Here is a 112,426-nt window from a genome sequence, read left to right as displayed (position 1 = left end):
AGGTGTATGGCGATCAGTTGTTTGTGCGCACCGGCCGAGGTCTTGCGCCGACGCTCAAGGCCAATCAGTTGAAACCGGTGGTCAGCGACGCGCTGAACAAATGCCGACAAAGCCTGGCGATGGTCGATCCAGCCGCCCATCACTACGAAGGCCGTTCGGTCACGGTGGGCATGTCGGATGATTTCGAAATTGCCTACGGCCGCCGCTTGATCGAAGAGATCGACCGTTGCGCGCCGAAGTTACGGCTGATCTTCCGCCAGACCCACAGCCAGATCGTCGCCCACGCGTTGATGGAGCGCAGCATCGACCTGGCGATCACGGCCGGCGGGTTTGCCGAACGGTTGCTGAGTCGTCAGGTATTGGGGGAAGGCGATTATCTGTGTCTGGTTGACCCGACAAGTCTGGCCGCGGGACAGCAAACCATCGACCTTGAGGAATTCGTCACCCGTGAACATATTCTGGTGTCATCGGGTGGTTTTATCGGGATCACCGACGAAGGGTTGGCCGCGTTGGGCCTGAGCCGGCGGGTATGCGCTTCGACCACGCATTTCGCAGCGTTGCCGCATCTGCTCAAGGGCAGTAAGGCGGTGGCGACCATCCCGGCACATGCCGCCCGAAGCATCGCCGCACTCAGCGGGTTGACGCTGCTGCCCTGCCCGTTGGCATTGCCGCGTTACCCGATCGAGCTGGGCTGGCGTACCAGCACGCAGCTCGATCCGGTGGTGTTGAAAGTGCGTGAGGCAATTGTCGCGATTTTTGCGTGAAGCCGGCCTTATTTGGCCGCCATCAACCGATTGACTTCACTGCGCACCATGTTGGCGAATTCCGGAGGCGACATGCCGTCGAGTTCGGAACGGACCCACTCGGCCCATTTGCCTTTGCGCTTGGCGCGTTCGCCAAACAAGCGTGCGGCCTCGCCTTTGGCTTTGCCCAGGTTGTTCTGCCAGAGTTCGAACAGACGGGATTTCTCGTCTTCAAGCGCTGCGCGCTCGGCAAGGGGTTTGTCGGCCAGATTGAAGCTCATGGGGAGTTACCTGCTGCGTAAATAGGCGACATCTTACACTGTAGGAAGAAATGTCCTGCGCAGGATTTTTCTACTGGAGGGCCTGCGCAGGTAAAATCGCTGCAACTTTTTCAATCGCCGCAGACTCCATTGTTCACTGCCCACTCACCTGCAAGGAGTATCCCAATGGCTCGGAAAACCGCCGCACAAGCCGCCGAAGACCAAATCAAGGATCAAGCGTTCAGCGAGCTTCAGGCGCTGATCGAAGAGTCGGAAAAATTGCTGAAAAGCAGTGCCTCGCTGGTCGGTGAGGAAGCGGACACGCTCCGTGGGCAAATCGCCCAGAAACTCCAGCAGGCGCGGGACTCGGTAACCCGCGTTCGTGACCGGACCCTGCCTGCGGTCGAAGCGACAGAAATCTATATCGGCGGTCATCCGTGGCAAACCGTGGCGATTTCCGCTGGTTTCGGTTTGGTTGTCGGGTTGTTGCTGGGCCGACGCTAACCGGCCGCGCCTTTGTCACGCGGACGTTGGCTAAATGCAATTTAATGTGGGAGCCGGCTTGCTGCGGGCGGCGTTCCGACGATAGCGATCTCAAGGACGCCATCGCCAGCAAGCCGGCGCCTACACAGTCCGTGTTTCGACGTTAGAGTTCGGCCAACTCTGTTCCTGCTTTAGAGACCGGCTAGTTCGCGTAGATTCGCCAGCGTATCCGCATCCAGCTGAATACCATCAGCGTTGGACTTGGCGCGCTGATGATGGCGGCGATCACCCGGCAACCGTTTGAGCCCCACACCGTGCATCTGCCGCACCAGTTCCTGACTGCGCTCGGCAAAGCTCTGCCCGGCGGCCTTGCTCGGATCGATCACGATCAACAGTTGGCCGGTCCATGGCGTCTTGGCACCAGGGTGGTTTTTCCAGTCGAATTCGAAGGAGAAATTGCCGCCGGTCAACGCCGCCGCCAACAGCTCCACCATCATCGACAACGCCGAACCTTTATGCCCGCCAAACGGCAGCAACGCCCCACCTTCCAGAATCGCTTTCGGGTCCTGGGTCGGCTGACCGAGACCGTCCACGCCCATGCCCGCGGGCAAGCGCTCACCCTTGCGTGCGGCGATCTGCACATCGCCATGGGCGATGGCGCTGGTGGCCAGGTCGAAGACAATTGGATCGCCGTCCGCGCGCGGGGCGGCGAAGGCAATCGGGTTGGTACCGAACAGCGGGCGATCGGCACCGTGCGGCACCACGCAGGTCATGCTGTTGACCACGCTCAACGCCACCAGCCCTTCATAGGCGAACGGCTCGACGTCCGGCCACAACGCCGCGAAGTGATGGGAATTGCGAATCGCCAACACCGCGATCCCGGCGCTGCGGGCCTTCTCTACCAGCAAGGCGCGTGCGGCGGCGAGCGCCGGTTGGGCGAAGCCATTGCCGGCGTCGACCCGGACAAAACCCGACGCCACGTCTTCAACCACCGGCACGGCCAGGCCATTGACCCAGCCGCTTTTCAGCGTCGACACGTAACCGGGAATGCGGAACACGCCATGACTGTGGGCGCCATCACGTTCGGCACCGGCGCAGTTGAGGGCCAGTGCCCTGGCGACTTCGGCGGAGGTGCCGTGACGAACGAAAATGCGTTCGAGCAAAAGGACGAGAGAATCAAAATCCAGGGTTGAGTTGGCCGAACTGACTGCCATTTCAGGCGAAGCGGTCATCTGAAGCTCCAGTGTTATTTTTAGAGGCGGGCGACAGGTCGATTAAGCGCTTTTTTACCGGCTTCCTGTCAAGTCTCTCGCGCAAGCAATATGTACCGCACCCCGCCTTTTCCCGCCCCCTATTGTTGCCCCTCGACCCAACGAGCTGCGCTGAACGCCGCCGCAGCCCATCGAGGAAACATCATGACGACACCTGCACTGCCGTATTTTTTTGACGAAGCCTTGGCTGCATCCACTGCCGGGTTACTCGGCGAACGGGAAACCGCGCTGGGCTTTACCCTGGACGATCTGAACTGGTTGAACACGGTTTACAAGCCGACCCAGGCAGCCCGCAAAACCCATGAAAAACCGATGCAGGCCTTCCAGCTGCTGCTGTCTTTGCCCGGCAAGGCCGGCATTCCTTTGGCCGGCGCCTTTGCCATGAGCCGACCCGATAATGGCGCGGTCACGCTCTTCACACCGTGCAAAGGCTTGATCAAATTCGCGGGCATGGCCGACCTCAAAAACAAACTCAAAGAATGGCTGGCACAGGCCACTGAAAAAAGTGAGCTGTTGCGCTTCCACTCCATCGAACAACGCCTGCCCTTGGCCGCCGCCGCTGCACTCGATATCTCCACTCACGAAATCGAAGGTGCAGTATTCGAAGACCAGGAACTCACGCTCAAGCAACAGCAGGAACAAAACCTCAAGGCGATGGCGGACGAGTTGGTCAAGATGCCCACCTTGCAATCAATGCTGGACGAGGTCCTCAAGCACGCGTTGTCCAAGCCATTCCCCGAGCTGGACCAGCGTCTGACGCGGCTGAACAGTTTTGTCAGTACGGGTTCTGCGTTTGATCAACGTGGAACGCCCCATGGGATTGCAACGATGTCACTGAGCGAGGCCCTCCTGCATTTTTACCTGACGAATCAGTGGCCGACGGGCGCCTCCAGGGTGTTTACCCATCCCGAGCACGCCACCGGCAGCAATGCCGACAACCAGACCTGGGAAAGCGCGGTAAAAAAAATCGCGCAAGGTTTTACACCTCACCTGCACAGCCTGCTCGAGACCTTCTGGGACTCGCTCATGAGCAATGGCTTGTCGCGCCGGGCTTTTTTCACCGAGGGCCTGCAAGACACTTTTCACGCAAGGCTGTTAAACCAGCACCAGCAGGGCACTTTGACGACAGAGCAATACCTGCGACTGATGAATGTCAGCCTCCCCCCGGCCACGGTCGATCCCCTTCGCATCGAAAAAGTGCGGTTCACCGCCCCCTTCAAACAATTCGCAGAGCTTGCCTCGACCTTGATGATCGGCGGCGCGAACACGCTGGGTTTCCTGTACAGCCCGTCCCGCGGCATCGAGGCCACAAGCAACCTGCCAGCAGTGAAAAAAATCGCCCTGCAAATGCTCAACAGCGCAGAGCATGAAGACACGCTGCTCAAGTTCATGTCATTGAACGAACGCTGCACGTTTCTTGGACTGGTACTGAACGATCGGGTGATCGTCGGTGAACCCATCGTCGGCCCGGTGTTTGCAAGCGTGATGACTGACATCATTGATAAACAACGGCAAAACCTCAGCCATGCCTTGAGCCGTTACCGTGAAAGCGAAGGCACGCTGGACCCTCACGCCTTGCTCGACAATGCCCTGGACGTCCGGGCATTGATCGATCCCCGCTTGCTGCTGCCTGAAGCCGTGGGACGCTGGAGCACTCGACCGGACCATGGCGTGAATGCGCGGCCGGCCACCGTGCGCGCCGAGTCGGCCAAACAGGAACTGTCGCTGCTGAGCTCGGTCGAACAGGCGCTTGATCAAGTCCTTGAAAAACACCCGGTCATTCCCACAACAACCCGCACGTTCGCCGCGGCGCAAAGCCTCGTCAGTTCATCATTGGCAGGTTTGAAATCGAGTTTTACCCACACACTGTCAACGGCACTGCGCAGTGAATTGAAGCTTCGCGCCGTCTCACGCACCCTGGGTGCGGCGGAACAGGCGATCATCAAAACCGTGCTCGATACGCCTACAAGCGCGGACCGAGCGGCATTAAACGGCTTTTTACCGGAGGTCTTTTCCCTGGCGTTGAAGGCCGGCACCGCGGCAACCCCACTGAAACTGGCCAGCTGTTTTGTCCTGACTGAACGGGGCGGCCTGGATCCGCTGCACTCAGGCAAGGCCATTCTGTGGACGCCGGCACTGGGATTTGAAGCCTTCAAGGCACTGACGCCGCTAAAGGAAGAGCTCGAACGACGCCTTAAAGACAAGAATCATCGTTCCATGCTTCTGGAAAACCTTGGCCGTAGCGAGCGATTGCCAGACAGGGCCTACACACTGGCGCCACTGCAACAGGTCCATGGGCATTTTCTCGACAGTGTGCAAAGGCCCTTTGTTGATCTGGACCAGAGCTCCATTACCCGCGCGCTGACCACCCCGCGCTCCCCCGCGCCGCGGGCCAGTCTGCTGAATCTGGTGGCCCTGCGTGAGCCGATGACCGGGCTAAGTCGTGCGACCGACATCGCCCAGTCCCTGATCACCCAGCAAAAACTGCCGGCCTGGCTGGCCAAGGCGCCGATCAAAGAGCTGATCCTGCATGGCGAACTGCTTCAGCAATACCTGAACAACGTCAAAGATGACGAGGATTACCTCACCGGCATCCGATCATTGAAGCAAACCACCCACCATGAACTGGAAAAACAACTCAAGGCCGACACGTTCAACATCAATCCGGACAAGGTCCAGGTCGAGATCAGCGCCAGCCCCTGGTCTGCGTCCAGCAAACAGACCCTGACCGATTTTGCGCTGGCGCACCTCAAGGATCTGGACACTGTCTCGCTCAAACTGACGTCGCTGGACACCACGGTCATTCCGGAGGGCATGGACGAACGCTACATCAAAGACCTGATACGCAACCTGAAACCGGGTGAGCATCAGCAAAAAATACTCAGCGCGGCCCTTGCAGACACCGTGGCAAACGCGGATCGCAGGCAGCGCTTTTACACGCAACTGCCCTGGCAACTGATGCACCACGCCCACGCGGAAAAACTGCAGGAGCGCCTGAGCGAAACCGGGTTCGATCTGATCCGCCAGGTCATGGACATGCCAGACGCCATCGCCCGTGCAGCCGTCGATGGCGCCCACGCGATCATCCGGCCCCTGGAGTTCCTCGGTGTCAGGATCGGACAAACCGTCAAAGTGCCGGGCGTCTATCTGATCGGCTCATCGGCCGACAGCACGGCGCCGCAGGTGCTTGTCGCCCCTCACAGTCCACGGCACGGGATCAAGGAATACCAAAGCAAAACCCAGCTGCTGGCAGAACTGAAGACCCGCGGCGCACTGTTCGATTGGGTGCTCATGAACCTGGAGAATTCTGAGCGGATAATGCTGGAAACCCGAATGGCAACGCGCAGCAACCGGGCTACAAGAGCCGCACCCGTGGCAACGGACAATACCGATGCCGACGTCAAGCTGGCGTCCAACCCGATCAAGGGGCACCTGTTCGGGCACTTGTTCAATGACAATGCCGCGTTGTTGAGCCGGTTGCTCGGTTTTCAGTCCGATGACAAAAAGCAGAGTGCATGGGCAACAATCAAGCACGTTCTGGGCGAGGACCTGTACGAGGCGTATTCATTTTTCATGGGCAAGCTCGCCTACCCTGTCACGGTGTACCACAGCTACCTTGACATCAAAAAATCCGCCGAACACCTGCAAACGCACAAATGGGGTGCGGCTATCAGGGAATTCATCAGCGGCATTGCTCAACTCGCTTCGTTGCGCCAATCGCTGGACACTCACGCACCGCCGACTTCCACGCCAGCCGCACCGACACCGGAAAAAACCGATGCCCGCTGCAAATGGCAGGACATCAAGGTCACCGCCCCCGAGCGCACAGGCTTGAAGCGTCATGAAAGCCTCCACGTCGACCTGGGTTCGCTCAAGCCTGACTCAACACCCGGGCTCTACGCGCACCCGACGACCAAGCAACTTTACGGGCCGGTGGAAGGCAAAGTGTTTCCGGTGACCAAACGCGGCACCCACTGGCGCATCGCCGACACAAAGACGCTTGGCCCTTATCTACGGCAAAACGAATCGAAACAATGGGTGCTCGACCGGGATACACCGACGCCGCAGTTCGGCCTTCTCCGTCGGCTGGATACTCTGGCAGCGGCTTGGGACGGCATGAACATCGACGCCCATGGAATGCGACAGATACGACGTTTTTACCCGCACAAGGCTCGGCAGATCGACCAGGCGCTTGACCAGGCAACGAGCTATGCCTGGAACAGCTTTCGAAACCTGCAGTTGCTGAAGAACACCAACGACACGGACACCCCCGTGCATCAACTCATCAAGCGTTTCATTGAAGTGCCTGAGGTGTTGCCGGCGCATGTCGAGAAACTTGAAAAGGTCGTGGGCGACATGTTTACCGCGTTGTTGGACCCTACGCTCAGAAAAGCCAAGTCCGATCGTTTTGTCGTCGGCCGGGTAAACGATGGCGCCGACAGTACATTCGGCCTCACCGTCCCGAATGACACCGAGAAGAAAATCTATCTGGCGGAAAAATTCTTCGATCCCGGTTTCGAGCATTATCGCCAATATCTTACCGACACGGCCTTCCCGATCCACACGCATGCCCAGGCGATAACGCTCCTGCATGAGCTATCACACCTTGTTTGTAATACCGAGGACATTTCCTACCTTGACCCTGGCAGACCTTTCACCGACCTGATCGGCACGGCCAGCGCGACCGCCACTGATCTCAAGAATGCATTGACCGATGCTCAGGACACCGCACTGTCGATCAAGACACCTTACACACAATTGTTCATGACCCAGGATGCCGACACCGGCGTGTGGGAAGACCCGGGAAGTACGACTTATGAAAACACTGACCGGGTAAAAGCCCAACTTTTGACGTTGACCGGTGCAGACAACCTGAGCGGTGCTCGCGAGACCTTCAAAAGGAACTCACTGACCCGGCTGGCGGTACAACTTGGAAATGCCGACAGCGTGGCCTGGTTAATCAGTCATCTCGGCCGCGAGTTACACGTCAATACACCTTGAGTCCAGAAAATAAACAGCCGTTTGATGGGTAAATGCCATGACGGCTGTTCTCGCAGACTGCCCTCAAGGTTAGAATGCAGGAAATCAGGATGAGTCAATGACCGACACCCCTCTCTCGCAAGCCCAATATGACGCCATCACCGATGCCGCTGCGCACTGGTGCATGCGTCTGCACGCCACCGACTGCACGGCCGAGGAGCGGCAAGCATTCGAGCAGTGGCTTGACGCTGATCCACTGCATGCGTTCGAGTACGAGGCCATGCTGGAGATTTGGGATGTCGCGGGAGATTTACCTCGTCCCGAAGCCGTCATGCCCGTCGCTCGCCTCCAACCCACAACGCCCTGGCGCACGTTCGGCATCGCTGCCGCCGTGTGTGCCCTAGCGTTACCGCTGGCGGCTTTTAGCGGGTGGAGCCTGGGCTGGATTCCCAACTCGTACCAGCATTTCGAAGCCAGCAATACGGTCCGCCAGGTCACACTGAGCGATGGCAGCCAGGTCGAACTGAACCTTGGCACCGAGCTGACCTACAGCAATTACAAGGATCAGCGCCGCGTCAGTCTGGAAAAAGGCGAAGCCTTCTTCAAAGTCAGCCACGACACGAACCACCCGTTTATCGTTCGGGCGGCAGAAGGCAGAATCCGGGTCACCGGCACCCAGTTCAATGTCTGGATGTACGAGGATCAGGTGCGCGTCAACCTGATCGAAGGTTCGGTTCTGGTCAGCAGCAACAATGACCTGCCAGGTGATGGCCTGCGGCTTGAGCCATCGATGCAGGCGCGCTACAAACACGGCGACTTCACGCCGCAAATCAGCCAGACCTACGCTAACGACAGCTCGCTGGCCTGGCGTCACGGCAAACTGGTGCTCGATAACCTGGCGTTGTCCGAAGCCCTGCCATTGATCAATCGCTACCTGAACACCCCGGTGATGGTAGCCGACAGCAGCACCGGCTCAATCCGCCTCGGTGGCATCTACAACATCAAGGAACTCAACAGCCTTGTGGCGACGCTGCCCAAGGTGCTGCCGGTCTACCTGACCCGCAACAAGGACGGCAATCCGGTCCTCAACTCCATGCCGCAGCAACCGCCTAAAAGCTGAAGGCCGCAACCCTTGCGGGGTGCGGCCTTCTTTCTGAACGCAAACACTGTTCGATTTACTGTTTGGCCACCTTCGCGGCTTTTTCATCCTGCTCGCGAATTGTCTGTGCCTGGTATTGCGGGTCCGAAGTGATCTGCTGTTCGGTGAACGGCAACACACTCAACTGTTTCTTCGAGAAGGCCAACGTCTGGTCATTGGCGTGCTTTGAGGCCGGGTCGCTGGACAACGAAAACGCCAACAGCCCTTTGGCCTGCGGTCCCTTGTCGTCGAACGTCACCACTTGCAAATAGCTGGTGCCACTGACCACTTCGCGTTTGCCGTCGGTTCTCGGCACGCTCTGAATCGCGTTATACACGCCCAGGGTGCCCGGTCCGCCGTGAATCGGCGTCTGCTGGCCACCGCTGCTGACCACCTGGATATCGCCCCAGCGGCTGTCCGTCTTGAGCCCCGACGCGTTGACCGATTCCACCGACGCCAGCATCGCCTCGCGCACAGCCTTGGCAACGTCCACCCGCTCGACCGCCAGGCCGCGAGGCGTGTGTTGCGGGTCTTTCGGATCAAACACCACACGCCAGACATCGGGTGCTTCCTGCAGCGCTTCCATGACATTCTGGAAATGTACGAATCCCACGCCGCTGTCCAGATTCGCGCTGCGGTCCCAGGCTTTCAGACTGGCACACAGCGGTGTGAGCGTCTGCGCGTCGGCGCCCAGGTCTTCAGCGCAGAATTTCAACAAATCAGGCATCACTTGAGTCGCCTGGTACACCTGATCGTCCATCACCATCTGTTGCAGATCGGCCGCGGCAATCGGGCCAGTCTTGTTCAGTGTGGCCAGGCGATCCAGGGCAAAACGTGAGCGCAGGCCCAACGGCTGGCTGTCCTGGCTGATCAGTGGCGAGAAACCGGTGAGCGGTTGTGCCGGGTTGGCCATCCACGCCGAATCGTTGGAGTGCTGCACAAAGTCCTTGCGCAACAGCTGCGGTAATGTGTCCGAGGCATAAATGCCTTTTTGCGCCGCCGCCGGGTCGATGTCCCAGGCACAGGCGCTGTTGGAACCGTCGAGCACGATCATCTGCAACCCGGCCCGTGGATCGCTGCACGCGGCCAGTTTGTCGACACTGACGTTCGGCACCACCGACAGGTTCATGTACAGCGTCTGCCCCTGATCGTCCGCCGCCAGGGTGTTGACCCACGGGATGCCCTGGATCTTGTGAACCGATGCCTGCAACTCCTTGAGGCTGACCGCACGATTCATCGCGTACCACTGCTGCAACACCCGGTCGTTATCGAGGTTGGCATCGCGCAGGCTGTAGGCGAACTGGTTATCCCAATCCAGTTTTCCCGGCCATTGCACGATCGGGCCGAATTGCGAGCTGTAGACCACGCGAGAGACCGACCGGGTCTGCCCGTCAGGCTGTTTCACCTTCACGGTCACGGTCTGCTGCTTCATCGGCAGCGACTTGCCGTCGAGCAAATAGCGGGTCGGGTCCTTCGGATCGAGTTGCAGGCGATACAGGGTGAAATGCTTGGACGAGTCCACGGTGTGGGTCCAGGCCAGGTGTTGATTGAAGCCGATGTTGATCATCGGCAGACCGGGCAGCGCGGCGCCCATCACATCGAGTTTACCGGGGATGGTCAGGTGCATCTGATAGAAGCGCATCCCGCCGACCCATGGAAAATGCGGATTGGCCAACAACATGCCACGGCCATTGAAGGAACGCTCACTGCCCACCGCGACTGCGTTGCTGCCGCGATCCAGCGCGAAGCGTTGAATGCGCGCAGCGGCTAGCTGGAACTGCACCGAGGCCTGCGTATTCTGCGCGACCGCTTTGGGCGGCGTGGCACCGGCCAGCGCTTCGGCAAACTGCCCGACGCCGCCTTCGACCAACAGGCGCCGCGTCAACTTGACCAGGTCCTGCGCGGTGATGTCCCGCACCCATTCGCCCTGGCATTGCTGCGGCAAACCTTGCGCGCGACGTTCCGCCAGCGAGCGGTTGTAACCGGCCACATACCCTTCAATGAGGTCGCGGACTTCCGGCGTTTGCGCCTGCCAGAACGCAGCGACGGCTTGCGGCGTATTCAACCAGTTGAAAAACACGTCGCTGACCTGATTTTCGCGCTCTTCGACCGTGAACTGCTCCGGGCCGAAATAACGTGAACGCTCGCCGTTCACCGTGGTGATCTCATTGGCCAGCAGGCACAGATTGTCCTGCGCGTACGCGTAGCCGATGCCATAGCCGAGGCCACGTTCGTTGTCGGCACGAATGTGCGGCACGCCGAAGCTGGTCCGGCGGATATCGGCCGTCGCCGAAGCATCCGGCTGGCTGCGCGCGTGTGCCGCAAGACTCAAGCCCACCAACACGGCGGCAAGGCTCAATCGGGTTAACTGCCTGGTAATAATCACACTCGCTCCTGATCCAAATGCACGCAAATAGCCCTTGTAGGAGCGAGGCTTGCCCGCGAAGAAGGAGTCCTGGCCAACATAAGTGTTGACTGATCCCCCCTCTTCGCGGGCAAGCCTCGCTCCTACAGGAACGAAATCCATGACAAAAATTTAGGCCACTGGAGGGCGTTTCTGCGGGGGTTTACAAGCTTCTGACGTGATGGCAACAAAATTTCTACATCTGATCCTTCATGATTTGGGTGGCTCGTACGTCTTATTGAGTAAGAGCACCCAACACATCTTTCCGGTTCAGGCTCTGAAAAGGAGATTTTGCATGTACAACTCGCAACTGCCAACGGACGGTAGCACTGCGCCAATGGGCACTTCCATGGGCTCGGGCCTGTTCAATCCGCGTACTGAACGACACAGCAACGAACGGATCCGGGTACTGCTCAAGAGCTTCGGCCTGCGCACCAGCCTGATCCGCCTGAAAGTCATCGACGCCTTGCTGACCGCCGCCGAAAGCGATCGCAGCCTGGGTGTGCGCGGCGTCCACAGTCACCTGCTGGACCTGGATATTCCGCTGTCCTTTCTCAGTGTGCGCGAAGTGTTGAAACGCTTGTGCAGCGAAGGCGTGATCACCCTGAACCCGGACAAAAGCTACAGCTTGCACCCGCAGGCGTTCGCCGCATTGCACGGCGAATAACCTGCTCGTGGTGCGTCGCTCAGGGCTTGACCTTGCGACGCATCACGCCATTGATCACCACCACGATCACCGCCACGCCAATAGCGATGTACTGGAACAGTTTTTCGCTGATGACCCCGGCATTCTGCAAATACGAAAGGCCAAACATGATCCCCAGCACCACCAGGGAGATCAGAATCGAGTATTTCAAACGTTGCGACTGGGTCATTGCCCTTTTCCTTAAACAAAAAGCTAAAACGTAAGGCGAACCTGAAAATGTATCGGGTTTGTATCCGAATGCATGCCAAGCCACTACCGTTTTCCGGGGATGGGGCGCTGCAAACGGGGTCTCATGTTACAGCCGATGAAGCCTTTTGGCTGCATAGCGGCGATAACCATGAGGATTTTGAAATGTTCCGTCGAATCACACTGCTGATTCCCCTGCTGGCCATACTTTCCCTGAGCGGCTGCATTATTTTCCCCCACGGCGGATGGCACGGCGGCCACCATTACGACGGCCGTGGCGGACCGGGTTACTACCAACACCGTTAGGATTTTTCAGCGGCCTGAATGCTCTTTGACAAAGCCATTTCCCGGCTGCGCGCAAAGCTCAACCATCCAGTCGACAAACACCCGTACCCGCCGCGACAGCTGACGGTGAGGAGGATAGAGCGCCGCCAACGGCATCCCCGGTGGCGGCACCTCCCTCAGCACCTCGACCAGATTGCCCTCCTTCAATTGCCTGGCTACGTGATAGTACGGGGTCTGGACCAATCCATACCCCGCCTCACACGCCGCCAGATAACCGTCGGCGCTGTTGACTGCCACATGCTTGGGCAGATTGATCGGTTGTATCTGGCCATCGACCACAAACTCCAGCCCGAAACGTTTGCCGCTGTGACTGGAAACGTACTCCACCATTTCATGCCCCTCCAGATCGGCCAGGCACTGCGGCGTTCCGTGGCGTTGCAGATAACCGGGGCTGGCGCAGGTGACCTGATCCAGCATGACCAGCGGTCGCGCCACTAGAGAGTCGTCCAGTGACGAGCCGCCCCGGAGCACGCAATCGACGCCCTCGCGAATCAGGTCCACGGGCCGGTCATTCAAACCGATTTCCAGCTCGATCAAGGGATAGCGGGCCGTGAACTGCGGCAAGGCCGGGATCACGATCAGGCGCCCCACCCCCGCCGGCATGTCCACGCGCAACAAACCCTTGGGGTTGTGACGCGCGGCGGAGAACACCGCTTCGGTTTCCTCCAGATCCGCCAGCAAACGCACGCAACGCGGGTAGTAGGCCGCGCCGTCGAGCGTCAGGCTGATCTGCCGCGTGGTGCGTTGCAGCAACTGCACGCCCAGATGCGCCTCCAGCTGTTTGATCAGAATGGTCACCGAGGCGCGGGGCAATTGCAGGCTGTCTGCCGCTTTGGCAAAGCCTCCCAGCTCGACGATCCGGGTGAATACGCGCATGGCGTTGAATCGATCCATTGTGCTGTCGTACCGGCTGATTATTTAGAAATTACTAATAGTGATAGCAGTTTTAGCTGGTTTATCTGGATTCTGTCGAGGTTAACAATGGGATCCACATTCACAGGGAGCTGATTTCATGCAAACACGTCAATTGGGTAAAAACGGTCCGCAGGTCAGCGCGATCGGTCTGGGCTGCATGGGCATGACCGATTTCTACACCACCGGCACGGACACCCGGGAAGCCACGGCCACCCTGCATCGCGCGCTGGAGCTGGGCATCAACCTGCTCGACACCGCCGACATGTACGGCCCGCACACCAACGAAGAACTGATCGGCAAAGCCATCGCCGGCAAGCGTGATCAAGTGTTCCTGGCGAGCAAGTTCGGCATCGTCCGCGATCCGGCGAACCCGACCGCCCGAGGGGTCGACGGACGCCCGGAATACATCCGCGCCTCTATCGACGGCACCCTCAAGCGGCTCGGCGTCGAAACCCTCGACTTGTACTACCAGCACCGCATCGACCCGCAAGTGGCCATCGAGGAAACCGTCGGCGCCATGGCCGAACTGGTCAAGGCCGGCAAGGTGCGTTACCTGGGCTTGAGCGAAGCCTCGGCCGCAACGCTGGAGCGGGCGCACCAGGTTCATCCGATCAGCGCGCTGCAAAGCGAGTATTCGTTATGGAGCCGGGATCAGGAAGACAACGGCTGCCTGGCCGCGTGCCAGCGACTGGGCATTGCCTTTGTCCCTTACAGCCCGCTGGGTCGGGGCTTTCTGACGGGCGCACTGAAAAGCCCGGACGATTTTGCGGCGGACGACTACCGTCGGTTCAGCCCGCGTTTTCAGGGTGACAACTTCGCGAAAAACCTGCTGCTGGTGCGGCAAGTGCAGGACCTGGCGGCGGAAAAAGGCGTGACGGCGGGTCAACTCGCATTGGCGTGGGTGCTGGCCCAGGGTGATTACGTGATCCCGATCCCCGGGACCAAACAGCGTAAATACCTGGAAGAAAACGTGGCAGCGCTGGAAATCAAACTTGGCCGCGAAGAGTTGCACGCGCTGGAAGCGATCTTCCCGGCGAATGCCACCGCCGGCTTGCGTTACCCGGAAGAAATCCTGAAGTTGCTCGACCGTTAACCTGCGTCCGGCCCGTTCAATTGCCTGAACGGGCCGGCGCAATCCCGCCGTCCGTCACCTCCCTCCGTTCTTGCACGATCGTACCTAAAGCTCAACTTGAGCCAGCCGATAGCCCTTTGAAGCGTCCAGTTTCATACCGATACCCACAATAAGATCGCTGCTCAAAAGGACCCGGCCCCATGCCCGCATTCCGCACTATTCAGGCTCGCTACACGCTGTTTCTGGTCCTGTTCATTCTGCTGCTGTCCATTCTCACCGTGGTTGGCATCAGCCAACTGGTCGCGCCAAAGCTGCGCCACACTGAAGAACAAGTCGCGCTCAATCGCATCGCCGAAGTCGCCGAACAAATCCAGGGCGAACTGAACAAGGTTCAGTCGCAACAGCGCAGCATCACCCAGACCATCCCCCTGCTCGACAGCGCCGCCATCGACACGGTCCTGCCGGGCCTGGTCGATCAGTACGGCGAACTGAAAGTCTTCGGTGGCGGCATCTGGCCCCTGCCCGGCCAGCGTGAAGCGGGGCGCAACAAGTTCAGCACGTTCTGGCATCGCGATGCCTCGGGCAAACTGGCGGTCAATACCTTCTGGAACAGCGACGCCGCACCCAACTATTACGACCAGAGTTGGTACAAGGGCGGCATGCAAACCCCACGCGGGCAATGCGCCTGGGCAGCGGCCTATAAAGATGACGCCAGCGCCGAGCCGCGCACCAACTGCGCCATGGCGATCCAGAAAAACGGCGCAGCCTACGGCGTGTCGACCATCGACGTGACCCTGGGCTTCTTCAACGACCTGGTGGCGCGCAAGGAAAAAGACCTCGGTGCCGAAATGCTCATCGTCGAGGCCGACGGCAAGATCATCAGCAACAGCTCGCGCATCAGCGGACCGATCGTACTGAAGAACATCAGCGAACTGGCCGGCAACTCACCTTTCGCCAACCAAGTGAAGGCCAGCCTGCAAAACCGTGATCAGGCGCAGCGCGTCGAGTTCGACAACAAAGGCGAAGCCAGCACCTTCTTCATGCGCCCTATCGAAGGCACGCCGTGGTTCCTCGCCACCGCCCTGCCGACCAAGCTGATCACCGCGCAGCGCGACGATGTGCTCAGCACACTGAGCCTGCTGCAAATCCCGATGGTGATCCTGCTGGTGCTGCTGCAAATCTATGCGATCCGCCAACTGATCCAGCGCATGAAAGCCCTGAAGGCCAATATCGACGCGCTGTCCGCCGGTGACGCCGACCTGACCAAACGCATCACCATTCGTGCCGAAGACGAGCTGGGCGCCATTGGCCACTCGGTCAACGCGTTCATCGCTTACCTGCAAAACATGATCGGCGAAGTCACCCAGGCCACGGGCGCCATGGCCTCCAGCCTCGACAACCTGCAACGCACCTCTGCGCATACCAGCCAGATTCTGGTGCGCCACGCTTCGGAAACCGACCAGACCGTCACCGCCATTACCGAAATGAGCTCGACCGCCGAAAGCGTGGCGCAGAACGCGGCTGAAACCGCCGCGTTCACTCAACGCGCCAACGAAAACGCCGACCGTTCGCGGGTCGTGGTGGGTGAAGCGTCCAGCAGTGTGATTGCGTTGATCGACGAAGTGGCCAGCGCCACCCATAAAGTCGAAAGCATGCAGCAGGACGCCCAGCGCATTACCGAAATCCTCGGGGTGATCGGCGCCATCGCCGGCCAGACCAACCTGCTGGCCCTTAACGCGGCCATTGAAGCGGCGCGTGCCGGCGAGCAAGGTCGCGGTTTTGCGGTGGTGGCCGACGAAGTCCGCGCCCTCGCCGCCCGCACCCAGGCCAGCACCTCGGAAATCAACGAGATGCTCACGCGCCTGACCCAAGGCGTCAGTTCGTCGGTCAGCGCCATGGAAAACACCCAGGCCAGCTGCCAGTCAGCGGCCGATGCCACGGCGCGGGTCAACACCGGGCTGGACGAAATGGCCGGTTCCGTCAGCCACATCAATAGCCTCAGCACTCAGATCGCCACCGCCGCCGAACAGCAAAGTGCGGTGACGGAGGAGATCAACCGCAGCATGGTGCAGATCCGCCACATGGTGGATGAACTGGTGAAGAGCGGTCAGGCCAGTGAGCTCAATACCCGGCAGTTGCTGGAAGCCAACTCACGTGTCAGCGCGATCATGGGGCGGTTCAAGGTCCGCTGATTAGCTGTAAGGCTTTTGTGTACATATCCATTGTTTTGGTGATGGCTGATATGGGTTTCGCCCTTACGGCGAGTCACTTGGAAAAGCCCCAAGTAACCAAGGGCTCTTGCCCCTTTCGTTCGGTGCCTCGCCTAGGCTCGGCATGCCCTCGCTCCGGTCCTGCTCCGTGGGCCCGCCGCCATCGGCCATCCATGGCCGGGGGCGGCTAACCCGGCATCCATGCCGGGTTGCCCACTACGCAGAACCTCCACTCGGCCTCTCGAGGGGGCGCTCAGATCAAAAGCGGAAGGCGAGCTAACGCTCGGCCTGATGAGTGGTGGAAATCAAAAGCACACACGATTCCCTGTAGGAGCGAGGCTTGCCCGCGAAAAACGACCGGACAACGCGTTCATTCAGACAGCCCGCGTTATCGTTGACGTCCATCGCCAGCAAGCTGGCTCCTACAAGGGAAATGCATATGCATTTGGATAAATACGATCAACTGTAGGAGCCGGCTTGCTGGCGATGGCATCCGTCCAGTCAACAAATATGCTGGATGACCCACCGCCATCGCCAGCAAGCCGGCTCCTACAAGGATTGGCGTTTGCTTTTGATCTTCACCACTCATCAGGCCGAGCGTTAGCTCGCCTTCAGCTTTTGATCTGGCTTTTGAGGTGCACGCCCCCTCGAGAGGCCGAGCGCAGGTTCTGCGCAGTGGGCAACCCGGCATGGATGCCGGGTTAGCCGCGCACGGCCAGGGATGGCCGATCGCGGCGGGCCCACGGAGCAGGACCGGAGCGAGGGCATGCCGAGCCACAGCGAGGCACCGAACGAAAGGGGCAAAAGCGCTTGGTTACTTGGCGCTTCTCCAAGTGACTCGCCGTAAGGGCGAAACCCATATCAGCCATCACCAATCCAATGGATATGTACACCAACCAAAACCCGTGCAACCCAGAATCCCCCACAACCCCAGCATTAATTCGAAACAATCTCGTCGCTCTTAACCGGCTAAAGTAGTCAAAATGCCTCTTTTTTGACCGCCATCCGAGTCGAGATCCCTCCATGCGAACCCATCTGCGTCTGGTCGCCCTGAGCGCCCTGTTCATTTCGTCCCTGGCCCAGGCCGCCGACCTCATCCCCATCGAGGTCCACCGCGACGCCAACTGCGGCTGCTGCAAAAAGTGGATCAGCCACCTGGAGGCCAATGGCTTCAAGGTCGAGGATCACGTCGAAGCCAACATGAGCGAATTCAAGCAACAGCACGGCGTGCCGCCACGCCTGGCGTCCTGCCACACCGGTTTGATCAATGGCAAATTCGTCGAAGGCCATGTCCCGGCCGATCAGGTGCTGGCCTTGACCAAGCGTGACGATCTATTGGGCGTGGCCGCGCCCGGCATGCCGATGGGTTCGCCCGGCATGGAAATGGACGGCATGAGCGACGCCTATCAGGTGATCGGCCTGAAAAAGGACGGCGCTGACGTGGTGGTGGCGGACTACCCCGCCGCCCATTGATGTCTGCGGCGTACATCGGGCTGTTTTTCGCCGCATTCGGTGCGGCGACCCTGCTGCCGTTGCAGTCCGAAGCGGTCCTGGTGGGGCTGTTGCTCAGCGAGCAGTACTGGCTCTGGTCGCTGCTGGCAGTTGCGACGCTGGGCAACGTGCTCGGCTCGCTGCTGAACTGGTGGTTGGGTCGCGGTATCGAGCGGTTTCGCGACCGGCGCTGGTTTCCGGTCAGCCCACGCCATCTGGACAAGGCCCGCATTCATTATCAGCGCTACGGTCATTGGTCGTTGCTGTTGAGTTGGGTGCCTGTCATCGGTGATCCCCTGACGCTGGTCGCCGGCGTCATGCGCGAACCGCTGGGGCGCTTCCTGCTGATCGTGACGCTCGCCAAAGGCGCCCGTTACGGCGTGCTGGCCCTGGCGACTCTGGGCTGGATCGGTTGAACCATCACCCGCCGCGATGGCCTGTGCTTAATGCCGCCCTAATCATGCCGATCCAGCATCGCCGATTTCCTCTGGAGTTCCCCATGCCCCTCGCACGCTCCCGCTGGCTACCGAGCCTGCTGCTGACCGCCGCACTGCCGGCCATCGCGGCCGACGGCCCGGAATATGGCCCCGAACTGCAAGGCTTCGAATACCCCTATACGCTCAAGCATTTCGCCTTTGAATCCCAGGGCCAATCCCTGCAAATGGGCTACATGGACGTCGCCGCGCACGGCAAGGCGAACGGGCGCAGCATCGTGCTGATGCATGGCAAGAATTTCTGCGGCGCAACCTGGGACACGTCGATCAAGGCCTTGAGCGACGCCGGTTACCGGGTCATCGCGCCGGACCAGATCGGTTTCTGCACCTCCAGCAAGCCGGACAATTATCAGTACAGCTTCCAGCAACTGGCGGCCAACACCCAACAACTGCTCAAAGCCCTCGGCATCCAGAAAGCCAGCCTGCTCGGGCATTCCACGGGCGGCATGCTCGCCACCCGCTATGCGCTGCAATATCCCGAGCAGGTCGAACAACTGGCGATGGTCAACCCAATCGGTCTTGAAGACTGGAAAGCCCTCGGCGTGCCGTATCGCACGGTGGATCAATGGTACGAGCGTGAGCTCAAGGTGACGGCGCAAGGCATTCACGACTATCAGCGCAACACTTATTACGACGGCCGCTGGAAACCCGAATTCGACCGCTGGGTAGACATGTACGCAGGTATGGCCAAAGGCCCGGGCAAAACCCGGGTGGCGTGGAACTCGGCACTGATTTACGACATGATCTTCACCCAGCCGGTGTACTACGAATTCAAGGACCTGAAGGTGCCGACGCTGTTGCTGATCGGCACTGCCGACTCCACGGCCATCAACAAGGACATCGCCTCACCCGAGGTCAAAGCGAAAATCGGTCACTACGACGTACTCGGCAAACAGGTGGCGAAACTGATTCCTCACTCGACGCTGGTTGAATTCCCCGGCATGGGCCACGCGCCGCAAATGGAAGAACCGGCAAAATTCCACCAGGCCCTGCTCGCCTGGCTGAACAATTCCAACCCCGTTCATTGATGAGGTAAGGCGGATGGCTGTGCAGATTGCGGTACTCGATGACTGGCAGGATGTGGCGCGGCAGGTGGTTGACTGGTCGGCACTGGACGCCATCGGCCAGGTGAGTTTCATCCATGACTACCCGGCGGATAACGAAACGCTGGCAGCACGGCTGGCCGGGTTTGAAGTGATCTGCGTAATGCGCGAGCGCACACGGTTCGATGAAGACCTGTTGCGTCGGCTACCGACCCTCAAACTGCTGGTCACCGGCGGCATGCGCAACGCTGCCCTCGACCTGAAAGCCGCTGCCGCGCTTGGCATTCAGGTCAGCGGCACCGACAGTTACAAACACGCCGCGCCGGAACTGACCTGGGCGCTGATCATGGCCGCCACCCGCAACCTGGTCGTGGAAGCCAACGCCCTGCGTGCAGGTAAATGGCAACAAGGGCTGGGTGGCGACCTGCACGGCAAGACCCTGGCGATTCTCGGTTTGGGCAGCATTGGCCAGCGAGTCGCCCAGTTCGGCCAGGTGTTCGGCATGCGGGTGATCGCCTGGAGCGAAAACCTCACAGCCGAACGCGCCGCCGAAGTGGGCGTGACCTACGTCAGCAAGCAGGCGTTGTTCGAACAGGCCGACGTGTTGTCGGTGCATCTGGTGCTCAGCGACCGCAGTCGCGGCTTGGTCGACGCGCAGGCGCTGGACTGGATGAAACCCACCGCACTGCTGGTCAACACGGCTCGCGGGCCGATTGTCGATGAGGCGGCGCTGATCAAGGCGTTGCAAAAACGACGGCTGGCCGGTGCGGCGCTGGACGTGTTCGAGCAGGAACCCTTGCCGGCTCATCACCCGTTCAGGACGCTGGAGAATGTGCTGGCGACGCCGCATGTCGGGTACGTCAGCCAGCAGAACTACCATCAGTTCTTTTCGCAAATGATCGAGGACATTCAGGCCTGGTCAGCTGGAGAGCCGATCCGGTTGCTCAGCTGATACCCGGTCATCGTTCATCGCCGGCCAACCGGCGATGAACGCACTACAAATCTAACTGGCCCTCACCGCGACAAACGCCGCCGTCACATAAGGCACCGTCACCACATCCTTGCCCCGCAATTCGGGCTCTGCGGCGATCAGCCCGCGAATTTGCCCATCCACCTTCACCCGCTCCTGCGCGGATAAAGCCGCGACAAAACTAGTGGACACCCAGATCCACCACGAACCTGTGCGCGCGTGCCTCGAAAAGACCGCCAGAAAGAAATGAATAATTGTTCACCCTGCGGTGTTCATGACAGCGAAGACTCATCATTTCGGCCTGCGGGATAACACCTTGCGTGCATGTTGCCGGGGCGTGGTTGAACTGAAACGAATAAACCAGTGGAGATCATCCATGAATACCCGTCTTACTGTTTTTACCGTTCAGCTACTGCTCGCCTTTGCGTTGTCCGCTACCCTTGCATTGGCCAATGGTGAAGATGACGCACCGGCCAGGCCCAACTGCCCGAAAGGCCAGGTCTTCGACTCCAGGTCGCAAAAATGCGTGAGGCAGACCAGCGGCGAGGTATCCGATGCCGACCGCACCGATTACGCCTATCGGTTGGCAAAGGACGGTCGCTACGAGGAAGCCCTGGCACTGCTCGACACGCTGAAAGAACCCGACACCGCCAAGGCGCTCAACTATCGCGGCTACGCTACGCGTAAACTGGGGCGCACCGACGAGGGCATCGGTTACTACCTGCAATCGGTCAAACTCGACCCGCAATACGCGCAAGTCCGCGAGTACCTCGGCGAGGCGTATGTGATCAAGGGTCGGCTGGATCTCGCCCAGGAGCAGTTGCAGCAGATAAAATCGATCTGCGGCAGCACCTGCGAGGAATACCGGGACCTGGCTGAAGCCATTAACGATTCATCGAAAACCTGACAGGACGGAGGTCGCCATCGCCAGCGATCAGGCAATACGGGCAGAGCTGGGCCAGCACCTGGCGCGCTTATGGCGCTACGGCCTGCTGCTGTCCCGGCAGCGGCATGTCGCCGAAGACCTGGTGCAGGCCACCTGCGTGCGGGCGCTGGAGTGTGCCGGGCAATTTGTCCCCGGCAGCCGCCTGGACCGCTGGCTGCTGAGCATTCTGCATTCGATCTGGCTCAACGAAGTGCGCTCGCGCCGGGTGCGTCAGGGCCAGGGGCTGGTGGATGCCGACAACGCCTTGTCGTTCGACGGTGAATACGCCGCGCAAACCCACGTGCTCGCCACGCAGGTGATTCGGCGCGTCGATGCGCTGCCTGAAGCGCAACGCGAAACGGTATTTCTGGCCTACGTGGAGGGCCTGTCCTATCGCGAAGTCGCCGAAGTCCTGGACGTGCCCATCGGCACGGTCATGAGCCGCCTGGCCGCGGCGCGGGCGAAACTGGCCGAGTACCCGCCCTTGCACGCGGTGTCGAACCCTTCCACAGGAGAACGTCGATGAACGATCACACGATGCCTACGGACGAGCAACTGGTGGCCTACCTCGACGACCAACTCGATAGCGATCAGCGCAGCCGCATCGACGCAGTCATCGCCGAAGACTCGATGCTCAACCTGCGCCTTCAATGGCTGGCCCGCAGCAGCCTGCCGTTCAAGGCCGCCTACGACGAACTGGCGCAACAGGCGCCCGTGGACCGCCTGCAAGCGATGCTCGACACCTTGCCCTCGCCTGCCCGGCCGGCGATAAATCGGCGCCGGTTCCTCGCGGCGGCAGCCGGCCTGGTGTTGAGCGGCGTGCTCGCGGACCGGTTGTTCCTTGGCTGGCAGGCGAGCCAGCACAAATCCAGCTGGCGAGGGCTGGTGGCGGACTACATGTCGATGTACGTGCCGCAAACCCTGGAACACTTGCCCAGCGACGAAGCCACTCAACGCGCGCAATTGCACACCATCGACGCACGCCTGGGGCTGCGCCTTTTGCCGGCTCAATTGAGCCTGCCACGCGTTGAGCTCAAACGCGCACAAATCCTCGAATACGACGGCATGCCCATCGCCCAGATTACGTATCTGGACCCGGCGCACGGCCCCATGGCGTTGTGCGTCACCCGCTCAAACAGCGGCAGTCGCCACTTCGCCCACGAGCGTCGGCACGGAATGAACGTGGTGTATTGGGCGGACATGGAACATGCGTGGATGCTGATCGGGCACAACCCGGCGTCGGAGCTGGAGGAGATGGCGAAGGTGTTGCGCAGTCGGCTAAGCGCGTGACCTGTAGGAGCCGGCTTGCTGGCGATGGGGCCATCAGACATTGCGTTGAATTCAAGGACGCCATCGCCGGCAAGCCGGCTCCTACACAGGTTTTGCGGCGGTCATCAGGCCGGGACCGGTAACCACAAACGGAACCGTGCGCCGCCCAGCGGAGACGGTTCGACGGTGAGCGTGCCGCCCTGTGCCTCCAGCGCCCGCCGACTGATCGCCAATCCCAGGCCAAAGCCACCCGTCGCCCGATCGCGACTGCGATCCAGTCGATAAAACGGCTCGAAAATCCGCTCGCGTTCGTCATCGGGAATGCCGATCCCGTCGTCATCGACCCAGATTTCACACCCCTTGGCACAGACCTGAACCCCGATCTGAATACGCTTCTCGCAGTAGCGCATCGCGTTGCGCAGCAGGTTCTGAATCGCCCGGGCAGTCAGCCGAGGATCGAGTGTGAAGCGTTCGAGCTGGCCGTGAAGCAGCACGTCGATCACGATTTCAGGGGATTCCAGCTCCTCATCGACACTGCCCAGAATGCTGTCGATGAACTCATCCAGCGACACTTCCACCTGTTCCGGTAGCCGGGCCGGATTTTGCAAGCGGCTATAGGACAGCAGCTCCAGCACCAACTCATCCAGTTCACGAATGTGCGCGACCAGCCCTTGCAGGCGCTCCCGACTGGCAGCCGGCAAATCGTCGGACAGTGCCAGCGCGAGGCCAAAATCCAGGCGGGTCAGCGGTGTGCGCAACTCGTGAGAAACCGCGTTGAGCAAATCCCGCTGCTGGTTCAGCAGGTTTTCGATATCGCCGGCCATGGTGTCGAAAACGTTGGCCAGGCTGCCGATGTTGGAGTGGGTGGGGATCTGGGTGCGCTCGCTCAAATGCCCCTTGCCGAAGCGTTCAGCCGTGCCTTTGAGCCGCTCCAGGTCGCGCCAGTGCGGGCGCAGCCACAGCAACAGGCACGCGAGCATGGTCGCGCCGATCAGCACGTTGATGCTCCAGTACAGCAAATTCACGTCCAGCGGGTCCGGCGGCACGACCATTTGCACGACGGTTTGCGAGTTCAACGGTGCCACCGCCAGCGTGCGCCAGCCCCAGTCGCCGATGCGCACGACATTCTCGCCACGCTGCAAACGTTTCTGTTCCGTCAGGGTCAGGCCGTCATCGTCATTGCGGCTGAGGACGATGTGCAGCGGGTTGAACTCCTTGTCCATCTCCGCCGCCAACGCCGGCCACTGCGTTTCGGGCACGGCGTGAAACTGTTTGACGATCAGCGACTGCAACCCGCGCGAGTAATCGAGGTTGTAGGTGACAAAGCGCTCCTGGAAGACCTTGATCACCACGTCCGGCACCAGATAGATCGCCGCGCTGTACGAAATGATCGTCACCAGGTACAGGCGAAAGAGGATTCTGAACATCGCCTCAGCATTCCCACTCGGAACGGCTGAACAGGTAACCCTTGCCCCAAACAGTCTTGATCTTGCGCGCCTCGCCGGCGTGGTCGTCGAACTTGCGTCGCAGTTTGGAAATCGCCACGTCCACCGAGCGGTCGGTGCCGTTGAATTCGATGCCGCGCAGGCGTTGCAGAATCTGGTCGCGGCTCAACACTTCGCCGGCATGCCGGGCCAGCACCACCAGCAAGTTGTATTCGCCGCTGGACAGCTCGACCAGTTGTTCACGCCAGGTCACGGTGCGTTCGGACAGGTCGATGCACAAATTGCCCATGAGGATGCGGTCGTTGGCAGTCTGCGGTTCGCTGAGGCTGCTGCGGCGCAACAGCGTACGAACGCGGGCCAGCAACACGCGGGGTTCGCAGGGTTTGGTGACGTAGTCATCGGCGCCCATTTCCAGGCCCAGCACCTGATCGTGGCTGTCGTCGCGGGCAGTGAGCATCAGGATCGGCAGCGTGGCCGAATCCGCGCGCAACAAGCGACAGACTTGCAGGCCGTCGAGGCCCGGCAACATCAGGTCGAGGATCACCAGGTCCGGCGGATTGACCCGCGCACGCTCGCGCACGTGGTCGCCGCGGCTGATCACGCTGACGGAGTAGCCGTTGCGTTCCAGGTAGCTGGAAATCAACTCGGAGAGCGCGGTGTCGTCTTCGACCAGGAGGATGTTGGGCATGGGTGTTTCCAGAGAGTGCAGTGGCGGCTGTTCAGGCCTCTTCGCGGGCAAGCCTCGCTCCTACAGGGATTGTTGTCGGTCATGGATTTCGCGGACGACACAAATCCTGTAGGAGCGAGGCTTGCCCGCGAAGGCGGCCTGACAGGCGCAATAAATTTCAAGCCGTGAAGGATATACGCCCTCACCCGCGCCTGAGCAAAACCATTACACAATTTCACACAGCACCAACAAAGCTTCACCGCTACCCTCGTCGCCTCCCCGTAGGATGCGGGAGTTCATTATTGGGGTATTTACATGTCGAAGAACCTGCTTGCCAAGCTCAGCCTGCTTGCCCTGGCGTTGACGCTGAGCGCGTGTGACAAATCCACGAGCGCTGAAGAGCAGGCGCCGTTGGCCACCGTGCGCATCGAGACCATCAAACCGCGGCCCCTGTCGATCACCAGCGAATTGAGCGGACGGATCGCCGCGCCACGGATTGCCGAAGTGCGCGCCCGTGTCGCCGGCGTGGTGTTGCAACGCGCCTTCCACGAAGGCAGCGACGTGAAAAAAGGCGATGTGCTTTTCCGCATCGATCCGGCACCGTTCAAGGCTGACCTGGACAGCGCCGAAGCCTCGCTGCGCAAGGCCGAGGCCAACGCCTACCAGGCCAGGCTGCAAGAACAGCGCTACGCCCAGTTGATCGAAGGCAATGCCATCAGCGGCCAGGATTACGACAACGCCCGGGCCGCCGTACGGCAAACCGCCGCTGAAGTCGCGGCCAATAAAGCCGCCGTGGATCGAGCGAAGTTGAATCTCGGGTACGCCACCGTCACCGCCCCCATTTCCGGGCGCATCGGCCGCGCACTCGTCACCGAAGGCGCATTGGTCGGGCAGAACGAAACCACGCCGCTGGCATTGATCCAGCAGTTGAACCCGATTCATGCCGACCTCACCCAGTCGACCCGCGAACTCAACGACCTGCGCCGCGCCTTCCGTTCCGGTCAGTTGCAGGAAGTGGGTCAGGGTCAGGCCAAAGCCACGCTGATTCAGGACGACGGCAGCCTCTATCCGCTGCCGGGCAAGCTGCTGTTCACCGACATCACCGTCGATCCGGGCACCGGCCAGATCATCCTGCGCAGCGAGTTTCCCAACCCGGACCTCGACTTGCTGCCGGGCAGCTTCGTGCGGGTGCGCCTGGAACAAGCGGTGAACCAGCAAGGCATCAGCGTGCCGCAACGCGCCATTCAACGCGACAGCGCGGGTGTTGCGCAGGTGCTGGTGCTCGATGCGGAACTGCGCGTCGGCCAGCAAACCGTAGAGCTGGGCGCCGTGCAAAACGATCGCTGGATCGTCACTGCAGGCCTCAAGTCCGGCGACCGCATCGTCATCGAAGGCCTGCAACACGCCAAGCCCGGCGAGAAAGTACAGATCGACGACTCCCCTCTTCCACTTGCCCAGGTTTCTGGTCAGTAAGCAGGACGCTTTTCTATGCCGCAGTTCTTTATCGACCGCCCGGTGTTCGCCTGGGTGGTTGCCCTGTTCATCCTGCTGGCCGGTGCCCTGTCCATTCCGCAGTTGCCGGTGGCGCAGTACCCCGATGTCGCGCCACCGCAGATCGAAATCTACGCCGTGTACCCGGGCGCCTCGGCGCAAACCGTGGACGAAAGCGTGGTCAGCCTGATCGAGGAAGAGCTCAACGGCGCCGATCACCTGTTGTATTTCGAATCGCAAAGCAGCCTCGGCAGCGCCACGATCAAGGCGACTTTTCAACCGGGCACCAACCCGGAGATGGCTCAGGTGGATGTGCAGAACCGCCTGAAAGTCATCGAGTCGCGCCTGCCGCAGGCGGTCAACCAGCAAGGTTTGCAGGTGGAGAAAGTCTCCGCCGGTTTCCTGTTGCTGATCACCCTGACGTCTACTGACGGCAAACTCGACGACGTGGCGCTCAGCGATTACCTGGCGCGCAACGTGATGAACGAGATCAAGCGCCTGGACGGTGTCGGCAAGGCCCAGCTGTACGGCGCCGAGCGGGCGATGCGGATCTGGATCGACCCGCAGAAACTGATCGGTTTCAACCTGACACCGGCCGACGTCAACGCGGCCATCGTTGCGCAGAACGCCCAGGTTTCGGCCGGCAGCATCGGCGACCTGCCGACCCGCACCACCCAGGAAATCACCGCAACCGTTCTGGTCAAAGGCCAGCTGTCGACCCCGGAAGAATTCGCTGACATCGTGCTCAAGGCCAATCCGGACGGTTCCACCGTGCGCATCGGTGATGTGGCGCGGGTCGAGATCGGCAGTCAGGAATACCAGTTTGGCACGCGTCTGAACGGCAAGCCGTCCACCGCCGTCGGCGTGCAATTGTCGCCCGGCGCCAACGCCCTCAGCACTGCGACGCTGGTGCGGGCGAAGATGGATGAACTGGCGCGCTACTTCCCGGCCAATGTGGAATACAAGATCCCGTACGACACCTCGCCTTTCGTCAAAGTCTCGATCACCAAAGTGGTTTACACCCTGATCGAAGCGATGGTGCTGGTGTTCGCGGTGATGTTCCTGTTCCTGCAAAACTTCCGCTACACGCTGATTCCGACCCTCGTGGTGCCAGTGGCGCTGATGGGCACCTTTGCGACCATGCTCGCGCTGGGGTTCTCGATCAACGTACTGACCATGTTCGGCATGGTGCTGGCCATCGGCATTCTGGTGGACGACGCCATCGTGGTGGTGGAAAACGTCGAACGGATCATGGCCACCGAAGGCCTGTCGCCCAAAGAGGCGACGCGCAAAGCGATGAAGCAGATCACCGGGGCGATCATCGGCATCACCCTGGTGCTGGTCGCCGTGTTTATTCCAATGGCGTTCATGCAGGGTTCGGTCGGGGTGATCTACCGGCAATTCTCGCTGTCGATGGCCACCTCGATTCTGTTTTCGGCCTTCCTCGCCCTGACCTTGACCCCGGCGCTCTGCGCAACGCTGCTCAAGCCGATTGCCAAGGGTGAGCATCACGCCAAGGGCGGCTTCTTCGGCTGGTTCAACCGACGCTTCGAGCAACTGACCGAGCGCTATCAGGGCTGGGTCGCTTATGCGCTGAAATGCAGCGGTCGTTACCTGCTGATCTACGGCGTGCTGCTGATCGGTCTGGGGCTGTGCTTCAGTCGTCTGCCCTCTTCGTTCCTGCCGGTGGAGGATCAGGGTTACACCATCACCGACATTCAACTGCCACCCGGTGCGAGCAAAAATCGCACGTTGCAGGTGGTCGAGCAGATCGAAGCGCACAACGCCACCGAACCGGGCGTCGGCGACAGCACGGTGATTCTTGGCTTCAGCTTCTCCGGCAGCGGGCAGAACGCGGCGTTGGCGTTTACCACGTTGAAAGACTGGTCGGATCGCGGCAGCGACGACTCGGCGAGTTCGATTGCCGACCGCGCCAACATCGCGCTGAGCCAGATCAAGGACGCCATGGCGTTCTCGGTCCTGCCGCCGCCGGTGGACGGCCTCGGTACCTCCAGCGGTTTCGAGTTCCGCTTGCAGGACCGTGGCGGTCTCGGCCATGCCACGCTAATGCAGGCGCGTACCGCGTTGCTGGCGGCCGCCGAGAAAAGTCCGATCCTGATGAACGTGCGCGAAAGCGCGCTGGCCGAAGCGCCGCAGGTGCAACTGATCGTCGACCGTAAACAGGCGAATGCGCTGGGGGTTTCGTTTACCGACATCGGCAGCGTGCTGTCCACCGCTGTCGGTTCGGCTTACATCAACGACTTCCCCAATCAGGGGCGGATGCAGCGGGTGGTGGTCCAGGCTGAAGGCGATCAACGCAGTCAGGTCGCCGACCTGCTGAAGATCCACGTGCGCAACAGCAGCGGGAAAATGGTGCCGCTGTCCGCGTTCGTCCAGGCCAAATGGACTCAGGGCCCGGCGCAGTTGACCCGTTACAACGGCTATCCGGCGATCAGTATTTCCGGTGAACCGACACCAGGCCACAGCACCGGTGAAGCCATGGCGGAAATCGAGCGACTGGTCGCGCAAGGGCCTGCGGGCCTGGGCCAGGAATGGACCGGGTTATCGCTGCAGGAACGGCTGTCCGGCAGCCAGGCGCCGATCCTGCTCGGGTTGTCGCTGTTGATCGTGTTCCTGTGCCTGGCGGCGTTGTATGAGAGCTGGTCGATTCCGACTTCGGTGCTGCTGGTGGTGCCGCTCGGCGTGCTCGGCGCGGTGTTGGCCGTGACCTTGCGCGGGATGCCCAACGACGTGTTCTTCAAGGTCGGGCTGATCACCATCATCGGCCTGTCGGCGAAGAACGCGATCCTGATCATCGAGTTCGCCAAGAGCCTGTACGACGAAGGCCACGACCTGATCGACGCCACCCTGCAAGCCGCGCGCCTGCGTCTGCGGCCAATCGTCATGACGTCCCTGGCGTTCATCCTCGGCGTCGTGCCGCTGGCGATCGCCACAGGCGCGAGCTCGGCAAGCCAGCAAGCCATCGGCACCGGGGTGATTGGCGGGATGATCACCGCGACACTGGCGGTGGTGTTTGTGCCGGTGTTTTTTGTGGTGGTGATGAAACTGGTGCGTAAACGCCACAAAAACATCTGACCGCACACATCCCCCTTGTAGGAGCGAGGCTTGCCCGCGAAGGCGTTGTAACAGTCAATAATTAACTCGACTGACACACCGCCTTCGCGGGCAAGCCTCGCTCCTACAGGGATCGTGGTTGGTCAGAGGGGGCCACGCTGGGCTAAGGTGTTTGCAATACCCCAACCCATCGAGCCTCCATGCCCTTCCTCGCCCGCACCCACCCTCGCCTGTCCGCCGCTGCGACCCTCGGTGTTGCGGTGGGCATTCTGGCTCCGGCCGATTCGATCATCAGCAAAATCCTCTTCGGCTGGAACGCCGGGGTCTGGTCGTATCTGGTGCTGATGCTCTGGCTCGCCGCCCGCGCCAAAGCGCCGGATGTGAAACGCATTGCCGAAGTCGAAGACGAGAACGCCGGGCTGGTGCTGTTCGTGGTGTGCATCGCCGCCATCGCCAGCCTGGCGACCATCACCTTCGAACTGGTCGGCAGCAAGGACCTGGAAACCACCCGCAAGCTGTTGCATTACGGGTTTACCGCACTGACCGTCATCGGTTCATGGCTGTTGATCGGGGTGATTTTCAGCGTGCATTACGCCCGCCTGTTCTACACCTGGGCCGGCAAAGACCAGGCTTTGCGCTTCGCTGAAGGGCTTACCACCCCCAATTATTGGGACTTCCTGTATTTCTCGTTCACCATCAGCGCAGCCGTGCAGACCTCCGATGTCGGCGTGGCCACTCGGGAATTGCGCAAGATTGTGCTCGCGCAGTCGCTGATCGGTTTTCTGTTCAACACCGCGATTCTCGGATTCTCGATCAACATCGCTGCGGGCCTGTTCAACTGAGCCGTGCACAAACGTTCTAGGCATCGCCCTCGCCACGGGCGTTAAATAACCCGGCAATCCGTCTCGCAGGTGCAGCATGACCACTCACAACTGGATCGACCTGGCCCAGGACGCCGACACCGGCATCGAGACGCTGCGCGCGCATTTCGAGGGCCACGCCTACGATCCGCACTGGCATGACAGCTATCTGGTGGGCGTCACCGAGCAAGGGGTGCAGCAATTCAACTGCCGGCGGGCCCGGCACCAGAGCACGCCGGGCAAGGTGTTTTTGCTCGAACCGGGTGACATCCATGATGGCGAAGCACCGACGGTCGACGGTTTCACCTACCGCATGCTGTACCTCGACCCGCAATGGTTGAAGCGCGAACTCAGTGCCGTGTTCGACAACGCGCCGGACAACAGTCAATTGAGCTTCGCCAATACCCTGGCCACCGACGTGCGCCTGGCCCACGCCACCAGCCTGGCGTTTCAGGCGCTGCACAACGGCGAGCTGAAAATCGTCCGCCAGACGGCCCTCGACAGCCTGCTCGAACGCCTCACCACTCACCTGCACTGGCGTGCCCGTTATGGCGAAGACCCGCGATTGCCGTTGGTGGCGCAAAAGGCTCGGGAGTATCTGCACGCCCATGCCCACGAGGACATCGGCCTCGACCAACTGGCCGCCGCAACGGGCGTCGATCGCTTTCGCCTGACCCGCGCGTTCAAGGCTGCTTACGGCATCGCCCCGCACGCCTATCTGGTGCAATTGCGCCTGGCCACGGCCCGCAGAATGCTGGCCCGAGGCGAACAACCGGCCACGGTGGCCATGACGTTGGGGTTCGCCGACCAGAGTCATCTGGGCCGTTGGTTCGTGCGGGCCTACGGCCTGACGCCCGCGTTGTATCGCAAGCGCTGCTCAAATCTTCCAGACAGTTGACCGTGGGATTGTGAAGATCGACTTCAAAGATCTTCACCGGAGTTTGCCCGCGATGCTGTCCACTTTCCCGACGTTACTGCCCTTCCTGTTGTTTGCGTTCGTGGCGTCGATCACGCCCGGCCCGACCAACATTCTGGTGTTGAGCAACAGTGCCCGATACGGCTTGGTGGCCGCCGTGCCGATCATCTTCGGCGCCTGTGCCAGCGCCGCGACAATTGTGTTGTTGGTCGGCAGCGGTGCCGGAGCGTCGTTGACCGCTTGGCCCTTCGTGCAAACCGCCATGCAGTGGATCGGCGTGGCTTGGCTGAGTTACCTCGCCTGGCAAATTTTCAACGCCCCGGCAGAGGCCGTCACCACCCAAGATGCCGATGCCCGGCTCGGTCTTTTGGGCACTGCCGGCCTGCAACTGATCAACCCGAAAACCTGGATGATGGCGCTGGCGGTTGTCAGTGTATTTGCCGGGGCCGGCGAACAGCGCCTGACCCATGTGATGGTGTTGTCGCTGGCGTTCTTTCTGATTTCCCTGCCCTGCCTTGGGGTCTGGGCGTTGCTCGGCGCGGGCTCCACGCGCTGGTTGCGCTCACCTCGCTCAATGCAACGCTTCAATCGCTGCATGGCCCTGTTGCTGTTGGGATCGGCCTGGTTGAGTCTTTGGGCCTGAATCCCATTCGTCGGCCATTGTCGGACAATCGACGATGCGGGGCTTGACGGCATATTCGCTTTTGGTGTCTTCTGAAACCGGTTTCAGTGCGATCTCAAACGCACGGACCTTATAACTCCAATAAGAAGGTTTCAGACCGTGAACGATTTCTCCGCCGCCCAGCGCAGCCGCGTGACCATGCTTGATGTCGCCGAACACGCCAAGGTCTCCAAGGCCAGCGTGTCGCGGTTCATCGGCGAGGATCGCGCCTTGCTGTCCGATGCGATTGCGTTGCGCATCGAACAGTCGATTGCCGAACTGGGTTATCGCCCGAACCAGATGGCTCGCGGTCTGAAACGTGGACGAACCCGCCTGATCGGCATGCTGGTCGCCGACATCCGCAACCCTTATTCGATTGCCGTGATGCATGGGGTGGAAACCGCCTGCCGTCAACACGGCTACAGCCTGGTGGTGTGCAACACCGACCGCGATGACGAGCAGGAATGCCAGCACCTGGCCCTGCTGCGCTCGTACAACATCGAAGGGCTGATCGTGAACACCCTCGGCCACCACCGCGACGAATTGCAGGAACTGCATCGGGAGATGCCCTTGGTGCTGGTGGACCGCAAGGTCGAGCACCTCGAAAGTGACATGGTCGGGCTGGACAACCCGGCAGCGGTCGAGATCGCCATCGCCCACCTTGAAGAACGCGGTTACCGCGATGTGCTGCTGGTCACCGAACCGTTTGACGGCACCAGTTCGCGGATCGAACGGGTCAGCAGTTTCAAGGCGCAGATCGCCCGGCGTTCGGCGCTGCGCGGAACGATGATCGAAACCGGTAGTGACCTCACGGCAAACCTCAAAACCTTTCTCGATACCCCCGGCCCCGGCCCGAAGGCGCTGTTCTGCGCGAACGGGATTGCGGCGCTGGCCGCGACCCATGCGTTGCGCGAATTGCAGTGCACGTTGTTCGAGGATGTCGGCTTGATCGCCCTCGATGATCTGGATTGGTACCCGCTGGTGGGCAGCGGCATCACCGCCCTCGCCCAACCGACGACCGAGATGGGTGCAAGTGCGTTTGAATGCTTGCTCAAGCGCTTGCGCGGAGATGGCGGGCCGGTGCGGACGATGGATTTTTCGGCGCGGTTGATTGTGCGTGGGTCGACCAGAGGGAATCTTCGGTGAATGTGAAGGCCTCATCGCTAGCAGGCTAGCTCCCACATTGGATTTGCGAACATAGCGCCACTGTGGGAGCTAGCCTGCTCGCGATGAGGCCCGAAAGACCACCACAAAATTTCATCCTTTTTTTTGAACAAAAATGAAACCGGTTTCAGAGGTCCATGACAATGCATAAACCACCCGTTTCCATCAGCCTCTCCAGCTACGGCGCCGACCTCGTCCGCCAGCGCGGTCAAGGCAGTTTCATCGATATCCTCGCCGCTGCGGGCGCCAGCCACATCGAATGGCGCGAAGAATTGCTGACCGTCGAAGACCCCGCCCAACTGGCCGATGCCACCCAGGCGCAAGGCCTCGAAAGCGTGTATTCCTCGCCGATGGAACTGTGGCTGGCCGGCCAGTCGAAACCCAATCCGCAACTGATCACCGCCCTGCAACGCGCCCAGGCCTTCGGCGCCAAATGGCTGAAGGTGTCCCTTGGTTACTTCACCGACACCAGCGACCTGCAAACCCTCGCCCGGATCCTGGGCAAAAGCGCCGTGCAACTGCTGGTGGAAAACGATCAGACCCTGCACGGTGGCCGCATCGAACCGTTCCAGCGTTTTTTCGCAGCGGTCGAGCAACACAATCTGCCGATCAAAATGACCTTCGACATCGGCAACTGGCACTGGCAGGACCAGTCCGCCAGCAGCGCCGCGCGCCTGCTCGGGCGCCACGTTGGCTACGTGCACTGCAAAGCCGTGTCACGCCGGGCCGATGGCAAACTGGTCGCCATGCCGCCTGCTGCCAGCGACCTGCATTCGTGGGAACAACTGCTGCGGCACATGGCCCAAGGCGTGATGCGGGCCGCGGAATATCCGCTGCAAGCCGATGACCTGGTGCAGCTCACCACCGAGCATGTCGCCGCCCTCGCCCACTTGGGGCAAGCACGCCTGGAGAGCGCTCATGTCTGAGATCGATATCCTGTCGTTCGGCGAAACCATGGCGATGTTTGTCGCCGATCAAAATGGCGACCTCGCCAACGTCGACCACTTCCACAAACGCATTGCCGGGGCCGACAGCAACGTCGCCATCGGTTTATCGCGACTGGGGTTCAAGGTGACGTGGCTGAGCCGGGTCGGTGACGACTCTCTGGGCCGCTTCGTAATCGACACCTTGAAAAAGGAAGGCCTGGATTGCAGTAACGTTGCCCTCGATGCCGCACACCCGACAGGGTTTCAGCTCAAGTCACGTACCGACGATGGCGACGATCCCAGGGTCGAGTACTTTCGGCGCGGCTCGGCGGCGAGTCATCTGTCGCCGCAGTCGATCATCCCCGAACTGCTCAAGGCGCGGCACTTGCACGCCACCGGCATTCCTCCGGCACTCTCGGAAACGGCGCGACAGATGTCTTTCGAACTGATGACGCGCATGCGCGAAGCCGGGCGCAGCGTGTCCTTCGACCCGAACCTGCGCCCGAGCCTGTGGGCCAGCACGCAACAGATGATCAGCGAAATCAACCGCCTCGCCGCCCTCGCCGACTGGGTGCTGCCGGGTTTGAGCGAAGGTCGCTTGCTGACCGGCTATGAAGACCCGGCTGACATCGCCGCGTTTTACCTCGACCAGGGTGCCGAAGCGGTGGCGATCAAGCTCGGCCCGCACGGCGCGTATTACCGCACGCATCTGGATGAAGGTTTCGTGGCGGGTGTGCCCGTGGAAACAGTGGTCGACACGGTCGGTGCCGGTGACGGGTTTGCCGTCGGCATGATCAGCGCGCTGCTGGAAAACCACAGCGTTGCCGACGCCGTGAAACGCGCCAACTGGATTGGCAGCCGTGCGGTACAGAGTCGCGGGGATATGGAGGGGTTGCCGACCCGATCCGAGATGTCCATCGAATTCGAGACCGCTGTTCGCGGGCAAGCCTCGCTCCTACAGGTTTAGCGCGAACCTGTAGGAGCGAAGCTTGCTCGCGAAGAGGCCATCACTACCACTGCAAAAGCTTGATCTGACCCGTTACCTGCTGCGACAAAAACAACAAGCTCAGGAGCACCACTCATGAAAACCGCAACGCTCGCCACCCGCCGCTGGTGGTACATCATGCCCATCGTATTCATCACCTATAGCCTGGCGTACCTGGACCGCGCCAACTACGGATTCGCCGCCGCCTCCGGGATGGCCGCCGACTTGATGATCACGCCAGGCCTGTCGTCGATGCTCGGCGCACTGTTCTTCCTCGGCTACTTTTTCTTCCAGGTGCCGGGCGCGATCTACGCGCAAAAACACAGTGTGAAGAAACTGATTTTCGTCAGCCTGATTCTCTGGGGCAGCCTGGCGACGCTCACCGGGATTGTCTCCAACGCCTACTGGCTGATCGTCATTCGCTTCATGCTCGGCGTGGTCGAAGCCGCGGTGATGCCGGCCATGCTGATCTACCTGTGCCACTGGTTCACCCGTGCCGAGCGCTCGCGGGCCAACACCTTCCTGATCCTCGGCAACCCGGTGACCATGCTCTGGATGTCGGTGGTGTCGGGCTATCTGGTGCAGCATTACAGCTGGCGCTGGATGTTTATCATCGAAGGTTTGCCGGCAGTGCTCTGGGCGTTTATCTGGTGGCGCCTGGCGGATGATCGTCCGGCCCAGGCCAAGTGGCTCAGCGACGCCGAAAAGCACGATCTGGAAAGCGCCCTCGCCGCCGAACAGGTGGGCATCAAGGCGGTGAAGAACTACGCCGAAGCCTTCCGCTCGCCGAAAGTGATCATCCTGGCCCTGCAATTTTTCTGCTGGAGCATCGGCGTCTACGGCTTCGTGCTGTGGCTGCCGTCGATCCTCAAGGCCGGCGCGCAAATGGACATGGTCGAAGCCGGCTGGCTGTCGGCGCTGCCGTATCTGGCGGCGGTGATCGGGATGCTGCTGGTGTCCTGGGGCTCGGACAAACTGCAAAAGCGCAAACGCTTTGTCTGGCCGCCGCTGCTGATCGCCTCGATTGCGTTCTACGGATCGTACGCGCTGGGCGCCGAACATTTCTGGTGGTCGTACACCCTGCTGGTGATTGCCGGGGCCTGCATGTACGCGCCTTACGGACCGTTCTTCGCGATCATCCCGGAAATCCTCCCGGCCAACGTCGCCGGTGGCGCCATGGCGTTGATCAACAGCATGGGCGCGCTGGGCTCGTTTGGCGGCTCTTATCTGGTCGGTTACCTGAACAGCTCCACCGGTTCGCCGGGCGCGTCGTACCTGCTGATGAGCGGCGCGCTGATGTTTTCGGTGGTGCTGACGATTCTCCTCAAGCCCGGCGCCAGCGACCGGGAACGTCCTGCGGTTGCGCAAACACGCCCGACCGCCGCCCATCCTTGAATTGATGCAGAGATGAATACGATGAAAAAGCAGGTCGTGCTGTACAAGAAACTCTCGCCGTTGCTGATGGCTCGCCTGCATGAGCAGACCGACGTGACGTTGATCGACAACCTCGACGCCGATGGCCTGGCGCAACTGCGCGAGGCCCTGCCCCGCGCTCACGGGTTGCTCGGTGCCAGTCTGAAACTGGACGCGGGCCTGCTGGACCTGGCGCCGAATCTGCGCGCCATCGCCAGCGTTTCGGTGGGCGTCGACAACTACGACATCGACTACCTGACCGAGCGGCGAATCCTGCTCAGCAATACCCCGGACGTGCTCACCGAAACCACCGCCGACACCGGTTTTGCGCTGATCCTCGCGACGGCCCGGCGCGTGGTGGAACTGGCGAACATGGTTCGTGCCGGCCAGTGGAACCGCAACATCGGCCCCGTGCATTTCGGCAGCGATGTGCACGGTAAAACCCTGGGCATCATTGGCATGGGGCGGATCGGCGAAGCGTTGGCCCAACGCGGGCATTTCGGTTTCGGCATGCCGGTGATCTATCACAGCCACTCGCCGAAACCGGCGGTGGAACAGCGCTTCAATGCGCAATACCGCAGCCTGCCGGAGCTGTTGCAGCAGGCCGATTTCGTTTGCCTGACATTGCCGCTGACAGTGGAAACCGAGGGGCTGATCGGTGCTGAACAGTTTGCGCTGATGCGTCCAGAGACGATCTTCATCAATATCTCGCGGGGCAAAGTGGTGGACGAGACAGCGCTGATCGAAGCGTTGCGTTCCGGGCAGATTCGCGCAGCGGGGCTGGATGTGTTCGAACGCGAACCGCTGAACCCGGACTCGCCGCTGTTGCAACTGAACAACGTGGTGGCAACGCCGCACATTGGCTCGGCGACCCATGAGACGCGCGAAGCGATGGCGACGTGTGCGGTGGACAATCTGTTGGCAGCGTTGGCGGGTGAGCGGCCGAAGAATCTGGTGAATACGCGGGCCTGGAAGGATTAAGAGATGTAGCGCCCGTCAGTCAGTCTTCGCGGGCAAGCCTCGCTCCTACAGAGGAATCGCGAACTTCTGTAGGAGCGAGGCTTGCCCGCGAAGAGGCCCTCAGGCGCGCCGAGCTTCCAAAAGATCCGCCGCACACAACGCAATCCGTCGACACGCATCCGCCAGTTTCCGTTGATCCACCACCAACCCGATCCGGATGTGCCCCGCAGCGCTCGGCCCGAACGCTTCGCCGGCCAGCACCGAAACGCCATAGCCCTCCAGCAGGCGCTCGGCGAAGTGCTGGGCAGACAACCCGGTCTGGCGCACATCAACCATCACAAACATCCCGCCATCCGGCCGAACCGCCCGCACCCCCGGGCACGCACTCAGGCTCGCGCACACCAGGTCACGGCGTTGACGGTATTCTTCGCGCATCATCGCCACTTCCGGCAGATCACCCTCCAGCGCAACCTGCGCCGCCTTCTGCACAAAGTCCGGAATGCCGAACAGCATGCACAACGACAGATGTTCCAGATGGTCAATCAAGGGTTTGGGCCCGATCACCCAACCGACCCGCCAGCCGCTCATGGCATGGGATTTCGACAGGCTGTTGAGCGTCGCGGTGCGCTCGGCCATGCCCGGCAGGCTGGCCGGGCTGATGTGCTCGCCCTCGTACAACAGATCGCTGTAAACCTCGTCACTGATCAACCACAGGTTGTGCCGAATGCACAGCGACGCCAGTTCCTGCCAGATCTTCAGCGACAGACTGGCACCGGAAGGGTTGTTCGGACTGTTGAGCAAAAGCGCGCGGGTTTTCGGCGTGATCAGCGCCGCGACATCCGCCGGATCAACGCGAAAGCCGTTCTCCGGACGCACCGCCACCGGCACCGCTTTCGCCCCGCAGGCGCCGAACACGCCTTCATAAGTCACGTACATCGGTTCGGCGACGATCACTTCATCGCCCGGATCAAGCAGGCATTGCACGACCGAATACACCCCGCACTGGGCGCCGGGCGTCACAATCACCTGATCCGCATCGACCTCCTGACCGCTGCAACGCCGGTGACGGTTGACGATGCTGTCGCGTAGCCCGCGACTGCCGCGCACTTGCGAGTAATGCGTGTCGCCAGCCAGCAGGCTGTCAATGCACGCCTGGACGATGGGACGCGGCGTATCGAAGTCCGGATCGCCCACCGACAACAGCAACACATCGACGCCCTGCTCTCGTAGTTCCAATGCTCGGTAATGAATCTGCCAGGCCGCAGCGCCGTCTCCGGCAATTCGTTGGGTCAAGGCTGAATAGCGCATGTATTTCTCCAATCGCGCGTGTTCCTAGTCTCAACCCTATCTCAAATCACGAAACGCGCCACCATGGCATTCAAATCAACGGCCAGGCGCGACAGTTCGTGGGTGGCAGCGCTGGTCTGGTTGGCCCCGGCAGCGGACTGAGTTGCCAGGTCGCGGATGTTCACCAGGTTGCGGTCAACTTCGCGGGACACCTGCGCCTGCTCTTCGGACGCGCTGGCGATCACCAGGTTGCGTTCGTTGATCAGATGGATCGACTGGGTGATCTGCTCCAGCGCGACACCGGCGGCTCGGGCCATTTCCAGGGTGCTGTGGGTGCGCTGATTGCTTTGCTGCATCGACGACACCGCCTCCCCCGTACCGTTCTGGATGCCGGCCACCATCTTCTCGATTTCCTGAGTCGATTGCGCCGTGCGATGAGCCAACGCCCGCACCTCGTCCGCCACCACCGCAAAACCACGCCCGGCTTCACCGGCACGGGCCGCTTCAATCGCGGCGTTCAGTGCCAGCAGGTTGGTCTGCTCGGCAATGGCGCGAATCACGTCCAGCACCTTGCCGATATCCCGGCCCTGAGCGGCCAGGCCTTCGATCATCATCGAGGTGTTCTGCACGTCGTGGGTCATGGTCTGGATCGCATCGACGGTTTCCACCACGCGGTCGCGACCTTCACGAGCAGCCTGGGTCGACTGGTTCGAGGCTTCGGAAGTCGACACGGCGTTGCGCGCCACTTCTTCCACGGCGGCGGTCATTTCGTTGACAGCGGTGGCGGCTTGTTCGATTTCATTGTTTTGCTGTTGCAGACCGCGAGACGCTTCTTGCGTGACCGTGCTCAGCTCTTCGGCGGCGGCGCCCAGCTGCGTGGCGGAACCGGCGATCTGCTCGATGGTTTTGCGCAAACTGGCCTGCATGGTGGACAAGGCGCCGAGCAAACGGGCCGGTTCATCCTTGCCATCGACTTCGATGACGTTGCGCAGGTTGCCGCCCGCGATGGTTTCAGCAGCCTGCAATGCACGGTTCAGCGGGGTGACGATGCTGCGGGTCAACAGCCAGGCCAGCAACACGGTCATCAGCGCGGCAATCACCGCAACGACCACGATGCCGGTGATGGCGTTGCTGTAGTGTTCGCCCGCTTCGGCCGAAGCGGTCTTGGCGTCGCTGGTGTTGAGTGCCACCAGTTTATTGAGCTGCTCGCCCATCTGGTCGGTGCCGTCCTTGATCCGCGTATTGATCAGGGTGCGCATCTCATCCAGCTTGTTCTGCCGCGACAGTTCCATCATCTGGTTCTGCGCTTGCATATAGGTGTCGAGGGTGGCGGTGAACGTCTTGTACAGCGCGGCTTCTTCTGGCTGGGCGGGCAAGGCTGCGTAGCTGGCCTGGGCACTGCGCAGCTTGTCGGTGAGGACGCTGATGCGAGTCTGGGCTTCCTGCAACGCGGCGGGTTCGCGGTTGACCAACACCCGGAACGAGAGGATGCGCATGCGCAGGACGTTTTCCGTCATGTTGCCCAAAAACCCGATGCTGGGCAGTTGCGTCGTCTCCATGTCGACCGATGCCTGGCGAATGGTCGTCATGCGGCTCACGGCAAATACACCCAGCACGATGACCAGCAAGGCAATGAAGGCAAAACCCAGGAAAGCTCGAGGCGCGATGTTCAGATTACGCAGGGACATAGGACGATACTCGGGTAGTGGAGTCTTCGAGCGTCCTTGCCGTGAGCACTGGCGGGCGGGCGTGGAGCCGCAACCGGTCAGGCTGGCGCCACTGTTGTAATAGGTTTGTGTGCGCCTGATATCTGTATCGGCTGGGGTTGAGGATTTTTGCGGGGATTTGCGAAATATATTTCAAGGGATTACGAGTGTTTCATCCGTGAAACACTGATCTTTGGTTCGCCGCATCCCCCTGTAGGAGCGAAGCTTGCTCGCGAAGGTCGTGAGGGCAACGCGTTCATACAGACAACCTGCGTCATCGTTGACGTCCTTCGCGAGCAAGCTTCGCTCCTACAATGGCCGTGGGGTATCAGGTTTTGCGTTTGGCGATACGCCAGACCCGGGCGATGTCGCTCGCACGCTCACGCAACAACCGTGGCGCCTCGGTGCACGCCTGCTCCAGGGTCATCGGCCCGCTCGCCAAGGCAAACGCGGCGTCGATGCCATGTGCGTACAGGGCCTGATAACCCTCACCCAAGGTGCCGGCGATGACGATGACCGGTACGCCCTGTTGCCCGGCGATGCGTGCGACACCAAACGGTGTCTTGCCGCGCAGGGTTTGCGCATCGAAACGGCCTTCGCCGGTGATCACCAGGTCGGCGCCCTTGACCGCATCGGCCAGACCGACCAATTCCGCGACCACTTCAACCCCGGCTTTGAACTGCGCGCCCAGGAAGGCCTTGGCGGCAAACCCCAGGCCACCCGCCGCGCCGCTGCCCGGCTCGTCACGCACGTCATTGCCGAGGACCTGGGCGCAAAGCCCGGCGAAGTGCCCGAGGGCGCGATCCAGCTGCTCGACCTGCGCAGCCGTTGCGCCTTTTTGCGGGCCGAAAATCGCAGAGGCGCCGTGGGGGCCGCACAGTGGATTGTTGACGTCGGCGGCGATGTCGAAGCGCACGTCGGTCAGACGCGGATCGATGTCACTGAGATCAATGCGCGTCAGTTGCGCCAGTGCCAATCCGCCGGGCGTCAGTGTTTGGCCTTGTGCATCGAGCAGTTTCACGCCCAACGCTTGCATCGCCCCCGCACCGCCGTCGTTGGTGGCGCTGCCGCCAATCGCCAGGATCACCCGTTGCGCCCCGGCGTCGAGTGCCGCGCGGATCAACTCACCGGTGCCGAAGGTGCTGCTGATGCACGCATCGCGCTGCCCCGGCGGAACGAGTTGCAGGCCGCTGGCCTCGGCCATCTCGATGATGGCGGTGAGGCTCTGGGGCAACCAGCCCCACGCGGCGTCGACCGTTGTGCCCAGCGGCCCTTTGACGCGGGTGCGACGCAGTTGACCTTCGCAGGCAGCCAGAATCGACTCGACCGTGCCTTCGCCACCATCGGCCATCGGGCATTTGACCAGTTGCGCGTCCGGCCAGACTTCAACCAGACCAAGGGCAATGGCATCGGCCACGCCTTGTGCGCTGAGGCTGTCCTTGAACGAATCGGGGGCGATGACGATTTTCATGCGAATTCTCCAGTTCCAATGCCCCCATGCTGCCAGCCGGCCTGAACAATAACGCCGGTCCGCTGCACAAGTGGCACGGAGGATTATTGTTCATTTTCACAAAACGACAGGTTTACGCATCCCCTGTAGGAGCCGGCTTGCTGGCGATTGCGTACAACGCGGTGGATCAGGAACACCGCGTTAAGTGGATCGCCAGCAAGCCGGCTCCTACAGGGGCGGTGTTGTTTCGGTTTGTGGGAGTAGCTGCACGCCGAGGTACAGCGCCAGCATGCCATCGAGGCGCAACGGGTCGACGCCGCTGAGCTCGGCAATCCGCTCCATCCGGTAACGCAGGCTGTTGCGGTGAATGCCCAGCGCATCGGCGCAGGCCTGGCTCTGGCCGTCGTGATCGCACCAACTGCGCAACGTCGCCAGCAATTGGCCGTTGCCGTCCTTGGCGATGACTTTGCGCAAGGGCTTGAGCAATTCGTCCAGCGCATCATCGTTGCGATGGCGCCAGAGCATCACCGGCAATCGATAACGGGTCAGCGTCAACAGACGAGAATGCGGCAGTACATCGCGCCCATAGGCCAGCAAGTCGCCGACCCGCCGATAGCAACGGCGCAAACCCGACAAGCCATCGGCCTGCCCGCCCACGGCGATGCGCAAGATATTCCAGCCGAGGCCGTCGATCTTCTCCAGCAAGCGGTCGTTCTCGATCGCCTGGTTGGCCGGCCGGCACCACAGCAACGACGACTTGGCCGAACTCACGCACCAACTGTCCGGGTAGCGCGAGGTCAGCCAGGCGCTGAGTGCGTCGACGGTTTGCCCCGGACCGTGCTCCATTCCCAGCTCGAACAAATACGGCACCCGCGTCAGTTGCGGCTTGAGCCCTAGCTGTTGCGCCTCATCGATCAAGCGCGGCGAATCCCCTGCCTCGCTGAGCAGCAACGCCAGCAAATCATCGCAACGCTGGCGCCGCCATTGCTGCTCGGCCTGCTGATTGCGCTGGCCCACCAGCATCTCGGCGGTCATGCGCACCAGTTCGGCGTAGGTGCGCAATTGCTCGGGTTCGCCGGTGATGCCGAGCACGCCAATCAGCCGTTGATCGAGCAACAGCGGCAGGTTGATACCCGGTTGTACGCCCTTGAGGTGGATAGCGGTTTGCGCATCGATTTCCACCACCCGCCCGTTGGCCAGCACCAGTTGCGCGCCTTCGTGCCGGGTGTTGACCCGCTCCGGTTCACCACTGCCGAGAATCAACCCCTGGCTGTCCATGACGTTGACGTTGTAAGGCAGGATGGCCATCGCCCGGTCGACGATGTCCTGGGCCAGGTCGTGATCGAGTTCGAACATTGTGGTGGTCCTTCAAAGCGCGGTTGTTCACCCGCACAGGGCTTGGTTGCAAACCCTGTGCTCAGGCACAAAGACAGCAGCCCTGAGGGTGGTCGAGACTCTCAGGGCGATCAACGTTACCCTTTGCATCGCAAAAAATCATAATAAAGAGAGAGCCCGCCATGTCACAGAGCGCCGCCGCTACCCAGGCCATCGTTGACGAAAAAAATGCCGTCTACAAACGCATTACCCTGCGTTTGATCCCCTTCATCTTCATCTGCTACCTGTTCAACTACCTCGACCGGGTGAACGTTGGATTTGCCAAGCTGCAGATGCTCGACGCGCTGAAATTCAGTGAAACCGTGTACGGCCTCGGCGCCGGGATCTTCTTTATCGGCTACGTGCTGTGCGGCGTACCGAGCAACCTGGCGCTGACCAAATTCGGCCCGCGCCGCTGGATCGCGCTGATGATGATCACCTGGGGCACGCTGTCGACCTGCCTGCTGTTCGTCACCACCCCGACCGAGTTCTACACCTTGCGCCTGTTCACCGGCGCGGCCGAAGCCGGGTTCTTCCCGGGCGTGGTGTTGTACCTCTCGCAGTGGTTCCCGACCTTCCGCCGTGGCCGCATCATGGCGCTGTTCATGTCGGCGATCCCGGTGTCCGGCCTGCTCGGCAGCCCGTTCTCTGGCTGGATCCTCAACCACTTCGCTGCGGGCCAGGGCGGCCTGGCCGGCTGGCAGTGGATGTTCCTGCTGCAAGGCATCCCGACCGTGATCCTCGGCGCCCTCGCCTACTTCCTGCTGAGCGACAGTTACGCCAACGCCAAATGGCTCACGCCGTTCGAACGCTCGGTGCTGGAAGCCGACCACGCTGAAGACCTGGCCAACAAACCGAAAACCACCACCGACTCGCTGCTGGCGGTGTTCAAGAACCCGGCGATCTGGGCGTTCGGTTTGATCTACTTCTGCATCCAGAGCGGGGTCTACGCGATCAACTTCTGGCTGCCGTCGATCATCAAGAACCTGGGTTTCAACGATAACCTGGTGATCGGCTGGTTGAGTGCTATCCCGTACCTGCTGGCGGCCGTGTTCATGCTGATGGTCGGCCGCTCGGCGGACTTGCGCAAAGAACGTCGCTGGCATTTGGTGGTGCCCATGTTGATGGGCGCAGTGGGCCTGCTGATTGCCGTGAACTTCGCCACCACGCCTGCCATCGCCATCCTTGGCCTGACGATCGCCACCATGGGCGCCCTCACCGGCCTGCCGATGTTCTGGCCGGTGCCGACCGCACTGCTGAGCGCCGGCGCGGCTGCCGGTGGCCTGGCGCTGATCAACTCGATGGGCCAGATGGCCGGCTTCCTCAGCCCGTACCTGGTCGGTTGGGTCAAGGACACTACTGGCTCGACCGATGCCGCGTTGTACTTGCTGGCGGGCGTGATTGTCTGCGGCAGCCTGCTGGCGTTGCGCATGACCCGCACCCTGCGCGTCTGACACCTGTCCCCTGTGGGAGCGAGCCTGCTCGCGATAGCGGAGTGTCAGTCAACATAGCTGTTGAATGTTGAACCGCAATCGCGAGCAGGCTCGCTCCCACATTTGATTGTGGGGGGGTCAATAATTGTGTTTGCCCCATGCGGTTGTTCTGGTATTTGATTGAGCCTTTCCCACTGGTAAAAGGATTTCGTCATGAGCTACCGCACGCTGGGTCACTCGGGATTGCAGGTGTCCACCCTGACCCTGGGGACCATGATGTTCGGCGAACAGACCAGCACCGAAGATTCCCTGCGGATCATCGACAAGGCCTGGGACCAGGGCATCAATTTCATCGACACCGCCGACGTCTACACCAACGGTCGCTCTGAAGAGATCGTCGGCGAAGCGATCGCCGGCAACCGCCACGAATGGGTGCTCGCCACCAAGGTCGGTTTCGGCCCGGTGGACGGTCTGCCGAACCGCAGCGGCCTGAGCCGCAAGCACATTTTCAATGGCATCGATGCCAGCCTCACGCGCCTGGGCACCGACTACGTCGACCTCTATTACCTGCACCGCGAAGACCACAACACGCCGCTGGAAGTGACGGTGTCGGCCATCGGCGACCTGATTCGCCAGGGCAAAATCCGCAACTGGGGGTTGTCGAACTACCGTGGCTGGCGCATCGCCGAGGTCATTCGCGTGGCCGACAAACTGGGTGTCGACCGCCCTGTCATCAGCCAGCCGCTGTACAACATCGTCAATCGCCAGGCCGAAACCGAACAGATCACCGCCGCGCAGAACTACGGCTTGGGCGTTGTGCCTTACAGCCCGCTGGCGCGCGGCGTGCTCAGCGGGAAATATGCGCCGGATGTAAAACCGGATGCCAACAGCCGCGCCGGCCGCGCCGACAAACGTATTCTGGAAACCGAATGGCGCGTCGAGTCCCTGCGCATCGCCCAGCAGATCCAGCAATACACGCAAGATCGTGGTATCGGTATCGTCGAGTTCGCGATTGCCTGGGTGCTGAACAACAGTGCGGTCACCTCGGCCATTGTCGGGCCGCGTACCGAAGAGCAATGGGATGCCTACACTAAGGCGCAGGCGGTGAAGATCACGGCGCAGGATGAAGCGTTTATCGACTCGCTGGTGACACCGGGGCATGCGTCCACGCCAGGGTTCAATGATGTGAGCCATTTCGTGTCGGGCCGTAAACCGCGCAACGCCTGAATCAACACAAGACTACTGTAGGAGTGAGCCTGCTCGCTCCCACAGGGTGTCGGGTGTTGTAAATATTGATCATCCGGACAATATTCAGCACAAAAACCACGTATCCTCCGCACCCCGTTTCACGTTCAACTTCGCGAGGACAGTTTGTCTAAAGGTATCGCTCTATCGGTTTCGGCCTCTGTGCTGTTTGCCGTCATGTATTACTACACCTCACTGCTCAACCCGTTGAGCGGTGTGGAAATTTTTGGCTGGCGCATGCTGCTGACAGTGCCGTGCATGACCGTGTTCATGGTGGTGTCCCGCGAATGGAAGCGTGTGGTCGAGCTCGTTCGCCGAGCCATCGCCCAGCCAAAACTGATTGCCGCCCTGATCGCCTCTTCGGCCCTGCTGGGCGTGCAACTCTGGCTGTTCATGTGGGCGCCGCTCAACGGCTACAGCCTTGATGTGTCGCTGGGCTATTTCCTGTTGCCACTGACCATGGTCCTGACCGGACGGCTCGCCTACGGTGAGCGCCTCTCCTATCTACAGAAAATTGCCGTGTTTTTTGCCTGCCTCGGTGTGATCAACGAGGTGTATCAGGTCGGTGGTTTTTCCTGGGCGACGTTGCTGGTGTGCATCGGCTATCCAACGTATTTCATCCTGCGCAAGCGTCTGGCGACGGACAACCTCGGCGGCTTGTGGCTGGACATGGCGTTGACGCTGCCGGTGGCCTTCTGGTTCGTACAGACCGGCGAGCAAGGTTTCAATGTGTTTGATCAGCATCCGTGGCTGTCACTGTTGATCCCGCTTCTCGGCGTGATCAGTGCGTCGGCGCTGGTGATCTACATCATCGCCAGCCGGCTGTTGCCCTTCAGCCTGTTCGGGCTGTTGAGCTACGTCGAGCCGGTGCTGTTGCTTGGCGTTGCGTTGCTGCTCGGGGAAAGCATCAAGGCCGGGGAATGGCTGACCTACATTCCGATCTGGATGGCGGTGCTGGTGCTGATGTTCGAAGGGTTCAAGCACATGATGCGACAGAGACGCGGTTCCATGTAGGAGCGAAGCTTGCTCGCGAAGGCGTCTTCGAAAACGCCAGAAGCTTCGCGGGCAAGTCGGATCGCCGCACCGCTCGCTCCTACAAGGATCTAAAGCGCTTAGTCGGTGGAGAGCACACCACGACGAACCTGGTCGCGTTCGATCGATTCGAACAGAGCCTTGAAGTTACCCTCGCCGAACCCGTCGTCACCTTTACGCTGGATGAACTCAAAGAACACCGGGCCCATCAGGGTTTCCGAGAAGATCTGCAACAACAGACGCTTGTCGCCCGACTCGGACGAACCGTCCAGCAGGATGCCTCGCGCTTGCAGTTGATCAACCGGTTCGCCGTGGTTCGGCAAGCGGCCTTCAAGCATTTCGTAATAGGTTTCCGGTGGCGCCGTCATGAAGCGCATGCCGATGCTTTTCAGGTGATCCCAGGTCTTGATCAGATCATCGCTGAGGAACGCCACGTGCTGGATGCCCTCGCCGTTGAACTGCATCAGGAACTCTTCGATCTGCCCGGCGCCCTTGGAGGACTCTTCGTTCAACGGGATGCGGATCATGCCGTCCGGCGCGGTCATCGCCTTGGAGGTCAGGCCGGTGTATTCGCCCTTGATGTCGAAGTAGCGGATTTCACGGAAGTTGAACAGCTTCTCGTAGAAGTTCGCCCAGTACGCCATGCGGCCGCGATACACGTTGTGAGTCAGGTGATCGATGATCTTCAGGCCGGCACCGACCGGGTTGCGGTCAACGCCTTCGATGAACACGAAGTCGATGTCGTAGATCGAGCTGCCTTCACCAAAACGGTCGATCAGGTACAGCGGCGCGCCGCCGATGCCTTTGATCGCCGGCAGGTGCAGTTCCATCGGGCCGGTTTCGATGTGGATCGGCTGCGCGCCGAGTTCCAGCGCACGCTTGTAGGCCTTTTGCGAATCCTTGACGCGGAACGCCATGCCGCACACCGACGGGCCGTGCTCGGCCGCGAAGTACGAAGCGACGCTGTGAGGTTCGTTGTTGAGGATCAGGTTGATCGCGCCCTGGCGATACAGGTGCACGTCTTTGGAACGGTGGGTCGCGACTTTGGTGAAGCCCATGATCTTGAAGATCGGCTCCAGCGTGTTCGGGGTTGGCGATGCGAATTCAATGAATTCAAAGCCCATCAGGCCCATCGGGTTTTCGTATAAATCTGCCATGGTCGGCGCCTCATCATTTTCTGGTCAATTAACGAATCGTTAGTTGCTGGCAATGCTGAGACCGGCGGGTGGCGCGCAGGAGATGCCCCGCACGCTGCGCGCGAGGAAGTCACCGTAGATCAATTGAAACCCAAAACTCTTCATTGTCGACCCAAGGCTATTACGGGCGAGGCTTCTGCTGCCAGAAGCCATTTATTCTTATATGCGTAACCGGATTCTACACAGCGTAAATAGGTTTGTCCGCCTTCTGTATCAAATCCCCTTTTTCCCTACTCGCGCAAGGGGTTTGTTGCAGAGGAAAATCCCCGCCAGAATCAGCCCGCCGCCCAGACACATCGTCAGGGTCAATTGCTCGCCGAGCAGCAACGCACCCAGGATGACAGCGGTCAGCGGATTCAAGGCGATGAACACCCCGGAACGGGTCGCGCCGATTTTGCGCAGGCCGTCGTAGTAGCCAATATACGCCAGCGCCGAGCCCAACACGCCCAGATACATCAGGCTCAACCATTGCGACGGGCCAAGGCTGACCAGCGCCGCAACACTCACCTCGCCCCTGACGGCACTGGCCACCCAGAGCATCACCGTGCCCAGCAAAATCGAATACGTCACCGTTTGCACCGGCCCCAGGGTTTGATTCAGATCTTTGGAGAACAGGGAGTAAATGCCCCAACCGAGCACGCAGCCGAAAATCAACAGATCGCCGAACCAGGCATCCGCCTGACCGGTCAGCAACTGCGGATGAAGACTGACAATCACCAGGCTTGCCCCGGCAATGCAGATCGCGATGCCAATGACTTTCGCTCGACTCAAGCGCTCCTTGAACAGCAGCCACGAGGCCAGTCCGATCACGGCCGGGTTCAGCGCCACGATCAATGACGCCCGCGAAGCATTGATGTAGTGCAGGCCATAGAAGAAGCACAGGTTGTAGAAAAAAATCCCGAAAAAGCCCAACAGCGCCAGTTGCAACCATTGCCGAGGGCTCGGCCGGGCCAGTGGAATGCGCGCGAGCAGCAGAAACAGCAGCAGCGCCACGCTGGCCAGCAAAAAACGCAGGCTGGCAGCGAACAACGGGCTGAGGCTGTCCGCCAGAAACCGCCCCGCGACGAAAGTGCCGCCCCAAATCATGGTGACCGCCGCGAGTTTGAAATAAACCGCGACATCGGAAGGCTCCGACAGGCTTTGCTCACATGCAGTCATAAGTCTCCAGAACGACAGATCGATTCGATGGCGTATCATTTCGCTAATATTCGATCATCGTAAAATGAGTAAAAGCTCATGACCCTCACTCAGCTGGAGATCTTCTCGCTCGTTGCCGAACTTCACGGCTTTACGGCGGCGGCCAATCGCCTGGGCATTTCTCAATCCGCGGTGTCTCACGCCCTCAAGTCGCTGGAACAGGAACTGGGCGTCGAGCTGCTGCGGCGGCATCAGTCCCAGGTCGAGCTCAGTGACATCGGCCAACAGCTGCTGTTGCGCGCCCGGGCAATGCTCGGGCTGGCCAATACCTTGCGCCAGGAAGCAGCGGATGCCCGCGGCATGAAGCGCGGCACATTGCGCATCGGCTCGTTTGGCCCGACCTCATCGATCAAGTTGCTGCCGACGATTCTGCAGCACTACCGCGCCGCTCACCCCGGCATCGAGGTGCACATTGATGAAGGCCCCGACCGCCAGGTGATCCAGTGGCTGGAAGAGCGACGCATCGACATCGGCTTCGTGGTGTTGCCCGAGGAGCGCTTCGACACCTTTACGTTGTTCGAGGACCAGATGGTCGCGTTGCTGCCCGCCCATCATCCGCTGGCGGCTCATGCCAGCCTGACCCTGGGCGATTTGTGTCACGACCCGTTCGTGCTGACCGAGGCCGGCTCTTCGGAGCTGGTGTCCCGCTTGTTCAGTGCCGCGCGGTTGACGCCGAACATTCGTTATCGCTGCTCGCAGTTGCTCAGCACGCTGGATACCGTTGGCCGGGGCGATGCCTTGACCGTGGTCGCCGAAGGCTCGCTGCCCACGCATCACGACGACCGCTACCTGAAAAAACCGCTATCGCCAGCGATCGCACGCCAGGTCGGCCTGGCCGTGCTCGACCAACGCCAGAGTTCACCGGCGGCACTGGCCTTTATCAAACTGGCCACAAGCCTGGCCTACCGTTGAGCGGCATAAGCCACAAAGGCCAACTATCATGGCCTCTGACCGAACTCTTTTGGGGAGGCGTGCCGTTGTCCTGCCTGCATTTGAGAGCCCTATTTCATCGCTACAGGTTTCGCAAATGCCACTGACTGTAAAAACCCGCCTGTAAAAACCCGCCGCCAACGCGGCAGACGGATTATTGTCACCGTATTGAGTGGTTTGCTCCCGATGTTGCTCGGGTTCGCCATTCTTTACCTGCAAGCTGAGCGCGCGCTTGAGCAAAGCACCCGACTGACCGCCGAAGAAGCCATCCGCCAATTCGAACTGATGCTCGACAACACCGCGCAGGCCGCACGCGAATTGCTGCCGCTGGCCGGGAAAAGTTGTATTGACGTCAATCTGGCCTTACGCGAGCAAGTCACCCGCCGTCCGTTTGTGCGCTCGACCAATCTGGTGTGGGACGACACCAATTATTGCAGTTCTTTGTTCGGCGACTTTCGCGAAAAAATCGAGGCGGGCGACTACAGCAACGGCACGTTGCAACTGATGAAAGGCAATCTGGTAACGCCCGATTCCGCGGTGTTGGTGTACCGCATCGGCGAAGGAAAAAAAGGCGCGCTGAGCACGCTGGACGGTTATCACTTGAGCAACGTACTGCGCATGATCGGCCGCTCGACAATACTGATGCTGCAAGTCGGCCCCCATTGGCTGACCGCCGATGGCCAGTTCCATCAAGACCCCCTCCCCACTTTGCCCGTGGCGCAAACCAGGCTCGGTTCCTCGCGCTATGCGTTCTCTGTAACAGCCGGATTTCCCGAAGGCGAAACGTGGCGCTACATGAGTAGCGAATATCCGCCGCTGTTCAGCTTGCTGATCTTCTTCGGCGTGGTGTCAGGTTCCATCGGGCACTTTGTGCAGAAGCGCTCTTCGTCGCCGAGCCATGAACTACAGCGAGCACTGGAAGCGGCGGAGTTCGTTCCGTACTTTCAGCCGGTGGTTCATGGCGACAGCAAAAAGTGGTCTGGCACCGAGGTGCTGATGCGCTGGAAGCACCCGAAGGAAGGGCTGGTTCGTCCCGATCTGTTTATTCCGTTCGCCGAGCACTCCGGGCTTATCGTGCCCATGACCCGTTCTTTAATGCAGCAAACCGCCGCATTGCTGGCGCCCTTGTCGACCTCATTCGAAAGCCCGTTTCACGTGGGCATCAACATCACTGCCAGCCACTGCAAGAACCTGGAACTGGTCGAAGATTGCCGGACATTTCTGGGCAACTTTGCGCCGGGCTCCATTCACCTGGTACTGGAGCTGACCGAGCGTGAACTGATCGAGCCCACCGCCATCACGCTGCAGTTGTTCGAGCAACTTCATGCGCTGGGCGTGAAGATCGCCATCGATGACTTCGGCACCGGCCATTCAAGCCTGGGTTATCTGCGCCAGTTCAATGTCGACTTCCTGAAAATCGACCAGAGCTTTGTCGCCCTGATCGGCGCCGACGCCCTCTCCCGGCACATTCTGGACACCATCATCGAACTCTCGGCCAAGCTCGATCTGGGCATCGTCGCCGAAGGCGTGGAAACCGAAGAGCAAAGTGACTACCTCACCGCCCATGGCGTGAACTTTCTGCAAGGATATCTGTTCGGCCGGCCGATGCCCGGTGAAGACTTCATTAAGGCATTAAGTCACCATTAACTAATGGCATTAAGCGACGAGACAACGGCGATGCGCACCAAATTGAATCAAAAGACTACTCTCGTTACATGAAGAAAAAGTCAGGATTTACTCTTTGCTCATTAACTACTACAATTTTTCATGCCTGCTATAAATTGGCAGGTGAGCCACTATCACCGAGTCGCTACAAGGCTCTTGGCTTATAGCTTTGTTTGCGGTTGGTATCAGCCAAACACACTATTGGAGTAAAGATATTGTCCAGACTCGCTGAATTTCGTGCAGCTGAAAAGGCCCTTCAAGAGCAGCTCAAGCAGCTGGAATCCCTGAAGAACGATGCCGGGCTCAAGAAAGAAATCGAATTCGAAGAAAAGCTCCAGGGGCTGATGAAAACCTACGGCAAGAGCTTGCGCGACATCATCGCCATTCTCGATCCGAACCCGGCAAAATCCGGCCTGCAGCAGGCCGCCGCGCCGAAAACCCGCCGCGCTCGCGTGGTCAAGGTTTATCAGAATCCGCACACCGGTGAACTGATTGAAACCAAGGGCGGCAACCACCGCGGCCTGAAAGCCTGGAAGGAACAATACGGTGCTTCCACCGTTGATTCCTGGCTTCGCGGCTAAGCACTCGCGGTGACAAAAAAAGCCCTGCATCAAGCAGGGCTTTTTTTATGGATACCTGTTAAATGCAACGATTGAAATCGATCAATTCGCTACATATCGACAAACTTTGTGCTTAATCCCTTTGGGTATCTAAACATTGCGAAATGCACGACCGTGCAAACCGTTATCTAAAGTTTCAAGCTGTTACGAGCAGCCTCTATTTCGCCCTGGCTTGCCTTGTAAGCCTCTGCCTGTCCTGCGTACGAAAGAACATAAGCCTTATCGGCATCCACCGCCGCGACCAATGTTTGCGAAAGCACGTGGCGTCCGTTCTGCGTAATGGTGCAGGTAGTTTCCAGTGCCTCCAGGCGGCTCAACGTTGCCGGATGGATTTTGTTGCACACGCTTTGATAACCGCCCTGAAAGAAGTCCTTCTGCACGGACTTGCGCATTTCCAGCAGCACACCTTGCAGATTGACCTGATGACCGCTTTCCACTGTCGTCATGGTCAACTCCATCACCATCAACGGCGCACCGCCCTGATCGTTTTTCACCGCGCGCTGCCGGGACACTTGAGGCGTGGCCTGATCTGGCGGGGTCGCTTCGACTTCCCAGCCATCTGGCCAGGTCACGATCGGCGCATCCGCATGAGCACAGGTAACGCCTGACAACAGGAAAATCAGAACGAACAGCGATTTACAGGATCGGATCATTGCAATGAATACTCACGGATTGAGCGATAAAGTCTGAGCCTCGTCCGCCTGTCAGGCAATAGCGGGTGGTTTGGGTTTGGTGATGCCTGCGCCCTTGCGTATCATTGGCGTCATTCGTTAGCCCCACTTATTTTCCGGAGGGCCCATGAGCCTGCACGAATTGAACACCTTCCCAGGCGTCACCGCCCAACCTGACACCGCAACTCAGAACTTCGTGTTCAACCACACAATGTTGCGGGTCAAAGACATCACCAAGTCCCTGGATTTCTACACGCGGGTCCTCGGTTTCTCGCTGGTGGAAAAGCGCGACTTCCCGGAAGCCGAGTTCAGCCTGTACTTCCTGGCGCTGGTCGACAAGAACCAGATCCCGGCCGATGCCGCAGCCCGCACCCAATGGATGAAATCGATCCCCGGCATCCTTGAGCTGACCCACAACCACGGCACCGAAAACGATGCGGATTTCGCCTACCACAACGGCAACACCGACCCGCGCGGTTTCGGCCACATCTGCATCTCGGTCCCGGACATCGTCGCTGCGTGCGAACGCTTCGAAGCGCTGGGCTGCGATTTCCAGAAGCGCCTGAACGACGGCCGCATGAAGAGCCTGGCATTCATCAAGGACCCGGATGCTTACTGGGTCGAGATCATCCAGCCAGCGCCACTCTGAAACACACCGCCCTACTGTAGGAGCCGGCTTGCTGGCGATCCGTCGCAAAGCGGCGGCCATCCCAATGGTTGTAACAGTGAAATCGCCATCGCCAGCAAGCCGGCTCCTACAGGGATCTGCCGCGCATAAAAAAACCCCATGATCACTCATGGGGTTTTGTGTTTTCAGCGTCCGGTTTATGCCGGGGCCGATGTCCGGATCAAGTGATCGAATGCACTCAGGGAAGCCTTGGCGCCCTCTCCTACCGCAATCACGATCTGCTTGTACGGCACGGTCGTCACGTCACCGGCGGCGAACACGCCCGGCATCGAGGTTTCACCACGGGCATCGACGATGATCTCGCCGCGAGGCGACAACTCGATGGTGCCTTTGAGCCAGTCAGTGTTAGGCAGCAGACCGATCTGCACGAAGATACCTTCAAGGTTCACCGTGTTGAACTCACCCGAATCGCGATCCTTGTAGACCAGCCCGGTCACCTTCTGGCCGTCACCCTTCACTTCACTGGTCAGTGCGCTGGTGATGACATTGACGTTGGGCAGGCTGAACAACTTGCGTTGCAACACCGCATCAGCGCGCAGCTTGCTGTCGAATTCCAGCAGCGTGACGTGGCTGACAATACCGGCCAGATCGATCGCCGCTTCAACGCCGGAGTTACCGCCGCCGATCACCGCTACGCGCTTGCCTTTGAACAGCGGACCGTCGCAGTGCGGGCAGAAGCACACGCCTTTGGCTTTGTATTCCTGCTCGCCCGGCACGCCCATTTCACGCCAGCGGGCGCCGGTGGCGAGGATCAGTGCCTTGGTCTTGAGGGTCGCGCCACTTTCGAAGCGAACCTCGTGCAACTCGCCTGGATTCTTCGCCGGGATCAGCGCGGTGGCCCGTTGCAGGTTCATGATATCGACGTCGTATTGCTTGACGTGCTCTTCGAGCGCGCTGGCCAGTTTCGGCCCTTCGGTCTCCTGCACGGAGATGAAGTTCTCGATGGCCATGGTATCCAGTACCTGCCCACCAAAACGTTCAGCTGCCACACCGGTGCGAATGCCTTTACGGGCGGCGTAGATCGCTGCCGAAGCACCGGCCGGGCCACCGCCGACCACCAGCACATCAAAGGCTTCTTTGGCGCTGATTTTCTCGGCCTGACGCTCGGCGCCGCTGGTGTCGATCTTGGCGAGGATTTCTTCCAGGCCCATGCGGCCCTGGCCGAAAATCTCGCCGTTCAGGTAAATGCTTGGCACAGCCATGATCTTGCGATCATCAACTTCGGCCTGGAACAACGCGCCGTCGATAGCGACGTGACGGATGTTCGGGTTGAGCACGGCCATCAGGTTCAGCGCTTGAACGACGTCCGGGCAGTTCTGGCAGGACAGCGAGAAGTAAGTCTCGAAGCTGAACTGGCCTTTGAGCGAGCGGATCTGTTCGATCACTTCCGCACTGGCTTTCGAAGGGTGGCCACCGACTTGCAGCAGGGCCAGCACCAGCGAGGTAAATTCGTGGCCCATCGGGATGCCGGCGAAACGCAGGCTTATGTCGGCACCGGGGCGATTGATCGAGAACGATGGTTTACGCGTGTCGTCACCGTTGTCGAGCAAAGTAATTTGGCTGGAAAGACTGGCAACGTCTTTCAGCAGTTCGAGCATTTCCCGGGATTTCGCACCGTCGTCGAGGGATGCAACGATCTCGATCGGCTGGGTGACCCGTTCCAGGTACGATTTCAACTGGGCTTTAAGATTGGCGTCCAACATACGGGCGATTTCCTTTGCTTTTCTTGAGGCGAAAAAAAGCCCGAGCGAATCTCGCCCGGGCTTTTCTATTGGGCGGTGCAGCTTACTGAGTAGGTGCGGAGTTCCGCCCTTTGAAGCGTGTCACAGACTTAGATCTTGCCGACCAGGTCCAGGGACGGAGCCAGAGTGGCCTCGCCTTCTTTCCACTTGGCTGGGCAAACCTGGCCTGGGTGAGCAGCGACGTACTGGGCAGCCTTGATTTTGCGCAGCAGCTCGGAAGCGTCACGGCCAACGCCGCCATCGTTCAGTTCAACGATTTTGATCTGGCCTTCTGGGTTGATCACGAAGGTGCCACGGTCAGCCAGACCAGCTTCTTCGATCAGTACGTCGAAGTTGCGGGAGATAGCGTGGGTCGGGTCGCCGATCATGGTGTACTGGATTTTGCCGATGGCTGGCGAAGTGTTGTGCCAGGCAGCGTGGGCAAAATGGGTGTCAGTGGAAACGCTGTAGATCTCGACGCCCAGTTTCTGGAACGCGTCGTAGTTGTCAGCCAGGTCTTCCAGTTCAGTCGGGCAAACGAAGGTGAAGTCTGCTGGGTAGAAGAATACAACCGACCACTTGCCTTTCAGGTCAGCGTCCGAGACTTTTACGAAGTCGCCGTTTTTGAATGCGTCAGCTTTGAATGGTTTAACTTGGCTGTTGATGATAGGCATCGTTGACTCTCCGTCAGGGGTTAAGAAGTTGATGGAGTGAACTCTACCCACTCGACGGACGGATGGCTCATTGGCAAACCTCATGCTGCTGATTGGTTTTCGCTATTAGCAGACAGTATTAATAGAAGGAAAAGGTATCTAGGGCGCCAACGGCTTTTCCGAAATCCGCGTCATCCCCAGAAACGGACTGGCTTCTACGTAACGCATGGCCGATTTCATATCCTTCCAGCCGACGTAACTCATCAGCGATTTCAAATCCCAACCGCTTTGATGAGCCCACGTGGCAAAACCCCGTCGCAACGAATGGCTGGTGTAGTGCTCGGCCGCAATGCCGGCGCGCTCCAGTGCCTGGCGCAATAACGGGATGATGCTGTTGGCGTGCAAGCCCTCCTCGCTCAAATGGCCCCAGCGGTCGATGCCACGGAACACCGGCCCGCGCACCAATGCGGCCTCGGTCATCCAGTCGATGTATGCCTGCACCGGACACAATCGCTGCAACGCCGGTGTCTGGTAAGTCTTGCCAAGGTTTTCGCGGTCGCTCTTGCTGCGAGGCAGATACAGGGTGATGCCTGAACCGGCACTGGCCTGCACGTGTTCAATCTGCAGGCGGCATAGCTCGTCGCTGCGGAAACCGCGCCAGAAGCCCAGCAAGATCAGCGCCCTATCGCGCCGAGCTCTTAACAGCGCCGGTCGGTCGTCTTTTGATTTCGCGGTTTGTGCCTCGTGCTCAAGCCAGGCCACCACTTGCTCCAGATGCTGAAGCTGCAATGGCTCAGCCTGCTTCTCCTGCACCGGGTGCAGCGCGCGAATGCCTTTGAAGACTTTGCGCACCACGGGCGCCTTGGTCGGATCGGCAAACCCCTGGCTGTTGTGCCACTGCGCCAGCGCCGACAACCGCAGCTTTAACGTATTGATCGATAACTCACCCGCATACGCCACCAGATAGCGCGCAACACTGTCAGCCGTGGCCGGTAGAAACCCGCCCCAATCGACTTCGAAATGTTCGATGGCCGCCCGGTAGCTTCGGCGAGTGTTGTCGCGCGTGGCGGCTTGCAGGTAACGATCCAGATCGCTCATGGCGGTGACTCCTGTAGGAGCGAGCTTGCTCGCGATGGACGTAAACGATGACGCTAACTGCCCGAGTGATCGCGGTGCCTGGAGGTTTTTCGCGAGCAGGCTCGCTCCTACAGGAGGGTTGTGTACGGAAATGCAGCTGCGAACAATTCAGGATCGCTGTCACACGGGATAATACCAGTATATCCCGTGTTAATACTTCGTGTATTTAATGTTACTTTCTGGCGTGGTACATTGTGTACTTTAGTGGTATGTACCACAGTACGAAATCGTAGGAGAGTTCATGGCACGCGGTGGTGTTAACAAAGCAGTGGTGCAAGCGGCACGCTTGGCAATTCTGGCTCGCGGTGAAAACCCCAGCATCGATGCAGTACGGATCGAAATGGGCAATACCGGCTCGAAAACCACTATTCACCGGTACTTGAAGGAGCTGGATGACGGCGCCGAGCCGGTAGCGCCCTCCTCCGAACCCATCGATGACGAGCTGGCCGGGCTGGTCTCGCGCCTTGCGCAACGGCTCAAAGAGCAGGCGCAGGAACCCATCGATCAGGCACGCGCGCAGTTCGAACAGCAACGAAAAGACCTGGAAAGCCAGCTGACAGACGCCCAAGAAGCCAACAGCGAATTGCAGCAACAGTACGAGATTCAAACCCTGGCGCTGACGCAGGAGTCCGACACCCTGCACAACACCCTGTCGATGCTGCAGACCGAGCAAACCCGTAACGCCGGAATGAATCAGGCGCTGGCCGATTTCGAGTTGCGCTTGCAAGACAAGGACGAGCAGATCCGCTCCCTTGAGGAAAAGCACCTGCACGCCCGTGACGCACTGGAGCACTATCGCAACGCCGTCAAAGAGCAGCGCGAGCAGGAACAAAGCCGCCATGAAGGCCAGGTGCAGCAGATTCAGATGGAGTTGCGCCAGGCCCAGCAAAGCGCCCTGGTGCGTCAGGATGAAATCACCCAGTTGCACCGCGACAACGAACGCCTGCTGACCGAAAACCGCGGCACATTGCGCGAGCTGAGCCTGTTGCAAGAACAGCTCAAGCACACCCATACCCGCCAGGATCAACTGCTGGAACAGGTCAACCGGATCGACAGCGAACGCACCCTCCTCCAGGAACGCCTGCGCGCAGCACTGCTGGAGAGCCAGTCGCTGAAGCAGAACGTCGAGGAGCAGTCGCAGATAAACAAAGCGCTGGAAATTGAACTACTGAAGACTCAGGCGAGCCTCGATGAAAGCGTGCGCCTGGCAGCGGTCATTGCGACAGCGCCAGACGCAGCCAAGGCCGATTAACCCGCGACCGGTGTACGCATGGTGACGAACTCTTCGGCGGCCGTCGGGTGCACGCCGATGGTTTCGTCGAAGTCGCGCTTGGTAGCGCCCGCCTTCAAGGCAATCGCCAGACCTTGCACGATCTCGCCGGCATCCGGCCCGACCATGTGGCAACCCAACACCTTGTCGGTTTTGCCGTCCACCACGAGCTTCATCAGCGTGCGCTCCTGACATTCGGTCAGAGTCAGCTTCATCGGGCGGAAACGGCTTTCGAAGATCACCACGTCATGGCCGGCCTCGCGAGCCTCTTCTTCCGTGAGGCCGACCGTGCCGATGTTCGGCAAGCTGAACACGGCCGTCGGGATCATCTTGTAATCCACCGGGCGATACTGCTCAGGCTTGAACAAGCGACGCGCAATGGCCATGCCTTCAGCCAGCGCAACCGGCGTGAGCTGAACCCGGCCGATCACATCGCCCAGCGCGAGGATCGACGGTTCGGCGGTCTGGTATTGCTCATCGACCTCGACGAAGCCTTTCTTGTCGAGTTTGACCCCGGTGTTTTCCAGCCCCAGGTTATCCAGCATCGGACGCCGGCCGGTGGCGTAGAACACGCAATCCGCCTCCAGTTCGCGACCGTCCTTGAGCGTAGCCTTCAAGCTACCGTCAGCGAGCTTTTCAATGCGCTCGATGTCGGCATTGAATTGCAGGTTCATACCACGCTTGGTCAGTTCTTCCTGCAAGTGCTTGCGCACCGCGCCGTCGAAACCGCGCAGGAACATGTCACCGCGATACAGCAAGGTGGTTTCGGCGCCCAGGCCGTGGAAAATACCGGCGAACTCAACGGCGATGTAACCGCCACCGACAACCAGCACACGTTTTGGCAGCTCTTTGAGGAAGAATGCCTGGTTGGAGCTGATCGCGTGTTCATGCCCCGGAATCTCCGGAATCTGCGGCCAGCCGCCCGTGGCGATCAGGATGTTCTTTGCAGTGAAGCGCTCGCCATTAATCTCGACCGTATTAGGATCGACGATCTTCGCGTGCCCTTCATGCAAGGTCACACCGCTGTTGACCAGCAGGTTGCGATAGATACCGTTCAGGCGATTGATCTCGCGATCCTTGTTGGCAATCAGCGTTGCCCAATCAAACTGTGCTTCGCCCGGCGTCCAGCCAAAGCCCGAAGACTGCTCGAAGTCTTCGGCGAAGTGCGCACCGTAGACCAGCAACTTCTTCGGCACGCAGCCGACGTTCACGCACGTACCGCCCAGATAGCGACTCTCGGCCACGGCCACTTTCGCGCCAAACCCGGCCGCGAATCGCGCAGCCCGCACACCGCCGGAACCGGCACCAATCACATAAAGGTCAAAATCGTAGGCCATTTTCAATCTCCTCGGCAGGCAAACAGCATACCCGCAGACGTCCGTTGGGCAAGCGCTGCAAACGATATGGGGCCGGAAAATGAAAAAGCCACCCGAAGGTGGCTTTTAAGAAACAAGCAGGTCAAACGCTATCAGTAAGCCTTGCCAGTCTTGTAGAAGTTCTCGAAGCAGAAGTTGGTTGCTTCGATGTAGCCTTCAGCGCCACCGCAGTCGAAACGCTTGCCTTTGAATTTGTAGGCAATGACGCAACCGTTTTGCGCCTGTTTCATCAGCGCGTCGGTGATCTGGATCTCGCCGCCCTTGCCTGGCTCGGTTTGCTTGATCAGGTCGAAGATGTCCGGGGTCAGGATGTAACGACCGATGATCGCCAGGTTCGACGGTGCGTCCTCAGGGGCTGGTTTCTCGACCATGTTGCGAACGCGGTAGAGGTCATCACCGATCAGGTCACCGGCAATTACGCCGTACTTGTTGGTTTCCTGCGGATCGACTTCCTGGATCGCAATGATCGAGCAGCGGTACTGTTTGTACAGCTTGACCATCTGCGTCAGTACGCCGTCACCGTCGAGGTTGACGCACAAGTCATCCGCCAACACCACGGCGAAAGGTTCGTCGCCGATCAGCGGACGACCGGTCAGGATGGCATGACCCAGGCCTTTCATTTCGGTCTGGCGAGTGTAGGAGAAAGAGCACTCGTCGAGCAGTTTGCGGATACCGACCAGGTATTTCTCTTTGTCGGTGCCCTTGATCTGGTTTTCCAGCTCGTAGCTGATGTCGAAGTGGTCTTCCAGGGCGCGCTTGCCACGACCGGTAACGATGGAGATTTCGGTCAAACCGGCATCCAGAGCTTCTTCGACGCCGTACTGGATCAGTGGCTTGTTTACCACCGGCAGCATTTCTTTGGGCATGGCTTTAGTCGCTGGCAGGAAGCGAGTACCGTAACCGGCTGCTGGGAACAAGCATTTCTTGATCATAAAAGTCCTTGAAAGGGCTGTGTGTACGAGTTTCGGCGCAGTCTAATCAGGCGGCGTGCACCTTACAATGCCCCGCACTGGCTAACCGATGCCAACATAGAGAAATATTCTTGCGGATAGTTCCGCAGAACGTCGCGCTGCCTCTTATAGATAGCAGATTTTCGGGTCTGCGCAGGCGACAACCGAGCATGCAATCGCACTCACCCTACACCCATCAACACCGGTTGCGTGCGTTTGGCGTTATCATTGCGCAATTGAACCAGCCAACGAGGCAGATAGATGTCGGTAGCAAAAAGTGTCAACGGGTTCCTGATCAATCAGGCGAAAGACGGCCAGTGGTGGGTAGCCAGCGTCAGCGGCGAGAATATCGCCGGGCCATTCCCGACTGAAGCGTTGGCGATTGAAGTGGCGTCTGTATTGGAACTCGAACACCCGGAGCCGAAGCGCCGCGGCAAGGACAAGTCCTGATCCGGAGCCGATTTGCATGACCAAGCCCTGCCTCGCGCAGGGCTTTTTTGTGATTGGATGAAACGAAGTGGCCTTTCGCTATAACCTTTTGATTCCGGCGCTGTCACAGGCTTAGCCCCATCACCCTGACGACGACCACGACATGAATAGATTTTTGCCTTTGATTGCGATATTGGCCCTGAGCGGCTGTGCCACCTCTGAAAAGACTTACCTGGGCAATGGCGAAACGGGCCTGTCCATCGACTGCTCCGGCGAAGCCAATTCCTGGGCCTCCTGCTATGAAAAAGCCGATGCCTCCTGCGCCGGCACCGGCTATCGAATCGTTGGCACCGACGGAACCCCGTCGACCAAGGAAAGCGACAAGACCCTCGGCGTCGACGTAGGCAACTACAAAAACCGCAGCGTCGTGGTGGTCTGCAAGTAAGGCGCCCTGCCCTACATGTGAATTTCGGCGAACTTGATCCCGAGACCGCGCACGGTCTCGATCAGATCGTCGAGACGACTGAAGGATTCGACTTCATCGTTATCGTCCACCAGAAAATAGCTGCGCCCGGCGCTTTTCTTGAAAAACACGATCCATTCCCCCGGATCAGCCGGATTTTGAATCACATGGGTAGCAGAGATGTGACCCTCTGCGTGCCGTTCCCGTACCTGCTCTCGCTTCATGCTCGACTCCAGAAATGACAATGCCGCCAAAGCGTTGCTTTGACGGCATCGATGCTGACTGTCGCCAGTCTATCAGCCGGAAATGCACGCCGTGGCGGCATCGCGCACATCCATGGGGCGTAATGGCACATTGGAGATGCGCTCATGCAGCTTGATGCTGCTGCCACTGGAACGTTCTTCGATATCAAATACAGCGGCCGGACCCGAGGAGAACTTCTGCGGCACGATGACCCGCACGCCGTCTTTGCCCTGGGGCTCGACTTGCAGGGCACCGCGGCTGCCGGCCAGTTTCTCGGTCAGGCATTGCGCGTACTCATGGGGCTTCTTGCCTGAAATCACGTTCATGGTGGGCAGCGTCTCGTTGATTTCCGAGACACTCGCACAACCACTCATCGCCAACGCCAATGGCAAAACCCACGCACCCCACTTCATAAAAAACCTCCGATAAAGCCCCTCCGACAGCACAAATGCTGGTTTTCTCCGAGGCCCACTGCTTTTATCGCTCATAGAATTCCGAATAACTGTTTTTAATTGTCAAAGCGGAGCCCGACGACCGGATAATAACCCGTTCGGGCTGATAAACTGCGCCCATCGCCCATGCTATCGTTTTGATTTTGTAGAAAAAGCCCTTCTGGAGGCGCCTCATGAAATTTATCCACCAGCGCGAGCACCTCAATGAAGACGACATCGTCGTCATCCAGTGCTCGCAAATGTGCAACATCCGCTTGATGAACGACGCCAATTTCCGCAGCTTCAAGAATGGTGGCCGTCACACTTACCATGGTGGTGCATTCGACACCTTCCCGGCCCGAATTACTGCACCAAGCACCGGTTTCTGGAACATCACCATCGACACCGTCAATCGTCGGGCGATCAGCGTGACCCGCAAACCGACCTTGTCCCACTCGATCAAGATCATCCGCCGCTCCACCACGAAACTGAGCTGAGCACCGCCCGACTCGAACACAGGCAGATATGACCGTGACCCAAACAACCAAGTACGTCATCAAATACAAACTCAACGGCGAACGCCGCTTCGAATTTGCCCAGCTTGAAAACGGCACCGAAGCAGAAGCCAAAGCCGCGCTGGACGCCATTCATGGCCAGGGCGAAGACGTCATCAGCGAGATCAGCGTCAGCAAAGCGCTGTAACGGGATTCGGAGCGACAACCAGGATGTCTGCTCCGTCCGTTGAATTTGACCGCAAGCGCCGGAGTGTTCACGACGGCAGCGCTCCCTAGACTGGCCACCTCAACCCTGGGTTAAGGAGTCAGCACATGTTTAACGAGCGTACGCTCGATGCACTCGACTGGGACAGCCTGTACCAGCAACTCGATCAGGATGGCTGCGCCATCATCCGGTCATTGCTGAGTGCCGAAGAGTGTGACGACATCAGCGCGCTCTATGCAAAATCAGAGCCTTTCCGCTCCCAGGTCATGATGGCCCGCCACGGCTTTGGCCGCGGCGAGTACAAATACTTCCGCTATCCGCTACCGGATCTCGTCTGCCGAATGCGCAATGCGCTTTACCCGCGACTGGTGCCGATTGCCAATCGCTGGTACGAGCAGATGGACTTGCCGATCCGTTTCCCTCCCGGGCACGAGGCGTTCCTAGAACGATGTCATGCCGCCGGTCAGGAGCGCCCAACGCCGTTGTTGCTGCAATATGGGCCACAGGACTACAACTGCCTGCATCAGGATCTGTACGGTGAACACGTTTTTCCACTGCAAGTGGCGATTCTTCTGTCAGAGCCAGGCGAAGATTTCACCGGCGGCGAGTTTGTACTGACCGAGCAACGTCCACGGATGCAGTCTCGTCCCCAGGTGATTGGCCTGAAGAAAGGTGACGGGCTGATCTTTGCCGTCAACCAACGGCCGGTCAAAGGCGTTCGCGGCTTCTACCGAGTCACGTTGCGCCACGGGGTCAGTCGCCTGCACAGCGGAAAACGACATACCCTTGGAATCATCTTTCACGATGCGACATGACCCCATGACCCCGAGCACATTCGACCTGTTTGCCGACGCCGAGTCCGAGCAGCTACCTCGGCGTGAGCAGATCGGCGAACAGTCCTGCGTACTGAGAGGCTTTGCCCTGCCCTGGCTGGATCGATTGCTGCCTGCACTGGAAGCGGTTCTGGCCGCCGCGCCGTTTCGGCAAATGGTCACGCCCGGCGGCTTCATCATGTCGGCAGCCATGAGCAGTTGCGGTACCTGGGGCTGGACAACCGACCGTAGCGGTTATCGCTACACCCGCAATGATCCGCAAACCGACGCACCCTGGCCGGCCATGCCCGCGGTGTTTTTGGCGCTCGCACAAGCGGCGGCGCGCGAAGCCGGCTTTGCTGATTTCGTACCCGATTCCTGCCTGATCAACCGTTATGTCCCCGGCGCCAAAATGTCACTGCATCAAGACAAGGATGAAGCGTCCTACGCGGCACCGATCGTTTCGGTCTCCCTGGGTTTGCCGGCGATATTCCTGTTCGGCGGGTTTGAACGCAGCGATAAAAGCCAGCGAGTCCCACTGTTGCACGGCGATATCGTGGTCTGGGGCGGCGTTGATCGCTTGCGTTATCACGGTGTCTTGCCGATCAAGGACGGTCAGCACCCGCGAATGGGCGAGCAACGGATCAACTTCACGTTTCGTACCGCAAAATGAATCCCCGAATTTGACCGCAAGCCCCGGAGTGCGACGACTGCGCCGGCTGGTTAATCTGAATCAAACAGGTCAACGGACAAGAAGCCATGACACGCCAATCGACAAGAATCGCCACCGAAAACGATCCGCGCTGGGCCGCCGTCGTCGCACGCGATCCCCGCGCAGACGGGCAGTTTGTGTATGCAGTGAAAACCACCGGCATCTATTGCAGCCCCAGCAGTCTGGCGCGCTTGCCCAAGCCGCAGAACGTCGAATTTTTCGACACCGCCGAGCAAGCCCAGGCGGCCGGTTACCGCCCGAGCAAACGCGCAGCGAAGGATCAAAGTGACGTCGCCGCGCAACATGCCGCAACGGTGGCTGCCGCGTGCCGTCAGATCGAGACCGCAGAGCATCTGCCGGCATTGAGTGAACTGGCCGACGTGGCGGGCCTGAGCAGCTTCCACTTTCACCGAGTGTTTAAAGCCGTGACCGGATTGACGCCCAAGGGCTATGCCACGGCCCACCGCTCACGCAAGGTTCGCCAACGCTTGATCGATGGAGGTTCGGTGACCGATGCCTTGTATGACGCCGGTTTCAATTCCAATAGCCGATTTTATGAGGCGGCGGATCAATTGCTGGGGATGAAACCTGGCGACTACCGCGCCGAAGGCCAGAACAACGACATTCGGTTTGCCGTCGGCCAGTGTTCTTTAGGGGCGATTCTGGTGGCGCAAAGCGAACGCGGGGTGTGCGCGATTCTGCTGGGTGATGATCCGCACCAATTGGTGTGCGACCTGCAGGACAAGTTTCGGCGGGCCAACCTGATCGGCGCCGACCACGGGTTCGAGCAGTTGATCGCCCAGGTCGTCGGGTTTATCGAAGCGCCGGCCATCGGCCTGGACTTGCCTCTGGATGTGCGCGGCACGGCGTTTCAGGAGCGCGTCTGGCAAGCCCTGCGGGAAATTCCTGTCGGCAGCACCGCCAGTTACGCCGATGTCGCGCAGCGCATCGGCTCACCGAAAGCGGTGCGCGCCGTGGCCCAGGCCTGCGGCGCGAACAGCCTGGCGGTGGCGATCCCGTGCCACCGCGTGGTGCGCAGTGACGGCAACTTGTCGGGGTATCGTTGGGGCGTGGAGCGCAAGCGGCAGTTGTTGGAGCGCGAAAGCCAATAAATCAAAAGATCGCAGCCTGCGGCAGTCGCAGGCTGCGATTTTTGCTTTCAGCGATTCACATCCACCACCACACGGCCACGCAGCTGACCGGCGAGCAATCGCGGTGCCGCATCGATCGCCTCACTCAAACCGATTTCGTGGCTGATCAGCGGCAGCAAGGCAAAGTCCAGATCCTTGGCCAGACGGTTCCATGCCAATACCCGCTTGGCTTTGGGTTGGGTCACGCTGTTGATTCCGGCCAGGGTCACGCCGCGCAAAATGAACGGGGCGACAGAGGCCGGAAAGTCCATGCCTTGCGCCAAACCACACGCGGCGACAGTGCCGTTGGCTTTCGTGCTGGCACAGGCGTTGGCCAGGGTGTGACTGCCGACCGAGTCGATCACAGCCGCCCAACGCTCCTTGGCCAGTGGTTTTCCCGGCTCGGACAATGTCGCGCGGTCGATGATTTCGCTGGCACCCAATTGCTTGAGGTAGTCGTGTTCAGAGGTGCGGCCAGTGGACGCGACCACCCGGTAGCCGAGCTTGTTCAGCAGCGCGATGGCGAAACTGCCTACACCACCGTTGGCACCCGTGACCAGAACGTCACCCTGCTCAGGCGTCACACCGTTATGTTCCAAAGCCAGGATGCTCAGCATCGCCGTGTAACCGGCCGTGCCGATCGCCATTGCCTGGGCAGCGGTGAATTCCCGAGGCAGCGGAATCAGCCAGTCGCCATTCAGGCGCGCCTTCTGCGCCAATCCGCCCCAATGCCCTTCACCGACTCCCCAGCCATTGAGTACGACTTGATCACCGACCTTGTAGTCCGGATGCCCACTGACTTCGACAGTCCCCGCCAGATCAATGCCCGGCACCATCGGGAATTTTCGCACCACCGGGCTGCTGCCGGTGATCGCCAGACCGTCCTTGAAGTTCAGCGTGCTGTACGCCACACGCACTGTCACATCGCCCTCGGGCAGTTGATCGTCATTGATCTCTTGCAGTGTGGCCCGGTAACCGCTGTCGTCTTTGTCGATCAAAATGCCTTGGAACATTGTCGTCTCCTGTCAGATCATTCAGTTGTCGTGCTACTGGAATATCACACTGCAACCTTTTGCCGTACCCGACTTTAAGCCAATCCAGGAATGCCCCATCCTGAAACCCGATGGGTCTTGCGCCTGTCTTTGCTGATACAAGTCCCGTCCTGCAGCCCTGCCCCGTTATGACCCGGAGAACCTTGAAATGAGCCAATGGCCAGATACCCGAATTATCGATTTGCTGGGGATCGAACTGCCGATCATCCAGGCTCCGATGGCTGGCGCAACCGGTTCGGCCATGGTGATCGCCGCGAGCAATGCCGGCGGCCTGGGCTCGATGCCCGCAGCCATGCTGACCACCGAGCAGTTGCGCGAAGAACTGAAAACCATTCGCCAACACACTCAACGCCCGATCAACGTCAACTTCTTCTGCCATCAGCCGCCCCCTGCCGACGAGCAGCGTGCCCGGGACTGGAAGAATCTGCTGGAACCCTACTACCGCGAACTCGGCGTGGATTTCGACGCGCCGACGCCCGTGTCCAATCGCGCGCCGTTCGATAACGCGACCTGTGAAGTGATCGAAGAATGTCGCCCCGAAGTGGTGAGCTTTCACTTCGGCCTGCCGGAAAAATCCCTGCTGGATCGCGTCAAGGCGACCGGGGCGAAAGTGCTGTCTTCGGCGACGACTGTCGAAGAAGCCGTCAGGCTTGAGCAGCATGGCTGCGACGCGATCATCGCCATGGGTTACGAAGCCGGTGGCCATCGAGGCATGTTTCTCAGCGACGATTTGAGCAGCCAGGTGGGCCTCTTCGCGCTGCTGCCGCAAATTGTCGACGCGGTGAAAGTGCCGGTGATTGCCGCTGGCGGCATTGCCGATGCACGGGGCGTGGCGGCGGCGTTTCTGTTGGGCGCGTCCGCGGTGCAGGTCGGCACGGCGTATTTGTTTACACCGGAAGCCAAGGTCAGTGCCTCTCACCACAAGGCGTTGCGCACGGCCAAAGAAAGCGAGACAGCCGTCACCAACATTTTCACCGGCCGCCCGGCACGCGGGATTCTCAATCGCGTGATGCGCGAACTCGGACCGATCTGCGATAAAGCACCGGCCTTCCCGTTGGCGGGTGGGGCGTTGATGCCATTGCGGGCAAAGGGCGAAGCGGATTTCAGCAACCTCTGGGCCGGGCAGGCGTTCAGGTTGGGGGTTGAGATGACGACAGCAGAATTGACGCAGCGTCTGGCCCAAGACGGCTTGGCGAAACTGTTGCACCGCTAGGCACAAGACCTGGGGCGAGGCGTTTCGCCGCAATGCAATCGAGATCAACACATTCCGTTTGCAGGCAATTCGCTATATATTCCGCTATATAGCGTTTTAACCCCTCGCTGTCCCTGCCTACAACGGAGCCGTTTCATGACCATTCGTGCCTCACGTTTTGCCCCTACTTGCCTGGCGAGCCTGCTTGCTGTGTTCGCCATTGGCGCAGCCCAGGCGGACGAAGTCCAGGTCGCCGTCGCGGCCAACTTCACCGCGCCGATCCAGGCTATCGCTGCTGATTTCGAGAAAGACACCGGGCACAAACTGGTCACCTCCTTTGGTGCAACCGGCCAGTTCTATACGCAGATCAAGAATGGCGCGCCGTTTGAAGTGTTTCTGTCGGCGGACGACACCACCCCGCAAAAACTCGAAGCCGAAGGCGACATCGTCAAGGGCTCGCGCTTCACCTACGCCGTTGGCACCCTGGCGTTGTGGTCGGCTAAAGAAGGTTACGTCGATGCCAAAGGGGACGTGCTGAAAAAGAACGAATATCAGCATCTCTCCATCGCCAACCCGAAAGCCGCCCCTTACGGCCTGGCTGCCACCCAGGTTTTGGCCAAGCAGGGCCTGACCGACAAGGTCAAAGACAAGATCGTTGAAGGCCAGAACATCACCCAGGCTTATCAGTTTGTCTCAACCGGTAACGCAGAACTGGGCTTTGTCGCCTTGTCGCAGATCTACAAAGACGGCAAAGTCACCAGCGGTTCGGCGTGGATCGTTCCAGCCAGCCTGCACGACCCGATCAAACAAGACGCGGTGATCCTCAACAAAGGCAAGGACAACCCGGCTGCCAAGGCGCTGGTTGACTACCTCAAAGGTCCGAAAGCCGCTGCTGTCATCAAATCCTACGGTTACCAACTCTAAATGACCCTGTCGAGTGCCGATTTTTCCGCCATCTGGCTGACCCTGAAACTGGCGTCCCTGACGACGGTTATCCTGCTGGTGATCGGCACTCCGATTGCGTTATGGCTTTCGCGCACCCAATCCTGGCTGCGCGGCCCGGTCGGGGCGATTGTCGCCCTGCCCCTGGTGCTGCCGCCCACGGTGATCGGTTTTTATCTGTTGCTGGCGCTGGGCCCTAACGGCTTTATCGGCCACTTCACTCAATCACTGGGGCTCGGCACCCTGACGTTCAGTTTTGCCGGATTGGTGATCGGCTCAGTGCTCTACTCGATGCCGTTCGTGGTCCAGCCGTTGCAAAACGCTTTTTCTGCCATTGGCACCCGCCCACTGGAAGTGGCTGCGACCTTGCGCGCCAATCCCTGGGACACTTTTTTCAGCGTGATCCTGCCTCTGGCCCGACCGGGGTTCATCACCGCCGCGATTCTCGGTTTCGCCCACACCGTCGGTGAGTTTGGCGTGGTGCTGATGATCGGCGGCAACATCCCCGACAAGACCCGCGTGGTCTCGGTGCAGATCTACGATCACGTCGAAGCCATGGAATACGCCCAGGCCCACTGGCTGGCCGGGGCGATGCTGGTGTTCTCGTTTGCCGTGTTGCTGGCGCTGTACTCCAGCCGTAAAACCAAAGCGGGCTGGAGCTGATCGATGATTCAAACACGTCTGAAACTGAGGTATTCGGGGTTCGCCCTGAATGTGGACTTGCAACTGCCCGGCCGTGGCGTCACCGCGCTTTACGGCCATTCCGGCTCGGGCAAGACCACTTGCTTGCGCTGTATCGCGGGCCTGGAGCGGGCCGAACAAGGCTTTATCCAGGTCAACGATGAAGTCTGGCAGGACAGCGACAAGAAGATTTTCGTAGCGCCGCACAAACGCGCGATCGGCTATGTCTTCCAGGAAGCCAGTCTGTTTACGCACCTGTCGGTGTTGGCGAACCTGCAGTTCGGCCTCAAGCGAATCCCCAGGCAACAACGCCGGGTCGACATGGCGCACGCGACGGAACTGCTGGGCATCGGTCATCTGCTGGACCGCCATCCGCAGCACTTGTCGGGAGGCGAGCGACAGCGTGTCGGCATTGCCCGCGCGCTGCTCACCAGCCCGAAACTGTTGTTGATGGACGAACCGCTGGCGGCGCTGGATTCGCAACGCAAAAGCGAAATCCTGCCCTACCTGCAAAGGCTGCACGATGAGCTGGACATCCCGGTGCTGTACGTCAGCCATTCCCAGGATGAAGTGGCGCGACTGGCCGACCACATCGTCCTGCTCAGCAACGGCAAAGCCCTGGCCAGCGGCCCTATCGGCGAAACGCTGGCCCGGCTCGATTTGCCTTTGGCGTTGGGCGATGACGCCGGCGTGGTGATCGAGGGCCACGTCAGTGCCTATGACGCCGACTATCAGTTGCTGACCTTGCAACTGCCAGGCACCGCTCTGAACATCCGCGTGACGCACACGCCGATGGACCCCGGCCAGGCGTTGCGTTGCAAGGTCCAGGCGCGCGATGTCAGCCTGAGCCTGCACAGCGCCGAGCAAAGCAGCATCCTCAACCGTCTGCCGGTGACCGTGATCAGTGAAATGGGCGCAGACAACGCCGCCCACGTGCTGATTCGCCTGGACGCAGCCGGCACACCACTGCTGGCGCGAATCACCCGCTACTCCCGGGATCAATTGCAGGTGCATCCCGGCCAACAGCTCTGGGCGCAAATCAAAGCGGTGGCGGTGCTGGCGTAAACCCGCTGGCACGACTGCACTGGCACGCGGTCAATGGCTGTAACGGCCCCTGATTCGTCGCCAAGGACTACCGCCATGCCCGATTCCGCGCTGACTGATGCGCTGCCACCTGACCTGCATTATGTCGATGACACCCAGCCCGGCATCGCCCGCAAGAAACTGCGTGGCAAGTTCTGCTACTTCGACCCGGACGGAAAACGCATCACCGACCCGAAGCAAATCAAACGTATCAATGCCCTCGCCGTCCCCCCGGCCTACACCGACGTTTGGATTTGCGCCGACCCGAGTGGGCATCTGCAAGCCACTGGCCGTGATGCGCGGGGGCGCAAGCAATACCGTTATCACCCGCGCTGGCGCGAAGTGCGCGATGCCGACAAATATTCGCGCCTGCGGGATTTCGGGCTCGCCCTGCCGAAACTGCGCAAACAGCTTGAAACGCTGTTGGCCGCCCCGGGCTTCAGCCGTGACAAGGTCATGGCCACGGTCATTACCTTGCTCGACGCGACATTGATTCGGGTCGGCAACACGCAGTACGCCCGGGACAACCGCTCGTATGGGCTGACCACGCTGCGCAACCGGCACGTCGAGATCAACGGCAGTGCGATCCGGTTTCAGTTCCGGGGCAAGAGCGGCGTCGAGCACCAGATCACCGTGAAAGACCGGCGCCTGGCACGAATCATCAAACGCTGCCAGGAGATTCCCGGGCAGAACCTGTTTCAGTATCTGGATGAAAGCGGTGAGCGGCACACCGTCAGTTCCTCCGACGTCAACGCCTACCTGCAAACCCTCACCGGCACCGACTTCACCGCCAAGGATTACCGCACCTGGGCAGGCAGCGCGCTGGCGTTGTCAGTGTTGCGCGGTTTGCAGTGGGAACCGGAATCAGACGCCAGGCGGCATGTGGTGGAGATGGTCAAGAACGTCGCCAGGCAACTTGGCAACACCCCGGCAGTTTGTCGCAAGTGCTACATCCACCCGGCGGTGCTCGAGGGTTTCCTGATGGGGGCATTGGCCGAGTTACCGCGCCCGAGAACACGTAAAGGCTTGAAGGCCGAGGAAGTCGGGCTGGCGATGTATTTGGAGAAGATGATCGAGGCGACTCAACCGACGAACTGACCTGTCCATTTTTTGCACGATTACAAATGACTTCTATAGTTGTTGTGACACAAATTAGCTTCGAGTGAAGCCATGGAAGACATTTACGTTGTTAAGCGTTGCAACAAGATCATCATTCATGGGCGTCGAGCCGGGGAAGCCGGTCATACGCCACCAGACGCAGAAGTCTGGTATCGCATCGCCGATACCCGTACCGATGGCTTTATCGGCGACGGTTTTGATTCCGAAGAAGATGCCCTTCGCGCCTGCCATCTATTCAATGCCCGATCGCAAGTGCTGGCCCGACAAGGCTGAAGCCCGGGTCTATACTGAAAATGGCTGAGGGAACAGCGACCCCATCGGCAGAAAGCTCGCTCTTTGCGGGCTTTTTGCTGCCACTGCCAGGTTTCTTGAACGGAGGTGTTTGCCATGTCCGAAAAAGAGTCCATCACCACCCTGCTCACCCTGCTCGACTCGCGCCAGGTTCGCTTGGCCGCAGCGTGCAAGGAAATCGCCGACTGGGTCGATCATCAAGGCGGGCACCCGACCGCCCTCAGGATTCGTGATCGCCTGAACGACATCGAGAAGGACACGCCGCTGATTCGTAACACGCTGTCTTCGCTCAAACCTGTCGAGCCGCCGCTGCCGCGGTTCAGATGATTCGATCTGGACTCCGGACACGAGCGCACGGCCAGGACGCATGAACGGCGACGATGATCGTCACCGGGTGCGTCCTTGCCTGATCACCTGCTGCTGAATCCCAAACCCGGCCCTGTACCGGGATTTTTTTTGCCCGGTCATTTCACACAGCCTTCACAACTCACGCCTTACTGTAGCCCTACTCCTTTTGAAATATCCCTTGGCCCGCCCGCATGCGGGCCTTCTTTTTGCTCGCCTGCGCTCAACGAACGCCATCACTCGCGTGAGGTCAAACGGTCACACGTCACGAAGGAGGCGTCTGATGGTTACTCACTTCAAAGTTGCCGGGCATCTGGCCTGCGGCCACAAAGGCAGCAAGCTCACCTCAACCACTGAACTGAACCGAGTGAAATGCAGAAGTTGCCGAAACACCGATGCATATAAGGATGCACGCAAAGACCAACGCAACGCGGCACGCCGCGCCGCACGCAAAGCCAAAGCCACTCACACTGCCAATGACTGGCGCGCAGCATGGGTCGAGCGGCTTACCGCCATGGCCGGGCTGCAACGGTTGCCCCGTGGCTTTAGCGGTCAACCATTCGTTTAACTGACAGGTTCGGCGGTTGAAGCACGTTCACTCGGCCCGGCCGCCGGCCCCATGATTTCTCGCAAAGACATCCGCTTGAACGCTTCGACCAGCGCGCGTCCCTCCTCGGGAGCGCATGAGATGGCCAGGCGCATTGTCGCCTCGCCCAGACTCCAGATCAGAAAGGCAGACGCCTGAACCTGGTGCGCATCGCTGTCGGGATACACCCGCAGCATCGCGTCCGACAACATCTCGCCGGCAATCCGACACTCCTGCAGTTCCAACGCCATGAGTTGCTTGTCTGCCTGCATGCCTGACCAGATGTCACGCATCGCCGGTGTCGCCAGGAAGATCTCGTAATACTCGTCCAACAGCTCTGAAAAGGCCTCGCGCAGCCCTTGCGCGTCCTCGACCGCAGCCATGGCGACTTCGATACAACGACGGCTTTCGGCGTTATAGCGCTCGGCCAAGGTGCGAATCACCGAACTCTTGTCTGGAAAATACTGATAAAGCGAGCCGATCGAAATCCCGCACATTTCGGCGATTTCACTCATTTTCACTTGATCGCTGCCCTTGCTCGCAATCAATTGCGTCCCCGCCGCCAGGATTCGCTCCTGGCGTTCGCGGCTGCGCTGCTGCGTGGGATTGCGCCGGACAGTCTCTGAAACGGCTTGCTCGTGGGCTTCGGTGGTTTTCTTCGGCACTGGCGTGCTTCCCGATCAATAACATGACATAGCCTCACCTTAGCACCGCCCGTACGTCGGTTTCACCGGTTCTTCCGGTTGACGATAAAACATGAGCGTTTATCATCTTTTTAAACATGAGCATCACTCACATTAAACCGATGGAGATGAACGCGATGAAAACCACCCAAGAGACAATTCTGATTCTCGGCGCAACAGGCAAAACCGGGAGGAGGATCACTCAACGGCTGCAAGCGGCCGATGTGCCTGTTCGCTTGGGCTCTCGCGGGGCGGATCCGGCGTTCGACTGGGAGGATCGCTCCACCTGGGAAGCGGTGCTTGAGGGAATTCACGCGGTGTACATTTCATTCCAGCCAGACCTTGCGGTCCCCGGTGCGGTTGAAACTGTGCAGGCATTCACCGATCAGGCCGTTAAAAGCGGCGTCCGCAAACTGGTGCTGTTGTCAGGGCGCGGCGAAGTTGAAGCTGAACAGGCAGAACGCGTCGTTCAAAACAGCGGCGTGGACTGGACCATCCTGCGGGCCAGCTGGTTCTTTCAGAACTTCAGCGAAGCGCACTTTCTTGAGCCAATCCTGCAAGGAGAACTCGCCCTCCCCGTCGGCAACATCGCCGAGCCCTTTGTCGACGTGGAAGACATCGCCGAGATTGCTGTTGAGGCGCTGACCAAACCGGGGCATTCAGGCCAACTCTATGAGCTGACGGGCCCGCGCGCGCTGACCTTTGCAGAGGCCACTGCCGAAATTGCCCACGCGTCCAAACTCGATGTCGGTTTCGTCGCCGTGCCACCCGACGCCTATCGCCAGGCGCTGGAACAGGCCCAACTACCAACAGAGCTGATTGAACTCGTGCTGTACCTCTTCACCACCGTACTCGATGGCCGCAATACACCGGTGGCTGACGGCGTACAGCGTGCACTGGGTCGCCCGGCGCGGGACTTCAGCGACTATGTTCGCCGCACGGTGGCTACCGGTGTCTGGGGTTGAGATCAGCCGAATAGATTATTCGACGATCAGTTCAATAGCGCTGTATGCCATTTCATTTTTGGCGATAAGCGTTTTCCTCAGCTAGGGTTTCTATCGCATCGATTCTGCGCCGACGATGTGGGTAGGCGCCTGATCAAGGAGGAACGAATGACACTGATCCGTGAGGCGGAAAAAACCTACCGCCGCTGGTCCAGCCCGATCCTGCTGGAACTCAAGGAAAGAGAACATCAGCTCAACCCGGTAGATCGTGAGGCTCTGCAGAATGTTTTGGTAGAGAGAAGGCTCATAGACACCGGCAACCCTTCCGGCGCTGATCGACGCAAGGCGAATCAGCCTGCTGACAAAAGCGGCAAGTGAAAATAGTTGACCGGAAACAAACAAGGGTTTGCATCAGCTTTCGCTGGCAAACCCTTGATTTTATAAATTACGGTAAGAGTCCCACTCAAGCCGGTTCGCAGGTCAGCCTCCACGACTGCTCAAACAATTCCCCAGCGTTTCGGCTTTCAAACTCTTCCTCCAGAAAAACTCTGCTATCGCGAGGAAGTGCGATGAACCTTGAAAAACCGACCATTCCCCCGAAGCTGTTTCTACTGTTCACCTCGCCGCAAAATACCTGGTGCCTGGAGTCAATGTTCCTGAACACCGCGGATTGAGGGTCTTTCAGATAATCCCTGACAAGGTTTTTAGCCTGGTACTCCATGTAGTAATTGAAGTACGCATACCTTGACGCGTAGACCACGCTCGCCAGAACGATGCCCGATACAATCAGGTACTTAAGTGTCTTCCATGCCATCCTGGGCCTCGCAAGAAGATGAAGTCAGCAAAGTGATCTTCGCAGATCACTTCGAGAAATAGCCGGGTAAAAATGAAAAAGGCCTGCGTGAGGTATCTCACGCAAGCCTTTAATATTCATGGTGCCCGAAGCCGGAATCGAACCGGCACGCCCTTACGAGCGGGGGATTTTAAGTCCCATGCGTCTACCAGTTTCGCCATTCGGGCGGTAGCGCGGTCAGGCAGTCTGATGGCTGACAAATGACGATCTGTCAGTTCTGACGCCTGTGCAGCAGAGGACGAAATATATACATCCCGTCCCGGTGAAGCAAGTTTGCAAACGCCCATTTCAAGACTAAATCTTGCAGGACGACGCAAATAAAAAAGCTCCGTAAATCATAGATCTACGGAGCTTGTTTAAAGTGGAGGCCGAGGTCGGAATCGAACCGGCGTAGGTGGATTTGCAATCCATCCACAAAACAAGCTATTTCAATAGGTTAGCAGCTTTACCGTTCCGCAAGCTACTGATTTTTAACGGTCTGCATCCCACAGCTTTCAAGGAGTCCGTTTTGGGTTGCGGAACGGAATTACTCCCCTGGGCCACTGCTCCAGGTCGTGGGATGCTTCCGGGCACGCCGCTTTAGCTGTTCAATCCGCCCCCCCATGCATCGCTACTGTTCCCACCTGCTACGCTAAATTTTTTCATGGAAAATCACGATGCCGAACTCCGACTTACTCCCTTCCCTGCTGTTCAAGATCAACGAAAACCAATTGGCCCTTGAGGCCGCTATCCTTGAGTTGTCCAACTGGGTCGAGCAGAGAGGCGCTGCCGAAGTCGCAGACAACGTGCGCGGCGCACTTGATACCATTGATAAGAACGAAGAGTTCATCAAGCTCACGCTTGCTGTGCTGCTGTCGTCCGATTAAGACCTGACGGGCAGCAATCGGCCAATAGCGGACACTCAGAGCGTCCAAAATTAACCACTAAATAATACCTTTCCCTTCCGGTATCAGGGCGACTGTCTTGGCTAATTTCAAGAGGTTCGATCCGCAAGACGCTCTTGAATGAGCGGTTACCCAGGCACGCTCGGCACATTAAGCCCGACTTTCACACGGTCCAGCGCCACGATTGTCTTGAACCAGGTAACGTTGGAATTTTCGGCAAACAATCGCCGCGCCAAAGCCTGGTATTCCTTCATGCTGCCAACGGTTAACACCAGGACGAAATCCACTTCGCCGGTGACGTAGTAGCACTGCTGAACTTCGGGCACCGCGAAGTGTGCCTTCATCGCCTCCAGCGCCTCGATGCTAGTGCGCTCTGCCATCACTTCCACAATGATCGTGATCGGCCGTCCTACGGCGGTGGGATCCACGATGGCTACGTTGCCCGTGATGACTCCCCCCTCTTCCATTCGCTTGATGCGGCGCTGAACGGCAGCCGTGGAAAGATTGACCTGCTCGGCCATAAGGCGCAGCGGCATAGTGTTGTCGCGCTGAACAAGGTCCAAGATGGCACGGTCGAATTTGTCCAACGATTCAGGTGCAGCGTCGTTTTTTGCCATGGTAAACCCGTGAGAAATTTTCTCGAAAACTATCAGAAAACTGCGCACCTTTATCTAGCCAGGAGAAATATTATCTTGCCAGCAGTCTGCGTACGCAGCCTTAGTCGGGAACACACACAGGATATTATTGGCATGCTCGCACTGTTCCATCTTTCCCCTGTCCTGTTGGTTACAGCCATGCTCGTCGTGCTGCGCCGGCCACCCGTTCACGCCGCCATTGCAGGCACTCTATTAGTCATGGTGCTCTGGCTCGCCGGCGCTGCCGACGCGTGGCGCCTAGGCAGTATGGTGGCCGCCGCTCAAGATACGGCCGTGCTGTTTGCAAGTACGGCTTTGGTGATCGTTCCAGGTCTGGTCTTCGTGATTTTTATCGAGCGCATGGGCGTCAACCTGGCGCTTAGCCAATGGGTGCGGTCACTGGGGCTTGGACGCGGCGATCAAGTAGTGTTTATCGTCCTTGGACTGGCACCGTTGCTCGAAGCGATGACCGGCTTCGGCGTGTCGTTGATCGCTACGGTGCCCCTGCTGCTCAGTCTCTTCGAACGTCGGGTCGCGCTACGAATAGCACTGACCGGCATGGCAATCATGCCCTGGGGAACGCTGGGCTTGGCATCTGTCATTGGTGCTTCGTTGGTTCACCTGGACGCACCCGCGCTGGCATCGACCTCGGCACTGACCAGCGCACCGGTTTTTTTGGCCCTCAGTGCAATCGCGCTATATCTTGCAGGCGTTCGTGACTCGCGGGAATGGAGGGCGTTGGGCGCTTTCTGGCTGCTGTTTGTAGGCGTGCTTTACAGTGCTAGTCGGTGGCTGGGGCCGGAAGTGGCCGGCGTTGCCGCGGGCCTGGTGACGGCAGCAGCGGTACTCTCTGCTGGGCTGTGGCGCCTGCGCCGCAACGATAGCGCGCGCGGTGCGGTGCAATGGCCGCGTCAGGCATGGCCGTATCTGGTGCTGATTGTCTGCATTGTCGCGTTGAAGATGGTGTGGACGATCACCTCTTGGCAGGATCACTGGGTTGTACAGGGCGCCCAGGTCACCTGGAAGCCACTCGCCTCACCAGGCCTGGCACTGGTTCTGGTGCTGATCGGGCTAGGGTTTCACACGCGCAACACACAATGCCAGACAGCACTCGACGTCAGCATGCCTGCTGCGCTGGTGGCGCGGGCGAAGCGGCCATTGTTGACCATTTTCTTCTTTCTCGCGATGTCGCAGATGATGGTGAAGGCCGGCTTCCTCGCGGGTTTGATGCAACTGCTGGCGGGCCTGTCGCCCACCGCCGCGACGTCGCTGGTTGCCATCTTTGGCGCGCTGTCAGGCTACATGACCGGGTCGAATGTTGGCGGCAATGCGATCTTCATGCCGGCCATCGCGATGTTGCCCGAATCCTCTCGCCTATTGTTGGCTGCCGTCCAAAACAGCTCGGCAGGGCATGCAGCGCTGGGCTCGCTGTCGGTTGTCATGCTGATCCTGGGACTTGCTAAAACCCAGGCCAAGGAGGAAGGCGAACTGGTAAGGTTTGGCTTCATGCTGGTCTGTCTCAATACCGCGTTAGTCGCGTTGGGCGCAGCGTTGCTGATTGGATGGTTTGGATAGCATGGTATTGGCAGATGGGCACCCCAATGAGCAACGTGCGACTTAGCGACTGCAATGGGTCGATAGCTGCCCATATAGTAAGGAAGAAATCGGCCCAAACAGATGCTTTAACCCGCGAATTCATGCCGATGATGGATTGGACGAACTATTCGCAACACCCCTGCAAATAAGGGCCAATAGGCCTGTTATAAATCCCCCGTACCAATTCCGTACCAGCAACATTCCCGCACCATCAAATCCCGCCCCCGCTCTCATCCGTTGTAGCAAAATTTAAGCAACCGTTTTCAGCTCCAATCCCGAGCACTGTCGCTGCTATGCTTGAATTCTTTCGAAGGAGTCGGTAAGCGTGAACAGACATCTTGGCAGGACTGGCACAGTGATCAATGCGTAGGTGATGCTGAGCTATTACGCTAGTGAACCGCTCCTGTTTTTCTAGATACTGTCTAAGTATTATCTGAGGATCTACAGGGATTGCCTTTTGGGTCTGAGGGCCAGCGAGCTGGCTTTACAACTCTAACCTTTTCAAACTGGATGAATAACATGAGCGTGATTTCTGGCGATCCAACAACCCAGTTGGCGTTTTCGATGCATGAGAACAAAGGCGTGTATGCCGTACTGATCGGATCTGGCTTGTCTAGGTCAGCTGGTATTCCTACCGGGTGGGAAATCACCATGGAACTCATTAAGCGCGCCGGCATAACCTCTGGGGTGCCTGATCAGGAAGACTGGCATGCCTGGTACGTTGAGCGTACTGGGCATCAACCAAATTATTCGACATTGCTCGAAGAGCTTGCTACTACGCAAACAGAGCGTAGAGCTATCATTCAAGGTTTTCTTGAGCCAACCGAACAGGAGTTAGAAGACGGCATGAAGATGCCTACCCCTGCTCATAGAGCCATCGCAGAGATGGTGAAGGCTGGTTTCATCAGAGTTATTATCACCACGAATTTTGATCGTCTCATGGAGAACGCATTACGCGACCTCGGAATTGAGCCAACTGTCGTGAGTTCAGTTGATACGCTTGCTGGCGCAGAACCAATCACTCACACCCAGTGTTACATCCTAAAAATTCATGGGGACTACAAAGATGCTCGGATCCTCAATACGGATATAGAGCTCGGAGATTATCCGTCCGAATTCAATGTCGTGCTAGATAGGATTCTCGATGAGTTTGGTCTGATCGTTTCTGGGTGGTCTGGCGATTGGGATCATGCTCTGCGATCAGCTTTCACAAGAGCTCCCAATCGACGCTACCCTACTTTTTGGGTGACCCGGGGTCGATTGTCTGAGCGCGGACAGGAATTGGTAACGCAACGAAAAGCAATCATTGCCAATGCCTCGGATGCAGACTCCTTTTTTTGTGCTTTGCAGTTAAAACTTCAAACGCTAAGTGAGTATCACCAATCAAATCCGGCAAGCATGGAACTCACTATCGCCATGGCGAAACGGTTCTTATCGAAGCCTGATCATAATATTCAGCTTGATGACTTAGTGACAACAGAGTTGCGTAAGCTCGTTGATCATTATTCTCCAATTTTTGCCGATCCCAGCATTGTAATTGGGCAGGATTACACAACCTGGATCACGAACTATGAGACCTCGACAGAGACCATGACTCGTCTTTCAGGCGTCTTGGGAAGGTGGGGAAATGGGGCTGAAAGAGACCTGATACTTGATGCTATTCGAGTTTTGACAGCAGAAGCATTGAAAAACGGATCAGGGCAAACCGTATGGCTTGAACTAAAAAAATATCCTGCGGTATTGATATTTGTGGCCTACGGCTTAGGCCTCACGCGCGCAGGCAGGCTTAAGGAACTCTACAACCTTTTTGAATCGACTATTGCCATCGATTCTCGCATCACAATGGCCTTGGGTGAGTCATTCAATCCTGGGTATTTCGAATCAGTTACCCAGAAATCAATTTGGCAGTCACTTCCAGGACAAGACCGAGCGAAAACTCCACTTAGCAATCGACTTGCCGAAGAGCTTGCTCCTCGCTGGGCACCTAGCTTTGCGGGCTTAGGCGACCCAGTGATGCTGTTTGATCGTTTCGAATTTTATTGTGCTCTGTACTTTACAAAAACATGCAATATCACCGAGTCGAGCATCGAAGAATACATACAAAAAGGACAGGCTAGACACCTAATTATCGGACGCCCGGAATGGAATAGAAGTGCCATTAGTACGATTGAAGAAGAGATGTCCCATGATGAATTCAGGACTCCTTTGCTTGAGGCGGGCTTTGCATTCGGAAGTCAAAAATATCTAGAGCTATTTTTTGGGTGCCTGCGTCAATCTGCACGTTACTAGACCCGGCTACCTAGCATGGCCACAATGTTCTGTGGCCTGCTTGAGTTGTTCGAATGAAATTGCCCCTAGATTCTCGATACTGACTGGACAGCAGAGGGGCGATTTCTGTGGCGCTGAACGACCGCAATGGTCGTATGCGGTAATTGGGCATGACTTTTGAGGGCGGATAGGGATTCGAACCCCTTCAAGCCCTCCTATGGTCCGCTCCAGGCCGTAAAAAGCGGCGTTGTAGCGAACTAGCCGGGGCGTACTGCGGCCCGTAGCGGCCCTGATCTTGCCCTAAATATGCCCTAAAACTTTCCCAAATTAGCAGCGCTAAGCGTTAGCGGACTCAAATATTCATTACGCCCTGCGTCAACTCTAGTGATTGCCTATGTAGGTTTCTGACAGCGCCCCTCAATCACTCTAATTACAATCTAAGGTTCAATTCGGCTGCTATGCTGAAATCTTCATGGAGGAAACGCGATGCCAAACTCAGACCTGCTCCCTGCCCTGCTATTCAAGATCAACGAAAACCAGCTCGCCCTTGAGGCCTCCATCATGGAGCTCACAAACTGGGTCGAGCAGCGTGGTGCAGCGGAGGTTGCCGATAACGTCCGGGGCGCCCTAGTCGCGATTGATCGTAACGAGGAGTTTATCAAAATGACGCTAGCGGTGCTGATGACACCCGAGTGATTGCAATCGGCCTGAAGCTGTAAAAACTCATGATTACAAGTCAAGACACATTACCTACATTCAGCCTTTGGAGTTGACATGATTAAATTTACAATGGCAACTGGCATTCTAACCATTTCTGTAGGATTACTCCTTGCTCTTCCTTCACTTGATGCTAATTCAGCAGAGCGATGGACACTTACTAGTTATAACCATAAAGGAGACCCAAAAAAAAAGGTTGAATCTAGCTATCCCTCAGAGCAAGAATGCAAGGCTGCGAGAGCGCACTATAACGCCACCCATGGAGATCGCTTCTCTACTTGTGATAGAACCTAAAGAGTACGAATGTAGCTCTTCGCTGATTCAACCGGATATTTTTGCGGCGTGCAGGTGTTGGACTGATTCGTGGCTACTTCAGACATTCCATAAAGTAGGGAGAGTGATTGGTAGCCCTGGACCCTTTACTTCATTCGCCGCCGCTCATCTCCGGCCTCCCATGTTGATTACGAGGTTCGATTCCCTTCACCGCTCCACTATTTTCAAGTCCTCCAGCCCACCCCGCTCCAACTAGATGTCTGTTACGGTGTCTGTTTCTCGTTCTCCCAGACTTCACTGCTACGCTAAAACCTCCACCGAGGATTCGCGATGCCTAATTCAGATCTACTCCCTTCCCTGCTCTTCAAATTCAACGAAAACCAGCTAGCCCTCGAAGCTGCCATCCTGGAGCTGTCCAACTGGGTCGAACAGCGGGGCTCTGCTGATGTCGCCGACAACGTTCGCGGAGCTCTGGACACCATCGACAAGAACGAAGAATTTATAAAGCTGACGCTTGCGGTTTTGATGGCACCGGTGTGATTAAATCCCACCTAATTCGGCCCAGCCTCGTGCCAATGGGCCTTGCTCGCATCGCAATTGATTGTCGGCAGCTCGGGCAGGCGCTTACCGAACATTCGGCTGCAGCAGATCTCCTGTTTCCACCGACCCGGCTCATACCAATTCCAGGCAAGCGGTACCGGCCAATTCCCGAGCGGACTTGATGCCTAAAAAAGTGCGCCCTCATCCACCGGCGCCCAGACTTCGGTCGCTTCGGTATTGCCCAGCACCGAGTCACGCTTGTGCACGTCGGAGATATACACCACGCCGCCGTTTTGCAGCTGCAGGCGCTTGGCCCTCTGGTTCGCCAGCTTGGCCAGAGTTTTATTAGGGGCAATGTCGACACCCACCGGATGCCGTACAACGCAATACCTGGCTGCGCAGCCGGCACCCGAGGGAGAGACGTGGTCAGGACCTGTGTTGATCTTCCCCTATCACGAATTGAGCCAAGAACACTACTGCATTAAATAAAACTGGGCCGACTGAATTATTTTGATTTTGTTAACACAATCGTCGCTTCGACATCGCCTTTACGAGAACTGGTAATAAAATCCCTGGTTATGAATGGCTGATCATTATAGTAAGTCTGAACTCTACCGGACACACCCGCTCTACCGCTAAAATTAATCACAGTAAACTTATATTCGCCTTTCGGTGCATCAAGCGGAACGGAGATATTTTCCGGTCTAACACCCTTGGTATCATCAATGTCTAAAGTACATTCCCCTCGTGCAGACTGCATCTTGAAATTACAGGTATTTCCGGATGGTGTTTCGACCCTCAGATCAAGGTCAGTACCAGCCTCCCACGTGAGCGTCGCCATAAGTGAAAGCTTTTCGATATCAGCGTTTACTTCCACTGTTGAACATTTCTCATGAGCGCATACTTTTATTTCATTTCGCCCTGACTTTAGAGCGACCTTGGTGTCAAACGAGCCCGTATCGGATGTCATCACTTGTTGGCTGGCACCATTAAACTGCACGTTTAACACACTATTTTTAGCATAACCTTGCGTATCTCCGGAAACCTCAATTATTCTAGAGGAGGTGGTGGCTTTGTTAGCAGGAGATAAAATCCTAACTGGTTGCGCTTTGATTTTTTTATTCAAATCATCTAGCTCAGTTAACGCACCGAGAGGCCCTTTTGATGCAGCAGCGGCAGGGGCTGGCTTACCACTCTCAAGCTCACCAAATGCATTTTTTATAGTACTTGAAGTCTTATCTGACTCAGATACTTGACTAGCTTTTTTCTTTGGATCTGGTCGTTTACATACAAAGGTTGCTTGTGTCACCTTGCATTCAAATTCACCAGAACTACCACACTGCTTACATTGCTCATAACCTGCAAACTGCAGCTTACCGAATCTCCACTCAGCTCCCAGTGCTTCGCACTCGCGATGAGCATCATTAAGTGCACCAGTGTGTGCAAGATTCAATGCGATGGGGCGAGTGTGGCAGGTTTCAGTACTGCCCTCTGCAACGATGACCTGTGTATCCGCCGAGGTCGACTGAAGAGGAATCACACACAATAATGAACCGTAATAAAAAGCCAGTTTTAAACGGCGAGCGCTGCGGAACACTGATTGAATATTTAACATAACAACCTCAGCAGAACATAAAAACCAAAAACCAGACCACGATAAAAATCAATCACCAATAAATCAATGCATAACTCACTGCTTACCTAGCATCTCAACTACCTCGTTATAGTGAGCACCTTTCTTTCCCCACTCATTGAGATATCCTTCTGCCAAATTCATAACCGATTTTTTCCGACCTGTTTTATCTAACGTGAAGATATAGTAATAGGCAAGAACCTCATCAATCTTCATATTATTTGCATCCAGCGCCTTAAACACACGTTGGAATCGCGGCAAAGCTTCTTCATACTGCTCGCTTTTAAGTAGACCAGTAATTTTTTTCATTTCTATTTCAAGCGCGATTTCCTTATCCATACCCGGATACAGTTCAAATTTCTTCGGATCATCATAAACAAACTGAAAGGTGTAATTTGTCAGCTTATTAAAATCACCTATTGTTCTTGGTGCTTGATTCTTCGTACCCGCGACAAAATCAAACGAGACATAATCTTTAGTTTTCACACCCGAATTCAAAACATACCCATCTAAGGAAAAAAGATCGGCACTTGAACTAGGAGGGTCATATTTTATTGAAAACGTCTCGCCAACATCTAAACCATGATGATACATCAAGGATAGATTGGGAAACGATGCGGTATTAAAACAATTCGGTTGATTTGAATAGCAAGGGTGACTGAACCCGAATATATCTTCATAAACAGTTTTGCCATCAAAACTCACCACATTCCGATCATAAGCATGGACATGGTTCATTGCCTTTTTCACAACCATCCGCGCAGAGTCAGGAAGTTTAGTGAGCAACGTATCTTCAGACAGAGGTTCATCATTAGAAAAACAATTAGTGCTGATCAAGCTTACCAATGTTAGCGCCACGAGCCGTATTGTACTTATCCGCAACGATAGTTTTTTCATACAACTCCCCATGCTTTATTAGTTTCTGTCTATGCGATATCAATATGACATGAAAATATCTGTTCGCCAACCATGGTTAAAAAATCAAGATGAAATTCAAATGTTAATTGCCAGGGGGCGTAGACAAGTCACATCTACAAAAATTAAAGCAGACATAATTTTCTGCCTAAAACAATCCCCCTAAAGCTGCAGGTTCCCAGTTCATGACAATCAGTTCGCCAGTCAACTCTGCCTTCGCCTGTCGCTGGTTTGTGGTGGTGTAACGGATATCCAAGGTTTCGAAGTGGAAGCCGTCGAACACGCGGCGGATGTCTGGATGGTCGTTGATGCTGACCATCACCCTGCCCTTGCAGCGACGCATGAAGTCGGCCATTCGCTCGTAGTTCTCGAACGGGAAGTCCACGCCGTAGCCAGCGGTCTGCCAGTAAGGGGGGTCCATGTAATGGAAGGTATGGGCACGGTCATAGCGTTCGGCGCATTCAAGCCAGGGAAGGTTTTCGACGTAGGTACCGGACAAGCGCTGCCAGGCGGCCGAGAGGTTTTCCTCAATCCGCAGCAGGTTGATGGCCGGGCCAGTGGTCGCGGTGCCGAACGTCTGCCCTGTGACCTTGCCGGCAAAGGCATGGTGCTGCAGGTAGAAAAACCGTGCGGCGCGCTGGATGTCGGTGAGGGTTTCGGGGCGGGTCATCTTCTGCCACTCGAATACCTGGCGTGAGCTGAGTGCCCATTTGAATTGGCGCACGAATTCTTCTAGGTGGTTCTGCACGACGCGGTACAGCGTGACCAGGTCGCCATTGATGTCGTTAAGGACTACAACCGGTGCTGCCTGGGGTCGCATGAAGTACAGCGCGGCGCCGCCAGCAAAGACTTCGACGTAGCATTCGTGTGGTGGAAAAAGCGGGATGAGGCGATCGGCCAGGCGGCGTTTTCCGCCCATCCAAGGGATGATGGGTGTGGACATTGAGAGCAAGACCTTTACTGTATGGATAAACAGGTGCTAGGCTCGCCGCGCTTTGTGCACGGAGCAAGAGCCTTGGCTGGACTTGCAGGGGCAATCTGCAGGGACGGCGACCGGGATGGATGTTGACGCATCCACTCTGGTCGCTCTTTTTCACTTCGGTGCTGCGACTTCTTTGGCATAGGCCTGGCAGGCCGCCAAGGCGATCAATCCTCGATCGCCGGCGTCGGTGATGCCGATAATTCGTTGAGCATGCGCTGGGTCAAGTTGGGCTCTTGTGGGGCCATGAACCACGCCGCCGGTGGCGGTGGTGGCTGGCACTGAGCAGCCTTTGGCTGACTCGGTGGCATCGAGTAGGACTGACAGGCGCACATCAGCAGTGGCAAGACGGTCGCGCAGGCGACCTTGATCACGTTGGGCATCGTTCAGGGCTCGGTAATGGGTTTGTTCGCTGGCTGACAGTCGCTGCTCGAGCGCCATGCGTTTGTCTTGCTCGGCACGTTGTTGAATGGCAGCGGCCAATGTCAGTTGACTGAGGGTTTCCGCCTGCAGGCGGGCTTGTTGTTCCAGCTGCTGACCGTGGCGCCAGTCTTGAACCTGCCAGGTGATCGCGACTGAACCACCGAGCAGCACAGCCAACAACACACCCACCGCAAGCAGCCGATACGGCGCCGGGATCAGGTCGACGAGACGCATAGCACTGCCCTCGCCCGCTCCCACAGCTGCAACCGATCTTGCAAACCATTCAGTCCACCATTGATCCGGCGGGTGATGCTATTGAACTGGTCACGGTCGGCCAGTTCGTTGAGGCCGTTTTGCGCCCAGAACCAGGCGGCGGATTCGGCGGCCCATTGCGGCAGTTCGAGCAACTCTGGGGTACGCAACAAGCGCTCGTCATCGAACAGGGCCAAGCTGCATAGACGATAGTTGTTGCAACCGGTGATCTGGATCAGGCCCCGACCGCGATAGCGCTGGCCATCGCCGTCCGCTTCCGGGGTGTTGCCCAGTTTCTCGGCCAGATTGCCGGTGTCGTACTTGCTCAGGTACTGATCGCCGCCCAACTCGCGGACGTACTGCAGTTGGCCGGACTCGTGCCCGAGCTGGGCCAGGAACGCGGCCTGACGTTTCGGCGTATTGATTTGCCGGTGGGCCATGGCGGCGTTGAGTGCGGAAACAAAAACGCCCGCTTGGCGGCGGGCGTTGGGCATGATGCGTTGTAGCTGTTGCTCTGTGATGGACATACAAACTCCAGACATAAAAAAACCGCTCGCGGCGGGTTAATGGGGACGCAAAAGCATTAGCCGAGATTGACGACCTTGACCGGCTTCACCTCCTTCTTTTTCTTGCCCTTGGCCTTGGCTTTGCCCTTGTTGCCGCCGTTGCATTCGACCGTGGTCGACCAGCCGGATTGGGTGTAGACCTGCTCGACCGAGTCTGCGAGATACTCGCCATCGAGCCCAACCTTGAAGCCTTGAGCATTGATCGGCCGTTCGGCAAACAGATCCGTGCGACCGGGCATTTCGAAACGCACCCCGGCCCCGGAGCGGTTGAACGCCGCCAAACGCGCCTTGGCCGCGGACTCGGCGGCGGTCTTGTTCGGGTGAATGTGCCGATCGGTGTGCACCGACGGCAGGCCCGCCGGCGCGTCGTCGTTGTCCAGGGAGACAACCGACAGCTTGCCGCCCTTCTTGTCTTGGTGCTTGGTGGCCACCTTGCCGTGCGTGTTGCGATCGCCCAAGCGAAACTGCCAGCGACTGACGTCCTTGCGGGCGATGGTGAACCTAAGCACCTTCCTCGATGCTCTGCTTGAGCGCAAAACCATGGCCCGCATCAGAAGTTCAAGTCTGATCACCAACCAAGCAGGCCTGCGCATGAGTTACGCCATGCTGAGAAATCGGTGGGATGAAGCCCGAGAAAAAGCAGCCACGAAGGCGGTAACTGAAGGTGACATAACGCTTGCCGCCGCGATCCGTCAGTTCCAGTTCCGCGACATCCGTCCAAAAGCTGCCAGCGAAATTGCCGATATTAATCATGCTAGCCGGCTGCTCGGCCACTCAACGCAGGAAATGACGAAAAAAGTTTATCGCCGCGTTGGAGAAATCGTCCAACCGACCAAATAGATTACGCCCAACAGTTAGACACCTCTAGCTTAATCGGCAGCTTGTATTAAATCCCCCCTGTTGAAATTAACAAGGAGACCCTAAAATTTTATATTTTAGAAAAGCATTTTATCACCACACCATTACCTTTAATCTCTTTTTTCACCGGATAGTCGCGTATAGCGGATTCACCACTTAGAAAATAAACATGAATATCGCACTCACTGTTATTCCATTCTGGCGCCAACCCAAAACAATCCATCCCGCTGGAAAAGGTTAATTGCAGTCTGTTATTCAGGTGAATGTGTCGATCATGCTTATCGCTCATTTCCTTAAAATTCGGGTAATAACAATTTATCGTTCCATGCGGCCTAACTTTCTTCAAAGATTGCTGCACTACTTCTTTCGTCAGAGAAGAGTTACCATTACTGTCGAACTCGCTAATGATAGTTACACATACATTTTTATGAGCAGCTCTGATTACCGTTTCAAGAAAACAAAGAGATGACGCTTTGAGATATCGATCATAAATCACAACCTGAGTTTCGTTTGCAAAAAAGTCCCTCAGTATATTGTGCTTATAACTTGTAGACGAATTCAGTGAAAAATGCGCTACAATTTTGTGGCCACAAAGGCTCTCTATATCAATTTTGTCTGAAGTATTAGAAAGCCTCAAACCAAACTGCTTCGCTTTCACAGCTATCGAAGGCGATGCGGCGTCTCTAATTAAATGCTGACCGTTATAATAAGCTGCTCCCACATAGTGACATTCTAGATCTTCAGGCTCAGCCAATGAATACTCTGAAAGTTCAGCCTCAGAAACCATCCTAAGTCTCTGTGGTGTTGAGTAAACACGATTCAACCAGTCCTTACTCATTCCGCTACCGTCTAAACTAATCTTGCTTCCATAGTCATCAACTATTAATTTAGTAATCGCCAAGATCGAAGGGCGCAGCACATCTTCCAGTTCTGCGTTCTGACCCGAGAAAGCAGCCAGTATCGCTTCCGCATCAATAGCAAGTCTCATCCCAGAAAACTCTTCTTCAAAGACACTTTAAAATTACTGCCCATAGACGCAATTTTATTTTTTACGATCTCACTCGAAATCTTATAACTTTCATCAAAAAATCCGTCTGGCCACCCCCCTTCAATTTCCCCCCATTGATTCAGCTTCATATTTGTCACAGCGTCATCTTTATGGAAGTAATATATCCTTATATCTTCCGATGATATTCCAACAGCTGCCGTTTTTTCGATAGGAGTGACGTCGACACCATCATTTTCCTGAACCGAATCTGCTAGCTGCCCCTTTGAGATTTGGAGTTGCAAACCCTTCAGGATATGCTCGCTATGGGTTTCAATAATAAATTTAACTCCAGACCTAGCCGCCGCCGTAAGGAAGTTTGCAAACGCCACTTGCGCCTTCGGATGTAAATGAAGCTCCGGCTGTTCAATAATTAGAGTCTCATCCGGCTCCATAGATGCAGCCTGGACGAGTATCGGTAATACTTGCGAAAATCCGAACCCCACATCCGATATTGAATCCACCCTTCCAGCAGTTCTAACCTTTAGGCGGACAACATCTTCACTTTGTTCAACGCTGATCTCATAACCCGGAAAAAGCATTTCGAACCAATTTAAAAAATTTCTATACCTTGCCTGATGTAGTTTGTTTTTTGTATTGTCCTTTTGCGCGCGCCTATGAAGGTACGACAATGCCAACGGTGTCGTGTCACCGGTCGGACCTACATCTGAAGTATGAGAGGAAATTTTATAGCTTCGAAAAGGACTCATTCTTAGAGGTCCAAGATAGAATATCTTAGATAAAAACTTCCCCGTCTCATCCATTGCACGATTATATTGATAAAACTTGAAAAAACTTCGACCAATACCTTTTTTAGTTTCGTTATGCCGTTGAGATATTTTAAATTTTTGATCGAGATTTACTTCTAATGGCTGACTAGAAGAGGAATAATTTTCTTTTATATTATTGTCAAAAGCCTCACCACTAAACATGGAGATGATAGACTTAGGATCCACACTATAGTGAAAATAACTTCTTGTCCGAGGCCTGGAAACCTTAAGAGAGACTGAAGGACTAGAAATCGTCTCCATCCCATACTCTGGCGATATCTTTACAAGATCAGCTAAGTCCTCCCCATATGTCGTTTCAGTGAACGAGAAAAGTTTAGCCTGGTTAGTTGAGGCATCATGCTCGTACGTAAATTTTTGTTCCGTTTCGTGCCTGGGCTTTTGTTTGACCTTAGACTTTTGTCCGCGCTTATAATTAAACTGATATGGAGTGTATTCTGAACTACGAAGAGAAATACTAAATTTTTCTTTTATATTGTGGTTTTTTATATAATCTTTATATAAGCCTAGATCTACAAACTCACCCTGCGCATTCCACACTTGATATTTATTGCTCACCAAAAACGTTTGCATTAAACCGAGCAGAGCCCGTATCGAAGATGTCTTGCCCGAACTATTCTCCCCATAAATCAAAGTTATAGGGCACCTCAAATCCAACTCCAAGGAAGAGAATTTTTTGAAGTTTTCAACTTTAATGCTATGAATGCTCATTTACGTCCCTGTTCAATACTAATACGGACTAAAAAATGACAAACGTAGCGTTTTGCCACCGTCGTGTCTATCGTTTTGCAGAAGAATCTTAGACAGCGAGCGGAATCGCGCCCAGCCCAGTCAGCTCACACATTAAAAAAGCATCAATGATGATGGCGACGGGGTTTACCCGGCGGGAATATGAGGAGCGTCAAATGATCCAGTGACGAAGCGTATGTTGTCGCTGGACAGTGACCCCAATCTTCCCCTCTCTCCCAGTGAGCTTTTACGTTCACGATATAATTGCACCGATCATCCGACGTTGCGGAACTCCGCCCAAAAAATGCGGAACACATGAGTTTTCTAAAGGCAATAAAAAACCCCGTAGATCGTTGATCTACGGGGCTATTTATAGTGGAGGCCGAGGTCGGAATCGAACCGGCGTAGGTGGATTTGCAATCCACTGCATAACCATTTTGCTACTCGGCCTCAAACATCTGATGTCATGTAGCACAACACCAAACGCGTACAGTCTTGGAGAAGATCTAGATCTAACTCCTTGAAAACATTGAGCTTTTTCAGCGGTCAGTGCTTTCGATGGCGTGAATTATGTACTGATTTCCGAAGACTGGCAACCCCTTGATTTCAAAAAAAAATTTGCCGGGTGCTTTGCATGTTGCGACGCAGGCTCAACGCTTCGCCCGCGCGCACCAATACGGCTTCAGCATGCCCCCGGCCCGCTTAGTGCCCGCGAATGTAGTACTCCAATTGCCGGATCAAATCGGCCTGCTCGACAATTGCCTCTTTGACCAGGTCGCCAATCGACAACAACCCGATCAGCTCGCCGCTATCCAACACCGGCAGATGCCGCAGGTGGCTGTCGGTCATGACTTCCATGCAGCGCTCGATGCTCTGCTGACTGTCGGCTGTCACCACCGGCGCGCTCATGATGTCGCGCACCGGCGTGCCGACCGAGGAGCGTCCCTGTAGAACGACTTTGCGCGCATAGTCGCGCTCGCTGATAACGCCGACCACCTGCCCTGCTTCGATGACCGGCAGCGCGCCCACATTCTTCTCGGCCATCATTTTCAGTGCTTCAAGCACCATCTGGTCTGGCGCGATGCTATGCACGTGCTGGTTTTGCACGACTTTCAGTTTCAGCAGCTGTGCGGCTGTTTTCATGGATGCCTCCGCTATCGTTGCTTATTGCCGATGCTTGACCTCAAGCCAGCCCGACTTCCACCACGCTGCCGTTAAGCCGCACCGGCCAGACCCGCAAACGTTGCTGCGGGTACTCCAGGCAACTGCCGTCCTCAAGACGGAAATGCTGTTTGTAGATCGGTGAAGCAACCACGAGATCACCCTTGATGCTGCCGACCAGCCCGCGCCCGATGACGTTCGCCCCGGATTGAGGGTCATGGTTGTCGATGGCGTAGAGGCTTCGCCCCTCCGCGCCCGGCAGGTAGAACAGCGCCACTTGTGCGCCGTCGAGCCACACGACGACGCCGGAGTTAGAGACAAGGTCCTGCTGCTCGCACACGGTTTGCCAGACATCGCTGTCGGCCAGGGAATCGATGCGTTGGGTAGTGGACTGGCTCATCAGGCAATCTCCTCGGTGACAGGGATCAGGTTGAGTTCGGCAGCCATGATCGGGCGCCGTTGGCCGCGTTCCTGGACAAAATGGATGTCCGGGTCCGGGCGTTTATCGTTGACGAAGGTCCGGAAGCGCTTGAGTTTTTCCGGGTCTTTGAGGGCGTTGGCCCACTCGCATTCGTAGCGGTCGACTACCAGTTGCATCTGCGATTCGAGTTCGGCACCGAACCCGAGGCTGTCGTTGATGATCACCTCTTTGAGGAAGTCGAGGCCGCCCTCCAGGCTTTCGCGCCACACCGAGGTGCGTTGCAGTTTGTCGGCGGTGCGGATGTAGAACATCAGGAAACGGTCGATGTAGCGGATCAGCGTGGCATCGTCCAGGTCTGTGGCGAACAGCTCGGCGTGGCGCGGGCGCATGCCGCCGTTACCGGCGATGTAGAGGTTCCAGCCCTTCTCGGTGGCGATCACGCCGACGTCTTTGCTCTGGGCTTCGGCGCACTCACGGGTGCAACCGGACACTGCGAACTTGAGCTTGTGCGGCGAGCGCAATCCCTTGTAGCGGTCCTCGATGGTCAGGGCCATTTGCACGCTGTCCTGCACGCCATAACGGCACCAGGTGCTGCCGACACACGACTTCACCGTCCGGGTCGATTTGCCATAGGCGTGCCCGGTTTCGAAGCCCGCTTCGATCAGCTCGGCCCAGATGTCCGGCAGTTCATGCAGCTGCGCGCCGAACAGGTCGATCCGCTGACCGCCGGTGATTTTGGTGTAGAGGTCGTATTTTTTCGCCACCACACCGATCGCGATCAGTTTGTCGGCGGTGATTTCACCACCGGGAATGCGCGGCACCACAGAATAGGTGCCGTTTTTCTGCATGTTGGCCATGAAGGTGTCGTTGGTGTCCTGCAACGGCACCAGCGATGCGTCCATGATTGGCTGGTTCCAGCACGACGCGAGAATCGAGCCCACGGCCGGCTTGCAGACGTCGCAACCGGTGTGGCCGCGGCCGTGTTTAGCCAGCAGTTCTTCGAAGGTGATGACCCCTTCTACGCGGACCAGCGCATACAGTTCCTGACGGGTATAGGCAAAGTGTTCGCACAGGCTTTTGTCGACACTGACGCCCCGGGCGATCAACTCATGTTCGAACACTTGCTTGAGCAGGCCGGCGCAGCCACCGCAGCCGGTGCAAGCCTTGGTCTGAGACTTGAGCAGGCCCAGGTCGGTGCAGCCGCCATCGATGGCCGAGCAGATGGAACCCTTGGTGACGTTGTGGCACGAGCAGACCGTGGCCGATTCGGGCAACGCGCCCGGGCCCAGGGTCGGAGCGCCTTCGGATGACGGCAGGATCAGGCTGGCGGGTTCCCCCGGCAAGGCAATCGCGTTCTGCATGTATTGCAGCAGCGTGTCGTAGTAGCTGTTGTCGCCGACCAGCACCGCGCCGATGACATGCTTGCCCGAGGCATCCACCACCAGCCGTCGGTAGCTGGCCGTGGTTTCGTCGATGAACTGATAACTGCGTGCGCCCGGCGTGTTGCCGTGGGCATCGCCGATGGAGCCGACGTCGACGCCCAGCAGTTTGAGTTTGGTCGACATGTCGGCGCCCAGAAACGGCTCTGCCGTGTCGTTGCACAGACGTGCCGCCACACCGCGCGCCATCTGGTAACCCGGCGCGACCAAGCCAAACAGGCCGCCGTTCCAGGAGGCGCATTCGCCGATAGCGTAAATGTCCGGATCGCTGGTCAGGCATTCGTCATTGATCACTACGCCGCCGCGCGGGCCGATTTCCAGCGCGCATTGCCGGGCCAGCGCATCTTGTGCACGGATGCCCGCCGAGAACACGATCAGGTCGGTTTCAAGAAACTCGTCGTTGGCGAAGTTCATGCGGTAGCGATATTCCTCGCCCGCGCTGATCGATTGAGTAGAGCGCGACAGGTGCACACCGACGCCGAGTCTTTCGATCTGCGACTTGAGCGCGAGCCCACCCATTGTGTCCAGCTGCACCGGCATCAGGCGCGGGGCGAACTCCACCACATGCGCTTCCAGGCCGAGGCTTTTCAGGGCATTGGCGGCTTCAAGACCCAGCAGGCCACCGCCGACCACGACGCCGCGTCGGGCATTGGCTGCTGCGGCACGGATCGCATCGAGGTCTTCAAGGGTTCGATACACTAGGCGCGAATCGCCTTCGGCACCTTCGACTGGCGGCACAAACGGGTAAGAGCCGGTGGCCAACACCAACTTGTCGTAAGGGATGCTGCCTTGCGCGGTAATCACCTGGCGACGGGTGCGGTCGATTTCCAGCACCGGCACACCCAAATGCAGGGTGACGCCCGGCGTCTGGTAAAGCGACGCATCGGACAGCGCCAACGATTCGGCATCACGCCCCGAGAAATACTCGGACAGATGCACGCGGTCGTAGGCACGCATCGGCTCCTCGCTGAAGACGTGCAGCCGATACTGGTCAAGCGCGCCCCGCTCAATCAACTGCTCGACGCAATGATGTCCGACCATGCCATTGCCGATCACGATCAGCGTTTGCACTTTGTTCAACGCGGCAACATTGGAATTCATAAGAAGCACCCGGCTAAAACGGTTCAAAAAGCAAAAAAAAACGCCTGAAACCTTGCGGTTCCAGGCGTCTTTGCCTGTTCTTTTGCGGTGTTAGCACCAGACGTCTATGCCTGATCCACCGATGTTGCCCATGATTCGATCGTCGTTGACCGAGGGGGCTGCCCACTCGACTGCGTTTATGGTGGGCCTGTCCGGTGTATTGCAGTGTTTGTGCCAGATCGCGAAAACGCTGATTGCGCAGCGTTTTTCAGGCGCGAGCAGCGAACAGGCTCCAGAGTTTTGCCTTCGCATAGTGCAGACCGAGGCCTCACGGCTTTATAAAAGTGCATTCATGGGCATTACAGGTATTTGAGCCAGGCGATGTCGCGACGTCGGGCCTTCAGCCCGGAGAACCAACGGACCGGGCGATAAAGCGCAATGGCCAACAGGATTGCGGCGATCCAAACCGCGCCTACCGAGTCGAAACCGAAGTACGTGCCCTGATTCAATCCGAACAGCGCTACAGCGATGAGATACAAAACCTTCAGTACGTAGAGGTGCAACAGATAGAAGAACATCGGCGCTGATCCAAACACCGTCAAGGGACGCAGCCATTGGCTCTTCTGCAAGTGCTCAAACCAGAGAAGCAGCAAACATCCGAGGCTCAGGGTCAGCGCAATAAACAGCAGCGACGGCGGATATTTGGTGATGTTGAAAAAACTCATCAGTGTTTGCACGGACGTATCGCCAACGCTCCATGGCTTCTCGCCATAGCCGTTGAGCAGCCGCAGTACGACGAAACCGACCAGCCCCAAAACGCCACAGAGCAGCAACTTGCGTTGGCGTCCCTTGGCCTGCGCCGCTCGCCCGAACCACGGGCCCATGGCGTAACCCAAGCCAATGACTCCTATCCACGGCAGCACCGGATAGGACGTGCGCAACCGAAACCCTTCGGACAGTTCGATCCAGCCGCGATCATGGAGAATCGCCCATGGCACGTGCATCGCCGACTCGATCGGAAAATGCAGACCATCCAGCACGTTGTGACCGGCAATGATCGCCAGGCTCAGGAGCAACAACACCGGACGCGGCAGCCAGACCATCACCGACAGGGCCAGCATGCTCAAGCCGATGGCCCAGATCACCTGCATGTAAATGACGGTCGGCGGAAACTGGAACGTCCAGGCGAAGTTCACCAGGGTGAACTCAAGCACCACCAGAAACAGCCCTCGCTTGAACAAGAAGCTGCAAACGTCGGCCTTGCCGGCGTACTTCTCACCGTACAGCCAGGCCGACAGACCGGTGAGCAGCACGAAGACCGGCGCGCATAAATGAGCGAGCGTGCGACTGAAAAACAGCGCCGGCTCGGTCGTGGTGATGTCCATCGGATCGGACACTTGCCGATGCAGGAAAAAGGTTTCGCGGACGTGGTCGAGCAGCATGAACAGAATCACCATGCCCCTCAATGCATCGATGGAAAGAAGCCGGCCAACTGCCGTGCCGGTGGAGCGAGAAGGTGCAAGGGTCATGGATGTTTCGCAACGCAAGGGGTGAATAAACGTGTCCCGCAGGACAGCCTGCCGGGCACCTTATATTGTTACCCTATAACATCTCAAAGCATTTTTTTAGTTTGTGCACATTTAGAAAGAAACCATGTAGGAGCGAGCCTGCTCGCGATGGTCGTTAACGCAAACGCGTGTTGCCTGGGTAAACGCAGCGTCCTTTAAACCATCGCGAGCAGGCTCGCTCCTACAGTGTTAATGTTGAAATGTTTTGTTTCATTAATCAGACACCTGCAAAGGAATGCCTTCAACAATGGACTTCTCACTCAAGCACCTGGCCGCGACAACGTTGATGCTGGCCAGTCTTTCGTCGTTCACCTCAGCAGCGCACGCCAACATCACCCCGCAGCAAGGCGCGGCCATTCTCAAGACGTTCAGTGACGCATCGATCACGGATTTCAGGCAGTTCCTGACAAGCGTGGCCAAGAGCGACCTGGCCAAAACCGACGACCTCGGCACGGCAATCTCTGCCTTCCTCGGCAACAAGAGCCTTTCCGCCGACCAGCAGAACGAAATCCATCGCCTGCTCGGCCTCTATGCGCGGGTGAAATACGGCAGCGCCGCCACCGAGACGCTGCGCGAACTGGTGGCCATCCCGACCTTCCGCGTGGACGGTGTTGCCCAGCACGACAACCCTGAATTCATCAAGATCGCCGACAAGATCAAGAGCCTGGCCCAGGCCTTCAACCTGACCTTTCGCAACGTCGACAACCGCGTCTATGAAATCTCCCTCGAGGGGAGCGGCGATGAAGTGGTGGGCATTCATGCCCACGCCGACGTGGTGCCCGTGACACCGGAAAACTGGGTCCTGAAAGACGGCACCCGCCTCGATCCATTCAAGGTCACCCTGATTGGCGATCGCATGTATGGCCGTGGCACCGAAGATGACAAAAACGGCATCGTGGTGGCGCTCTACGCCATGAAAGTCATCAAGGAAGAAAAGCTGCCGTTGGCGAGGAATTTCAAGTTGCTGGTGGACACCACCGAGGAAACCAGCGGCGACGCCATCCCTTATTACTTCGAACACAACCCCACACCCAACTACAACCTGGCGCTGGATGGCGGCTACCCGGTGGTGATCGCCGAGAAAGGCTACGGCACCGTCATGGCCAACTTCCCCAAGCGCAAGGCTGACGGCAAGGGTGCTGAAATCGTCTCGATGACTGGCGGCCTGGCCACCAACCAGATTCCGTCGGCGTCGGTCGCCACCCTGCTGAGTGACAAACCCGCCGAGCTGGCCGCCAGCCTGCAAAAGGCCGGCACCGAATACGCCAAGCGCAATGGCGGCGATTTCGAGGTGACGGCCAAGGTCGTCGGCAAAGACGTCACGCTGACAGTCACCGGCGTTTCCGCCCACTCCTCCGAGCCCGAGTCCGGAATCAACCCGGTGGCGAGAATGCTGGTGTTCATCAACAGCCTCGACGGCAAGGTCGCCCTCAAGCACAACCACATCACCGACGCGGCCCGCTACGCTGCCGACAATTGGGGGCTCGATTATCTGGGTGGCAAATTGGCGGTCGGTTTTTCCGATGAATTCATGGGGCCGTTGACCACCTCCCTGACCTTTGTCGGGATGGATGAAAACACCTTCAAACTCGCGGTCAACCTGCGCGTACCAAAGGGCAAGTCCCCGGAAGTGCTCAAGCGCGAAATCGCCGACAAGCTCGACGCCTGGAGCAAGAAATCCCAGGTTGCGGTGGCCTTCGATTACTCGATCGCCGAACCGATGTACCGCAATCCCGAGGGTGAATGGGTCAAGGCGCTTCTCGCCGTGGCCAGCGAAAACCTGGGCATGGAACACAAATTCGGCACCTCGGCCGGCGCCACTTCGGTCCATGAACTGCCCAACGGCGTGCAGTTCGGCCTGGCCCGGCCCGAAGTCAAATACACCGGCCACACCGACAACGAGTTCAAGACCGTCGACCAGTTCCTGCTGGACTTGCAGATCGTGACCGAGATGTTCGGGCGCATCGGCCAGTTGCCAAAACTCTAAGCCCTCCCCTTCGGACCCGCTGCTCTGGCGGGTCCGACGTTTACAACGTCCTGACCCACTTTCCTGAAGCAGTCTTTTCACGCCTTGCCATCATCGTTGCCTCCAGAGCAACGATCTCTGAATAAAGTTGCTCTTGCTGCCATTGGTCAATGGAGCGAGCATCGCTGTCGACACCGGAGCGGCTGCGAGCGCCACATCCTGCCGGCTGTCTTACCTCCCCCGCACGCGCACAAGCCCCGACAGAGGGCCTACGGGAGAGTCATGTCTAATAAAAACAAGAGTTAAATTATGACCAGAGACAAAGGCAAACTGTGTGTACTGCTGTTTACCGGGGCTGGCGCCAACCTTGCCCAAGCCGCCGACAGCGGATTCGTCGAACAGTCCACCGCTACCCTGCAAACACGAAACTATTTTTTCAGCAGAGACTTCTCCGATATCCGAGGCTCGGAAAAATCGATGGCTCAGGAATGGGCCCAAGGGTTCATCCTCAACTTCAAATCCGGCTACACACCCGGGCCGGTAGGATTCGGCCTGGATGCCATCGGCAAATTCGGCATCAAGCTCGACAGCAGCCCGGACCGGGTCAACTCGGGGTTATTGCCGGTCAAGGACGATGGCCATGCCGCGGACAATTATGGTCGTCTCGGGTTGGCGGCGAAGATGCGCGTTTCCAAAACCGAGCTGAAGGTCGGTGAACTGCAACCCAACCTGCCGACACTGGTCTTCAGCGACATCCGTTTGCTGCCTCCGGCCTATCAGGGCGCGAGCATTACCAGCAGTGAAATCCCCGGCCTGACGCTGCAAGCCGGTCATTTGACCTCCACGACCCTGCGCAATGAAGCCGGCGAGAGCAAACTCCAGGCGTTGCTGGGCAACAAGCCGCAACGGCAAGTGTCGAGTGATGCCTTCAACTACGTGGGCGGCGATTACGCGTTCAACAGTAACCGCACCACCGTGAGTGCCTGGCATTCCCGACTGGAAGATATCTACGAGCAAAACTTCTTCGGTTTGAAACACAGTGTGCCGGTGGGCAGTTGGGTGCTGGGCGCCAATCTTGGTTACTATGACGCTCAGGAAGAAGGTCGCAAACTGGTGGGCAAGGTCGACAACCAGTCCTTCTTCTCGCTGTTATCGGCCAAGCTCGGTGGTCATACGTTCTATGCCGGTTACCAGGGCATGTACGGCGACAGCCCCTTTCCTCGCGTGTTTCTCAATGTCAGTGCCCTTGGCAACGAACTGCCGACCTACGAGTTCGTCTCCACCCATGAGCGCTCCTTTCAACTGCGCTATGACTATGACTTCGCGGCCCTCGGTGTGCCTGGCCTGCTAGCCAGCACACGTTATGTCACCGGCGACAATGTGAAGACGGGGATGGGCTATGAAGGCAAAGATCGGGAGCGTGACCTCGACCTCAGTTACACCTTCCAGGCAGCCCCCTTGAAAGGCCTCGGCGTGCGAGTGCGCAATGCGGTGGCGCGCTCCAACTACCGCACGGATATCAACGAGAACCGACTGATCATCAGCTACACGTGGACGCTGTTCTGATTGCTAAAAACAAGTGTGGGGGCGAATCACTTCGCCCCCACATTGGTTTTACTGTTACCCGGCCTTCAACTGACTTCCACGGTCATCTCGATTTCGACACAGGCGCCCAACGGAATCTGTGCCACGCCGAATGCCGAGCGCGCGTGCTTTCCCTTATCCCCAAACACCTCGGCCAGCAGCTCCGAGGCACCGTTCGTGACCAGATGCTGCTCGGTGAAACTGGACGTTGAATTCACCAGGCTCAGCACTTTGACAATCCGCGTGACCCGATTCAGATCGCCAAGATGAGCCTGCAGCGTCGCCAACAGATCGATGGCGGTCAAACGTGCGGCCACATAGCCCTCCTCTGTCGTCAGCGTTTCGCCCAGCTTTCCTGCCCAGACTTTGCCGTCTTGCTTCGCGATATGGCCGGACAGGTAAACGACATTGCCACTCTGCGCACTCATTACATAGGCTGCTGCAGGAGCGCCGGTGGTGGGCAACTCGATACCGAGGTCTTTCAGGCGGGTATAAACATCATGTTCAATCATGGGTTTTCCTCGAATAGAACGTGCCAACGCCCGGAACTTCCGGGCGCTGGGCAAGTTGAAAAACGGTTGATCCGGTTGTTTAGCCGGGTATCGATTCGCGGCTGAAGGCGTCGACTTCCTGCACCAGGCTCTGCGCTGCCATCATCACCAGAGCGCGGCCTTTGTCCGGGGTGGCCAGGGACGGATCCGAGCCCATGCGGCCATCCGGATGGCGTGCGCGGAAATCCAGCGCTTCGCGAATCGGCCCCCACGGCGCGATCTGCGGCGAGTACCCGGCGGTTTTGATGGAATCCGGGTAGGCCCATTGGGTCACGGCAATCTCGGACGGCGTGGCATGAATGCCGTGCCCCTCAGGAAACTGCTCCCGCGCCAACTCACCGATTCCCTCCAGATCCCACCAATTACACAACTTCAGCGCGAACCCCGCAGGGCGTCGAGCGAAGCTTGCTTCGGCGTAGAGCTCCGAGAACGCCGCTTCAATCGATGCGACGTTGCCACCGTGGCCATTGAGGAAGAGGATTCTTTCAAACCCGTGGGCGGCCAACGAACGCACCCAGTCGCCAATGGCCGCAATGAACGTCGAAGGACGAAGTGAAATGGTCCCGGGGAATCCAAGATGGTGCTGGGCCATGCCGATGTTGAAAGTCGGCGCAATCAGGATGTCTGCCGACTTCTGCGCTTCGCACGCAATGATTTCGGGGCACATCCAGTCGGTCCCCAAAAGGCCGGTCGGACCGTGTTGTTCATTGGAGCCGATCGGGATCACGATGGTGCGGCTGCGTTCAAGGAATTGCCCGATCTCGGCCCAGGTCGATAGGTGTAAAAGCATGTGGGTTCTCTCTTTAAAAGGGTTCCTTTCGGAACACGATTGATCAAGTGGGAGGCGGTTGATCAACCCGCGCTGAATTCAGAAACCGGGCGCTCACGCGGTTGCCGTTTGGTGGCAAGGATCACGAACGCTGCACACAGGAAGACGCAACCCACAACGACGATGCCGAGATTGGCGCTGCCGGTTGCCGTTTTTGCCCAGCCAATCACCGCAGGCCCCCAGAAGCCGCCGGAAAGACCGATGGTGTTGATCAAGGCGATGCCTCCCGCCGCCGCATCACCCTTGATGTGCTCGGAGGGCATCGCCCATAACACGGTGTAGGCCATGAACATCATGGCGGTCGCCACGGTCAGCAGAACCAGCGACGCCATCAGGTTGCCGTCGGCAAAGGGATACATGAGCAACAGGATTGCGCCAATGCCTGCAGGGACTGCGCAGTGGTAGCGTCGTTCGCCGACCCGGTCGGACCGACGCCCAATCCAGTACATGCCGCATGCCGCCGCGACATAGGGAATTGCGGCATACCAACCCAGCTGCATGGTGTCGTTGACGCCCTGGGCCTTGAGGATTGCCGGCAGCCAGAAACTCATGGCGTAGATCGAGAAGATGATGCAGAAATAGGCTGACGCGAGAATGTAGATTTTCGGGTCGCGCAACACCGCCCGGAACGAATGGGCTCGCCCCGACGATGTACCGAGTTCACTCTCCAGCAGTGTCCTTTCTTCAACACTCAGCCATCGAGCCTCCGAGGGCCGATTGGAGAGAACAAAATAGGTCAGGATGCCAAGGAACACGCAAGGCAGACCTTCAATCAAAAACATCCATTGCCAGCCGGCCAGGCCACCAACGCCTTCGAACGTGGTGATCAGCCAGGCAGACAGCGGACCGCCGATAATGCCGCCGATGGGGCCGGCAATAAACACGATCGCAATGGCCCGCGCCATGCGCTTCGGGCCGTACCAGCAAGACAGGTAATAGATCATGCCGGGAGCAAAACCGGCTTCGAATACACCCAGCAGAAAACGCATCGCATAAAACATCGGCACGTTGCGCACAAAGAGCATGCAGGCCGATGTGATGCCCCAACACACCAAAATGCGGCTGAAGGTTTTTCGCGCCCCCACCTTCGGCAACATCAGGTTGCTCGGCAACTCAAACAGCACGTACCCCAGAAAGAAAATACCGGCGCCCGCTCCGTAGGCCGCATCGGACAGTCCGAGATCATTTTGCATCTGCAGCTTGGCGAAGCCGACGTTGATCCGGTCCAGATACGCAAAGACGTAGCAAATGAACAGGAGTGGCAACAGCCGCCAATTGAGCTTGCGGTAAAGGGCAGAAACGGCATCACTGCTTGCCGGTGTCAGTAAGGTTGACATGCGAGTCTCCAATTATTCTTGTTGGTCTGCGTTCGTGCCAAAGAATGTTGCACCGGCACCGCAGGCCCAGCAAGAGCAACTAAGTTCGTGTATCGTTGCCCTACAGGCAACACAAACTTTCTGGCGGGAGGGCCCGGGATGCGCGAGATCAACCAACAACGGCTGCGGTATTTTCATGAAGTTCTGGTCCACGGCTCGATTCGTGGCGCGGCGGACAGCATCAATACGTCGCCCTCCGTTATCACGCGCCAGATCAAGCTGCTGGAAGAGGAACTGGGCGCAAAACTGTTCGAGCGCCAGGCACGCGGCGTGCAGCCCACCGAGGCGGCGGCGCATTTGCTGGAGTTCTGGCGCGGTTATCGATCACACCAGGAGAAGCTCGAAGACCAGCTTCAAGCGATCAAGGGCCTGCAACAGGGCCAGGTGCGAGTCGTCATCAGTGAGGGCTATGTCGATGCCTTGGTCGACAACGTGCTCGCCCCCTTCTGCAAACAGTACCCCAAGCTCGATGTCAGGCTGGACATCCTTCCCGTCGACGACGTGCTGAACGAAGTCGCCGAAAACCGTGCGCACATTGGCCTTGCCTACAATCCGCCGCCGCATTCGCAAATCGATTACCGCGCGACGTCATCGCAGCCAGTGATGCTGCTGGTTCGCCCTGATCATCCGTTGGCAGTGCGAGGGGGAACGGCAACCGTCGAGGACATACTTACCTGCCGACTGGTGCTGACGCCCCCCACCTTCGGTATCGGGCATGCGATCAAGATGCTTGAGTACGCCGAGAAAATCGAAATCCGCCCTGCACTGGTCAGCAACTCCCTCGCCGCACTCAAGCGCCTGGTGGCCTCCGGGGATTTCACCTCGTTGCTCGGCGAATTCGCTGCCTATCGGGAAATCGAACAAGGCAGCCTCGCGGCGGTACTGATCGACCATCCGCTGTTTCTGGGCGTGGAGGCGAAACTGCTGGTGAAGTCCGGCCGACCGCTGGCCGCGCCGGCTCAGGAGCTGCTGAACTGGATGTTGCAGCGCTTGCCGATGTTTGGGTCGGGTGACGGAATCAGATTGGCTTCTCGGTGATCTCAGCGCTGTTTGCTGATCGGCGCAATGAAATCGCTGGAATGAAAAAAGAGGCTGATGCCTCTTTTTCTAATGCCAACCAAAAAAAACGCACAAAAAAAAGCGCCACTCATTGAGTGGCGCTTTTTTGTATTTGGAGCGGGAAACGAGACTCGAACTCGCGACCCCGACCTTGGCAAGGTCGTGCTCTACCAACTGAGCTATTCCCGCGTCTTGGTGGTGCGCATTCTATAGAATCCAGAAGCTCCGTCAACCCCTTGATTCAAAAAAGTTTTATTTATTTTTCCACATCGGTCTTCAGATGCGGCCAGGCAGCCCGCAGGTATTGAACCATGGACCACAATGTCAGGCCCGCAGAGATCATCAGCAAGGCGTAACCCACCAGGACCCAGAACGTGAAGTCCGACGGATTGGCCAGCAGGATCACCAGCGCCAGCATCTGCGCAGCGGTTTTCCATTTGCCCAGGTTCGACACGGCGACGTGAGCGCGAGCGCCGAGCTCGGCCATCCACTCGCGCAGTGCCGATACCACGATCTCGCGACCGATGATCACGGCAGCCGGCAGCGTGAGCCACAAATTACCGTGTTCCTGCACCAGCAGCACCAGCGCCACGGCGACCATCAGCTTGTCGGCCACCGGATCGAGGAACGCCCCGAACGGCGTACTTTGCTCCAGACGACGAGCCAGGTATCCGTCCAGCCAGTCTGTGGCAGCGGCAAACGCGAAGACCGAAGCGGACGCCAGGTAGCTCCATTGGTAAGGCAGGTAGAACAGTAAAATGAAGATCGGGATAAGCAGGACGCGTAGAACGGTAATCAGATTAGGGATATTCATCGGCACAACTGGCTACGAGGTGAGGGGGCATTCTACTCGCTGTGCAGATTTGCATAAATCAACTCTGCGAGCTTTTTACTGATCCCGGGTGCTTTGGCGATCTCTTCGATGCTGGCACGAGACAGCTCCTGCAATCCACCAAAATGTTTCAACAAATCGCGCCGACGGGTCGGACCCACCCCGGCTACACCCTCAAGCGTAGACGTACGGCGCGTTTTGCCACGACGGGCACGGTGTCCGGTAATTGCAAATCGGTGGGCTTCATCGCGGATCTGCTGGATCAAATGCAGTGCCGGAGAATCGCCACGCAAGGTAAATTCGTGGGCGGCGTCATTGAGGTACAAGGTTTCGAAACCGGCCTTGCGCGTCGCCCCCTTGGCCACGCCCAGCAGAATCAGGTCGGGCACCGCCAGTTCATTGAGCACATCGCGCGCCATGGACAGCTGGCCCTTGCCGCCGTCCACCAGCAGAATGTCCGGCAACTTGCCCTCCCCGTCCTTCAGTTTGCTGAAGCGCCGGGTCAGGGCCTGGTGCATTGCGGCGTAGTCATCGCCGGGCGTGACGCCTTCAATGTTGTAGCGACGGTAGTCGGACTTGATAGGGCCTTCAGGGCCGAACACCACGCAGGACGCCACGGTAGCTTCGCCGCTGGAGTGACTGATGTCGTAGCACTCGAGGCGCTGCGGTGGTTCATCCAGTTTCAGCACGTCGGCCAGGGCATCGAAACGTGCCGCAACGTGTTGGCGGTTGGCCAGGCGTGCGCCCAGAGCCTGCTCGGCATTGGTCACGGCCAATTGCTGCCAGCGTGCCCGCGTGCCACGAACCCTGTGACTGATGCTCAGTTCACGACCGCGCAGCTCTTCGATGGCCGCGATCAGGGTCGGGAAGTCTTCGTGAACCACGTTGACGATCAGCTCGCTCGGCAAGTCGCGCTCGGGGCTGCTGACGAAGTACTGACCGAGAAACGCGGCCATGACTTCGGAAACGTCTTCCTCAATGCCCACCTGCGGAAAGAAATTCTTGCTCCCCAGCACCCGACCGCCGCGCACGCTGATCAAATGGACACAGGCACCGCCCGGATTGACGAACGCGGCGATGACGTCGACGTCACCGGTCCCGCCTTCCATGCTCTGTTGATCCTGGACCCGGCGCAGCAACGAGATCTGGTCGCGCAGTTCGGCGGCACGTTCGAATTCGAGGTTGATCGCCGCCTCTTCCATGCCGGCGGACAATTCATCGGTCAGCGCATTGCTGCGCCCTTCGAGGAACATCACCGAGTGACGAACGTCCTCGGCGTAAACCTCGGGCTCCACCAGCCCCACGCACGGCGCCTTGCAGCGTTTGATCTGGTATTGCAGGCATGGGCGGGTGCGGTTCTTGTAGTAGCTGTCTTCGCACTGGCGAACGAAAAAGGTTTTTTGCAGCAGGCTCAGGCTTTCGCGAATCGCCCCGGCGCTGGGATAAGGGCCGAAATATTTGCCCTTGGCCTTTTTCGCCCCACGATGAATGCTCAGGCGCGGGAACTGACCGTCGGAAAGAAACACGTACGGGTAGGATTTGTCGTCGCGCAGCAGAATGTTGTAGGGCGGACGCCATTCCTTGATCAGCGTCTGCTCAAGCAGCAAGGCTTCGGTTTCGTTGGCCGTGATCGTCGTTTCGACCTGGGCGATACGCGCCACCAGCGCAGCGGTCTTGGGCGCGAGGCCGGACTTGCGGAAGTAACTCGACAGACGATTCTTGAGATTCTTGGCCTTGCCGACGTAAAGCAGGCGCGCCTCGCTGTCGAACATGCGATAGACGCCGGGGCGTCCGCTGACCGTCGACAGGAAAGCACTCGAATCGAAGGTGTCAGTCATTTTCAGAGGCTGGCATCAACCATGCCGTGACGAACTGCCAACAGCGTCAATTCGACATCGCTGCTGATCGAAAGCTTTTCGAAAATTCGGTAACGGTAGGTGTTCACGGTTTTGGGCGACAGGCACAGTTTGTCGGAAATGATCTGGACCTTCTGGCAGCCGACAATCATCAGCGCGATCTGGATTTCCCGCTCCGACAGTGCGTCGAAGGGCGAATCGTTGGTCGGCTGAAAGGATTTGATCGCCAGTTGCTGGGCAATCTGCGGGCTGATGTAGCGTTGCCCGGCAAACACCAGGCGGATGGCCTGGACCATTTCCGGCAACCCGGCGCCCTTGGTCAGGTAGCCCGCGGCCCCGGCCTGCAACAAACGTGTAGGAAACGGATCTTCCTCGCACACGGTGACCGCGACGACCTTGATATCCGGATGACTGCGCAACAGTTTGCGCGTGGCTTCAAGACCGCCGATACCCGGCATCTTGACGTCCATCAGCACCACATCGGGTTTCAACTCACGCGCCTTGAGCAGGGATTCTTCCCCGGACTCAGCCTGGCCGACTACTTGCAGGCCATCGATGTCAGCCAGCATTCGTGTAATGCCTGTACGAACGAGATCATGGTCATCGACTACTAGCACCCTAATCAAGCAGACACCTCGCGATATGGTCTTATTGAGTTGCCGACACCTTAGCAAAAAGCAACTGGCAGACCTAGCGGCAAGCGTCATATAAAAAGTTTCAATACATCTTGAAAGGCTTGTCTCATGCGTGTTTCAGCGATACGAGGCATCGACATCGCGCTGCATTCTCAGGAAACACTCGTCTTCACCGACCACTGCCAGGCCCTTTCGCTCGTATAACGCTTTCGCCGGATTATTTTCAAAAACCGTCAGGCGCAATGCCGGGCGTCGTTCCTTGCACGCCATTGCCAATACCTGATCGATCGCCCAGGAACCGGCGCCCTGCCCCCGGAACACTTCGAGCACGTGTAACTCACGGATATACAAGGCCCTTGCATCCCGACTCAGGCTTACATAACCCAGCCGTACATCATCACGGACGATCAGCCAGTTTTCCCGCCCCGCCCAGGCCACATCAAAAGCCTCGTCCTGCCACAGCAGATCGTGCTGAATGTAATAGCGGAGCATGGTTTTACAGGTTAGTTCACGAGCAAAGTCGAGGTCTTGCGATGTCGCAGGACGTAATTCGAATCCCATCAGGCCTCCGCGACGGCGATTGTTTGTCCGGTCCAGCCGTCGGCATTGCGACGAGCAACGACCAGTAGATTGCCAGTGCCAGGTGCGGCAGCAATCAGTGAACCGTCCGACGCCCAGATGGCGCTGCGCCCCGCCGACTCCCAGCCCCCCGTCGCACCGCCATGGTTGGCCATCAGCACCGCCATCGAATGCCTGACGGCATAGCCTTGCAACAACGCAGTATCGGGGGCGTAACCATTTTCGGTGATCAGCACGCCTGCGGCATACAGGTCGGCGCCCTGTTGCGCCGCTGCGGCCGCATGACTGGCGTGGGAAAAATCGGCGCACACAGCCAAGGCTATCGTGTCGCCGCCGATGGTCAGGGGCGAGCCGCCAGTGCCCGGCGCAAACGCTACTTCCTCGCCGGGATGCAGATGCTGCTTGCTGTAGACCCCGAGTGAACCATCGGCGCCCAGTACCAGCGCTCCAATCAACACCGGCGAATGCTCCGACAGACGAATAGGCATCCCGACTACGGTCGTTACGCCGACTTCCTGCGCAAAATCGCGCAACGGTTGCAGCACCGCATCCTCCGGCTCAATGGCCAGCTCAACCGCCAGCCCGCGCTCGTACCCGGTCAGTGACAGTTCCGGAAACACCAGCAACTGCACGCCCTGCTCCGCCGCCACCTGCATGAAGCGTTGATGCCACGCAATATTGGCGGCCGGATCTCCAGCGATGGAGATCGATTGAGCGGCGGCGATGGTCAGCGTCGTCATGGTTCGTCCTTGTGACGTTGTGTTTTTGTTTAAACGGCGAGTGTGTCACAACCTTCGGCGCACTCAAGCGATAGAAAACGCCGCCAGTAACCAATAGCAATTTCTGATTGAATCCGTGTACCGGCCTCTAGTAAGCTCGGCGCATCCATCGGAGACAGACCATGTTCAACGCCCTCTCACAGCTTCGTTCCGCCAGCGCCCCGCGCTCGGTTGCGGCTGCCCGGGTGAATGTCGTTTGCGCTCCGGTCAGCTTTTATTTTGGGTATTGGTTTAGCCACTGGCGCGCCTGATACCCACATGGCGCCCACTTTAAACGGGTCGCCACCAGAGAATTCTCAACCCCCGGTCGGCCTCCCGACCGGGGGTTTTGTTTTTTCAGCCCCCACACTTTTTAGCAACAACCAGACATTTTGAGGATTCACGACATGAACTACGCCACTTATTACCGTCACGACAGTTTTACCGCCTGGCGATTTAGCAGCCTCCGCTCGGGACAGCCTGCCGCCTCCGATCGGTCACCCACAGGTGGCAAGCACACACACGCAGCCAATCCGGCCAATTGTCGAACACCCCAGTAGGGCCGAGCGTGCGGGAACGAACCCGCCGCCCGCCCAGGAAGCCTGAACATGAACTCGTCCGTCTCTGCTTTGCCGCTGTCCACCCTGAGCCCTGCCAATGAAGCGCTGACCCTGCGCCTGCCGAGCTCACTGCAACTCAAACAGCAACTGCCGCTCAGCAACGCCCTGACCCGGCAAGTCGCCGCCCACCGCGATGCGGTCCGCGCGATTCTCAACGGTGAAGACTCCCGTTTGCTGGTCATCGTCGGTCCTTGCTCGATTCACGATCCGCAATCCGCCCTCGAATACGCCAGTCACCTCGCCCGCCTCGCCGCCGACGTCAGCGATGAAATGCTGCTGGTGATGCGCGCCTACGTCGAAAAACCCCGTACCACCGTCGGCTGGAAAGGCCTGGCCTACGATCCGCACCTGGACGGCAGCGACGACATGGCCGGTGGCCTGACCCTGTCACGGGAGCTGATGCGCGAAATGCTTCGACTCGGCCTGCCGATTGCCACCGAACTGCTGCAACCGATGGCCGCCGGATACTTCGACGACCTGCTTAGCTGGGTCGCCATTGGCGCCCGCACCACTGAATCGCAGATCCACCGGGAAATGGCCAGCGGCCTGAACATGCCGGTCGGCTTCAAGAACGGCACCGATGGTGGCGTCGGTGTTGCCAGTGACGCCATGCGCTCGGCCGCTCATCCGCATCGGCATTTCGGTGTCGACAGTCAGGGGCACCCCGCGATCATCCAGACGCCCGGCAATCCTGACACTCACCTGGTATTGCGCGGCGGTCATCGCGGCCCGAACTACGACCGCAACAGCGTCGCCCAGGTGAACAGCGACCTGACCAAACTGAAGATCCCGGCCCGGATCATGGTCGATTGCAGCCACGCCAACAGCGGCAAAGACCCGCTACGTCAACCAGCGGTATTCAACGATGTGCTTGAGCAGCGTCTGCAAGGTGATCGCTCTCTGATCGGGATGATGATTGAGAGTCACCTGTTCGAGGGTTGCCAGCCGCTGAGTCCGTCGCTTCAGTACGGTGTATCGGTGACGGATGGCTGCCTTGGCTGGGAGGGGACCGAAACGTTGTTGCGTTCAGCGGCGGAACAGCTGAGAACCGCACGCGGTTGACAGGCAAATGACATTCCGGAGGTAGGTCATTGCAGAACTCTGCGCTACCTCCGATTAAAGGACGTCCGGACATTCCGAAAAGAGCCTCCTGCTGATTCGAATATTCGTACATTCCCTATTCCGTTTTCACCCATTCACAGCGGCTTCTTCATACATCGCGCAAACGTCCGGGTGCTTTAGAGTGGGCCCCGGACACACTCACGAACTCCCGCGAAAAGGTATGAACATGCAACGGAATGCAAGCACCCTCCACCCCATCCTGTTGGTCCACGGCCTGTTTGGTTTCGATCGGATCGGCCCTTTCGAACTGTTCCATGACATCAAGCAAACCCTCAGGAGCGCCGGCGCCAGGGTGTTCATCCCGCACCTGTCGGCTACCCATACCAATGAAGCACGCGGTGACCAGCTTCTGGCACAGATCGAACGGGTGCTGGAAGGCACCGGTGCAGACAAGGTCAACCTGATCGGGCACAGCCAGGGAGCTCTGGCCGCCCGCTATGCCGCAGCGATAGCGCCGCAAATCGTTGCGTCGGTGACCTCGGTCAGCGGGCCCAACCATGGCTCGGAACTGGCGGATTTCCTGCGCAAGGCGCTGACGCCTGGACAGCTGCCGGAACAAGTCGCCGATACGGTGGCCACGTTGTTCGCTGACTTCCTGTCCTTGTTGAGTGGCGACCGCCACCTGCCGCAAAACGCGATCGCGGCGCTCAATGCCTTGACCACCGAAGGCGTCAGCGCGTTTAACGAGAAATACCCTCAAGGGCTGCCGAAGACCTGGGGCGGCAAAGGCAGCGAGCGGGTCAACGGCGTTCGCTACTATTCCTGGAGCGGAACCCTGCAGGGCAACCTCCTCGATGAAGGGCTCAACGCACTTGACCCACTGAATGGGTGCTCCCGTGCTTTTGCCAGGTACTTCACCATCGAGGCCGAGCAAAACGACGGCATGGTCGGCCGCTTCAGTTCTCATCTGGGCAAGGTGATCCGCTCCGACTATCCGCTGGACCACCTGGACAGCATCAGCCAGACAGTCGGCCGGGTTCGCAAAGACATCGACCCGATTGACCTGTACGTGCAACACGCCGAACGTCTGCGCAAGGCGGGTCTGTGAGCCGGGCGGAACTTTGAGGAGAAATAGCCTACTGAATCCGGTAGGCTGAGCACTTTACTGAACATTAGAAGGAGTATTTTTCCATGGCTAAAGCCACTGCCCGTCACATCCTGGTTGCCAGCGAAGACAAGTGCAACGAACTCAAAGCCCAAATCGAGGCTGGCGCCGATTTCGCCGAAGTTGCCAAAGCCAACTCCACTTGCCCGTCCAGCCGTCAGGGCGGTGACCTGGGTTCGTTCGGTCCGGGCCAGATGGTCAAGGAATTCGACACCGTGGTCTTCAGCGCACCGATCAACGTCGTGCAAGGCCCGGTCAAGACCCAGTTCGGCTACCACTTGCTCGAAGTGACCAGCCGTCAGGACTGATTGATTCGTCAGTACCGGCACTGAGCTTTCCAGTGCGAAGCAGTTACTAAAACGCCGCTTGTCTCCACAGACAAGCGGCGTTTTAGTAACTGCGCATTTTTTTAGCATCAGACATCAGAGAGTTCACCCTCTGTTTCCTTGGCAGGGGGCAATTCGTCCCTGGGCCACTCCTTATCCCAATCCGGATCCCACGACCGTCCTTCATCAAACTCATAAACAGCAATGTCGGTAATAGAGAGTTCGCGACATTCCGGCGAACCTCGACCTTCGCGAAATATACTTAGCCGTACCTCAGGAGACGTTGCCGTAATCCCACCTCCAATTGGATAAAATCCTGACTGAAACTGATAGGCCAGGTTCCACCGGTCCGCATACCGCTTGCCCTCTTCTAAACTAAGCACCACTTCCCCCTGGCGCGGCGATCCAGGAGCATAAACGCTCGCCGTAAAACAATATCGCTTGCCCACGATCAGATTGGTCAACTCCTTGAACAGGAGTTCCTTGCGGCCCACGCCATCGATTGCCTTATAGTGGAAACATGTTTTCCCTTCGACAACCTCGAAAGTAATTGTAGTGGTCTAATGAAACCGGACACCCATTTAGGCGAGAATGCTCGCCAGATCGAGGTGTCAGATGACCAAACAACGCCGCTCCTTTACTCCTGAATTCAAGCGCGAGGCTGCCGACCTTGTGCTC

107 protein-coding genes, 3 tRNA genes and 4 pseudogenes (1 of these 114 cut by a window edge) are annotated in these 112,426 nt (G+C 58.3%); 62 read left to right on the top strand and 52 right to left on the bottom strand.

Annotated elements, in window-relative coordinates; all coding sequences use genetic code 11:
- Nucleotides 1-764: the 3' portion of a LysR family transcriptional regulator gene (locus IB245_RS06925; RefSeq protein WP_192227087.1), read on the top strand. It extends 145 nt beyond the left edge of the window; the window shows 764 of its 909 coding nt (coding positions 146-909); the start codon falls outside the window, past its left edge; its stop codon occupies nt 762-764.
- Between the two features lie 8 nt (nt 765-772).
- On the opposite strand, the gene IB245_RS06920 is transcribed toward IB245_RS06925, so the two are convergent.
- Nucleotides 773-1,024, bottom strand: a complete 252-nt coding sequence (locus tag IB245_RS06920) for a hypothetical protein (protein ID WP_007937833.1) — start codon at nt 1,022-1,024, stop codon at nt 773-775.
- 165 nt (nt 1,025-1,189) lie between these two features.
- On the opposite strand from IB245_RS06920, the gene IB245_RS06915 reads away from it, so the two are divergent.
- Nucleotides 1,190-1,507, top strand: a complete 318-nt coding sequence (locus tag IB245_RS06915; RefSeq protein ID WP_192227086.1) for a DUF883 family protein — start codon at nt 1,190-1,192, stop codon at nt 1,505-1,507.
- Nucleotides 1,508-1,677: 170 nt separating this feature from the next.
- On the opposite strand, the gene IB245_RS06910 is transcribed toward IB245_RS06915, so the two are convergent.
- A complete protein-coding gene (locus tag IB245_RS06910; RefSeq protein WP_192227085.1) occupies nt 1,678-2,718 on the bottom strand; it encodes an Ldh family oxidoreductase in 1,041 nt (346 codons plus the stop codon).
- A gap of 183 nt (nt 2,719-2,901) precedes the next feature.
- On the opposite strand from IB245_RS06910, the gene IB245_RS06905 reads away from it, so the two are divergent.
- The gene (locus IB245_RS06905; RefSeq protein WP_192227084.1) at nt 2,902-7,758 is read left to right on the top strand and encodes a dermonecrotic toxin domain-containing protein; all 4,857 of its coding nucleotides are present in this window, start codon (nt 2,902-2,904) and stop codon (nt 7,756-7,758) included.
- Between the two features lie 97 nt (nt 7,759-7,855).
- Nucleotides 7,856-8,857 carry a FecR family protein gene (locus IB245_RS06900; RefSeq protein WP_192227083.1) on the top strand — a complete coding sequence of 334 codons (1,002 nt, stop codon included), beginning with the start codon at nt 7,856-7,858 and terminating at the stop codon, nt 8,855-8,857.
- Between the two features lie 55 nt (nt 8,858-8,912).
- Here the strand turns inward: IB245_RS06900 and IB245_RS06895 are convergent, their stop codons facing one another.
- Nucleotides 8,913-11,261, bottom strand: a complete 2,349-nt coding sequence (locus IB245_RS06895) for an acylase (protein ID WP_192227082.1) — start codon at nt 11,259-11,261, stop codon at nt 8,913-8,915.
- A gap of 313 nt (nt 11,262-11,574) precedes the next feature.
- Between IB245_RS06895 and IB245_RS06890 the strand changes: the two genes are divergently transcribed.
- A complete protein-coding gene (locus tag IB245_RS06890) occupies nt 11,575-11,946 on the top strand; it encodes a fe2+ zn2+ uptake regulation protein (protein WP_192227081.1) in 372 nt (123 codons plus the stop codon).
- A gap of 19 nt (nt 11,947-11,965) precedes the next feature.
- Here IB245_RS06890 and IB245_RS06885 read toward each other — a convergent pair whose 3' ends face one another.
- Nucleotides 11,966-12,154 carry a hypothetical protein gene (locus IB245_RS06885; protein ID WP_008024801.1) on the bottom strand — a complete coding sequence of 63 codons (189 nt, stop codon included), beginning with the start codon at nt 12,152-12,154 and terminating at the stop codon, nt 11,966-11,968.
- 182 nt (nt 12,155-12,336) lie between these two features.
- On the opposite strand from IB245_RS06885, the gene IB245_RS06880 reads away from it, so the two are divergent.
- Entirely contained in the window at nt 12,337-12,477 is a 141-nt protein-coding gene (locus IB245_RS06880) for a hypothetical protein (RefSeq protein ID WP_008024803.1), read from the top strand.
- 6 nt (nt 12,478-12,483) lie between these two features.
- Here IB245_RS06880 and IB245_RS06875 read toward each other — a convergent pair whose 3' ends face one another.
- The gene (locus IB245_RS06875; RefSeq protein ID WP_192227080.1) at nt 12,484-13,410 is read right to left on the bottom strand and encodes a LysR family transcriptional regulator; all 927 of its coding nucleotides are present in this window, start codon (nt 13,408-13,410) and stop codon (nt 12,484-12,486) included.
- A gap of 118 nt (nt 13,411-13,528) precedes the next feature.
- Between IB245_RS06875 and IB245_RS06870 the strand changes: the two genes are divergently transcribed.
- The 6 genes from IB245_RS06870 to IB245_RS06845 all read left to right on the top strand — a co-directional run bounded on the left by IB245_RS06870 (nt 13,529) and on the right by IB245_RS06845 (nt 20,693).
- Nucleotides 13,529-14,524, top strand: a complete 996-nt coding sequence (locus IB245_RS06870; protein WP_192227079.1) for an aldo/keto reductase — start codon at nt 13,529-13,531, stop codon at nt 14,522-14,524.
- Nucleotides 14,525-14,703: 179 nt separating this feature from the next.
- Complete coding sequence (locus IB245_RS06865; RefSeq protein ID WP_192227078.1) at nt 14,704-16,695, top strand: methyl-accepting chemotaxis protein; 1,992 nt, start codon at nt 14,704-14,706, stop codon at nt 16,693-16,695.
- 1,041 nt (nt 16,696-17,736) lie between these two features.
- On the top strand, nt 17,737-18,186 hold the full coding sequence (locus tag IB245_RS06860) for a DUF411 domain-containing protein (RefSeq protein WP_008036830.1): 450 nt from the start codon (nt 17,737-17,739) through the stop codon (nt 18,184-18,186).
- The gene (locus IB245_RS06855; protein WP_192227077.1) at nt 18,186-18,620 is read left to right on the top strand and encodes a YqaA family protein; all 435 of its coding nucleotides are present in this window, start codon (nt 18,186-18,188) and stop codon (nt 18,618-18,620) included. Before IB245_RS06860 ends, IB245_RS06855 begins: the two co-directional genes overlap by 1 nt.
- A gap of 83 nt (nt 18,621-18,703) precedes the next feature.
- Nucleotides 18,704-19,726, top strand: coding sequence for an alpha/beta fold hydrolase (locus tag IB245_RS06850; protein WP_192227076.1), 1,023 nt, complete (start codon nt 18,704-18,706; stop codon nt 19,724-19,726).
- Between the two features lie 13 nt (nt 19,727-19,739).
- Nucleotides 19,740-20,693, top strand: coding sequence for a D-2-hydroxyacid dehydrogenase family protein (locus tag IB245_RS06845; RefSeq protein ID WP_008036836.1), 954 nt, complete (start codon nt 19,740-19,742; stop codon nt 20,691-20,693).
- A 51-nt stretch (nt 20,694-20,744) separates the two neighbouring features.
- On the opposite strand, the pseudogene IB245_RS06840 reads toward IB245_RS06845, so the two are convergent.
- A pseudogene (locus IB245_RS06840) lies at nt 20,745-20,900 on the bottom strand (SAM-dependent methyltransferase); the annotation flags it as partial.
- A 187-nt stretch (nt 20,901-21,087) separates the two neighbouring features.
- Between IB245_RS06840 and IB245_RS06835 the strand changes: the two are divergent.
- The 3 genes from IB245_RS06835 to IB245_RS06825 are packed head-to-tail and all read left to right on the top strand — an operon-like array spanning nt 21,088 to nt 22,926.
- On the top strand, nt 21,088-21,618 hold the full coding sequence (locus IB245_RS06835; protein ID WP_192227075.1) for a tetratricopeptide repeat protein: 531 nt from the start codon (nt 21,088-21,090) through the stop codon (nt 21,616-21,618).
- Nucleotides 21,619-21,664: 46 nt separating this feature from the next.
- Nucleotides 21,665-22,162 (top strand): RNA polymerase sigma factor, encoded by a 498-nt coding sequence (locus IB245_RS06830; RefSeq protein ID WP_202949142.1) that lies wholly within the window; start codon nt 21,665-21,667, stop codon nt 22,160-22,162.
- Nucleotides 22,159-22,926: an anti-sigma factor family protein gene (locus IB245_RS06825; RefSeq protein WP_008036838.1), complete on the top strand. Its 768-nt coding sequence runs from the start codon at nt 22,159-22,161 to the stop codon at nt 22,924-22,926. Before IB245_RS06830 ends, IB245_RS06825 begins: the two co-directional genes overlap by 4 nt.
- Before the next feature lie 104 nt (nt 22,927-23,030).
- Here IB245_RS06825 and IB245_RS06820 read toward each other — a convergent pair whose 3' ends face one another.
- A complete protein-coding gene (locus IB245_RS06820) occupies nt 23,031-24,332 on the bottom strand; it encodes an ATP-binding protein (protein WP_192227074.1) in 1,302 nt (433 codons plus the stop codon).
- A 4-nt stretch (nt 24,333-24,336) separates the two neighbouring features.
- Nucleotides 24,337-25,038 (bottom strand): response regulator transcription factor, encoded by a 702-nt coding sequence (locus IB245_RS06815; RefSeq protein WP_008031130.1) that lies wholly within the window; start codon nt 25,036-25,038, stop codon nt 24,337-24,339.
- A 294-nt stretch (nt 25,039-25,332) separates the two neighbouring features.
- On the opposite strand from IB245_RS06815, the gene IB245_RS06810 reads away from it, so the two are divergent.
- From IB245_RS06810 to IB245_RS06765, 10 genes are all read left to right on the top strand, one after another.
- A complete protein-coding gene (locus IB245_RS06810) occupies nt 25,333-26,490 on the top strand; it encodes an efflux RND transporter periplasmic adaptor subunit (RefSeq protein WP_192227073.1) in 1,158 nt (385 codons plus the stop codon).
- 15 nt (nt 26,491-26,505) lie between these two features.
- Complete coding sequence (locus tag IB245_RS06805; RefSeq protein ID WP_192227072.1) at nt 26,506-29,604, top strand: efflux RND transporter permease subunit; 3,099 nt, start codon at nt 26,506-26,508, stop codon at nt 29,602-29,604.
- Between the two features lie 179 nt (nt 29,605-29,783).
- Nucleotides 29,784-30,425 (top strand): DUF1345 domain-containing protein, encoded by a 642-nt coding sequence (locus tag IB245_RS06800; protein ID WP_192227071.1) that lies wholly within the window; start codon nt 29,784-29,786, stop codon nt 30,423-30,425.
- A gap of 76 nt (nt 30,426-30,501) precedes the next feature.
- The gene (locus IB245_RS06795; RefSeq protein ID WP_192227070.1) at nt 30,502-31,341 is read left to right on the top strand and encodes an AraC family transcriptional regulator; all 840 of its coding nucleotides are present in this window, start codon (nt 30,502-30,504) and stop codon (nt 31,339-31,341) included.
- Between the two features lie 52 nt (nt 31,342-31,393).
- Nucleotides 31,394-32,002, top strand: coding sequence for a LysE family translocator (locus IB245_RS06790; protein ID WP_192227069.1), 609 nt, complete (start codon nt 31,394-31,396; stop codon nt 32,000-32,002).
- Between the two features lie 138 nt (nt 32,003-32,140).
- Nucleotides 32,141-33,166 (top strand): LacI family DNA-binding transcriptional regulator, encoded by a 1,026-nt coding sequence (locus IB245_RS06785; protein WP_192227068.1) that lies wholly within the window; start codon nt 32,141-32,143, stop codon nt 33,164-33,166.
- A gap of 161 nt (nt 33,167-33,327) precedes the next feature.
- Complete coding sequence (locus tag IB245_RS06780; protein ID WP_192227067.1) at nt 33,328-34,110, top strand: sugar phosphate isomerase/epimerase family protein; 783 nt, start codon at nt 33,328-33,330, stop codon at nt 34,108-34,110.
- Complete coding sequence (locus IB245_RS06775) at nt 34,103-35,077, top strand: sugar kinase (RefSeq protein ID WP_192227066.1); 975 nt, start codon at nt 34,103-34,105, stop codon at nt 35,075-35,077. Before IB245_RS06780 ends, IB245_RS06775 begins: the two co-directional genes overlap by 8 nt.
- 114 nt (nt 35,078-35,191) lie before the next feature.
- Nucleotides 35,192-36,490, top strand: a complete 1,299-nt coding sequence (locus IB245_RS06770; RefSeq protein ID WP_008036856.1) for an MFS transporter — start codon at nt 35,192-35,194, stop codon at nt 36,488-36,490.
- 21 nt (nt 36,491-36,511) lie between these two features.
- Entirely contained in the window at nt 36,512-37,489 is a 978-nt protein-coding gene (locus IB245_RS06765; protein WP_008036858.1) for a bifunctional glyoxylate/hydroxypyruvate reductase B, read from the top strand.
- 99 nt (nt 37,490-37,588) lie between these two features.
- Here the strand turns inward: IB245_RS06765 and IB245_RS06760 are convergent, their stop codons facing one another.
- The 5 genes and pseudogenes from IB245_RS06760 to IB245_RS06745 all read right to left on the bottom strand — a co-directional run bounded on the left by IB245_RS06760 (nt 37,589) and on the right by IB245_RS06745 (nt 43,267).
- On the bottom strand, nt 37,589-38,776 hold the full coding sequence (locus IB245_RS06760; protein ID WP_008036860.1) for a pyridoxal phosphate-dependent aminotransferase: 1,188 nt from the start codon (nt 38,774-38,776) through the stop codon (nt 37,589-37,591).
- A gap of 41 nt (nt 38,777-38,817) precedes the next feature.
- Nucleotides 38,818-39,681: a methyl-accepting chemotaxis protein gene (locus IB245_RS29335; protein ID WP_412548041.1), complete on the bottom strand. Its 864-nt coding sequence runs from the start codon at nt 39,679-39,681 to the stop codon at nt 38,818-38,820.
- Nucleotides 39,676-40,443: pseudogene (locus IB245_RS29330) on the bottom strand (MCP four helix bundle domain-containing protein); the annotation flags it as partial. The gene IB245_RS29335 and the pseudogene IB245_RS29330, both read right to left, overlap by 6 nt.
- Before the next feature lie 346 nt (nt 40,444-40,789).
- Nucleotides 40,790-41,932, bottom strand: coding sequence for a glycerate kinase (locus tag IB245_RS06750; protein ID WP_192227064.1), 1,143 nt, complete (start codon nt 41,930-41,932; stop codon nt 40,790-40,792).
- 207 nt (nt 41,933-42,139) lie between these two features.
- Nucleotides 42,140-43,267, bottom strand: a complete 1,128-nt coding sequence (locus IB245_RS06745) for a sugar diacid recognition domain-containing protein (RefSeq protein ID WP_192227063.1) — start codon at nt 43,265-43,267, stop codon at nt 42,140-42,142.
- 161 nt (nt 43,268-43,428) lie between these two features.
- Here IB245_RS06745 and IB245_RS06740 point away from each other — a divergent pair, with 161 nt between their 5' ends.
- From IB245_RS06740 to rarD, 3 genes are all read left to right on the top strand, one after another.
- Nucleotides 43,429-44,739 carry an MFS transporter gene (locus IB245_RS06740; RefSeq protein WP_008031098.1) on the top strand — a complete coding sequence of 437 codons (1,311 nt, stop codon included), beginning with the start codon at nt 43,429-43,431 and terminating at the stop codon, nt 44,737-44,739.
- Between the two features lie 192 nt (nt 44,740-44,931).
- The gene (locus IB245_RS06735; RefSeq protein ID WP_192227062.1) at nt 44,932-45,945 is read left to right on the top strand and encodes an aldo/keto reductase; all 1,014 of its coding nucleotides are present in this window, start codon (nt 44,932-44,934) and stop codon (nt 45,943-45,945) included.
- 144 nt (nt 45,946-46,089) lie between these two features.
- Complete coding sequence (gene rarD / locus IB245_RS06730) at nt 46,090-46,977, top strand: EamA family transporter RarD (RefSeq protein WP_192227061.1); 888 nt, start codon at nt 46,090-46,092, stop codon at nt 46,975-46,977.
- Between the two features lie 98 nt (nt 46,978-47,075).
- On the opposite strand, the gene hppD is transcribed toward rarD, so the two are convergent.
- On the bottom strand, nt 47,076-48,152 hold the full coding sequence (gene hppD / locus IB245_RS06725) for a 4-hydroxyphenylpyruvate dioxygenase (RefSeq protein ID WP_008031092.1): 1,077 nt from the start codon (nt 48,150-48,152) through the stop codon (nt 47,076-47,078).
- 252 nt (nt 48,153-48,404) lie between these two features.
- Entirely contained in the window at nt 48,405-49,349 is a 945-nt protein-coding gene (locus tag IB245_RS06720) for a DMT family transporter (RefSeq protein ID WP_192227060.1), read from the bottom strand.
- Nucleotides 49,350-49,427: 78 nt separating this feature from the next.
- Here IB245_RS06720 and IB245_RS06715 point away from each other — a divergent pair, with 78 nt between their 5' ends.
- The 3 genes from IB245_RS06715 to IB245_RS06705 all read left to right on the top strand — a co-directional run bounded on the left by IB245_RS06715 (nt 49,428) and on the right by IB245_RS06705 (nt 52,564).
- Complete coding sequence (locus IB245_RS06715; RefSeq protein ID WP_192227059.1) at nt 49,428-50,300, top strand: LysR family transcriptional regulator; 873 nt, start codon at nt 49,428-49,430, stop codon at nt 50,298-50,300.
- 195 nt (nt 50,301-50,495) lie between these two features.
- Nucleotides 50,496-51,965: an EAL domain-containing protein gene (locus tag IB245_RS06710; RefSeq protein WP_225609826.1), complete on the top strand. Its 1,470-nt coding sequence runs from the start codon at nt 50,496-50,498 to the stop codon at nt 51,963-51,965.
- Nucleotides 51,966-52,198: 233 nt separating this feature from the next.
- Entirely contained in the window at nt 52,199-52,564 is a 366-nt protein-coding gene (locus IB245_RS06705) for a histone-like nucleoid-structuring protein, MvaT/MvaU family (protein ID WP_008031084.1), read from the top strand.
- 167 nt (nt 52,565-52,731) lie between these two features.
- On the opposite strand, the gene IB245_RS06700 is transcribed toward IB245_RS06705, so the two are convergent.
- Nucleotides 52,732-53,256, bottom strand: a complete 525-nt coding sequence (locus tag IB245_RS06700) for a DUF4946 domain-containing protein (protein ID WP_192227058.1) — start codon at nt 53,254-53,256, stop codon at nt 52,732-52,734.
- Between the two features lie 145 nt (nt 53,257-53,401).
- On the opposite strand from IB245_RS06700, the gene gloA reads away from it, so the two are divergent.
- Nucleotides 53,402-53,923: a lactoylglutathione lyase gene (gloA, locus tag IB245_RS06695; protein WP_008031081.1), complete on the top strand. Its 522-nt coding sequence runs from the start codon at nt 53,402-53,404 to the stop codon at nt 53,921-53,923.
- 176 nt (nt 53,924-54,099) lie between these two features.
- On the opposite strand, the gene ahpF is transcribed toward gloA, so the two are convergent.
- The 3 genes from ahpF to IB245_RS06680 form a co-directional block, all read right to left on the bottom strand.
- Nucleotides 54,100-55,665, bottom strand: coding sequence for an alkyl hydroperoxide reductase subunit F (ahpF, locus tag IB245_RS06690; protein WP_192227057.1), 1,566 nt, complete (start codon nt 55,663-55,665; stop codon nt 54,100-54,102).
- 128 nt (nt 55,666-55,793) lie between these two features.
- Nucleotides 55,794-56,357, bottom strand: coding sequence for an alkyl hydroperoxide reductase subunit C (gene ahpC / locus IB245_RS06685; protein WP_007975937.1), 564 nt, complete (start codon nt 56,355-56,357; stop codon nt 55,794-55,796).
- A 138-nt stretch (nt 56,358-56,495) separates the two neighbouring features.
- A complete protein-coding gene (locus IB245_RS06680; protein ID WP_192227056.1) occupies nt 56,496-57,434 on the bottom strand; it encodes a site-specific integrase in 939 nt (312 codons plus the stop codon).
- 280 nt (nt 57,435-57,714) lie between these two features.
- Here IB245_RS06680 and IB245_RS06675 point away from each other — a divergent pair, with 280 nt between their 5' ends.
- Complete coding sequence (locus IB245_RS06675) at nt 57,715-58,725, top strand: DNA-binding protein (RefSeq protein WP_192227055.1); 1,011 nt, start codon at nt 57,715-57,717, stop codon at nt 58,723-58,725.
- Here the strand turns inward: IB245_RS06675 and gorA are convergent.
- Both gorA and galU read right to left on the bottom strand, forming a co-directional pair.
- On the bottom strand, nt 58,722-60,080 hold the full coding sequence (gene gorA / locus IB245_RS06670) for a glutathione-disulfide reductase (RefSeq protein WP_192227054.1): 1,359 nt from the start codon (nt 60,078-60,080) through the stop codon (nt 58,722-58,724). The two genes, IB245_RS06675 and gorA, sit on opposite strands and share 4 nt — an antisense overlap.
- A 131-nt stretch (nt 60,081-60,211) precedes the next feature.
- A complete protein-coding gene (galU, locus tag IB245_RS06665; protein WP_008036893.1) occupies nt 60,212-61,051 on the bottom strand; it encodes a UTP--glucose-1-phosphate uridylyltransferase GalU in 840 nt (279 codons plus the stop codon).
- A 279-nt stretch (nt 61,052-61,330) separates the two neighbouring features.
- Between galU and IB245_RS06660 the strand changes: the two genes are divergently transcribed.
- Together IB245_RS06660 and IB245_RS06655 are read left to right on the top strand one after the other, a co-directional pair.
- Nucleotides 61,331-61,519, top strand: a complete 189-nt coding sequence (locus IB245_RS06660) for a hypothetical protein (protein ID WP_008036894.1) — start codon at nt 61,331-61,333, stop codon at nt 61,517-61,519.
- A 142-nt stretch (nt 61,520-61,661) separates the two neighbouring features.
- Entirely contained in the window at nt 61,662-61,943 is a 282-nt protein-coding gene (locus IB245_RS06655) for a hypothetical protein (RefSeq protein WP_008036896.1), read from the top strand.
- Nucleotides 61,944-61,954: 11 nt separating this feature from the next.
- Here IB245_RS06655 and IB245_RS06650 read toward each other — a convergent pair whose 3' ends face one another.
- Nucleotides 61,955-62,185 carry a hypothetical protein gene (locus IB245_RS06650; protein ID WP_008031064.1) on the bottom strand — a complete coding sequence of 77 codons (231 nt, stop codon included), beginning with the start codon at nt 62,183-62,185 and terminating at the stop codon, nt 61,955-61,957.
- Nucleotides 62,186-62,257: 72 nt separating this feature from the next.
- Nucleotides 62,258-62,617 (bottom strand): hypothetical protein, encoded by a 360-nt coding sequence (locus tag IB245_RS06645; RefSeq protein WP_192227053.1) that lies wholly within the window; start codon nt 62,615-62,617, stop codon nt 62,258-62,260.
- A 212-nt stretch (nt 62,618-62,829) separates the two neighbouring features.
- Between IB245_RS06645 and IB245_RS06640 the strand changes: the two genes are divergently transcribed.
- The 5 genes from IB245_RS06640 (at nt 62,830) to ada (ending at nt 65,991) form a co-directional block, all read left to right on the top strand.
- A complete protein-coding gene (locus IB245_RS06640; protein WP_008031060.1) occupies nt 62,830-63,132 on the top strand; it encodes a DUF1883 domain-containing protein in 303 nt (100 codons plus the stop codon).
- A gap of 34 nt (nt 63,133-63,166) precedes the next feature.
- Complete coding sequence (locus tag IB245_RS06635) at nt 63,167-63,337, top strand: hypothetical protein (protein WP_162130704.1); 171 nt, start codon at nt 63,167-63,169, stop codon at nt 63,335-63,337.
- Between the two features lie 125 nt (nt 63,338-63,462).
- The gene (locus tag IB245_RS06630; protein WP_192227052.1) at nt 63,463-64,170 is read left to right on the top strand and encodes a 2OG-Fe(II) oxygenase; all 708 of its coding nucleotides are present in this window, start codon (nt 63,463-63,465) and stop codon (nt 64,168-64,170) included.
- On the top strand, nt 64,160-64,840 hold the full coding sequence (gene alkB / locus IB245_RS06625) for a DNA oxidative demethylase AlkB (RefSeq protein ID WP_192227051.1): 681 nt from the start codon (nt 64,160-64,162) through the stop codon (nt 64,838-64,840). Before IB245_RS06630 ends, alkB begins: the two co-directional genes overlap by 11 nt.
- A gap of 86 nt (nt 64,841-64,926) precedes the next feature.
- Entirely contained in the window at nt 64,927-65,991 is a 1,065-nt protein-coding gene (gene ada / locus IB245_RS06620) for a bifunctional DNA-binding transcriptional regulator/O6-methylguanine-DNA methyltransferase Ada (RefSeq protein WP_192227050.1), read from the top strand.
- 47 nt (nt 65,992-66,038) lie between these two features.
- On the opposite strand, the gene IB245_RS06615 is transcribed toward ada, so the two are convergent.
- Entirely contained in the window at nt 66,039-67,022 is a 984-nt protein-coding gene (locus IB245_RS06615) for an MDR family oxidoreductase (RefSeq protein ID WP_192227049.1), read from the bottom strand.
- A 187-nt stretch (nt 67,023-67,209) separates the two neighbouring features.
- On the opposite strand from IB245_RS06615, the gene IB245_RS06610 reads away from it, so the two are divergent.
- From IB245_RS06610 to IB245_RS06575, 8 genes are all read left to right on the top strand, one after another.
- Complete coding sequence (locus IB245_RS06610; RefSeq protein ID WP_192227048.1) at nt 67,210-68,274, top strand: NAD(P)H-dependent flavin oxidoreductase; 1,065 nt, start codon at nt 67,210-67,212, stop codon at nt 68,272-68,274.
- 135 nt (nt 68,275-68,409) lie between these two features.
- On the top strand, nt 68,410-69,177 hold the full coding sequence (gene modA, locus IB245_RS06605) for a molybdate ABC transporter substrate-binding protein (protein ID WP_008031048.1): 768 nt from the start codon (nt 68,410-68,412) through the stop codon (nt 69,175-69,177).
- Nucleotides 69,178-69,858, top strand: coding sequence for a molybdate ABC transporter permease subunit (modB, locus tag IB245_RS06600; RefSeq protein WP_192227047.1), 681 nt, complete (start codon nt 69,178-69,180; stop codon nt 69,856-69,858).
- Nucleotides 69,859-69,861: 3 nt separating this feature from the next.
- Nucleotides 69,862-70,941 (top strand): molybdenum ABC transporter ATP-binding protein, encoded by a 1,080-nt coding sequence (modC, locus tag IB245_RS06595; protein WP_192227046.1) that lies wholly within the window; start codon nt 69,862-69,864, stop codon nt 70,939-70,941.
- A gap of 75 nt (nt 70,942-71,016) precedes the next feature.
- Nucleotides 71,017-72,057, top strand: coding sequence for a DNA topoisomerase IB (locus IB245_RS06590; RefSeq protein WP_192227045.1), 1,041 nt, complete (start codon nt 71,017-71,019; stop codon nt 72,055-72,057).
- A gap of 72 nt (nt 72,058-72,129) precedes the next feature.
- Nucleotides 72,130-72,351 (top strand): hypothetical protein, encoded by a 222-nt coding sequence (locus IB245_RS06585; protein WP_192227044.1) that lies wholly within the window; start codon nt 72,130-72,132, stop codon nt 72,349-72,351.
- 114 nt (nt 72,352-72,465) lie between these two features.
- Nucleotides 72,466-72,696 (top strand): hypothetical protein, encoded by a 231-nt coding sequence (locus tag IB245_RS06580; protein ID WP_008031039.1) that lies wholly within the window; start codon nt 72,466-72,468, stop codon nt 72,694-72,696.
- A gap of 301 nt (nt 72,697-72,997) precedes the next feature.
- On the top strand, nt 72,998-73,282 hold the full coding sequence (locus IB245_RS06575) for a hypothetical protein (RefSeq protein ID WP_008036910.1): 285 nt from the start codon (nt 72,998-73,000) through the stop codon (nt 73,280-73,282).
- Here IB245_RS06575 and IB245_RS06570 read toward each other — a convergent pair.
- On the bottom strand, nt 73,279-73,965 hold the full coding sequence (locus IB245_RS06570) for a TetR/AcrR family transcriptional regulator (protein WP_192227043.1): 687 nt from the start codon (nt 73,963-73,965) through the stop codon (nt 73,279-73,281). The two genes, IB245_RS06575 and IB245_RS06570, sit on opposite strands and share 4 nt — an antisense overlap.
- Nucleotides 73,966-74,120: 155 nt before the next feature.
- On the opposite strand from IB245_RS06570, the gene IB245_RS06565 reads away from it, so the two are divergent.
- Nucleotides 74,121-74,948, top strand: coding sequence for an NAD(P)H-binding protein (locus IB245_RS06565; protein ID WP_192227042.1), 828 nt, complete (start codon nt 74,121-74,123; stop codon nt 74,946-74,948).
- 147 nt (nt 74,949-75,095) lie between these two features.
- Nucleotides 75,096-75,305, top strand: a complete 210-nt coding sequence (locus tag IB245_RS06560) for a hypothetical protein (protein ID WP_192227041.1) — start codon at nt 75,096-75,098, stop codon at nt 75,303-75,305.
- Nucleotides 75,306-75,390: 85 nt separating this feature from the next.
- Here IB245_RS06560 and IB245_RS06555 read toward each other — a convergent pair whose 3' ends face one another.
- Nucleotides 75,391-75,741: a hypothetical protein gene (locus IB245_RS06555; RefSeq protein ID WP_192227040.1), complete on the bottom strand. Its 351-nt coding sequence runs from the start codon at nt 75,739-75,741 to the stop codon at nt 75,391-75,393.
- Between the two features lie 119 nt (nt 75,742-75,860).
- Nucleotides 75,861-75,947 (bottom strand) — tRNA-Leu (locus IB245_RS06550).
- A gap of 489 nt (nt 75,948-76,436) precedes the next feature.
- Between IB245_RS06550 and IB245_RS06545 the strand changes: the two genes are divergently transcribed.
- Nucleotides 76,437-76,646: a hypothetical protein gene (locus IB245_RS06545; protein ID WP_192227039.1), complete on the top strand. Its 210-nt coding sequence runs from the start codon at nt 76,437-76,439 to the stop codon at nt 76,644-76,646.
- A 146-nt stretch (nt 76,647-76,792) separates the two neighbouring features.
- On the opposite strand, the gene IB245_RS06540 is transcribed toward IB245_RS06545, so the two are convergent.
- Nucleotides 76,793-77,281 (bottom strand): Lrp/AsnC family transcriptional regulator, encoded by a 489-nt coding sequence (locus tag IB245_RS06540; RefSeq protein WP_192227038.1) that lies wholly within the window; start codon nt 77,279-77,281, stop codon nt 76,793-76,795.
- 132 nt (nt 77,282-77,413) lie between these two features.
- On the opposite strand from IB245_RS06540, the gene IB245_RS06535 reads away from it, so the two are divergent.
- The 4 genes from IB245_RS06535 to IB245_RS06520 all read left to right on the top strand — a co-directional run bounded on the left by IB245_RS06535 (nt 77,414) and on the right by IB245_RS06520 (nt 82,693).
- Nucleotides 77,414-78,874 carry a transporter gene (locus IB245_RS06535; protein WP_192227037.1) on the top strand — a complete coding sequence of 487 codons (1,461 nt, stop codon included), beginning with the start codon at nt 77,414-77,416 and terminating at the stop codon, nt 78,872-78,874.
- Nucleotides 78,875-79,414: 540 nt separating this feature from the next.
- The gene (locus IB245_RS06530; protein ID WP_192227036.1) at nt 79,415-81,184 is read left to right on the top strand and encodes an SIR2 family protein; all 1,770 of its coding nucleotides are present in this window, start codon (nt 79,415-79,417) and stop codon (nt 81,182-81,184) included.
- Nucleotides 81,185-81,649: 465 nt separating this feature from the next.
- Nucleotides 81,650-81,859 (top strand): hypothetical protein, encoded by a 210-nt coding sequence (locus IB245_RS06525; protein WP_192227035.1) that lies wholly within the window; start codon nt 81,650-81,652, stop codon nt 81,857-81,859.
- A 624-nt stretch (nt 81,860-82,483) separates the two neighbouring features.
- Nucleotides 82,484-82,693, top strand: coding sequence for a hypothetical protein (locus tag IB245_RS06520; RefSeq protein ID WP_192227034.1), 210 nt, complete (start codon nt 82,484-82,486; stop codon nt 82,691-82,693).
- Between the two features lie 59 nt (nt 82,694-82,752).
- Here IB245_RS06520 and IB245_RS06515 read toward each other — a convergent pair.
- The 7 genes and pseudogenes from IB245_RS06515 to IB245_RS06485 form a co-directional block, all read right to left on the bottom strand.
- Nucleotides 82,753-83,110: pseudogene (locus IB245_RS06515) on the bottom strand (DNA polymerase V subunit UmuC); the annotation flags it as partial.
- Between the two features lie 88 nt (nt 83,111-83,198).
- Complete coding sequence (locus IB245_RS06510) at nt 83,199-84,308, bottom strand: hypothetical protein (RefSeq protein WP_192227033.1); 1,110 nt, start codon at nt 84,306-84,308, stop codon at nt 83,199-83,201.
- A gap of 75 nt (nt 84,309-84,383) precedes the next feature.
- Nucleotides 84,384-85,223 (bottom strand): hypothetical protein, encoded by an 840-nt coding sequence (locus IB245_RS06505; protein WP_192227032.1) that lies wholly within the window; start codon nt 85,221-85,223, stop codon nt 84,384-84,386.
- 166 nt (nt 85,224-85,389) lie between these two features.
- A complete protein-coding gene (locus IB245_RS06500; protein ID WP_192227031.1) occupies nt 85,390-86,184 on the bottom strand; it encodes a DNA adenine methylase in 795 nt (264 codons plus the stop codon).
- 150 nt (nt 86,185-86,334) lie between these two features.
- Nucleotides 86,335-86,877 (bottom strand): lysis system i-spanin subunit Rz, encoded by a 543-nt coding sequence (locus IB245_RS06495; protein ID WP_192227030.1) that lies wholly within the window; start codon nt 86,875-86,877, stop codon nt 86,335-86,337.
- On the bottom strand, nt 86,859-87,422 hold the full coding sequence (locus tag IB245_RS06490; protein ID WP_192227029.1) for a glycoside hydrolase family 19 protein: 564 nt from the start codon (nt 87,420-87,422) through the stop codon (nt 86,859-86,861). Before IB245_RS06490 ends, IB245_RS06495 begins: the two co-directional genes overlap by 19 nt.
- Nucleotides 87,423-87,478: 56 nt before the next feature.
- Nucleotides 87,479-87,958 (bottom strand): annotated as a pseudogene (locus IB245_RS06485) (late control protein); the annotation flags it as partial.
- Between the two features lie 43 nt (nt 87,959-88,001).
- Between IB245_RS06485 and IB245_RS06480 the strand changes: the two are divergent.
- Nucleotides 88,002-88,301, top strand: a complete 300-nt coding sequence (locus IB245_RS06480; RefSeq protein ID WP_192227028.1) for an integrase — start codon at nt 88,002-88,004, stop codon at nt 88,299-88,301.
- A gap of 88 nt (nt 88,302-88,389) precedes the next feature.
- On the opposite strand, the gene IB245_RS06475 is transcribed toward IB245_RS06480, so the two are convergent.
- From IB245_RS06475 to IB245_RS06445, 7 genes are all read right to left on the bottom strand, one after another.
- Nucleotides 88,390-89,307 (bottom strand): hypothetical protein, encoded by a 918-nt coding sequence (locus IB245_RS06475; RefSeq protein WP_192227027.1) that lies wholly within the window; start codon nt 89,305-89,307, stop codon nt 88,390-88,392.
- Complete coding sequence (locus IB245_RS06470) at nt 89,304-90,863, bottom strand: AAA family ATPase (RefSeq protein ID WP_192227026.1); 1,560 nt, start codon at nt 90,861-90,863, stop codon at nt 89,304-89,306. Before IB245_RS06470 ends, IB245_RS06475 begins: the two co-directional genes overlap by 4 nt.
- A gap of 394 nt (nt 90,864-91,257) precedes the next feature.
- Nucleotides 91,258-91,331: transfer RNA gene (locus IB245_RS06465), tRNA-Cys, on the bottom strand.
- Between the two features lie 252 nt (nt 91,332-91,583).
- Nucleotides 91,584-92,024 carry a CBS domain-containing protein gene (locus tag IB245_RS06460; protein WP_008029579.1) on the bottom strand — a complete coding sequence of 147 codons (441 nt, stop codon included), beginning with the start codon at nt 92,022-92,024 and terminating at the stop codon, nt 91,584-91,586.
- Between the two features lie 40 nt (nt 92,025-92,064).
- On the bottom strand, nt 92,065-92,442 hold the full coding sequence (nirD, locus tag IB245_RS06455) for a nitrite reductase small subunit NirD (RefSeq protein WP_192227025.1): 378 nt from the start codon (nt 92,440-92,442) through the stop codon (nt 92,065-92,067).
- The gene (gene nirB / locus IB245_RS06450) at nt 92,442-95,003 is read right to left on the bottom strand and encodes a nitrite reductase large subunit NirB (RefSeq protein WP_192227024.1); all 2,562 of its coding nucleotides are present in this window, start codon (nt 95,001-95,003) and stop codon (nt 92,442-92,444) included. Before nirB ends, nirD begins: the two co-directional genes overlap by 1 nt.
- A gap of 338 nt (nt 95,004-95,341) precedes the next feature.
- On the bottom strand, nt 95,342-96,511 hold the full coding sequence (locus IB245_RS06445) for a DUF1624 domain-containing protein (protein WP_192227023.1): 1,170 nt from the start codon (nt 96,509-96,511) through the stop codon (nt 95,342-95,344).
- A gap of 286 nt (nt 96,512-96,797) precedes the next feature.
- Here IB245_RS06445 and IB245_RS06440 point away from each other — a divergent pair, with 286 nt between their 5' ends.
- Together IB245_RS06440 and IB245_RS06435 are read left to right on the top strand one after the other, a co-directional pair.
- Nucleotides 96,798-98,537, top strand: coding sequence for a dipeptidase (locus tag IB245_RS06440; protein WP_192227022.1), 1,740 nt, complete (start codon nt 96,798-96,800; stop codon nt 98,535-98,537).
- Nucleotides 98,538-98,825: 288 nt separating this feature from the next.
- On the top strand, nt 98,826-100,082 hold the full coding sequence (locus IB245_RS06435) for an OprD family porin (protein ID WP_192227021.1): 1,257 nt from the start codon (nt 98,826-98,828) through the stop codon (nt 100,080-100,082).
- Between the two features lie 65 nt (nt 100,083-100,147).
- On the opposite strand, the gene IB245_RS06430 is transcribed toward IB245_RS06435, so the two are convergent.
- The 3 genes from IB245_RS06430 to IB245_RS06420 all read right to left on the bottom strand — a co-directional run bounded on the left by IB245_RS06430 (nt 100,148) and on the right by IB245_RS06420 (nt 102,817).
- Nucleotides 100,148-100,612, bottom strand: coding sequence for a RidA family protein (locus IB245_RS06430; RefSeq protein ID WP_192227020.1), 465 nt, complete (start codon nt 100,610-100,612; stop codon nt 100,148-100,150).
- Between the two features lie 79 nt (nt 100,613-100,691).
- Entirely contained in the window at nt 100,692-101,441 is a 750-nt protein-coding gene (locus IB245_RS06425) for a creatininase family protein (protein WP_192227019.1), read from the bottom strand.
- Between the two features lie 62 nt (nt 101,442-101,503).
- Entirely contained in the window at nt 101,504-102,817 is a 1,314-nt protein-coding gene (locus tag IB245_RS06420; RefSeq protein ID WP_008037095.1) for an MFS transporter, read from the bottom strand.
- Between the two features lie 138 nt (nt 102,818-102,955).
- Here IB245_RS06420 and IB245_RS06415 point away from each other — a divergent pair, with 138 nt between their 5' ends.
- Entirely contained in the window at nt 102,956-103,894 is a 939-nt protein-coding gene (locus IB245_RS06415; protein ID WP_008037096.1) for a LysR family transcriptional regulator, read from the top strand.
- 134 nt (nt 103,895-104,028) lie between these two features.
- Here IB245_RS06415 and IB245_RS06410 read toward each other — a convergent pair.
- The 6 genes from IB245_RS06410 to IB245_RS06385 all read right to left on the bottom strand — a co-directional run bounded on the left by IB245_RS06410 (nt 104,029) and on the right by IB245_RS06385 (nt 108,557).
- Nucleotides 104,029-104,104 (bottom strand) — tRNA-Gly (locus IB245_RS06410).
- 67 nt (nt 104,105-104,171) lie between these two features.
- The gene (gene pgsA / locus IB245_RS06405; RefSeq protein ID WP_008029556.1) at nt 104,172-104,729 is read right to left on the bottom strand and encodes a CDP-diacylglycerol--glycerol-3-phosphate 3-phosphatidyltransferase; all 558 of its coding nucleotides are present in this window, start codon (nt 104,727-104,729) and stop codon (nt 104,172-104,174) included.
- 32 nt (nt 104,730-104,761) lie between these two features.
- Nucleotides 104,762-106,585, bottom strand: coding sequence for an excinuclease ABC subunit UvrC (gene uvrC, locus IB245_RS06400; protein ID WP_192227018.1), 1,824 nt, complete (start codon nt 106,583-106,585; stop codon nt 104,762-104,764).
- A 2-nt stretch (nt 106,586-106,587) separates the two neighbouring features.
- Nucleotides 106,588-107,229 (bottom strand): UvrY/SirA/GacA family response regulator transcription factor, encoded by a 642-nt coding sequence (uvrY, locus tag IB245_RS06395; RefSeq protein ID WP_008015884.1) that lies wholly within the window; start codon nt 107,227-107,229, stop codon nt 106,588-106,590.
- A gap of 126 nt (nt 107,230-107,355) precedes the next feature.
- Complete coding sequence (locus IB245_RS06390) at nt 107,356-107,799, bottom strand: GNAT family N-acetyltransferase (protein WP_192227017.1); 444 nt, start codon at nt 107,797-107,799, stop codon at nt 107,356-107,358.
- Nucleotides 107,799-108,557 (bottom strand): carbon-nitrogen hydrolase family protein, encoded by a 759-nt coding sequence (locus tag IB245_RS06385; RefSeq protein WP_192227016.1) that lies wholly within the window; start codon nt 108,555-108,557, stop codon nt 107,799-107,801. The genes IB245_RS06390 and IB245_RS06385 overlap by 1 nt, the downstream gene beginning before the upstream one ends.
- A 626-nt stretch (nt 108,558-109,183) precedes the next feature.
- Here IB245_RS06385 and IB245_RS06380 point away from each other — a divergent pair.
- The 3 genes from IB245_RS06380 to IB245_RS06370 all read left to right on the top strand — a co-directional run bounded on the left by IB245_RS06380 (nt 109,184) and on the right by IB245_RS06370 (nt 111,730).
- Nucleotides 109,184-110,257, top strand: coding sequence for a 3-deoxy-7-phosphoheptulonate synthase (locus tag IB245_RS06380; protein ID WP_192227015.1), 1,074 nt, complete (start codon nt 109,184-109,186; stop codon nt 110,255-110,257).
- Nucleotides 110,258-110,483: 226 nt separating this feature from the next.
- On the top strand, nt 110,484-111,365 hold the full coding sequence (locus tag IB245_RS06375) for an esterase/lipase family protein (protein ID WP_008029541.1): 882 nt from the start codon (nt 110,484-110,486) through the stop codon (nt 111,363-111,365).
- 83 nt (nt 111,366-111,448) lie between these two features.
- Nucleotides 111,449-111,730, top strand: a complete 282-nt coding sequence (locus IB245_RS06370; protein WP_008029538.1) for a peptidylprolyl isomerase — start codon at nt 111,449-111,451, stop codon at nt 111,728-111,730.
- Nucleotides 111,731-111,837: 107 nt separating this feature from the next.
- On the opposite strand, the gene IB245_RS06365 is transcribed toward IB245_RS06370, so the two are convergent.
- Nucleotides 111,838-112,242, bottom strand: coding sequence for a hypothetical protein (locus IB245_RS06365; protein ID WP_192227014.1), 405 nt, complete (start codon nt 112,240-112,242; stop codon nt 111,838-111,840).
- Between the last annotated feature and the right edge of the window lie 184 nt (nt 112,243-112,426).

It is taken from the genome of Pseudomonas sp. PDM02 (assembly GCF_014852285.1).
Lineage (GTDB): Bacteria > Pseudomonadota > Gammaproteobacteria > Pseudomonadales > Pseudomonadaceae > Aquipseudomonas > Aquipseudomonas migulae.
This window is presented reverse-complemented; position numbering and strand designations above follow the sequence as displayed.

What these genes read in the sequence shown, in the direction of transcription:
- IB245_RS06920 (WP_007937833.1), bottom strand. Translation starts at nt 1,024, where the DNA reads ATGAGCTTCAATCTGGCCGACAAACCCCTTGCCGAGCGCGCAGCGCTT.
- IB245_RS06915 (WP_192227086.1), top strand. Translation starts at nt 1,190, where the DNA reads ATGGCTCGGAAAACCGCCGCACAAGCCGCCGAAGACCAAATCAAGGAT.
- IB245_RS06910 (WP_192227085.1), bottom strand. Translation starts at nt 2,718, where the DNA reads ATGACCGCTTCGCCTGAAATGGCAGTCAGTTCGGCCAACTCAACCCTG.
- IB245_RS06905 (WP_192227084.1), top strand. Translation starts at nt 2,902, where the DNA reads ATGACGACACCTGCACTGCCGTATTTTTTTGACGAAGCCTTGGCTGCA.
- IB245_RS06900 (WP_192227083.1), top strand. Translation starts at nt 7,856, where the DNA reads ATGACCGACACCCCTCTCTCGCAAGCCCAATATGACGCCATCACCGAT.
- IB245_RS06890 (WP_192227081.1), top strand. Translation starts at nt 11,575, where the DNA reads ATGTACAACTCGCAACTGCCAACGGACGGTAGCACTGCGCCAATGGGC.
- IB245_RS06885 (WP_008024801.1), bottom strand. Translation starts at nt 12,154, where the DNA reads ATGACCCAGTCGCAACGTTTGAAATACTCGATTCTGATCTCCCTGGTG.
- IB245_RS06880 (WP_008024803.1), top strand. Translation starts at nt 12,337, where the DNA reads ATGTTCCGTCGAATCACACTGCTGATTCCCCTGCTGGCCATACTTTCC.
- IB245_RS06875 (WP_192227080.1), bottom strand. Translation starts at nt 13,410, where the DNA reads ATGGATCGATTCAACGCCATGCGCGTATTCACCCGGATCGTCGAGCTG.
- IB245_RS06870 (WP_192227079.1), top strand. Translation starts at nt 13,529, where the DNA reads ATGCAAACACGTCAATTGGGTAAAAACGGTCCGCAGGTCAGCGCGATC.
- IB245_RS06865 (WP_192227078.1), top strand. Translation starts at nt 14,704, where the DNA reads ATGCCCGCATTCCGCACTATTCAGGCTCGCTACACGCTGTTTCTGGTC.
- IB245_RS06860 (WP_008036830.1), top strand. Translation starts at nt 17,737, where the DNA reads ATGCGAACCCATCTGCGTCTGGTCGCCCTGAGCGCCCTGTTCATTTCG.
- IB245_RS06855 (WP_192227077.1), top strand. Translation starts at nt 18,186, where the DNA reads ATGTCTGCGGCGTACATCGGGCTGTTTTTCGCCGCATTCGGTGCGGCG.
- IB245_RS06850 (WP_192227076.1), top strand. Translation starts at nt 18,704, where the DNA reads ATGCCCCTCGCACGCTCCCGCTGGCTACCGAGCCTGCTGCTGACCGCC.
- IB245_RS06845 (WP_008036836.1), top strand. Translation starts at nt 19,740, where the DNA reads ATGGCTGTGCAGATTGCGGTACTCGATGACTGGCAGGATGTGGCGCGG.
- IB245_RS06835 (WP_192227075.1), top strand. Translation starts at nt 21,088, where the DNA reads ATGAATACCCGTCTTACTGTTTTTACCGTTCAGCTACTGCTCGCCTTT.
- IB245_RS06825 (WP_008036838.1), top strand. Translation starts at nt 22,159, where the DNA reads ATGAACGATCACACGATGCCTACGGACGAGCAACTGGTGGCCTACCTC.
- IB245_RS06820 (WP_192227074.1), bottom strand. Translation starts at nt 24,332, where the DNA reads ATGTTCAGAATCCTCTTTCGCCTGTACCTGGTGACGATCATTTCGTAC.
- IB245_RS06815 (WP_008031130.1), bottom strand. Translation starts at nt 25,038, where the DNA reads ATGCCCAACATCCTCCTGGTCGAAGACGACACCGCGCTCTCCGAGTTG.
- IB245_RS06810 (WP_192227073.1), top strand. Translation starts at nt 25,333, where the DNA reads ATGTCGAAGAACCTGCTTGCCAAGCTCAGCCTGCTTGCCCTGGCGTTG.
- IB245_RS06805 (WP_192227072.1), top strand. Translation starts at nt 26,506, where the DNA reads ATGCCGCAGTTCTTTATCGACCGCCCGGTGTTCGCCTGGGTGGTTGCC.
- IB245_RS06800 (WP_192227071.1), top strand. Translation starts at nt 29,784, where the DNA reads ATGCCCTTCCTCGCCCGCACCCACCCTCGCCTGTCCGCCGCTGCGACC.
- IB245_RS06795 (WP_192227070.1), top strand. Translation starts at nt 30,502, where the DNA reads ATGACCACTCACAACTGGATCGACCTGGCCCAGGACGCCGACACCGGC.
- IB245_RS06790 (WP_192227069.1), top strand. Translation starts at nt 31,394, where the DNA reads ATGCTGTCCACTTTCCCGACGTTACTGCCCTTCCTGTTGTTTGCGTTC.
- IB245_RS06780 (WP_192227067.1), top strand. Translation starts at nt 33,328, where the DNA reads ATGCATAAACCACCCGTTTCCATCAGCCTCTCCAGCTACGGCGCCGAC.
- IB245_RS06775 (WP_192227066.1), top strand. Translation starts at nt 34,103, where the DNA reads ATGTCTGAGATCGATATCCTGTCGTTCGGCGAAACCATGGCGATGTTT.
- IB245_RS06770 (WP_008036856.1), top strand. Translation starts at nt 35,192, where the DNA reads ATGAAAACCGCAACGCTCGCCACCCGCCGCTGGTGGTACATCATGCCC.
- IB245_RS06765 (WP_008036858.1), top strand. Translation starts at nt 36,512, where the DNA reads ATGAAAAAGCAGGTCGTGCTGTACAAGAAACTCTCGCCGTTGCTGATG.
- IB245_RS06760 (WP_008036860.1), bottom strand. Translation starts at nt 38,776, where the DNA reads ATGCGCTATTCAGCCTTGACCCAACGAATTGCCGGAGACGGCGCTGCG.
- IB245_RS29335 (WP_412548041.1), bottom strand. Translation starts at nt 39,681, where the DNA reads ATGCAGGCCAGTTTGCGCAAAACCATCGAGCAGATCGCCGGTTCCGCC.
- IB245_RS06750 (WP_192227064.1), bottom strand. Translation starts at nt 41,932, where the DNA reads ATGAAAATCGTCATCGCCCCCGATTCGTTCAAGGACAGCCTCAGCGCA.
- IB245_RS06745 (WP_192227063.1), bottom strand. Translation starts at nt 43,267, where the DNA reads ATGTTCGAACTCGATCACGACCTGGCCCAGGACATCGTCGACCGGGCG.
- IB245_RS06740 (WP_008031098.1), top strand. Translation starts at nt 43,429, where the DNA reads ATGTCACAGAGCGCCGCCGCTACCCAGGCCATCGTTGACGAAAAAAAT.
- IB245_RS06735 (WP_192227062.1), top strand. Translation starts at nt 44,932, where the DNA reads ATGAGCTACCGCACGCTGGGTCACTCGGGATTGCAGGTGTCCACCCTG.
- hppD (WP_008031092.1), bottom strand. Translation starts at nt 48,152, where the DNA reads ATGGCAGATTTATACGAAAACCCGATGGGCCTGATGGGCTTTGAATTC.
- IB245_RS06720 (WP_192227060.1), bottom strand. Translation starts at nt 49,349, where the DNA reads ATGACTGCATGTGAGCAAAGCCTGTCGGAGCCTTCCGATGTCGCGGTT.
- IB245_RS06715 (WP_192227059.1), top strand. Translation starts at nt 49,428, where the DNA reads ATGACCCTCACTCAGCTGGAGATCTTCTCGCTCGTTGCCGAACTTCAC.
- IB245_RS06700 (WP_192227058.1), bottom strand. Translation starts at nt 53,256, where the DNA reads ATGATCCGATCCTGTAAATCGCTGTTCGTTCTGATTTTCCTGTTGTCA.
- gloA (WP_008031081.1), top strand. Translation starts at nt 53,402, where the DNA reads ATGAGCCTGCACGAATTGAACACCTTCCCAGGCGTCACCGCCCAACCT.
- ahpF (WP_192227057.1), bottom strand. Translation starts at nt 55,665, where the DNA reads ATGTTGGACGCCAATCTTAAAGCCCAGTTGAAATCGTACCTGGAACGG.
- ahpC (WP_007975937.1), bottom strand. Translation starts at nt 56,357, where the DNA reads ATGCCTATCATCAACAGCCAAGTTAAACCATTCAAAGCTGACGCATTC.
- IB245_RS06680 (WP_192227056.1), bottom strand. Translation starts at nt 57,434, where the DNA reads ATGAGCGATCTGGATCGTTACCTGCAAGCCGCCACGCGCGACAACACT.
- IB245_RS06675 (WP_192227055.1), top strand. Translation starts at nt 57,715, where the DNA reads ATGGCACGCGGTGGTGTTAACAAAGCAGTGGTGCAAGCGGCACGCTTG.
- gorA (WP_192227054.1), bottom strand. Translation starts at nt 60,080, where the DNA reads ATGGCCTACGATTTTGACCTTTATGTGATTGGTGCCGGTTCCGGCGGT.
- galU (WP_008036893.1), bottom strand. Translation starts at nt 61,051, where the DNA reads ATGATCAAGAAATGCTTGTTCCCAGCAGCCGGTTACGGTACTCGCTTC.
- IB245_RS06660 (WP_008036894.1), top strand. Translation starts at nt 61,331, where the DNA reads ATGTCGGTAGCAAAAAGTGTCAACGGGTTCCTGATCAATCAGGCGAAA.
- IB245_RS06655 (WP_008036896.1), top strand. Translation starts at nt 61,662, where the DNA reads ATGAATAGATTTTTGCCTTTGATTGCGATATTGGCCCTGAGCGGCTGT.
- IB245_RS06650 (WP_008031064.1), bottom strand. Translation starts at nt 62,185, where the DNA reads ATGAAGCGAGAGCAGGTACGGGAACGGCACGCAGAGGGTCACATCTCT.
- IB245_RS06645 (WP_192227053.1), bottom strand. Translation starts at nt 62,617, where the DNA reads ATGAAGTGGGGTGCGTGGGTTTTGCCATTGGCGTTGGCGATGAGTGGT.
- IB245_RS06640 (WP_008031060.1), top strand. Translation starts at nt 62,830, where the DNA reads ATGAAATTTATCCACCAGCGCGAGCACCTCAATGAAGACGACATCGTC.
- IB245_RS06630 (WP_192227052.1), top strand. Translation starts at nt 63,463, where the DNA reads ATGTTTAACGAGCGTACGCTCGATGCACTCGACTGGGACAGCCTGTAC.
- alkB (WP_192227051.1), top strand. Translation starts at nt 64,160, where the DNA reads ATGCGACATGACCCCATGACCCCGAGCACATTCGACCTGTTTGCCGAC.
- ada (WP_192227050.1), top strand. Translation starts at nt 64,927, where the DNA reads ATGACACGCCAATCGACAAGAATCGCCACCGAAAACGATCCGCGCTGG.
- IB245_RS06615 (WP_192227049.1), bottom strand. Translation starts at nt 67,022, where the DNA reads ATGTTCCAAGGCATTTTGATCGACAAAGACGACAGCGGTTACCGGGCC.
- IB245_RS06610 (WP_192227048.1), top strand. Translation starts at nt 67,210, where the DNA reads ATGAGCCAATGGCCAGATACCCGAATTATCGATTTGCTGGGGATCGAA.
- modA (WP_008031048.1), top strand. Translation starts at nt 68,410, where the DNA reads ATGACCATTCGTGCCTCACGTTTTGCCCCTACTTGCCTGGCGAGCCTG.
- modB (WP_192227047.1), top strand. Translation starts at nt 69,178, where the DNA reads ATGACCCTGTCGAGTGCCGATTTTTCCGCCATCTGGCTGACCCTGAAA.
- modC (WP_192227046.1), top strand. Translation starts at nt 69,862, where the DNA reads ATGATTCAAACACGTCTGAAACTGAGGTATTCGGGGTTCGCCCTGAAT.
- IB245_RS06590 (WP_192227045.1), top strand. Translation starts at nt 71,017, where the DNA reads ATGCCCGATTCCGCGCTGACTGATGCGCTGCCACCTGACCTGCATTAT.
- IB245_RS06585 (WP_192227044.1), top strand. Translation starts at nt 72,130, where the DNA reads ATGGAAGACATTTACGTTGTTAAGCGTTGCAACAAGATCATCATTCAT.
- IB245_RS06580 (WP_008031039.1), top strand. Translation starts at nt 72,466, where the DNA reads ATGTCCGAAAAAGAGTCCATCACCACCCTGCTCACCCTGCTCGACTCG.
- IB245_RS06575 (WP_008036910.1), top strand. Translation starts at nt 72,998, where the DNA reads ATGGTTACTCACTTCAAAGTTGCCGGGCATCTGGCCTGCGGCCACAAA.
- IB245_RS06565 (WP_192227042.1), top strand. Translation starts at nt 74,121, where the DNA reads ATGAAAACCACCCAAGAGACAATTCTGATTCTCGGCGCAACAGGCAAA.
- IB245_RS06560 (WP_192227041.1), top strand. Translation starts at nt 75,096, where the DNA reads ATGACACTGATCCGTGAGGCGGAAAAAACCTACCGCCGCTGGTCCAGC.
- IB245_RS06555 (WP_192227040.1), bottom strand. Translation starts at nt 75,741, where the DNA reads ATGGCATGGAAGACACTTAAGTACCTGATTGTATCGGGCATCGTTCTG.
- IB245_RS06545 (WP_192227039.1), top strand. Translation starts at nt 76,437, where the DNA reads ATGCCGAACTCCGACTTACTCCCTTCCCTGCTGTTCAAGATCAACGAA.
- IB245_RS06540 (WP_192227038.1), bottom strand. Translation starts at nt 77,281, where the DNA reads ATGGCAAAAAACGACGCTGCACCTGAATCGTTGGACAAATTCGACCGT.
- IB245_RS06535 (WP_192227037.1), top strand. Translation starts at nt 77,414, where the DNA reads ATGCTCGCACTGTTCCATCTTTCCCCTGTCCTGTTGGTTACAGCCATG.
- IB245_RS06530 (WP_192227036.1), top strand. Translation starts at nt 79,415, where the DNA reads ATGAGCGTGATTTCTGGCGATCCAACAACCCAGTTGGCGTTTTCGATG.
- IB245_RS06525 (WP_192227035.1), top strand. Translation starts at nt 81,650, where the DNA reads ATGCCAAACTCAGACCTGCTCCCTGCCCTGCTATTCAAGATCAACGAA.
- IB245_RS06520 (WP_192227034.1), top strand. Translation starts at nt 82,484, where the DNA reads ATGCCTAATTCAGATCTACTCCCTTCCCTGCTCTTCAAATTCAACGAA.
- IB245_RS06510 (WP_192227033.1), bottom strand. Translation starts at nt 84,308, where the DNA reads ATGTTAAATATTCAATCAGTGTTCCGCAGCGCTCGCCGTTTAAAACTG.
- IB245_RS06505 (WP_192227032.1), bottom strand. Translation starts at nt 85,223, where the DNA reads ATGAAAAAACTATCGTTGCGGATAAGTACAATACGGCTCGTGGCGCTA.
- IB245_RS06500 (WP_192227031.1), bottom strand. Translation starts at nt 86,184, where the DNA reads ATGTCCACACCCATCATCCCTTGGATGGGCGGAAAACGCCGCCTGGCC.
- IB245_RS06495 (WP_192227030.1), bottom strand. Translation starts at nt 86,877, where the DNA reads ATGCGTCTCGTCGACCTGATCCCGGCGCCGTATCGGCTGCTTGCGGTG.
- IB245_RS06490 (WP_192227029.1), bottom strand. Translation starts at nt 87,422, where the DNA reads ATGTCCATCACAGAGCAACAGCTACAACGCATCATGCCCAACGCCCGC.
- IB245_RS06480 (WP_192227028.1), top strand. Translation starts at nt 88,002, where the DNA reads ATGGCCCGCATCAGAAGTTCAAGTCTGATCACCAACCAAGCAGGCCTG.
- IB245_RS06475 (WP_192227027.1), bottom strand. Translation starts at nt 89,307, where the DNA reads ATGAGACTTGCTATTGATGCGGAAGCGATACTGGCTGCTTTCTCGGGT.
- IB245_RS06470 (WP_192227026.1), bottom strand. Translation starts at nt 90,863, where the DNA reads ATGAGCATTCATAGCATTAAAGTTGAAAACTTCAAAAAATTCTCTTCC.
- IB245_RS06460 (WP_008029579.1), bottom strand. Translation starts at nt 92,024, where the DNA reads ATGAAAACAGCCGCACAGCTGCTGAAACTGAAAGTCGTGCAAAACCAG.
- nirD (WP_192227025.1), bottom strand. Translation starts at nt 92,442, where the DNA reads ATGAGCCAGTCCACTACCCAACGCATCGATTCCCTGGCCGACAGCGAT.
- nirB (WP_192227024.1), bottom strand. Translation starts at nt 95,003, where the DNA reads ATGAATTCCAATGTTGCCGCGTTGAACAAAGTGCAAACGCTGATCGTG.
- IB245_RS06445 (WP_192227023.1), bottom strand. Translation starts at nt 96,511, where the DNA reads ATGACCCTTGCACCTTCTCGCTCCACCGGCACGGCAGTTGGCCGGCTT.
- IB245_RS06440 (WP_192227022.1), top strand. Translation starts at nt 96,798, where the DNA reads ATGGACTTCTCACTCAAGCACCTGGCCGCGACAACGTTGATGCTGGCC.
- IB245_RS06435 (WP_192227021.1), top strand. Translation starts at nt 98,826, where the DNA reads ATGACCAGAGACAAAGGCAAACTGTGTGTACTGCTGTTTACCGGGGCT.
- IB245_RS06430 (WP_192227020.1), bottom strand. Translation starts at nt 100,612, where the DNA reads ATGATTGAACATGATGTTTATACCCGCCTGAAAGACCTCGGTATCGAG.
- IB245_RS06425 (WP_192227019.1), bottom strand. Translation starts at nt 101,441, where the DNA reads ATGCTTTTACACCTATCGACCTGGGCCGAGATCGGGCAATTCCTTGAA.
- IB245_RS06420 (WP_008037095.1), bottom strand. Translation starts at nt 102,817, where the DNA reads ATGTCAACCTTACTGACACCGGCAAGCAGTGATGCCGTTTCTGCCCTT.
- IB245_RS06415 (WP_008037096.1), top strand. Translation starts at nt 102,956, where the DNA reads ATGCGCGAGATCAACCAACAACGGCTGCGGTATTTTCATGAAGTTCTG.
- pgsA (WP_008029556.1), bottom strand. Translation starts at nt 104,729, where the DNA reads ATGAATATCCCTAATCTGATTACCGTTCTACGCGTCCTGCTTATCCCG.
- uvrC (WP_192227018.1), bottom strand. Translation starts at nt 106,585, where the DNA reads ATGACTGACACCTTCGATTCGAGTGCTTTCCTGTCGACGGTCAGCGGA.
- IB245_RS06390 (WP_192227017.1), bottom strand. Translation starts at nt 107,799, where the DNA reads ATGGGATTCGAATTACGTCCTGCGACATCGCAAGACCTCGACTTTGCT.
- IB245_RS06385 (WP_192227016.1), bottom strand. Translation starts at nt 108,557, where the DNA reads ATGACGACGCTGACCATCGCCGCCGCTCAATCGATCTCCATCGCTGGA.
- IB245_RS06380 (WP_192227015.1), top strand. Translation starts at nt 109,184, where the DNA reads ATGAACTCGTCCGTCTCTGCTTTGCCGCTGTCCACCCTGAGCCCTGCC.
- IB245_RS06375 (WP_008029541.1), top strand. Translation starts at nt 110,484, where the DNA reads ATGCAACGGAATGCAAGCACCCTCCACCCCATCCTGTTGGTCCACGGC.
- IB245_RS06370 (WP_008029538.1), top strand. Translation starts at nt 111,449, where the DNA reads ATGGCTAAAGCCACTGCCCGTCACATCCTGGTTGCCAGCGAAGACAAG.